The organism is Extibacter sp. GGCC_0201 (assembly GCF_017566055.1).
Classification (GTDB): Bacteria; Bacillota; Clostridia; order Lachnospirales; family Lachnospiraceae; genus Extibacter.
On record NZ_JABFCH010000012.1, the window covers coordinates 1 to 104,450 of the forward strand.

General features: G+C 49.9%; 87 protein-coding genes, 1 tRNA gene, 2 pseudogenes, 1 riboswitch and 1 other annotated feature. Of the genes and pseudogenes, 66 read left to right on the top strand and 24 right to left on the bottom strand.

Annotated features, from left to right (window positions below):
- Positions 1 to 75 precede the first annotated feature (75 nt).
- Positions 76 to 522, bottom strand: a complete 447-nt coding sequence (locus HJV72_RS09620; RefSeq protein WP_208070562.1) for a GatB/YqeY domain-containing protein — start codon at positions 520 to 522, stop codon at positions 76 to 78.
- A gap of 186 nt (positions 523 to 708) precedes the next feature.
- Here HJV72_RS09620 and spoVT point away from each other — a divergent pair, with 186 nt between their 5' ends.
- The 31 genes from spoVT to HJV72_RS09775 all read left to right on the top strand — a co-directional run bounded on the left by spoVT (position 709) and on the right by HJV72_RS09775 (position 32,644).
- Positions 709 to 1,257 carry a stage V sporulation protein T gene (spoVT, locus tag HJV72_RS09625; protein ID WP_066577704.1) on the top strand — a complete coding sequence of 183 codons (549 nt, stop codon included), beginning with the start codon at positions 709 to 711 and terminating at the stop codon, positions 1,255 to 1,257.
- A 53-nt stretch (positions 1,258 to 1,310) separates the two neighbouring features.
- A complete protein-coding gene (locus HJV72_RS09630; RefSeq protein WP_049727589.1) occupies positions 1,311 to 1,685 on the top strand; it encodes a TIGR04086 family membrane protein in 375 nt (124 codons plus the stop codon).
- An 83-nt stretch (positions 1,686 to 1,768) separates the two neighbouring features.
- Positions 1,769 to 1,912: a six-cysteine ranthipeptide SCIFF gene (gene scfA / locus HJV72_RS09635; RefSeq protein WP_022318610.1), complete on the top strand. Its 144-nt coding sequence runs from the start codon at positions 1,769 to 1,771 to the stop codon at positions 1,910 to 1,912.
- Positions 1,913 to 1,992: 80 nt separating this feature from the next.
- A complete protein-coding gene (scfB, locus tag HJV72_RS09640; protein ID WP_208070564.1) occupies positions 1,993 to 3,399 on the top strand; it encodes a thioether cross-link-forming SCIFF peptide maturase in 1,407 nt (468 codons plus the stop codon).
- Between the two features lie 17 nt (positions 3,400 to 3,416).
- Positions 3,417 to 5,579, top strand: a complete 2,163-nt coding sequence (secD, locus tag HJV72_RS09645; RefSeq protein ID WP_208070566.1) for a protein translocase subunit SecD — start codon at positions 3,417 to 3,419, stop codon at positions 5,577 to 5,579.
- A 71-nt stretch (positions 5,580 to 5,650) separates the two neighbouring features.
- Positions 5,651 to 7,411: a single-stranded-DNA-specific exonuclease RecJ gene (recJ, locus tag HJV72_RS09650; RefSeq protein ID WP_208070568.1), complete on the top strand. Its 1,761-nt coding sequence runs from the start codon at positions 5,651 to 5,653 to the stop codon at positions 7,409 to 7,411.
- Between the two features lie 89 nt (positions 7,412 to 7,500).
- On the top strand, positions 7,501 to 8,025 hold the full coding sequence (locus HJV72_RS09655; protein ID WP_208070570.1) for an adenine phosphoribosyltransferase: 525 nt from the start codon (positions 7,501 to 7,503) through the stop codon (positions 8,023 to 8,025).
- A gap of 36 nt (positions 8,026 to 8,061) precedes the next feature.
- Positions 8,062 to 10,404 carry a RelA/SpoT family protein gene (locus HJV72_RS09660; RefSeq protein ID WP_208070572.1) on the top strand — a complete coding sequence of 781 codons (2,343 nt, stop codon included), beginning with the start codon at positions 8,062 to 8,064 and terminating at the stop codon, positions 10,402 to 10,404.
- 15 nt (positions 10,405 to 10,419) lie between these two features.
- Positions 10,420 to 11,040 carry an MBL fold metallo-hydrolase gene (locus HJV72_RS09665; RefSeq protein WP_208070574.1) on the top strand — a complete coding sequence of 207 codons (621 nt, stop codon included), beginning with the start codon at positions 10,420 to 10,422 and terminating at the stop codon, positions 11,038 to 11,040.
- A gap of 83 nt (positions 11,041 to 11,123) precedes the next feature.
- Complete coding sequence (gene hemZ, locus HJV72_RS09670; protein WP_208070576.1) at positions 11,124 to 12,593, top strand: coproporphyrinogen dehydrogenase HemZ; 1,470 nt, start codon at positions 11,124 to 11,126, stop codon at positions 12,591 to 12,593.
- Positions 12,578 to 13,849, top strand: coding sequence for a histidine--tRNA ligase (gene hisS / locus HJV72_RS09675; RefSeq protein ID WP_208070578.1), 1,272 nt, complete (start codon positions 12,578 to 12,580; stop codon positions 13,847 to 13,849). The genes hemZ and hisS overlap by 16 nt, the downstream gene beginning before the upstream one ends.
- Positions 13,850 to 13,877: 28 nt before the next feature.
- The gene (gene aspS, locus HJV72_RS09680; RefSeq protein ID WP_208070580.1) at positions 13,878 to 15,665 is read left to right on the top strand and encodes an aspartate--tRNA ligase; all 1,788 of its coding nucleotides are present in this window, start codon (positions 13,878 to 13,880) and stop codon (positions 15,663 to 15,665) included.
- A 15-nt stretch (positions 15,666 to 15,680) separates the two neighbouring features.
- Positions 15,681 to 16,595, top strand: a complete 915-nt coding sequence (locus tag HJV72_RS09685; RefSeq protein ID WP_208070582.1) for a LysR family transcriptional regulator — start codon at positions 15,681 to 15,683, stop codon at positions 16,593 to 16,595.
- Between the two features lie 129 nt (positions 16,596 to 16,724).
- Positions 16,725 to 17,219 carry a hypothetical protein gene (locus HJV72_RS09690; protein ID WP_208070584.1) on the top strand — a complete coding sequence of 165 codons (495 nt, stop codon included), beginning with the start codon at positions 16,725 to 16,727 and terminating at the stop codon, positions 17,217 to 17,219.
- A 111-nt stretch (positions 17,220 to 17,330) separates the two neighbouring features.
- On the top strand, positions 17,331 to 18,545 hold the full coding sequence (locus HJV72_RS09695) for a hypothetical protein (RefSeq protein WP_208070586.1): 1,215 nt from the start codon (positions 17,331 to 17,333) through the stop codon (positions 18,543 to 18,545).
- A 150-nt stretch (positions 18,546 to 18,695) separates the two neighbouring features.
- Positions 18,696 to 18,768: transfer RNA gene (locus HJV72_RS09700), tRNA-Gly, on the top strand.
- Positions 18,769 to 18,993: 225 nt separating this feature from the next.
- A complete protein-coding gene (locus HJV72_RS09705; protein ID WP_208070588.1) occupies positions 18,994 to 19,371 on the top strand; it encodes a hypothetical protein in 378 nt (125 codons plus the stop codon).
- 273 nt (positions 19,372 to 19,644) lie between these two features.
- Positions 19,645 to 20,931, top strand: coding sequence for a homoserine dehydrogenase (locus tag HJV72_RS09710; RefSeq protein WP_208070591.1), 1,287 nt, complete (start codon positions 19,645 to 19,647; stop codon positions 20,929 to 20,931).
- A 16-nt stretch (positions 20,932 to 20,947) separates the two neighbouring features.
- On the top strand, positions 20,948 to 22,336 hold the full coding sequence (locus HJV72_RS09715) for an MATE family efflux transporter (RefSeq protein ID WP_208070593.1): 1,389 nt from the start codon (positions 20,948 to 20,950) through the stop codon (positions 22,334 to 22,336).
- 23 nt (positions 22,337 to 22,359) lie between these two features.
- A riboswitch (THF riboswitch) is annotated at positions 22,360 to 22,459 on the top strand.
- 67 nt (positions 22,460 to 22,526) lie between these two features.
- Positions 22,527 to 23,090: a folate family ECF transporter S component gene (locus HJV72_RS09720; protein ID WP_066577656.1), complete on the top strand. Its 564-nt coding sequence runs from the start codon at positions 22,527 to 22,529 to the stop codon at positions 23,088 to 23,090.
- A gap of 150 nt (positions 23,091 to 23,240) precedes the next feature.
- A complete protein-coding gene (locus tag HJV72_RS09725) occupies positions 23,241 to 23,954 on the top strand; it encodes a DUF554 domain-containing protein (protein WP_208070594.1) in 714 nt (237 codons plus the stop codon).
- Positions 23,955 to 24,101: 147 nt separating this feature from the next.
- On the top strand, positions 24,102 to 24,533 hold the full coding sequence (locus tag HJV72_RS09730; RefSeq protein ID WP_066577652.1) for a MarR family winged helix-turn-helix transcriptional regulator: 432 nt from the start codon (positions 24,102 to 24,104) through the stop codon (positions 24,531 to 24,533).
- Between the two features lie 224 nt (positions 24,534 to 24,757).
- A complete protein-coding gene (locus HJV72_RS09735; protein ID WP_208070596.1) occupies positions 24,758 to 25,366 on the top strand; it encodes a DUF3793 family protein in 609 nt (202 codons plus the stop codon).
- A 38-nt stretch (positions 25,367 to 25,404) separates the two neighbouring features.
- Positions 25,405 to 25,836 carry a flavodoxin gene (locus HJV72_RS09740; RefSeq protein ID WP_208070598.1) on the top strand — a complete coding sequence of 144 codons (432 nt, stop codon included), beginning with the start codon at positions 25,405 to 25,407 and terminating at the stop codon, positions 25,834 to 25,836.
- Between the two features lie 31 nt (positions 25,837 to 25,867).
- On the top strand, positions 25,868 to 26,152 hold the full coding sequence (locus HJV72_RS09745; RefSeq protein ID WP_208070600.1) for a DUF2325 domain-containing protein: 285 nt from the start codon (positions 25,868 to 25,870) through the stop codon (positions 26,150 to 26,152).
- 193 nt (positions 26,153 to 26,345) lie between these two features.
- Positions 26,346 to 27,194, top strand: coding sequence for a thymidylate synthase (thyA, locus tag HJV72_RS09750; protein ID WP_208070602.1), 849 nt, complete (start codon positions 26,346 to 26,348; stop codon positions 27,192 to 27,194).
- An 11-nt stretch (positions 27,195 to 27,205) separates the two neighbouring features.
- Entirely contained in the window at positions 27,206 to 27,697 is a 492-nt protein-coding gene (locus HJV72_RS09755) for a dihydrofolate reductase (protein WP_208070604.1), read from the top strand.
- Positions 27,694 to 28,887 carry a glycosyltransferase family 4 protein gene (locus HJV72_RS09760; RefSeq protein ID WP_208070606.1) on the top strand — a complete coding sequence of 398 codons (1,194 nt, stop codon included), beginning with the start codon at positions 27,694 to 27,696 and terminating at the stop codon, positions 28,885 to 28,887. Before HJV72_RS09755 ends, HJV72_RS09760 begins: the two co-directional genes overlap by 4 nt.
- Positions 28,888 to 28,928: 41 nt before the next feature.
- Positions 28,929 to 29,207: a binding site (T-box leader), on the top strand.
- Positions 29,208 to 29,258: 51 nt separating this feature from the next.
- Positions 29,259 to 30,980: a biosynthetic-type acetolactate synthase large subunit gene (gene ilvB, locus HJV72_RS09765; RefSeq protein ID WP_208070608.1), complete on the top strand. Its 1,722-nt coding sequence runs from the start codon at positions 29,259 to 29,261 to the stop codon at positions 30,978 to 30,980.
- A gap of 15 nt (positions 30,981 to 30,995) precedes the next feature.
- Positions 30,996 to 31,511, top strand: coding sequence for an acetolactate synthase small subunit (gene ilvN / locus HJV72_RS09770; RefSeq protein WP_049727613.1), 516 nt, complete (start codon positions 30,996 to 30,998; stop codon positions 31,509 to 31,511).
- Between the two features lie 107 nt (positions 31,512 to 31,618).
- On the top strand, positions 31,619 to 32,644 hold the full coding sequence (locus HJV72_RS09775) for a branched-chain amino acid aminotransferase (RefSeq protein ID WP_208070610.1): 1,026 nt from the start codon (positions 31,619 to 31,621) through the stop codon (positions 32,642 to 32,644).
- A gap of 51 nt (positions 32,645 to 32,695) precedes the next feature.
- Here the strand turns inward: HJV72_RS09775 and HJV72_RS09780 are convergent, their stop codons facing one another.
- Positions 32,696 to 33,295 (bottom strand): TetR/AcrR family transcriptional regulator, encoded by a 600-nt coding sequence (locus HJV72_RS09780; protein ID WP_208070612.1) that lies wholly within the window; start codon positions 33,293 to 33,295, stop codon positions 32,696 to 32,698.
- 200 nt (positions 33,296 to 33,495) lie between these two features.
- Here HJV72_RS09780 and HJV72_RS09785 point away from each other — a divergent pair, with 200 nt between their 5' ends.
- Positions 33,496 to 35,574 carry an efflux RND transporter permease subunit gene (locus HJV72_RS09785; RefSeq protein WP_208070699.1) on the top strand — a complete coding sequence of 693 codons (2,079 nt, stop codon included), beginning with the start codon at positions 33,496 to 33,498 and terminating at the stop codon, positions 35,572 to 35,574.
- Between the two features lie 14 nt (positions 35,575 to 35,588).
- Positions 35,589 to 37,544, top strand: coding sequence for a hypothetical protein (locus HJV72_RS09790; RefSeq protein WP_208070614.1), 1,956 nt, complete (start codon positions 35,589 to 35,591; stop codon positions 37,542 to 37,544).
- Between the two features lie 2 nt (positions 37,545 to 37,546).
- Here the strand turns inward: HJV72_RS09790 and HJV72_RS09795 are convergent, their stop codons facing one another.
- The gene (locus HJV72_RS09795) at positions 37,547 to 39,577 is read right to left on the bottom strand and encodes a HelD family protein (RefSeq protein ID WP_208070701.1); all 2,031 of its coding nucleotides are present in this window, start codon (positions 39,575 to 39,577) and stop codon (positions 37,547 to 37,549) included.
- Positions 39,578 to 39,604: 27 nt separating this feature from the next.
- A pseudogene (locus HJV72_RS20330) lies at positions 39,605 to 40,426 on the bottom strand (helix-turn-helix domain-containing protein); the annotation flags it as partial.
- A 467-nt stretch (positions 40,427 to 40,893) separates the two neighbouring features.
- Here HJV72_RS20330 and HJV72_RS09805 point away from each other — a divergent pair.
- From HJV72_RS09805 to HJV72_RS09820, 4 genes are read left to right on the top strand one after another with little or no spacing between them, the layout of a single operon-like run.
- Complete coding sequence (locus HJV72_RS09805) at positions 40,894 to 41,652, top strand: class I SAM-dependent DNA methyltransferase (protein ID WP_208070616.1); 759 nt, start codon at positions 40,894 to 40,896, stop codon at positions 41,650 to 41,652.
- 21 nt (positions 41,653 to 41,673) lie between these two features.
- A complete protein-coding gene (gene hslO / locus HJV72_RS09810; protein WP_208070618.1) occupies positions 41,674 to 42,549 on the top strand; it encodes an Hsp33 family molecular chaperone HslO in 876 nt (291 codons plus the stop codon).
- 27 nt (positions 42,550 to 42,576) lie between these two features.
- A complete protein-coding gene (locus HJV72_RS09815; RefSeq protein WP_208070620.1) occupies positions 42,577 to 44,496 on the top strand; it encodes an NAD(+) synthase in 1,920 nt (639 codons plus the stop codon).
- An 11-nt stretch (positions 44,497 to 44,507) separates the two neighbouring features.
- Positions 44,508 to 44,924 carry a C-GCAxxG-C-C family protein gene (locus HJV72_RS09820; RefSeq protein WP_208070622.1) on the top strand — a complete coding sequence of 139 codons (417 nt, stop codon included), beginning with the start codon at positions 44,508 to 44,510 and terminating at the stop codon, positions 44,922 to 44,924.
- A gap of 15 nt (positions 44,925 to 44,939) precedes the next feature.
- Here HJV72_RS09820 and HJV72_RS09825 read toward each other — a convergent pair whose 3' ends face one another.
- Complete coding sequence (locus HJV72_RS09825; protein WP_208070624.1) at positions 44,940 to 45,626, bottom strand: S1 RNA-binding domain-containing protein; 687 nt, start codon at positions 45,624 to 45,626, stop codon at positions 44,940 to 44,942.
- Positions 45,627 to 45,822: 196 nt separating this feature from the next.
- Between HJV72_RS09825 and HJV72_RS09830 the strand changes: the two genes are divergently transcribed.
- Positions 45,823 to 47,469 (top strand): putative manganese-dependent inorganic diphosphatase, encoded by a 1,647-nt coding sequence (locus HJV72_RS09830; RefSeq protein WP_208070626.1) that lies wholly within the window; start codon positions 45,823 to 45,825, stop codon positions 47,467 to 47,469.
- A 24-nt stretch (positions 47,470 to 47,493) separates the two neighbouring features.
- A complete protein-coding gene (locus HJV72_RS09835; RefSeq protein WP_208070628.1) occupies positions 47,494 to 48,072 on the top strand; it encodes a flavin reductase family protein in 579 nt (192 codons plus the stop codon).
- Between the two features lie 92 nt (positions 48,073 to 48,164).
- Here HJV72_RS09835 and HJV72_RS09840 read toward each other — a convergent pair whose 3' ends face one another.
- Positions 48,165 to 49,535: an MATE family efflux transporter gene (locus tag HJV72_RS09840; RefSeq protein WP_208070630.1), complete on the bottom strand. Its 1,371-nt coding sequence runs from the start codon at positions 49,533 to 49,535 to the stop codon at positions 48,165 to 48,167.
- A gap of 172 nt (positions 49,536 to 49,707) precedes the next feature.
- Here HJV72_RS09840 and HJV72_RS09845 point away from each other — a divergent pair, with 172 nt between their 5' ends.
- From HJV72_RS09845 to HJV72_RS09855, 3 genes are read left to right on the top strand one after another with little or no spacing between them, the layout of a single operon-like run.
- Positions 49,708 to 50,463, top strand: a complete 756-nt coding sequence (locus tag HJV72_RS09845) for a polysaccharide deacetylase family protein (RefSeq protein WP_330618932.1) — start codon at positions 49,708 to 49,710, stop codon at positions 50,461 to 50,463.
- A gap of 19 nt (positions 50,464 to 50,482) precedes the next feature.
- Positions 50,483 to 51,244, top strand: coding sequence for a tRNA threonylcarbamoyladenosine dehydratase (locus HJV72_RS09850; protein WP_066577598.1), 762 nt, complete (start codon positions 50,483 to 50,485; stop codon positions 51,242 to 51,244).
- A gap of 2 nt (positions 51,245 to 51,246) precedes the next feature.
- A complete protein-coding gene (locus HJV72_RS09855; RefSeq protein WP_208070632.1) occupies positions 51,247 to 52,566 on the top strand; it encodes a replication-associated recombination protein A in 1,320 nt (439 codons plus the stop codon).
- A 53-nt stretch (positions 52,567 to 52,619) separates the two neighbouring features.
- Here HJV72_RS09855 and HJV72_RS09860 read toward each other — a convergent pair whose 3' ends face one another.
- Both HJV72_RS09860 and HJV72_RS09865 read right to left on the bottom strand, forming a co-directional pair.
- Positions 52,620 to 53,465 carry an ABC transporter permease subunit gene (locus tag HJV72_RS09860; RefSeq protein ID WP_208070634.1) on the bottom strand — a complete coding sequence of 282 codons (846 nt, stop codon included), beginning with the start codon at positions 53,463 to 53,465 and terminating at the stop codon, positions 52,620 to 52,622.
- A gap of 1 nt (position 53,466) precedes the next feature.
- On the bottom strand, positions 53,467 to 54,195 hold the full coding sequence (locus HJV72_RS09865; RefSeq protein WP_208070636.1) for an ABC transporter ATP-binding protein: 729 nt from the start codon (positions 54,193 to 54,195) through the stop codon (positions 53,467 to 53,469).
- Between the two features lie 179 nt (positions 54,196 to 54,374).
- Between HJV72_RS09865 and HJV72_RS09870 the strand changes: the two genes are divergently transcribed.
- Complete coding sequence (locus HJV72_RS09870) at positions 54,375 to 54,668, top strand: hypothetical protein (protein ID WP_208070638.1); 294 nt, start codon at positions 54,375 to 54,377, stop codon at positions 54,666 to 54,668.
- Positions 54,669 to 54,735: 67 nt separating this feature from the next.
- On the opposite strand, the gene HJV72_RS09875 is transcribed toward HJV72_RS09870, so the two are convergent.
- Both HJV72_RS09875 and HJV72_RS09880 read right to left on the bottom strand, forming a co-directional pair.
- Positions 54,736 to 56,037 (bottom strand): sensor histidine kinase, encoded by a 1,302-nt coding sequence (locus HJV72_RS09875; RefSeq protein ID WP_208070639.1) that lies wholly within the window; start codon positions 56,035 to 56,037, stop codon positions 54,736 to 54,738.
- The gene (locus HJV72_RS09880; protein ID WP_208070705.1) at positions 56,027 to 56,710 is read right to left on the bottom strand and encodes a response regulator transcription factor; all 684 of its coding nucleotides are present in this window, start codon (positions 56,708 to 56,710) and stop codon (positions 56,027 to 56,029) included. Before HJV72_RS09880 ends, HJV72_RS09875 begins: the two co-directional genes overlap by 11 nt.
- Positions 56,711 to 56,899: 189 nt before the next feature.
- Between HJV72_RS09880 and HJV72_RS20165 the strand changes: the two genes are divergently transcribed.
- The 9 genes from HJV72_RS20165 to dnaJ all read left to right on the top strand — a co-directional run bounded on the left by HJV72_RS20165 (position 56,900) and on the right by dnaJ (position 68,596).
- The gene (locus HJV72_RS20165) at positions 56,900 to 59,140 is read left to right on the top strand and encodes an extracellular solute-binding protein (RefSeq protein WP_208070641.1); all 2,241 of its coding nucleotides are present in this window, start codon (positions 56,900 to 56,902) and stop codon (positions 59,138 to 59,140) included.
- Complete coding sequence (locus HJV72_RS09890) at positions 59,106 to 59,966, top strand: carbohydrate ABC transporter permease (protein ID WP_208070643.1); 861 nt, start codon at positions 59,106 to 59,108, stop codon at positions 59,964 to 59,966. The genes HJV72_RS20165 and HJV72_RS09890 overlap by 35 nt, the downstream gene beginning before the upstream one ends.
- Positions 59,950 to 60,795, top strand: coding sequence for a carbohydrate ABC transporter permease (locus tag HJV72_RS09895; protein ID WP_208070646.1), 846 nt, complete (start codon positions 59,950 to 59,952; stop codon positions 60,793 to 60,795). The genes HJV72_RS09890 and HJV72_RS09895 overlap by 17 nt, the downstream gene beginning before the upstream one ends.
- Positions 60,796 to 60,814: 19 nt before the next feature.
- The gene (locus tag HJV72_RS09900; protein ID WP_208070648.1) at positions 60,815 to 62,374 is read left to right on the top strand and encodes a hypothetical protein; all 1,560 of its coding nucleotides are present in this window, start codon (positions 60,815 to 60,817) and stop codon (positions 62,372 to 62,374) included.
- Positions 62,358 to 63,404, top strand: a complete 1,047-nt coding sequence (locus tag HJV72_RS09905) for an ABC transporter permease (RefSeq protein ID WP_208070651.1) — start codon at positions 62,358 to 62,360, stop codon at positions 63,402 to 63,404. The genes HJV72_RS09900 and HJV72_RS09905 overlap by 17 nt, the downstream gene beginning before the upstream one ends.
- Before the next feature lie 186 nt (positions 63,405 to 63,590).
- Positions 63,591 to 64,634 (top strand): heat-inducible transcriptional repressor HrcA, encoded by a 1,044-nt coding sequence (gene hrcA / locus HJV72_RS09910; RefSeq protein WP_208070653.1) that lies wholly within the window; start codon positions 63,591 to 63,593, stop codon positions 64,632 to 64,634.
- A gap of 17 nt (positions 64,635 to 64,651) precedes the next feature.
- Positions 64,652 to 65,368, top strand: coding sequence for a nucleotide exchange factor GrpE (grpE, locus tag HJV72_RS09915; RefSeq protein ID WP_330618935.1), 717 nt, complete (start codon positions 64,652 to 64,654; stop codon positions 65,366 to 65,368).
- A 38-nt stretch (positions 65,369 to 65,406) separates the two neighbouring features.
- Positions 65,407 to 67,287 (top strand): molecular chaperone DnaK, encoded by a 1,881-nt coding sequence (dnaK, locus tag HJV72_RS09920; protein ID WP_208070656.1) that lies wholly within the window; start codon positions 65,407 to 65,409, stop codon positions 67,285 to 67,287.
- Between the two features lie 121 nt (positions 67,288 to 67,408).
- Positions 67,409 to 68,596 carry a molecular chaperone DnaJ gene (gene dnaJ, locus HJV72_RS09925; RefSeq protein WP_208070658.1) on the top strand — a complete coding sequence of 396 codons (1,188 nt, stop codon included), beginning with the start codon at positions 67,409 to 67,411 and terminating at the stop codon, positions 68,594 to 68,596.
- A 132-nt stretch (positions 68,597 to 68,728) separates the two neighbouring features.
- Here the strand turns inward: dnaJ and HJV72_RS09930 are convergent, their stop codons facing one another.
- Positions 68,729 to 69,385, bottom strand: a complete 657-nt coding sequence (locus tag HJV72_RS09930) for a helix-turn-helix domain-containing protein (protein ID WP_066577395.1) — start codon at positions 69,383 to 69,385, stop codon at positions 68,729 to 68,731.
- 111 nt (positions 69,386 to 69,496) lie between these two features.
- Positions 69,497 to 69,651, bottom strand: a pseudogene (locus tag HJV72_RS20335) (DNA-binding protein).
- A gap of 229 nt (positions 69,652 to 69,880) precedes the next feature.
- On the opposite strand from HJV72_RS20335, the gene HJV72_RS20070 reads away from it, so the two are divergent.
- Positions 69,881 to 70,768, top strand: a complete 888-nt coding sequence (locus HJV72_RS20070; RefSeq protein WP_208070660.1) for a collagen-like protein — start codon at positions 69,881 to 69,883, stop codon at positions 70,766 to 70,768.
- Positions 70,769 to 70,885: 117 nt separating this feature from the next.
- Here HJV72_RS20070 and HJV72_RS09940 read toward each other — a convergent pair whose 3' ends face one another.
- From HJV72_RS09940 to HJV72_RS09950, 3 genes are read right to left on the bottom strand one after another with little or no spacing between them, the layout of a single operon-like run.
- Positions 70,886 to 73,000: a glycogen debranching protein gene (locus HJV72_RS09940; RefSeq protein ID WP_208070662.1), complete on the bottom strand. Its 2,115-nt coding sequence runs from the start codon at positions 72,998 to 73,000 to the stop codon at positions 70,886 to 70,888.
- Between the two features lie 32 nt (positions 73,001 to 73,032).
- Positions 73,033 to 73,653: a response regulator transcription factor gene (locus HJV72_RS09945; RefSeq protein WP_208070664.1), complete on the bottom strand. Its 621-nt coding sequence runs from the start codon at positions 73,651 to 73,653 to the stop codon at positions 73,033 to 73,035.
- A 6-nt stretch (positions 73,654 to 73,659) separates the two neighbouring features.
- A complete protein-coding gene (locus HJV72_RS09950; RefSeq protein ID WP_208070666.1) occupies positions 73,660 to 74,721 on the bottom strand; it encodes a sensor histidine kinase in 1,062 nt (353 codons plus the stop codon).
- 115 nt (positions 74,722 to 74,836) lie between these two features.
- Here HJV72_RS09950 and HJV72_RS09955 point away from each other — a divergent pair, with 115 nt between their 5' ends.
- The 8 genes from HJV72_RS09955 to HJV72_RS09990 all read left to right on the top strand — a co-directional run bounded on the left by HJV72_RS09955 (position 74,837) and on the right by HJV72_RS09990 (position 83,038).
- Complete coding sequence (locus HJV72_RS09955) at positions 74,837 to 75,766, top strand: ABC transporter ATP-binding protein (RefSeq protein WP_208070668.1); 930 nt, start codon at positions 74,837 to 74,839, stop codon at positions 75,764 to 75,766.
- 11 nt (positions 75,767 to 75,777) lie between these two features.
- Positions 75,778 to 76,905, top strand: a complete 1,128-nt coding sequence (locus HJV72_RS09960) for an ABC transporter permease (RefSeq protein WP_208070670.1) — start codon at positions 75,778 to 75,780, stop codon at positions 76,903 to 76,905.
- A complete protein-coding gene (locus tag HJV72_RS09965) occupies positions 76,892 to 78,046 on the top strand; it encodes an ABC transporter permease (RefSeq protein WP_208070672.1) in 1,155 nt (384 codons plus the stop codon). The genes HJV72_RS09960 and HJV72_RS09965 overlap by 14 nt, the downstream gene beginning before the upstream one ends.
- Positions 78,047 to 78,191: 145 nt before the next feature.
- Positions 78,192 to 79,376, top strand: coding sequence for an iron-containing alcohol dehydrogenase (locus HJV72_RS09970; RefSeq protein WP_208070674.1), 1,185 nt, complete (start codon positions 78,192 to 78,194; stop codon positions 79,374 to 79,376).
- The gene (locus HJV72_RS09975; RefSeq protein ID WP_208070676.1) at positions 79,345 to 80,748 is read left to right on the top strand and encodes an MATE family efflux transporter; all 1,404 of its coding nucleotides are present in this window, start codon (positions 79,345 to 79,347) and stop codon (positions 80,746 to 80,748) included. Before HJV72_RS09970 ends, HJV72_RS09975 begins: the two co-directional genes overlap by 32 nt.
- 3 nt (positions 80,749 to 80,751) lie before the next feature.
- The gene (locus tag HJV72_RS09980) at positions 80,752 to 81,699 is read left to right on the top strand and encodes an ornithine cyclodeaminase family protein (RefSeq protein WP_208070678.1); all 948 of its coding nucleotides are present in this window, start codon (positions 80,752 to 80,754) and stop codon (positions 81,697 to 81,699) included.
- A 3-nt stretch (positions 81,700 to 81,702) separates the two neighbouring features.
- Complete coding sequence (locus tag HJV72_RS09985; RefSeq protein ID WP_049727649.1) at positions 81,703 to 82,077, top strand: RidA family protein; 375 nt, start codon at positions 81,703 to 81,705, stop codon at positions 82,075 to 82,077.
- A 130-nt stretch (positions 82,078 to 82,207) separates the two neighbouring features.
- Positions 82,208 to 83,038: an Mrp/NBP35 family ATP-binding protein gene (locus HJV72_RS09990; protein WP_208070680.1), complete on the top strand. Its 831-nt coding sequence runs from the start codon at positions 82,208 to 82,210 to the stop codon at positions 83,036 to 83,038.
- Between the two features lie 18 nt (positions 83,039 to 83,056).
- On the opposite strand, the gene HJV72_RS09995 is transcribed toward HJV72_RS09990, so the two are convergent.
- Entirely contained in the window at positions 83,057 to 83,572 is a 516-nt protein-coding gene (locus HJV72_RS09995) for a hypothetical protein (protein ID WP_208070682.1), read from the bottom strand.
- Between the two features lie 324 nt (positions 83,573 to 83,896).
- Between HJV72_RS09995 and HJV72_RS10000 the strand changes: the two genes are divergently transcribed.
- Together HJV72_RS10000 and HJV72_RS10005 are read left to right on the top strand one after the other, a co-directional pair.
- A complete protein-coding gene (locus HJV72_RS10000) occupies positions 83,897 to 84,826 on the top strand; it encodes a phage lytic cycle repressor MrpR family protein (RefSeq protein WP_208070684.1) in 930 nt (309 codons plus the stop codon).
- Between the two features lie 30 nt (positions 84,827 to 84,856).
- A complete protein-coding gene (locus HJV72_RS10005; protein WP_208070685.1) occupies positions 84,857 to 85,102 on the top strand; it encodes a hypothetical protein in 246 nt (81 codons plus the stop codon).
- A gap of 139 nt (positions 85,103 to 85,241) precedes the next feature.
- On the opposite strand, the gene HJV72_RS10010 is transcribed toward HJV72_RS10005, so the two are convergent.
- The 3 genes from HJV72_RS10010 to HJV72_RS10020 form a co-directional block, all read right to left on the bottom strand.
- Positions 85,242 to 86,045 carry a peptidoglycan recognition protein family protein gene (locus tag HJV72_RS10010; RefSeq protein ID WP_208070686.1) on the bottom strand — a complete coding sequence of 268 codons (804 nt, stop codon included), beginning with the start codon at positions 86,043 to 86,045 and terminating at the stop codon, positions 85,242 to 85,244.
- A gap of 28 nt (positions 86,046 to 86,073) precedes the next feature.
- Positions 86,074 to 86,508, bottom strand: coding sequence for a hypothetical protein (locus tag HJV72_RS10015; protein WP_066577348.1), 435 nt, complete (start codon positions 86,506 to 86,508; stop codon positions 86,074 to 86,076).
- Positions 86,509 to 87,140: 632 nt separating this feature from the next.
- Entirely contained in the window at positions 87,141 to 87,431 is a 291-nt protein-coding gene (locus HJV72_RS10020) for a hypothetical protein (protein WP_208070687.1), read from the bottom strand.
- 120 nt (positions 87,432 to 87,551) lie between these two features.
- Here HJV72_RS10020 and xerA point away from each other — a divergent pair, with 120 nt between their 5' ends.
- Positions 87,552 to 88,544: a site-specific tyrosine recombinase/integron integrase gene (xerA, locus tag HJV72_RS10025; protein ID WP_208070688.1), complete on the top strand. Its 993-nt coding sequence runs from the start codon at positions 87,552 to 87,554 to the stop codon at positions 88,542 to 88,544.
- A 93-nt stretch (positions 88,545 to 88,637) separates the two neighbouring features.
- Entirely contained in the window at positions 88,638 to 88,976 is a 339-nt protein-coding gene (locus HJV72_RS20505; RefSeq protein WP_442899298.1) for a gp53-like domain-containing protein, read from the top strand.
- Between the two features lie 190 nt (positions 88,977 to 89,166).
- Here the strand turns inward: HJV72_RS20505 and HJV72_RS10030 are convergent, their stop codons facing one another.
- The 4 genes from HJV72_RS10030 to HJV72_RS20170 all read right to left on the bottom strand — a co-directional run bounded on the left by HJV72_RS10030 (position 89,167) and on the right by HJV72_RS20170 (position 102,649).
- Positions 89,167 to 91,395 carry a DUF859 family phage minor structural protein gene (locus tag HJV72_RS10030; RefSeq protein WP_208070689.1) on the bottom strand — a complete coding sequence of 743 codons (2,229 nt, stop codon included), beginning with the start codon at positions 91,393 to 91,395 and terminating at the stop codon, positions 89,167 to 89,169.
- A gap of 62 nt (positions 91,396 to 91,457) precedes the next feature.
- Positions 91,458 to 96,059: a discoidin domain-containing protein gene (locus HJV72_RS10035; RefSeq protein ID WP_208070690.1), complete on the bottom strand. Its 4,602-nt coding sequence runs from the start codon at positions 96,057 to 96,059 to the stop codon at positions 91,458 to 91,460.
- Between the two features lie 2 nt (positions 96,060 to 96,061).
- Positions 96,062 to 97,162 carry a phage tail domain-containing protein gene (locus HJV72_RS10040; protein ID WP_208070691.1) on the bottom strand — a complete coding sequence of 367 codons (1,101 nt, stop codon included), beginning with the start codon at positions 97,160 to 97,162 and terminating at the stop codon, positions 96,062 to 96,064.
- Between the two features lie 66 nt (positions 97,163 to 97,228).
- The gene (locus HJV72_RS20170; RefSeq protein ID WP_208070693.1) at positions 97,229 to 102,649 is read right to left on the bottom strand and encodes an Ig-like domain-containing protein; all 5,421 of its coding nucleotides are present in this window, start codon (positions 102,647 to 102,649) and stop codon (positions 97,229 to 97,231) included.
- 391 nt (positions 102,650 to 103,040) lie between these two features.
- Here HJV72_RS20170 and HJV72_RS10050 point away from each other — a divergent pair, with 391 nt between their 5' ends.
- A complete protein-coding gene (locus HJV72_RS10050) occupies positions 103,041 to 103,646 on the top strand; it encodes a hypothetical protein (protein ID WP_208070695.1) in 606 nt (201 codons plus the stop codon).
- Between the two features lie 610 nt (positions 103,647 to 104,256).
- On the opposite strand, the gene HJV72_RS10055 is transcribed toward HJV72_RS10050, so the two are convergent.
- The coding region (locus HJV72_RS10055) for a hypothetical protein (protein ID WP_208070697.1) at positions 104,257 to 104,450 on the bottom strand (194 nt) is incomplete at its 5' end.

Below are 104,450 nucleotides of genomic sequence, written 5' to 3' on the forward strand. Positions count from 1 at the left end.
AGTCGCAGTTCCCGGACGCATCGGAGCATCTGCCCCATACCTCCCCAGCGGCGTCTACATTACTTAAACCCCCATTTATTGAAAGAAGCTTCCTACGATATCGTTGACGAGCTTGCCGTCTGCCTTGCCTTTTACTTTTGGCATAAGGGACTTCATGATTTTCCCTTTATCCTTTGCTGTCGGGGATTCGATACCGATTTCTTTCAGCGTGGCGGTCACGATTTCCCTGATTTCAGACTCATCCATCATCTTCGGGGCATACCCTTCCAGGACAGCCAGACGTTTGTTACACTCATCGATAATTTCCGTGCGGTCCGCAGGGGTCATCTCGAGCGTCTCCTTTGTCTGCTTTATTTCCTTCAGGATGACTTGTGTCTCTTCCTCTTCTGTCAGGTCGGAACGTTTGTCTATCGCTTTATTCTTAAGGGCTGCCAGCAGCATGGATAATGTCTCCTTCGTCTCCTTGTCGCCTGCTTTCATAGCACTTACCATGTCACTTCTTACGTCTTCGATTTTACTCATGATACATCCTCCGTTTTGATTTTTTTTCTTTCTATAAGATATAATAGTATACAAAGACCGTATTTTCAATACCGTACCTTGTGAAACGGCAAGCATATTATTCTTTTGCGGCATGTATGTTTTTCCTGCTTTTAACAGATAATACATTTATCTGCCAATCAAGATAAATGGAGGGAACATAAGGACATGAAAGCAACTGGAATAGTGAGAAGAATCGACGATCTGGGAAGAGTAGTGATTCCCAAGGAAATAAGAAGGACGTTGCGGATACGGGAAGGGGATCCGCTGGAGATATTTACGGACCGGGAGGGAGAGATCATTTTAAAAAAATACTCTCCGATAGGCGAACTGTCTGCTTTTGCAAGACAATATGCGGAAAGTCTTGCTCAGACGATGGGCTGCCTCGTGTGCGTTAGCGATATGGATCAGATCGTGGCTTCGGCCGGAACCGGGAAGAAAGATTTCCAGGACAAATATATCAGCAAGCAGCTGGAAAAAGCGCTGGAAGAGAGAAATCCGATTCTGGCGGCAGCCGGAGATAAGAAGTTCATGAAGACGATCAATGACCAGGATGATGAATATCATTATCAGGTAATACACCCAATCGTATGTGAAGGAGACGTCATCGGCGGCGTCATCTTCCTGACGAAAGAGAGCAAAAAGAAGTTTTCGGAACTGGAACAGAAGATGGCGGCCTGCGCTGCAGGATTTTTGGGCAGACAGATGGAACAATAATGGCATAAATCCGTGTTCTGATTCATACCTTGTGATAGACGAGGAGGGATTAGATGGAGAGACGGATTCAGAAAGATTCAAAAGTCATGTGGGTGTTAAAGTCACTGCTTGCTTCTTATATTGTCACCGGAATTATGCTCCTGGTGCTGACTGTGCTGCTCTATAAGATGGATTTGAACGAAAAAGCAGTATCGGCCGGCATCGTGGCTATCTATGTCATGGCTACGCTTATCGGAGGTATCATTATCGGGAAGCTTGCAAGGGTGCGCAGGTTTGTGTGGGGACTTGGCCTGGGAATCGGATATTTTGCACTTCTGCTTCTGATTACGCTCGGAGTGTATCATACGCTGAACGGAAACGGCGCGAACCTCATTACGACGTTCATTCTCTGCGCCGGCGGGGGCATGGTGGGCGGAATGATTTCATGAAAAACAGCCGGAAAAATACTTCCAAAAACATATTGCTTATGTTATAATAACAAAAGTTAAGCAAACGTAAGGAGGATATTGACATGAAACATGTGAAGACATTGAATACACAGACTTTGAATAATACTGTTAAAAAAGGCGGATGCGGGGAATGCCAGACATCCTGCCAGTCAGCATGTAAGACATCCTGCACCGTAGGAAACCAGACGTGCGAACAGAAGAAATAATGAAACATCATACGGAATACTCGGGACAGCGGTCTTAAGGGTCGCTGTTTCTTGTTGTTTGAAAAAGGGGGATATACAGTTTGGTTCACCAATATAAAAACAATGGATATAATATAGTCCTTGATGTAAACAGCGGGGCAGTACACGTAGTCGACGGACTGTGCTACGATGTCATAGCGGCGCTTGAGGAGGCGCCAGAAGCCCGGACGGCAGAGCGCCTTAAGGCGCCGGATACGCTGGAGGGGCTGAAGGAGAAGCTTGGCGGGACATATGATGCGAAGGAGATAGAAGAGGCGCTTGCAGACATCGTGGAACTAACGGAGGCCGGAAGGCTGTTTACACCGGATACGCACGAATGCCTGATTGAGGATGTGAAGAAGAGGAAGACAGTCGTCAAGGCACTCTGCCTGCACATTGCACACGACTGCAACCTTGCCTGCAGATACTGCTTCGCGGAAGAAGGGGAATACCACGGAAGACGCGCGCTTATGAGTTATGAAGTGGGCAGGAAGGCGCTGGACTTCCTCATAGCCAATTCCGGCAGCAGACACAATCTGGAAGTGGATTTCTTCGGCGGCGAGCCCCTTATGAACTGGCAGGTCGTGAAGGACCTTGTAGCATATGGGCGGAGCCAGGAGAAGACACATGACAAGCGCTTCCGTTTTACCGTGACGACCAACGGTGTACTTTTGAATGACGAAATACAGGAATTTGTGAACAAAGAAATGGATAACGTTGTTCTAAGCCTGGACGGACGCAAGGAGGTCAACGACGGGATGCGCCCGTTCAGAAACGGGAAGGGCAGTTATGACCTGATAGTACCGAAGTTTCAGAAACTGGCCAGGAGCAGGAATCAGGAAAAGTATTACATAAGAGGTACATTTACAAGAAATAACCTGGATTTCGCGGAGGATATCCTGCATTTTGCGGATCTGGGCTTCCAACAGATGTCTATAGAGCCGGTCGTGGGAGAAGAGACGGATCCGTATGCAATCAGGGAAGAAGACATACCGGCTATCAAGCAGGAATACGACAGGTTGGCACAGATTATGATCGACCGTGAAAAGCAAGGAAAAGGTTTTAATTTCTTTCATTTTATGATAGACTTAGACGGTGGGCCGTGTGTTGCGAAACGTCTGTCAGGATGCGGTTCCGGTACGGAATATCTGGCTGTGACTCCCTGGGGGGATTTCTACCCGTGCCATCAGTTTGTCGGACAGGAAGAATTCCTGATGGGTAATGTTGACGAAGGAATCGTCAGGCCGGAGATTGCAGATGAATTCAGAAGCTGCAACGTATATTCCAAAGAAAAGTGTAAGAATTGTTTTGCAAAATTTTACTGCAGCGGCGGCTGTATGGCGAATGCCTATAACTTCCACGGTACAATCCACGATACATATGAGGTTGGCTGTGAGATGCAGCGCAAGCGTGTAGAGTGCGCGATTATGATGAAGGCGGCGCTGGCAGAGGAAGATTCGGAAGGATAAGAGAAAGGAAGTAGACCATGAAGAAGAGTAAGGGCATACTTAGTCTTGTCGTGACGGCAGCGCTCATAGCATTGCTCGCATTCACGACAGCAGCAGGATTCGGTAAAGGAAAGACCGGTTCTGCGGAAAATATTAAGCTCGGCCTTGACCTGGCGGGCGGTGTCAGCATCACCTACCAGGTAAAAGACAAGAATCCCTCAGAGGAAGAGATGCGGGATACGATTTACAAGCTTCAAAAGCGTGTGGAACAGTACAGTACAGAGGCAAACGTATATCAGGAAGGCGACGACAGGATTAATATAGAGATTCCTGGCGTAAGCGATGCCAATACTATCCTGGATGAGCTCGGCAAACCAGGCTCCCTGTCGTTTCAGACGCAGGACGGTGAGACGGTCATTACCGGTTCTGACGTGAAGACTGCTTCGGCCCGTGCCGGCGAAGACGATATGGGCAATAAGGAATACAGCGTTGAGCTTGACTTGAACGAGGAAGGGACGAAGAAATTTGCCGAAGCGACAGAGGCGAACGTAGGCAAGACCATCTCTATCATCTATGACGATGAGACAATCAGCAGCCCCACGGTGCAGACGGCTATCACCGGGGGACAGGCATATATCACCGGTAATTTCAGCTATGAAGAGGCGGAGAATCTTGCTTCCACCATTCGTATCGGCGGACTGAAGCTGGAGCTTACCGAGCTGCGTTCCAACGTGGTCGGTGCACAGCTTGGAGAACAGGCGATCAGTACAAGCCTGAAAGCGGGTGCTATCGGCCTTGCTATCGTATTTCTCTTTATGATATGCGTATACTTGCTGCCGGGGCTTGCATCCAGCCTTGCCCTCATTATCTATACAGGGCTCGTGCTTGTGATTCTGAATGCGTTCAACGTCACGCTGACGCTGCCCGGTATCGCAGGTATCATACTGAGTATCGGTATGGCGGTGGATGCCAATGTCATTATATTTGCCCGTGTGCGGGAAGAGATGTCCAAGGGTAAGAGCGTGCGTAATTCTCTTAAGACAGGATTCCAGAAGGCCATGTCTGCCATCGTGGACGGCAATGTGACGACGCTTATCGCCGCGGCGGTACTGTGGTTCAAGGGGTCTGGTTCTGTCAAGGGCTTTGCACAGACGCTGGCCATCGGTATCATCGTATCCATGTTTACGGCGCTGGTCATAACACGGATGATCATCTATGCATTCTATGCGGTAGGGCTCAGGAAGGAGCAGCTGTATTACCGTCCGAGAAAGGAAAGGAAACCGATTGATTTCCTCAGCAGGAAGAAATGGTTTTTCGCCCTGTCTCTGGCGGTCGTCATACTCGGCTTCGTATTCATGGGCGTGAACGGCTCAAAGGGAAAAGGAGCATTTGCTTACAGCCTGGAGTTTGAAGGCGGTACGTCGACAAATGTAACATTCAATAAAGACTATACGATAGAAGAGATAGATAAAGAGATTGTGCCTGTCGTGGAAGAAGTGACCGGGGACGCCAACGTCCAGACACAGAAGGTTGCCGACACGAACCAGGTCATCATTAAGACGAAGACGCTCAGCCTGGCTGTGCGAGAGGAGCTGAACAAGGCGCTTGCCGACAACTTTAAGGTGGACGAGTCGCTCATTACCGCAGAGAATATCAGCTCGACCATCAGTAATGAGATGAGGCAGGATGCCATCATGGCAGTTATCGTTGCCACGATATTTATGCTCATATATATCTGGTTCAGATTCAAGGATATCCGTTTTGCGGCAAGTGCTGTCACCGCTCTTCTGCACGATGTGCTCGTGGTGCTGGCCTTCTATGCCGTGGCCAGGATTTCGGTCGGAAATACATTCATCGCATGTATGCTTACGATTGTAGGCTACTCGATTAATGCCACGATTGTCATATTTGACCGTATCCGTGAGGAGCTGAGGCTGAAGACGAAAGCGACAGAGCTTGCGGAGGTGGTGAACAAGAGCATCACGCAGACGCTGACGAGGAGCATCTATACTTCCCTGACCACATTTGTCATGGTGGCCGTGCTGTACGTGATGGGCGTAAGCTCTATCCGTGAATTTGCACTTCCGCTCATGGTCGGCATCATATGCGGTGCTTATTCATCCGTATGCATCACCGGCGCGCTCTGGTATGTCATGCGGACAAAGCTCGGGAAGAAAACGACAGATACAAAGAAAAAATAAAAGAGCGGTACAGTATAGCAGCCATGGCCATATTTATATGGCTGTGGCTGTTTACAGTGGAGGAAACGAGAATGGAACAGTGGGTGCTGCTCAGAAAAGGAGCAGATTTTGAGGCCATCGGGAAAGAATTCGGAATCAGCCCGAGGCTGGCCTGCCTTATCAGGAACCGGGACGTGGTTGGTACGGAGGCCGTACGCCGGTATCTGAACGGAACGATTACCGACCTGTATGACGGAATGCTCATGAAGGATATGGATAAGGCGGTAGAAATACTCCGGGAGAAGATAGACGGAGGCAGAAAGATACGTATTATCGGAGATTACGACATAGACGGCGTGAATGCCACGTATATCCTGCTGAAGGGCCTGGGGAAATCGGGCGCAGATGTGGACAGCGATATCCCGGACCGCATTAAAGATGGATACGGACTGAACATAGAGCTGGTCGAGAGAGCTTACAGAGACGGGATAGATACGATAGTGACGTGTGATAACGGCATCGCGGCCAGAGAGGAGATTGACTATGGCAGGCGGCTCGGAATGACGGTTATCGTGACGGACCACCATGAGGTGCCATATGAAGAAGAGGGCGGCCAGAAGCATTATCTGCTCCCGCCCGCGGACGCGGTCGTGGATCCGAAGCAGCCGGGCTGCGGCTACCCGTTCAAAGGGCTGTGCGGGGCGGCAATCGCCTACAAGCTCATAGAGGCGCTGTATGAGGCGATAGGAAATGAAGCGGACGACCTGGATGATCTTCTGGAAAATGTGGCGGTCGCTACGGTCGGAGATGTGATGGAGCTGGAGGATGAAAACCGGATTCTTGTCAGGGAAGGGCTGGAACGGCTAAGAAGAACCGTCAATCCTGGCCTCAGCTCCCTGATCGACTGTACCGGGGTAGACAGAAGGAAGCTGAATACGTACCATATCGGCTTTGTCCTCGGGCCATGCCTGAATGCGGGAGGGCGTCTGGATACGGCGAAGCGTGCCCTTGACCTGCTCTGTGCCCATAACAAGAAGGAAGCGGATATGCTGGCGGGGGATTTGAAGGCGTTGAATGACAGCCGCAAGGAGATGACGGCCGCCGCTGTGGACCAGGCGGTTCAGATGATAGAGACGACATCCCTTGGCCGGGACCGGGTGCTGGCCGTATATCTCCCGGACTGCCATGAAAGCCTGGCAGGAATCGTAGCCGGGCGGCTGCGGGAGCGCTACTGCCGTCCAGCCTATGTCATGACGGATGCGGAAGATGGAGTGAAGGGCTCCGGGCGCTCGATAGAAGCCTATCATATGTATGAGGAGCTTGCCGCTTGCAGAGAGGTGCTCACAAAGTACGGAGGACATAAGCTGGCTGCGGGATTTTCACTGAAGAGGGAGGATGTAGAGCGGTTCCGTAGGATGCTGAATGAAAACTGCACGCTGGAAGAAAGTGATATGAGGGAGAAGGTGGTTATCGACATGGAGCTGCCGTTTTCCTGCGTTACGGAGGATATTGTCAGAGAACTTAAATATCTGGAGCCCTATGGAAAGGGGAATACCAAGCCTGTATTTGCAGCCAGGAAGGTTGAACTGCTTGGCGGCCAGATATTCGGGAAGAATAAAAATGTGCTGAAGATGCGTCTGAGAGACGGCCGTGGCTGTGAGGCAGAAGCCGTGTATTTCGGCGATATCAGCCGGTTGTGTTCCTATCTGGAGGAGCATTACGGCAAAGCTGCCCTGAAGCAGTTCTTAAGCCGCCGGCCGAGCGGGATGACACTGTCCGTTACCTATTATCCGGAGGTGAACGAGTATATGGGAAACCGCACAATGCAGATTGTTATCACGCATTACCAGTAAGCTGTCTAAAGTGTATAGAATTGTTTGAAAATAACATAAACTAATGTTATACTGTTTTTGTATTTATATGAGAGAATGGAGAGGGTGTCATGAAACCAATAGAAGAATATGTAAGAAGCATACCGGATTTTCCGGAGCAGGGTATCATCTTCAGAGATGTCACCAGCGTGCTCCAGGATGCGGACGGCCTGCATCTTGCAGTCGACCTGATGCAGGGGAAGCTGGACGGGGTGGATTTTGACGTAATCGTGGGACCTGAGTCCAGAGGATTTATCTTCGGTGTCCCGATAGCGTATAATCTGCATAAGCCGTTCATACCTATCAGGAAGAAGGGCAAGCTGCCATGTGAGACGGTCTCTATCCGCTATGATCTGGAGTATGGGACTGCGGAGCTTGAGATGCACCGTGATGCGATCAAAGAAGGACAGAAGGTCGTTATCATCGACGATCTCATTGCCACAGGGGGGACGAACGAAGCGATGATAAAGCTTGTGGAAGGCCTGGGCGGTGAAGTGGTGAAGACGATATTTCTTATGGAACTATCCGGTCTGGAAGGAAGAAAGCGGCTGAAAGGTTATGATGTGGAATCCGTGATTGCTTATCCGGGCAAATAGTCAGATATAAATTATGAAGAGGAAGGAGGCGTTAATATGTCAGAGAACACGATATATGAGTCTGAGAACCGGATTGCACCGGAATCAATCGCAGATGAGATTTCGAAAGGGTTAGAGATTGTGGACGGGCATGCCGTGAAGGCTCCCGGAGACTATGAGGACCCGGACCAGCTTTATGACATGTTAATTGCCCGTATCCGGAAGTACCATCCTTCGACGGATGTATCGATGATAGAGAAGGCATATGAGACGGCCCAGAAGGCGCACGGCGACCAGTGCCGCAAGTCCGGGGAACCATACATTGTCCATCCGCTCTGGGTAGCCATCATTCTGGCGAATCTGGAGATGGACAAGGAGACGATTGCTGCAGGGATGCTCCATGATGTCGTGGAGGATACTTCTGTATCGGAGGAAAAGATTAAAAAGGACTTCGGAGAGGAAGTTGCGCTTCTTGTGGACGGAGTTACCAAGCTGGGGCGGCTGTCCTATTCCTCTGATAAGCTGGAAGTGCAGGCGGAAAATCTGAGGAAGATGTTTCTGGCCATGGCGAAAGATATCCGCGTCATCATCATCAAGCTAGCAGACCGTCTGCATAATATGCGCACGCTGCAGTTCATGACGCCGGCAAAGCAGAAGGAAAAGGCTAAGGAGACGATGGATATCTACGCTCCCATCGCCCAGAGGCTCGGTATCTCCAAGATTAAGACAGAGCTTGACGACCTGGCGCTTAAGTATTCCCAGCCGGAAGTATTCTTTGACCTGGTGAACCAGATTAATTCGAGGAAGACGGAGCGGGAGGAATTCGTGCAGCAGATCGTGGATGAGGTATCCACGCATATGAAGAATGCCAACATCAAGGCGGACGTCAACGGACGTGTCAAGCATTTCTTCAGCATATATAAGAAGATGGTGAACCAAGATAAGACGGTAGACCAGATATATGACCTGTTTGCCGTGCGGATTATCGTCGATTCAGTAAAGGACTGCTATGCAGCGCTTGGCGTGATTCACGAAATGTACACGCCGATACCGGGGCGGTTCAAAGATTATATAGCGATGCCGAAGCCGAACATGTACCAGTCGCTTCACACGACGCTTATGAGCTCGGTCGGACAGCCTTTCGAGATTCAGATACGGACCGTGGAGATGCACAAGACCGCGGAATACGGTATCGCGGCGCACTGGAAGTATAAGGAATCAAATGACGGCAAGAAGAGCGTACAGGCGCAGGAGGAAGAGAAGCTGAGCTGGCTCAGGCAGATTCTCGAATGGCAGAGGGATATGTCCGACAACCGGGAATTCTTAAATCTGCTCAAAGGTGATTTGGATCTCTTTGCCGAGGATGTGTACTGCTTTACGCCCCAGGGGGATGTGAAGAATCTCCCCAACGGTTCCACGCCGATAGATTTCGCTTACGCAATCCACAGCGCGGTCGGCAACAAGATGGTAGGAGCCCGGGTCAACGGGAAGCTCGTCAATATAGATTATAAGATACAGAACGGGGACAGGATAGAGATCCTGACATCCCAGAATTCCAGAGGGCCGAGCCGTGACTGGCTTGGCATCGTCAAGAGCACGCAGGCGAAGAATAAGATCAACCAGTGGTTCAAGAAGGAATTCAAGGAGAGCAATATCGTCAAGGGCAAGGAGATGATCGCTTCCTACTGTAAGGCAAAAGCGATTACCCAGAGCGATATCATGAATTCCAGATATATGGAGATCGTACAGAAGAAATACGGCTTCAAAGACTGGGAATCTGTGCTGGCGGCGATTGGCCACGGAGGGCTGAAAGAAGGCCAGGTCGTGAACAGGCTCGTGGAAGAATACAGCAAGGAACACAAGCAGGAGATGACCGATGAAGTTGTCCTGGAGAAGGTAGCGGAAGCGTCCAAGAATAAGGTGCATATCGCCAAATCAAAGAGCGGAATCGTCGTCAAAGGCATTGATGATATGGCAGTCCGTTTCTCCAGATGCTGCAACCCGGTACCTGGGGACGAGATTGTCGGTTTTGTGACCCGCGGACGAGGTCTTTCCATCCACAGGACGGACTGTGTCAATATGATACATCTGACCGAAGCAGAACGTGCACGGCTCATAGATGCAGAGTGGGAAAGTGAAGTGGCGGAACAAAACGGCGGGCAGTACCTTGCGGAAATCAAGATGTATGCCCATGACCGGCAGGGGCTCATCATGGAGATGTCCAAGATATTTACCGAGGCGACGGTCGACGTGAAGTCCATGAACGTGCGTACGAGCAAGCAGGGAACAGCCACGATTGAAGCAGGATTTATCGTACACGGCAGGGAAGAGCTGGATACGATGGTTAAGAAGCTGCGCCAGCTCGAAGGAGTCATAGATATAGAGCGGACGACAGGCTAGATGAGAGAGGATTACATGAAAGTAGAAAAATATGTCACAGGAATTATAAGTACCAACTGTTATCTGGCCATCAATGAAGAGACGAGACAGGCTGTCGTGATAGACCCGGCAGCCTGCCCGTCTTATCTGATGGGCCATATAAAGAGCGAGGGACTCCAGATAGAGGCCATCCTCCTGACCCACGGACATTTTGACCATATCATGGGATTGGACGGCTTTCTTCAGGAATTCCATGTCCCGGTGTACGTGCATAAAGATGACGAACAGCTTATGACAGATCCGGGACTGAACCAGTCCGGCGTCTACACATCAGGCTATACGTTTGACGGGGCCACATATATACAAGAAGGACAGGAGATCAAGGCGGCGGGCTTTGCATTCAAAGTCCTGCACACGCCCGGCCATACGCCCGGCGGCGTGTGCTACTACGCCGAGGCTGAGAAGATACTCTTCAGCGGCGACACGCTGTTCCAGAGCTCTGTCGGCAGGACAGACTTTCCACTAGGCAGCATGTCGGACCTGGTAAGAGGAATCAAAGAAAAGCTGATGGTACTGCCGGATGAAGTGCTCGTATACCCGGGGCATATGGGCGAAACGACAATCGGTTACGAGAAAAGTCACAATCCATTTCTATAAAAAGGGGACGTAACACTTTTCAAAAGGGTTACGTCCCAAATTACATTTTGCCCTGTACCCAAATGAGAGTGTGAGGTTGAATAATGATTGAGATTATCAGCAGCGATGAGCTGTATACATACAACGTGTATCATATTATGAAGGCGTTCTTTCCGGAAGAGAAGGTGCATCAGCTTGTGGAGACAGACTGCAAGGACGCGGTCCGGGCCGTGCTGCCGGATTGCACGGTTCTTAGAATTGGACATAAAGAGCTGCCGCAGCATGCAACCCGGCAGGAATGGAAGCGTTATATAGACAGAGAACTGTACAAGGAACTTGAGCGCCATTCCGGGCGTTCCCTGGCATGGGGGCTTCTGACCGGTGTGCGTCCGACGAAGATTGCCATGAAGAAGCTGGAGGAGGGAATGCAAGAGGAAGAGTTCCTCCGCTTCTATATGGACCGGTTTTTTGTGGACAGGGAGAAGGCGCGGCTTGCTTGGGAGATTGCAGGACGGGAGAAAGAGCTTCTAGGAAAGCTTGACTGTACGGACGGCTACAGCCTGTATGTCGCCATTCCGTTCTGTCCGTCCGTCTGCACGTACTGTTCGTTCAGTTCCGGCCCGCTGGATATGTGGAAGGACAGGGTGGACGATTATCTGGATGGTCTGACAAAAGAGCTGGCCTATATCGGGGGAGCGTCCGCCAGCAAGAAGCTGAATACGATATATATCGGTGGGGGGACGCCCACGACGCTGACAGCGCGTCAATTGGAGAGGCTCCTTGCCTGCATAGACAGGAACTTTGACATGGAACACCTCCTGGAATATACGGTGGAGGCGGGACGCCCCGACAGCATAACGGCTGAGAAGCTCAAAGTGCTGCGCCGGCATCACGTCACGCGCATATCTATCAATCCGCAGAGCATGCAGCAGAAGACGCTCGATCTCATAGGGAGGCATCATACGGTGGAAGACGTTGTCAGGACGTATGAGATGGCAAGGGAGGCTGGGTTTGACAATATCAACATGGACCTCATAGCAGGCCTTCCGGGAGAGACGGCAGCGGACGTGTATGATACGCTCAGACAGACGGAGGCGCTGTCACCGGACAGCCTGACCGTGCATTCGCTTGCCATCAAACGGGCGGCACTGATGGGACAGGAGCAGAATGCCCGCGGCTACGTGGAAGCTCTGGACAAAGATGCCGCCAGGATGGCTGCAAATATGACGGAGATGATTCGGGCCGCCGCCCAGAGCGCGCGCCGGATGGATCTGAAGCCTTATTATCTGTACCGGCAGAAGAATATTGCGGGCAATTTTGAAAATGTTGGCTATGCAAAGGTTGACAAAGCAGGAATATACAATATACTTATTATGGAGGAAAAACAATCCATTATTGCCGCAGGTGCGGGTGCTTCTACAAAGATTGTATTAAAGGAGGAAGCTGAACAGCCGGGCAGTAAAAACGGCAAGAAGACGAATCTGATACGTATCGAGAACGTCAAGGCGGTTGACGCCTATATCGCGCGTATCGGCGAGATGATAGAACGTAAAGGAGAATGGTTATGGCGTTAAAGAAGAAACCGGTTACCGGTATGAAGGACATGCTTCCCAAAGAAATGGAAATCAGGGATTATGTCATACAGCTGATTAAGGAGACGTATAAGACATATGGCTTTGTCTCCATGGAGACCCCCTGTGTGGAGCATATAGATAATCTGTGCAGCAAACAGGGGGGAGATAATGAGAAGCTGATTTTTAAGATATTGAAGCGCGGGGAAAAGCTTAAGATAGATCAGGCAGAAGAAGAAAATGATCTTGTTGACGGAGGCCTTCGTTATGACCTGACCGTTCCTCTTGCAAGATACTACGCGAATCATGCGAATGAACTGCCATCACCGTTTAAGGCGATGCAGATTGGCAATGTATGGCGGGCGGACCGTCCGCAGAAAGGCCGTTTCCGCCAGTTCATGCAGTGCGATATCGACATTCTGGGCGAACAGAGCAATCTGGCTGAGATAGAGCTTATTCTGGCCACGACAGCGATGCTTGGAAAGCTGGACCTTAAGAACTTTACCGTATGCATCAATGACAGGAACATACTGAAGGCGATGGCCGCATTCAGCGGGTTCAAGGAGGAAGACTATGATGAAGTCTTCATCATCCTGGATAAGATGGACAAGATAGGCAGCGAAGGGGTATCCGCTGAGCTTCAGGAGCTCGGCTATGCAAAAGAGAATGTGGACACGTATCTGAAGCTTTTTGATGAGATATCACCGGATGTAGAGGGGATTGCTTACCTGCGGGAGAAGCTCGGGGCCTGCCTGCCCAAAGAGACCGCCGACGGCATGGAGCTTATCATTTCCAGCGTAGAATCGGCAAAAGAGGCGGAGTTCAGGATAAAGTTCGACCCGACCCTTGTGAGAGGCCAGTCCTATTATACCGGCACAATCTTTGAAGTTACGATGGATGACTTCGGAGGTTCCGTAGCCGGAGGCGGCAGATACGATAAGATGATAGGCAAATTTACCGGCCAGGACACGCCGGCGTGCGGATTCTCTATAGGATTCGAGCGCATCGTCATGCTCCTTCTGGAACATGGATACGAAGCGCCGGGCAACAGAGCGCGGAAAGCATATCTACTGGAGAAGAAGCTGTCCTCAGAGGGGATGCTCAAAGTGCTAAGCCTGGCAAGGGCTGACCGGGGAGCAGGTTTCCAGGTCATGATAGCGAATATGAAGAAGAACAAGAAATTTCAAAAAGAGCAGCTGGAATCAGAGGGTTACACGGAAATCATCGAATGTTATTCCGATTCCATCGGCAATTTATAATTATAGAAAAGGATAAGGAGAGAAAAGTATGGCAGAATCGATGCAGGGCATAAAGAGAACACACCGCTGCGGTGAACTGTCCGGGACCAATGCAGGACAGGTCGTGACGGTCATGGGATGGGTGCAGAAGAACCGTAACAAGGGGGGGCTTGTATTTGTCGATGTCAGAGACCGTTCCGGCATCATACAGATAGTGTTTGAAGAAGGAAGTACAGACGCGGGCCTAATCGAGAAAGCGGCGAAGCTCCGCGCTGAATATGTAGTTGCAGTGACAGGTAAGGTGGAGAGACGCTCCGGAGCTGTCAATGAGAACCTTGCCACAGGGGATATAGAGATTATACCGTCCGAACTGCGTATCTTGTCGGAATCTGAGACGCCGCCGTTCCCCATCGAGGAGAACTCCAGGACGAAGGAAGAGATGCGGCTGAAATACCGATATCTTGACTTGAGAAGGCCGGACCTTCAGAGAAATATGATGATGAGAAGCCAGGTGGCTACGCTGACCCGCCAGTTTCTTGCAGAGGAAGGATTTCTGGAGATAGAGACACCGATACTGATTGGGAGCACCCCGGAAGGGGCGAGGGATTATCTCGTGCCGAGCCGTATCCACCAGGGACACTTTTATGCGCTGCCCCAGTCTCCGCAGCTTTTTAAGCAGCTGCTCATGTGCTCCGGCTATGACCGGTATTTTCAGATTGCAAGATGCTTCCGGGATGAAGATCTGAGAGCGGACCGGCAGCCGGAATTTACCCAGATCGACATGGAGCTCTCTTTTGTAGATGTGGATGATGTCATTGATGTAAATGAAAGGCTGCTTGCGAAGCTGTTCCACGAAGTCCTTGGCGTAGAAGTGCAGCTTCCGATACCGAGGATGACATGGCAGGAGGCCATGGACCGGTTTGGTTCCGACAAGCCGGATACCCGTTTTGGCATGGAGCTTACGGATGTGACGGATGTTGTGAAGGGGTGTGAATTCGCTGTATTCAAAGGCGCCATAGAAAACGGAGGCTCGGTACGTGGTATCAATGCCAAGGGGCAGGGCGGCATGCCACGCAAGAAGATTGACAAGCTCGTAAGCTTTGCAAAAGATTATGGTGCCAAAGGACTTGCTTATATAGCAATCCAGGAGGACGGAACGCTCAAGTCCTCTTTTGCCAAGTTCATGAAGGAAGAGGAGATGGCAAGCCTCGTAGAAGCGATGGGCGCAGAGAACGGCGACCTGCTGCTCTTTGCCGCTGATAAGAATAAAGTGGTGTGGGATGTGCTCGGCAGCCTGCGCCTGGAACTGGCGCGCCAGATGGAACTTCTCGACAAGAGCGAATATAAGTTCCTCTGGGTGACGGAATTCCCGCTGCTTGAGTGGAATGACGAACAGGAACGCTATACGGCCATGCATCACCCCTTCACGATGCCGATGGAGGAAGATCTGGAATATATCGATACAGATCCTGGAAGGGTCCGGGCCAAGGCTTATGATATCGTGCTGAACGGCAATGAAATCGGTGGCGGCAGCGTCAGGATATTTAACCAGGAAGTGCAGAACAAGATGTTCGAGGTACTTGGCTTTACACCGGAAAAGGCACAGGAGCAGTTCGGCTTCCTGCTGGATGCGTTCAAGTACGGAGTACCGCCCCATGCAGGTCTTGCCTATGGGCTTGACCGTCTGGTCATGCTTATGGCGAAGGAGGACAGCATCCGCGACGTCATCGCTTTTCCAAAGGTGAAGGATGCCTCCGATCTGATGACGGATGCTCCGACTGCTGTAGAGCAGAAACAGCTGGAGGAACTGGGACTTGCCATAACTGTTGAAGAGTAATATGCAGGTAAATGTATGGAACTGAAACATTTAAAATATTTTGTGGAGATAGCAGAGCAGAAAAGCATGCGCAAGGCTGCAGACCGCCTGTATGTGACGCAGCCGAACCTTACGAGGGCGATGCAGAATCTGGAGGACGAGATGGGCATGAAGCTGCTCATACGTTCCAACCACGGCGTAAGCCTTACGACGACCGGGGAAAGCCTGTACTATTATGCCCAGTCGGTCATCAATCAGCTGAGCGAGATAGAAGCGCTTAAGCTGAAGGACAAAGAATACGTCCAGAACAAGCTGGCCTTATCCGTCGGGAACATCATCCTTAAGGATGAGATTATGCTGAACTTTTATGAGAACCTTCAGACCCGCCATGCCAACATCTCCATATACGAGACATCCATTGAAAAGGTGCTGATTCATGTCGCCAAGCTGGAGGCGGAAATCGGTATCACAGCCGTGAATACGGAACAGTATCCGGCGCTTAATAAGATATTGGAGATCAAGGGGCTTGAAGCCCATGAGATAGCTTCCAGCCCGCTGTACGTGCACGTCGGCGGAAAGAGTCCGCTGTACGGGATGGACTGCATCGAACCGAGGGAACTGCTGCGCCATACTTACGTACATCTTCCCTATGATTACTTCTCCAACATTAATGAGCTTATCTCTCTCGGCGATATCAGAGTCATGGACTTTAAGCATACAATCGTCATAAATAATTATCACGCTATCGTCAATATGGTCAAGCGTACAGATGCGTTCATATTTGGCGGGAAATGGCAGATAGACGAGCTGAAGAAGGGGCATATCGACAGCCTGCTGCTCAACAACTGCAATGTGGAGAAAAAGCTCATGTGGATCAAACGTAAGAAGGAAATTCTTTCCATCCAGGCAAGAGAATTCCTCGATATCATAAAAGAAAACTACGCAGACTAGGCGGTTGCGTTAGCGATACGTTTTGTTTATCGCAGAGGAATGAAAAAGAAGCATTATCCAAAGTGTATTTCATTTGTTATTATATAGGCAGGTCAAAAAAACTTGTTATTATATGAGGAGGAAATACATATGCGGAAATTAGGAAAGAAAAAGATATTGAGCTTGCTGACGGCAGTGGCGATTGTGGCGACGACGGTCGGGTCATTTGCGGTGTGGGATAAGATTCAAGATACGAAAACAGCCAGCGTAACGATCAACAAACCAATACAGACGACGGTATCGGATTTTAGTATTGGAGCATCGGGGACGGAATCTGGAGATTCCATGGTATATACGGGTTCTACCAAGGTTGATGTGGCTAATGTGCCAGCAGGTAAAGATTTGAAATTGACGGCTGTTTTAGCAGACGATTCTACAGAAAAGACCGGAGTGACGGTAGGTATAGCAAAAGAAGCTGCTGATGCGACAACCGGTTCATATACAGACACAGGAATAGCCTCAGGAGAACACACATATACAGTGAAGGTTAGTGCTGACAGGGCGGATGCTGCTAACTGGACCAGCAATAATGAAGTGAAGGTAACGGTAACAGCAGAGCTGGTTGATACTCCAGCAGCACCATAAGTTGAATTGACATAATAAGAATGAATAGTAGAAAAGATACCATCACAGGGTGGTATCTTTTCTTGCAGATTTAATTACCTTACCATATAGAAAAAATGGAGCATACATTATATGAAAAAAGCATTGCTGTTATTAAAAAATTTCATATTCATATTTATAGTGATAGCACTTTTTTCCTATATAATTTGTATGAAATTCTATCCCGATAAAATGAAGGAATTGACAGGCTTTCAAACGTATGTCATCTTGACAGACAGTATGGAGCCTACAATTCCGGTAGGATCTCTCGTTATTGACAGATGTCTTGATGATGAGGATGAGATAAAAGAGAATACTATTATATCTTTTAATGTAGACCGCCTTGGTGATGATGTCATCTTCACCCATTATTTTAAAAAGAAGGAAGTTGATGAGAGCGGCAAGGAGCGGTATTACACACAGGCGGAAAATGCAGACCGCTATGATGATTATAAAACTTACAGGGAAGATATATTAGGAACATATATGTTTCACATTCCATATGCAGGAAAGGTCGTCCAGTTCCTGCAGAGTCCTTTTGCCTTGCTGGAGCTTGGGATTATACTTATTATACTGCTTATCCATCATCTGCTCTGGAATAAGTTCGACAGGGAAGAAAAGGCACAGATGGAATTACAGATGGCCGAAAATGCTGGTGATCTGGTATTAGATGCACCTGATTCAGCACCTGAACAGACAAATGAGAAACCAGGGGATGAGCGGCCCGTGCAGATGACAGAGTCAGATGACGGTGTAGTCAAAGTGTCAACGGAAGCAGGTACAGAGACAGAAGAAGTGCCGGAAGTACCGTATATCGTCAATGACGTATTATTCGGCTACCGCACGGCAGCATCGTCCGGGGCTTTTGAAAATAGCAGTGCAGGATTCACGCTGACGGTAGGAAGGAATGGGATCCTTCGACTTGAAGTACATAAAAAGAAAGAGGGCAGCACGAAGATTGCGGTCGTTACACTTCGCAAGAAGAGCATTAATAAGATTAAGAGAATAATGAAGGACAGTGTGCTTGTTATTCAGAATCTGCCGGAGACGCTGGATAATGGATATTCTGTCGGGACGGGCAGTTTCTTCATCTTCTGTGGCAGGGAGGTGGCAGCCTGGAACATAAAGCGTAATAATATAAAAAAGACGAGATTGAAAGACTACGAATATTATAAAAAGTATAAAAAGAATATGCAGTACGAAAATGATGTGCTGGATATTTTTAAAAAGGTCAAAACTGTTTTAAAAGAGGAAGGCATTAAATTAAATCTTGATTCAGTGGAGATAAAGGCTGGAAAACAGAGCTAGCAGGGGGCGGGCAAGCGTCCCGCCTCTGCTGTAATATTGTTATAATACAAGGGAAAAATAAAAATGAAAAATATCCCAAGAAAAGTGTTGACAAATAGAAGAGTATATAGTATATTAATTATTGTTCTGAGGAACAAAAACACAACATATGCGACAGTGGCTCAGTTGGTAGAGTACGACCTTGCCAAGGTCGGGGTCGCGGGTTCGAACCCCGTCTGTCGCTTTGAACATCTAATATTTGAGGTGCTTTCGCTGCTTTGCTTAAAAAGTACGATTGGAAGTACAGTTGATGACAATAGATACTGAAATAATAATCCAAGCATATTGGGAGATTATTTCGGTATCTATTTTGGTTTTAGGAATATTTGTCTTTCGTTCTGATTGCGGTGATGATATACTGAGTATAGAGAGACATGTGAATCATTCTAATTGTATCAGGAGGTGGATTATGAGTAATAGAGAACGCCAAATGCAGATATTAAAAGAGATACTGGTAGAAGATTTTGAAGCAAAGGAAGCCGGGATGCGCGGGGGCAGTACGTTGTTCGAAGTGACTTCTATCAAAGGGGTAGAGATTCCGGAAGGTCTTACTGTCATCGTTAATTATGATGATTGTGGAAAAGTGAGATGGGTTGGCCCGTCCGTCCCTCTCTACATGCCGAATGTCTCGGAGGAAATCGATGATATGCGCTTTATGGGGAACCTGAATGTGTTTGTCATGAAGAAAAAGAAGGTGCTTAAGCAGATACACAGATCTCTCGATGGAGAGGCATTTGCTAAGAGGGAGAACACATGCAGCCTGAGAGAATTACTGATATGTGAGTAGATGAAGCTGCAGATATGACATTCTGGTTCATGGCTGCTACAGAGCATCAGAGCAGCTTACGATATGGCAGGTCCCGGATTGGGGATCTGCTTTTTCTTTCGGACTCAATACAGAAATGGAGAGTTTCTGGAATATATGATACTGGAAGTCGCATTTCAATTGTGGTATACTTTACATCATGACCTGATATCAGGGTATGAACTGCTATGGCCCACGGTGGCGTGGCATCCATGGTTAGCAGTTATGAATTAAGGAAACGGACGGTGATAATATATGACAGAAAAAAGAACAGTCAAAGTAGCGCTTCTCGGGCTGGGAACAGTCGGAAGCGGGGTATACAAGTTAATTGAGAGACAGCAGAAAGAGATGGTGCACAAAGTTGGTGCGGACCTTCGCATCAAAAAGATACTTGTACATAATATAGGCAAGAAGAGGGATGGCGTGGAGGCGTCTCTGCTGACCGACAGGTGGGAAGATATCATAGATGACAAGGAGATAGAGATTGTCATTGAAGTGATGGGAGGAATAGAGCCGGCCAGGACGATGATACTTGAGGCGCTTAATTCCGGAAAGAATGTCGTCACAGCCAACAAAGACCTTGTGGCTGAGTATGGAAAAGAGCTGCTGGACGCAGCTGAGAACAATGGCGTGGATTTTCTCTTCGAAGCTGCGGTTGCAGGGGGGATTCCGATTATCCGTCCGTTGAAACAGTGCCTGGCGTCTAATGAGATAGACGAAGTGATTGGAATCATTAATGGAACGACCAACTATATTCTGACAAAAATGTTCGAGGACGGCATGGACTTTAAAGAAGCGCTTGCGAAGGCGACGGAACTTGGCTATGCGGAAGCCGACCCCACGGCAGATATAGAAGGGCTTGATGCAGGGCGGAAGGTGGCTATAATGGCGTCTATCGCTTTTCATTCCAGGGTAGTGTTCTCTGATGTATACACGGAGGGCATAACCGGAATTACGGCCAGAGACATTCAGTATGCACAGGAGTTTAAAAGTGTGATTAAACTGCTCGGTGTTGCGCATAATACAGAAGACGGCATAGAGGTAGGAGTCTATCCGATGCTGCTCCCAAAGGACCATCCGCTGGCGTCGGTCCGGGATTCTTTCAACGCGGTCTTTGTCCATGGCGACGCGGTCGATGACGCTATGTTCTACGGAAGAGGGGCAGGAGAGTTCCCGACGGCAAGTGCGGTCATGGGCGATGTCATAGATGTGGCAAGGGATATCCAGTACCACTGTACGGGCAGGATCAGCTGCACATGCTACAGGACGACGCCAATCAAGAAGTTCGATGATGTGAAAAATAAGTTTTTCCTACGGATGCAGGTGGATAACAAGCCGGGAGTTCTGGCTGCGATTGCAAGCGTGTTTGGCGTCCACAAGGTAAGCATATCGAAAGTCGTACAGAAGATAATCAAGGACGGGACAGCAGAGCTTGTCATCGTTACGGAAGCGGTGAAAGAATATCATATGAAGGATGCGCTGGAGCACTTGAAGGATATGGAGACGACTCGGGAGATAAGCAGTATCATCCGGGAGTATTAGGAGTTAAAGATTTGATATGGAAGAGTTAGTAAAACAGAATCCGCTGGCGTCTGAAAGAGTGGGCAGGCTGATAGCAAAATTTGCGGTTCCGGCAATCATCAGTATGCTTGTCAGTTCGCTTTATAATATAGTGGACCAGATCTTCATAGGACAAGGGGTAGGCATGCTTGGAAATGCGGCGACGAACATTGCATTTCCGGTGTCTATCATCTGTACGGCGACAGCCCTTCTGCTCGGTATCGGAAGCGCTTCTAATTACAACCTGGAGTCTGGTGCAGGTAATCCGGAGCGTGCGGCCAGGATAGCAGGGACAGGCCTGTCCCTGCTTGCGGTGAGCGGTGTGCTCATTGCCGGTGTCGTGCTCATATTCTTATATCCGCTGCTGCATCTGTTTGGCGTCACGCCGGACGTGCTGCCGTATGCCCTGGATTATACAGGGATAACGGCATTCGGCATCCCGTTCCTTGTGCTGACGACCGGAGGGAACCACCTCATCCGGGCGGACAGAAGTCCGACCTATTCCATGACGTGCATGCTCACGGGAGCAATCATCAACACGATTCTGGATCCGCTTTTTATCTTCGGATTCCACTGGGGGATTAAAGGGGCAGCCTGGGCGACGATTATCGGGCAGATTATCTCCGGAATTATGGTGATTATCTATTTTATGAAGATTCGTCACATGGAGCTTACGGCTTCCATGATGCGGCCGAAGGGGATTTATCTCAAGGCAATCATGTCACTTGGGATGGCGGCGTGTATCAATCAGATTGCCATGGCTGCCGTACAGATTGTAATGAATAATACGCTGCGCCACTATGGAGCGTCCTCAATCTATGGTACGGACATTCCGCTCGCCTGCGTAGGGATCATATCAAAGGTGAACATGGTCTTCATGGCTATCTGTATCGGAATATCCCAGGGGTGCCAGCCGATTTGGGGATTCAACTATGGTGCAGGTAATTTCGGGAGGGTGAAGGAAACATATAAGAAGGCGGCGGTCATCTCTCTTGCGGTTGGAATTATATTTTTCTCGGCATTCCAGATATTCCCGAGACAGATTGTCAGCATATTCGGCAGTGGCAGTGAGGAATATTTCCATTTTGCGGAACGGTATTTCCGCATCTTTATGCTAATGACGTTTATAAACGGCTTGCAGCCGATGTCATCCGGATTCTTTACGTCTATCGGAAAGGCGAAGCTTGGTATCGTGGTGTCTCTTACGAGGCAGGTCATATTCCTGCTGCCGCTGATTGTGCTTTTTCCGCTGTTCATGGGAATTGACGGAGTCATGTATGCAGGGCCGATTGCGGATGCGGCGGCCGCGGCGGTCGCGATTGCATATGCGTACCGTGAACTGAAAAAGTTTGGCCATTGCCCTTCGCAGGATAATATGCTAGAATAAAAAGGTAAAAATTAAATAAGAAAAGCAGAGTAGAGATATGTGCGTTAAGTGCCAGCCGGACGGGGAGTTGCCGGCAGGACGAAAAGCATGGAGCTTGCGGTACATATCTCGCATCCCGCTGCTACACATAGACAGAAGATACCTGCTGTGCGTAGCTTTAAGGAAAACTACTGCAAAGGAGGTATTTTTTATGAGAAAAATCAAGTCACTGTTCACGGACTCCTTTCAAGAGTTGAGAAGCTTAAAGACATTGGCGATGTCTGCCATGCTGCTTGCGATTGCGGTTGTGCTGGGGTTCTACACGCTGCAGCTTACCGACTACATCAAGATTGGTTTTGCGTATATCGCAAACGAGCTTGCCGGTATGATGTTCGGTCCGGCCGTGGGAGGCGTGGTAGGAGGTCTCGCGGATCTGGTAAAGTATCTGGTGAAGCCTACGGGTCCTTTCTTTCCCGGATTCACCATCAGCGGACTGCTCGGCGGCATCATCTATGGAATCGTGCTCTATAAGAAACCGCTCAGCATGAAGCGGATTATAGCTGCCAATGGGCTGGTGACGGTGCTCATCAACCTGCTGCTGAATACGTACTGGCTCACATTGCTGTACGGCAATACGTTTGTTGCGCTTCTACCGGCCAGGGTTGTGAAGCAGATAATCATGCTGCCGATTGAGGTGGTCCTGTTCTATGCGGTGGCGAAAGTGCTCTCCAGGGCACACCTGTTTGCAGGCGGAGGGAGAGTCGCAAAGCAGTAGGCGGCTAAGAATATGCGGGCCGGGAGGTCCGGCAAGTTAAGAATCAGGGCAAGTGTCGTGGCAGCCGCCGGACATTTGCCCTGTTGTCATGCTGCCCTGTTGCTATGCTAAGGTTGAGAAGATGACGAGGAATAGAGGAGGAGAGAACAGATGCCGGTTGGAGTGATTGTGGACAGCGTATGCGTATTTGTGGGAGGGATAGCAGGAGCGCTTCTCGGGAAGCGGCTCGGCAAGAATCTGTGCAATACGCTGACGCTTGTATTTGGCGTGTGCAGTATGACATTGGGCATCATGAGCATCATTAAGATGGAACAGATGCCGGCCGTCATATTTGCCGTCATACTCGGGACGCTCGCCGGAGAGCTGCTGCGTCTGGAAGACAACATCGCATTGGCGGCGGAGAAGGTACAGGCGCCGGTGGCGAGAATCATGAAGACAGATACGAAGGACAGTAAAGACACATTTATGGCAGAGTTCATCAGCATCCTCGTATTGTTCTGCGCCAGCGGCACCGGCATATTCGGGGCACTGCAGTCGGGCATCACAGGAGACCATACTATCCTCATATCAAAAGCCATACTGGATCTGTTTACGGCGGCCATATTCGCCGCAAGCCTCGGGTTTATCGTCTCGCTCGTTGCAGTCCCCCAGTTTGTCATACTGCTCCTGCTGTTTCTGTGCGCAGGACTCATCATGCCGATGACGACAGACAGGATGCTGGCGGACTTCACGGCCTGCGGAGGCATCCTCATGCTGGCAACCGGTTTCCGGATTGCAGGAATCAAACGCTTCCCTGTCGCCAATATGCTGCCCGCCATGGCACTCGCCATGCCATTTTCGTGGATATGGACCCAGATAATGTAATCCGGAGCCGAGTTGGGGACGGGGGAAATTGAGATTTCCCCCGTCCCCAACTCGTTTTGTGGTGTCCCCAAATGGCTTGACATTTTGACGAAAGTATAGCATGCTATATATGGATACTGTCGTTATACTAAGGATAAGGGTGATGGCATGCAGGAAAGGCTACCGGTAGGTTTCGTATTTAAGCAGATTAACAATGTATATGAGAAGGAATTCAACAATTTGCTGCGGACGCTGGGCATTACAGCGTCACAGTGCGCAGTACTTGATTATCTGTTTTCCAGCAGGAAGGAAGAAGTGAACCAGAGGGATATCGAGAAGGCGCTCAGCCTTAAGAACCCTACGGTTACGGGACTTCTGAAAAGGCTGGATGAAAAAGGGTTCATCCTGATCGTGCCGAGCAATAGAGATAAGAGATGCAAGATTGTATACCTGACGGAAAAGGCGTATGATATCCAGCGCAGGATGGAGGCAGACCGGAAGAAGATAGATAAAAAGCTTACAATCGGCATGACGAAGAAAGAGAAAGAGGCGCTTCAGAAGATGCTCGGGAAAGTGCTTTACAACATATCAGACCCATAGGAGTTTCCAAAAGGGACAGGGCAAAGGCGAATTGGGGACGGAGGAAAATGAATTTTCCTCCGTCCCCAATTCGCCTTTGCCCTGTCCCTTTTGCATAATCGGAGTTTGTTGAGAAAAGACTATCAATAATTACATTGCGCTTGCTATATAAATTTGCTTATGATATATTTGTTAATGTAAATGATAATCAATATCAATATATGGTATAAGGAAAGGGATTTGATATGCCTGTAGAAGTTGTAGCTTATATGCTGACAGTTGAAGATGTGAAGAGGCGGCTGCAGTTCCAGCTCATCCTGCAGTGTGCGCCGTTCTTGAAAGGGATTAAGGTTGCGTGTATTACGAACGTGGATAAGGATGTCTGTCAGGAACTCAGGATGGTGCTTGCAGGTACCGGAATCGAATATAGAATACTGGCTGTGAGAAAAGGCAGATGTCTGGTGTTTTTTTTCAGGCGGGCGGCCTTTGAGGAATATCTCAACCGGAAGGATATCAGGGATTTTCTTTCTTTATATGGGTACGGATGTGCCGACAAGGAAGCGGACGTTGACGATATCCTGCAGAGGCTTTCCGCCAGAATCTGCTGCTATTCCAAGGAAGACATAGCGTTTCCGCATGAGATAGGAGCTTTCCTGGACTATCCTCTTGAGGATGTGAAGGGATTCATAGACAACGGCGGCAGGAACTGCCTGATTACAGGATACTGGAAAGTGTACGGCGACCCGGAAAAGGCGCAGATGATATTTCTTGCGTATGACAAGGCAAAGACAAGTGCCGTGAATGAATTTCTGGCAGGCAAGCATATACGGGATATCGCATGTGAGGCAGCATAGGAATATTGGAAAGTTGGCAAGTATAAGGAGGTACAGATATGAACATACCAGTAGTATATTGGAGTGGAACCGGCAATACGGAACAGATGGCAGAGGCTGTTGCGGAAGGAATCAAAGCCGCAGGGCAGGAGGCCGATCTGTGCAGGGTGGACAGAGCAGATGCCGGTAGGATGGCAGAGCTTAGAGCTTTTGCCCTTGGGTGCCCATCCATGGGAGCGGAAGAGCTGGAAGAAGGCGAGATGGAGCCTTTTGTGCAGGCATTGGAAGGAAGCCTGTCCGGTAAGACGCTCCTACTGTTCGGCTCTTATGGATGGGGCGACGGCGAATGGATGAGAATGTGGGAAGAACGCATGAAGAACGCGGGAGCAGTACTGGTAAACGGAGAAGGCGTCATCGCAAATGAGGTACCCGACGATACGGCAGTGAAAGCATGTGAGGATGCCGGCAAAGCGCTGGCGGCAGCAGTGTAGGCTGATTTGGCGAAAAAGGAGCGTGGCATAGTTGAGTGTAGTGATTATAGGTGGCAATGAACGGATGGAGCAACAGTATAAGCAGATTTGTAAACGTCATAAATATAAGGCAAAAGTATTTACGCGGATGTCCGGTAATCTAAAAACTCAGATAGGGCAGCCGGATCTGATTATACTGTTCACTTCTACGGTGGCCCATAAGATGGTCCACTGCGCGCTGAAAGAGGCGGAGCGGTACAATATCAGGGTAGAGCGCGCCCACAGCAGCAGCGCGAATGCGCTGGACACTGTACTTCAGAACATAAAGTCAGCATAACATATGATGTCGGACATAATGGCACAAGACAGCGCAGACAGGTATCCGCGGCCGGAACCTGTCTGTTTTTTTGCCCTTTTCTTTGACTTTTTACCCTCCGTACTAAAGATTACATAAAAGGGACAGCTATTTTCATGACAGAAGAGAGAGATTATGTTATCATAATGGATAGATTACGCAGGAGGTATGAGTGATGAGCTACGCAGATAAAGTGTTTATAGATATGTGCAGAGATATCATAGATAACGGCACGGATACAAAAGGAGAGAAAGTGCGCCCGGTGTGGGAAGACGGGACGCCCGCCTACACGGTCAAAAAGTTCGGCGTCGTCAACCGATACGACCTGTCAAAAGAATTCCCGGCACTGACGCTCCGGAGGACGGCCATCAAAAGCTGCACCGACGAGCTGCTCTGGATATGGCAGAAGAAGTCGAGCAATATTCATGACCTGAACAGCCATATATGGGACAGCTGGGCAGATGAAGACGGCTCCATCGGCAAGGCTTACGGGTATCAGATGGGCGTCAGGCATCAGTACAAGGAAGGCATGTTCGACCAGATTGACCGTGTCATCTATGATCTGAAGCACAATCCATACAGCCGGAGGATCCTGACGAACCTCTATGTCCACCAGGATCTGCATGAGATGGCGCTGTATCCATGTGCGTACAGCATGACGTTCAATGTGACAAAAGAAAAAGGCAGCGACAGGCTGACGCTGAACGGAATCCTGAACCAGCGTTCCCAGGACGTGCTGGCAGCCAACAACTGGAACGTATGCCAGTATTCCGTGCTTCTCTACATGCTGGCGCAGGTGTGCGGCATGAAGGCCGGAGAGTTCGTCCATGTCATCGCAGACGCGCACATATACGACAGGCATATCCCGCTGATAGAAGAGCTGATAAGAAGAGAGCCGCTTCCGGCCCCTGTATTCTGGCTGAACCCGGAAGTGAAAGACTTCTACAGCTTTACGCGTGATGACGTGAAGCTGATAGACTACAATACACACGAACAGATAAAAAATATACCGGTAGCGATATAGGAGGAAGACGTATGAATCTGATAGTAGCGGTAGACAAGAACTGGGCGATAGGACTGGGCAACAAGCTCCTTGTGAGCATTCCACAGGACATGAAGTTCTTCCGGGAGACGACGAAGGGCAAGGTAGTGGCTATGGGGCGCAAGACGCTGGAGAGCTTTCCGGGCGGACAGCCCCTGAAGAACAGGGTAAATGTCGTGATGACGACGGATAAAAGTTACAGTACGAACGGAATCGTGCTTGTACATTCTCTTGAGGAAATGCTGGACGAGCTTAAGAAATATCCGTCTGAGGACATCTATGTCATCGGCGGCGAGACGATATACCGCCAGCTCCTTCCTCATTGTGACCGGGCATATATTACCCGGATTGACCATGCATATGACGCTGACACATATTTCCCGAACCTGGATGAAGACCCGCAGTGGGAGATGACAAAGACGAGCGAGGAACAGACATATTTCAATCTGGAATATGTATTTACCGTATACGAGAGGAAGTCATGAACATTTTAAGCATTACGGCCCAGAAGCCGGAGAGTACAGGAAGCAGCATCTATCTGACAGAGCTTGTGAAGACATTTGCCGCCCAAGGGCATAAGCAGGCGGTCATAGCCGGAATCTATGAGGACGACGCCCCCCAGTTCCCGGAAGGCACCACCTTCTATCCGGTCTGCTTTTCAAGCGAAAGACTCCCGTTCTATATCACGGGCATGTCCGATGAGATGCCGTACAAAAGCACGCGCTACCGTGACATGACGGATGAGATGGCAGAGCAGTTCAAAGAGGCATTTCTGGAAGCAGTTGACAGGGCGGCAGAAGAGTTCCGGCCGGATCTTATACTATGCCATCACCTGTACCTGCTCACAGCCATCGTGAGGGAGCATCTTCCGGAGCATAGAATATACGGGTTCTGCCATAATACCGACTTGCGGCAGATGATGAAGACACCGCTGCGGCGCGGCTACATCGCAGAGCAGATCCGCAGGCTGGACGCGGTATTTGTGCCGCAGACTGCCCAGGCGGAGGGCGTGGAACGGATATATGGGATGGAGAAGGACAAGATACATATGGCCGGAACAGGTTATAACCAGGAGATTTTCTATTATAAGGAGGACAGCCCTAGAAGAGACGGCGTTCTTCGGCTCGCATATGCTGGAAAGATAGCGGAGAAGAAAGGGGTCATGAGCCTTATCCGATGCCTGAGCCGTCTGCCGTATGAGAGGGAATCCCTTGTCCTGCGCCTGGCGGGAGGAGCGGGAAATGAAGAAGAATACAGGGAGATTCAGCGCCTGGCAAAAGAAGCGCCGTATGAGGTGGAATTCCTGGGAAAGCTGCCGCAGCGCGAACTTGCCAAGGTGTATAATGAAAGTGACATCTTTGTCCTGCCATCTTTCTTTGACGGTCTGCCGCTGACGATAATAGAAGCGCTGGCCTGCGGCGACAAAGTCGTCGTGACAGATTTCCCCGGCATCCGGGACTGGCTCGGTAAGGAGGCGCCCGGCGCACCGGTCCTCTATGTATCCATGCCCCGGATGCGCCATACGGACGAAGTAGTGCCTGAGTCGCTGGAAGGATTTGAACGGGAGCTTGCGGCTAAGATAAAGGAATGTGCAGAACTTCCGGCGGCGGGCCGAACAGACATCACGCACCTGTCCTGGAAAAATATCTGCGAAAGAATATTGGAAATCAGTTGACATATGTGAGTCAAATCAACTATAATAACATTAATTATCTGAGAAATGCTATGACAAGGAGGAGTACATAATCCCCTGATGCAAAGAGAGAAGATGGCTGGTGGGAATCTTCGTGACGGAATTATGGAAGTAGCCTTTGAGCAGTGAACCGAAAGGACAGGAACAGGATGTCCCAGTAGACTTCAACGCATTCCCTGCGTTAACGGGGAACAATATCGGAGATGGAAAGAAAGGTTTGGAAGGCTCCTGTATTGGCTGAGTGCAGAGGGTGCAGCTCTCTGAAATTAGGTGGTAACACGGATGCAATATTCGCCCTAAGCCGGAATGGCTTAGGGCTTTTCTTTTCGTCCGGGAGATTAAGGAGGTAGTTTATGAAAAGAATCAGTGGGAACAAATTATTGGTAAAGGCGCTGAGAGAAGAAGGTGTAGATACGCTGTTTGGATATCCGGGCGCCTGTACGATTGACATCAGCGATGAGCTGTATAAACAGGATTATACGAAAGTAATTCTGCCGAGGCAGGAAGTGGCGCTCGTCCATGAGGCCGACGCATATGCCCGCTCTACCGGGAAAGTCGGCGTCTGCCTCGTCACAAGCGGACCTGGGGCTACGAATCTTGTGACCGGACTTGCGACGGCCAATTATGACAGCGTGCCCCTCGTATGTTTTACGGGACAGGTGGCGAGACATCTCATCGGCAACGATGCGTTCCAGGAAGTCGATATCGTCGGCATCACGAGAAGCATCACCAAATATGGAATCACGGTGCGGGACAGGGAAGACCTTGGGCGTATCATTAAAGAAGCCTTCTATATCGCTCGTACAGGGAGGCCGGGTCCGGTACTCGTAGACCTGCCCAAAGATGTGATGGAAGAGCTCGGACCTGCGGAATATCCGGAGGAAGTGAACATCCGCGGCTACAAGCCGAACACGCATGTCCATATCGGACAGCTCAAGCGGGCAATCAAAATGCTCGGAAAGGCCAAACGGCCAATCTACCTGGCTGGGGGCGGTATCAATATCGCCCGTGCCAATGAAGCATTTACAAAGCTGGCGGAGAAGACGAATGTGCCGGTCATCACGACAGTCATGGGGCGGGGAGCGATTCCGACCAATCATCCGCTCTACGTGGGCAATGTCGGGATGCATGGCGCATATGCGGCCAACATGTCTGTAAATGAATGCGACCTTTTATTCTCCATCGGGACACGGTTCAACGACCGTATCACCGGCAAGCTGCATTCCTTTGCGCCCCATGCGCAGATTGTACATATCGATATCGACACGGCAGCCATATCTAGGAATGTACAGGTGGATGTACCGATTGTTGCGGATGCCAAAGAGGCTGTCGAGAAGATGCTTGAGTATGTAACGGAATGCGATACGCAGGAGTGGCTCGATGAGGTGAACGAGTGGAAAGCCGGACATCCGATGGTGATGAAGCAGAAGCCGGTCATGACGCCCCAGGATATCATAGAGAAGATCAACGAGTTGTTCGATGAGGCAATCATCGTTACAGACGTAGGGCAGCATCAGATGTTTGCGGCACAGTTCGTGGAACTGACGCAGAAGAAGCGCCTGCTCATGTCCGGGGGGCTCGGGACGATGGGATACGGCCTGCCGGGTGCGATAGGCGCCAAGATTGGCAATCCGGACACTCCTGTCATCTCCATCTCAGGTGACGGTGGCATGCAGATGAACATACAGGAACTGGCGACAGCCGTGTTAGAAGAACTTCCAATCATCTCCTGTATCTTTAACAACAGCAATCTCGGCATGGTCCGGCAGTGGCAGAAGCTCTTCTACGGAAAGCGGTATTCCATGACCTGCCTCCGCTCGGGAGCGTCCTGCCGGGGGAAATGCGGGGAAGTGGCATGTCCGGAATATACGCCTGACTTCATAAAGCTTGCAGAGAGCTATGGAGCCAGAGGAATCCGTGTGACAAAGAAAGAGGAGATAGCAGCCGCGTTTGAAGAAGCAAAGAAGAGCACGAAGACGCCGACCATCATAGAATTCACCATCGATCCGGAGGACTTGGTATATCCGATGATACAGCCGGGCGGAACGCTGGAAGACATGATTCTGGACTGTTAGAAAGGAGAGAGGGCAATGAGTAATGGAAATGGAATGAAGAAAAGATGGATATCCCTGTATGTGGAGAACCAGGTAGGTGTTCTCTCGAAGATTTCCGGCCTGTTCTCCGGAAAGTCCTACAACATGGATAGTCTTACCGTGGGCACGACAGAGGATCCGACAGTTTCCAGGATGACGATAGCGACCGTCAGCGATGATGAGACGTTTGAACAGATTAAGAAGCAGCTGAACCGGCTCGTAGAGGTGATAAAGGTCATCGACTTTACAGACATATTCGTAAGGATGAAAGAGATCCTGTATGTAAAGGTACGGAAATGTACACCAGAGGATAAGGTAGAGCTGTTCCAGATAGCAGAGACATTCAAGGCGAAAGTGATAGATTACGGCAAAGACAGCCTGCTTCTGGAGTTCGTCCAGACGGCAACGAAAAATGACGCGGTAATCAAGCTGATGAAAGAGGAGTTCCAGAGCATAGAGGTCGTAAGAGGCGGAAGCGTGGGAATCGAATCTATCAGCATGATGGAGAGGTAGGTGCCTGTTTTTACAAAAAACAGAGTGCACTCTTGAATTCTGTCTGGTACCGTATTATAATTAGAACAGATAAAAACAGAAGTTTTCCAGGACGGAGGAATGAGAACATGGATAAGAAAAATATAGACTGGTCGAATCTGGGATTTGGGTATGTTCCGACGGATAAGCGATACGTTTCCAACTACAAAGATGGGGCGTGGGATGAAGGGATGATGACCTCCGATGCCAATGTAGTCATAAATGAATGTGCAGGGGTGCTCCAGTATGCGCAGACGATCTTCGAAGGGATGAAAGCGTATACGACAGAAGAGGGGCATATTGTAACATTCCGCCCTGACCTGAATGCGAAACGGATGGTCGATTCAGCAAAACGTCTTGAGATGCCGGCATTTCCGGAAGACAGGTTCGTGGATGCGGTAAAGCAGGTTGTGGAGGCAAATGCGGCTTATGTGCCGCCTTACGGTTCAGGCGCAACCTTGTATATCAGGCCATATATGTTCGGCTCCAATCCAGTTATCGGCGTAAAGCCGGCTGACGAATACCAGTTCCGGGTATTCTCGACTCCGGTAGGCCCGTATTTCAAAGGCGGGGCGAAGCCGATTACAATCCGCGTGTGCGATTTCGACAGAGCCGCGCCGCACGGGACGGGACACATCAAGGCAGGGCTCAACTACGCCATGAGCCTTCATGCGATTATGAGCGCTCATGCGGAAGGATATGACGAGAACATGTATCTGGACGCCGCCACAAGGACAAAAGTGGAGGAGACCGGCGGAGCCAACTTCATATTCGTGACGAAGGACAATAAAGTCGTAACACCGAAGTCAGACACGATACTGCCTTCCATCACAAGACGTTCCCTCATATATGTGGCCAAGGAATATCTTGGCCTGGAAGTGGAAGAAAGAGAAGTGTACCTCGACGAGGTGAAAGACTTTGCAGAATGCGGCCTCTGCGGAACAGCAGCCGTAATCTCGCCGGTAGGGAAAGTTGTCGACCACGGCAGAGAAATCTGCCTGCCAAGCGGTATGGAAGAGATGGGGCCGATAACAAAGAAGCTGTATGATACATTGACAGGAATCCAGATGGGACAGATAGAAGCACCCGAAGGATGGATTTGTGAGATATGTTAAATAAATAACGGGGGACGTGATCTTTTTCAAAAAGATCACGTCCCCCGTTATTTATTTAACACGATGGCTCTGTATGATGAGGCGTACGGTCCGGTAGAGGAACGGCTTATACTGTTCGATCGGCAGGGGCTCTTCGAACAGTATAGAATTGTAGCAGGTAGACCCTGCGAGTTCTACGATGGTGAACAGCATCACATCTTCATCTTCGTATGCATGTGCGTCGCCCTCCAGCAGCATCATATATTTATCGAAGAATATGGCGTCCGAGCTTTCTCCGGAAAGCAGGGCGGAGCGCAGGGCGCCCATGACGAGGTTCTTCGATATGAAGTTGAGGAGGGCTTTGTTGCCGACCAGCTCGTTTACGATATGGTCGATGATGAAGATGAGCTGTTCTTCCAGCCCGCTTATCCTGGCTTCCTCCATCGCCGTACCTGCCTTGGTGAACAGCTCGTGTGTCTTGTGGGCTATGAGCTTGTTCTTGATATCATACTTGTCTTTAAAATACAGGTAGAACGTTCCTTTCGCCACGCCGGCCTTCTCCACGATATCAGATATGGACGTGCCGTTGATTCCTTTTGTGACAAACAGCTCGTAGGCTGTGTTGAACAAGGCTTCCTTCTTCTTCTTCTTGTTTTCGTCGATTTTCCCCATAATGCTTTCTCCTTGATTCGTATAACTATACAAAATGAGCTGCCCACATGCACAGTATCCATTAGTTTTTCATAGTATAACAGAAAAATGACCAAAAGTCAAAAATAGTATTGACTAATGGTCATTTTTGGTGTATAGTTTCAACTGAGTTAAATGACTGATGGTCATTATTGTACAGACAGGAGGATGAAAGCAACATGATGGTGAAAATCGGGAAATGGATTGCAAAACATAAGAATATCATCTTGATACTCGGATTACTTCTGATCGTCCCGTCTATCATCGGGATGAACATGACGAGAATCAACTATGATGTACTAAGCTATCTTCCAGGCAGCCTTGAGACCGTAAAAGGACAGGACACCCTGGTGGACGAATTCGGAATGGGCGCCTTTTCCATGGTCATCGTAGAAGGTATGGAAGAAAAAGATGTAGCGGCGCTGAAGGAAGAGATGAAGGCAGTAGATCATGTGGCGGATGTCATCTGGTACGATGATCTCATGGATATCAGCGTTCCGATGGAGATGATTCCATCCAAGTATGAGAAGGTATTCAAAAATGGAGATTCCACGATGCTCGTGGCGCTGTTCGACAACACGACTTCTTCAGATGAGACGATGGATGCGGTGACGCAGCTTCGGAAAATAAGCGCGAAGCACTGCTTCATAAGCGGAATGTCAGGTGTGGTGACGGATATCAAGTCGCTGGCTCTGAGCGAGATGCCGATCTACGTATTGATTGCGGTCGTGCTCTGCCTGATCATTCTGGCGCTCACGATGGATTCGTGGATTACGCCGTTCATATTTATGTTCAGCATCGGTATCGCCATCCTGTACAACATGGGGACGAATATGTTCCTGTCCGACGTATCGTATATTACGAAGGCGCTGGCCGCGGTGCTGCAGCTCGGCGTGACGCTGGACTATTCCATCTTCCTGCTGAACAGCTATGAGGAAAATAAAAAACGGTTTCCGGGCGAAAGGAACCGGGCGATGGCACATGCCATCTCCAATACGTTCAAGTCGGTCGTGGGAAGCTCTGTGACGACGATAGCCGGGTTTATTGCTCTCTGCTTCATGACCTTCAAGCTCGGCACGAATATCGGCATCGTCATGTCCAAAGGAGTCGCGATCGGCGTCGTGTGCTGTGTCACTCTTCTGCCGGCCATGGTGCTCACATTCGACAAGTGGATCGACAAGACGACGCACAAGCCGATACTGCCGGACCTTGGGAAGCTGTCCGCATTCATCACGCGGCACAATAAAGTATGGCTGGCAGCGTTCCTGATCCTGCTTATTCCGGCCATCTATGGCAATGCCCGCACGGATGTATACTACAATATCGACAAAGGGCTCCCGGATACGTTGAAAAGCTCTGTGGCCAATCAGAAGCTGGACGAAGATTTCCACATGAATAACGTCTATATGGTGATGCTGAAGAATGACGAGATGGATCAGAAGGAAAAAGCAGAGATGATGGAACAGATAGAAGGGGTTGACGGCGTGAAATGGGCCATCGGCATGGAATCTGTCGTCGGTCCCGCCGTTCCGGAAGATTTTATTCCATCCGGAGTGAAATCAAAGCTGCAGAGCGACAATTATGAGATACAGTTCATCTGTTCGGATTATAAGACTGCCACCGATGAAGTCAATGAACAGGTCAAGTCGATCGACAAGATCGTGAAGAGCTACGACAAGGAGTCTATGGTGATTGGAGAAGCTCCGCTGACAAAGGATCTGACGGTAATCGCAGACAGCGACATGCGGAATGTAAATGTCATATCGATCATTGCTATATTTATCATCATCTGCCTTGTGTTCAAATCCATATCACTTCCGGTCATACTCGTCGCGATCATCGAGTTTGCCATCTGCGTCAACATGGCAGTCCCGTTCTATACGGGTACAGAGCTGCCGTTCGTGGCAAGCATCGTCATCGGGACGGTACAGCTTGGATCTACGGTCGACTATGCGATCCTCATGACGAGCCGGTACCAGAAGGAACGGAGCCGCGGACGCTCGAAGAAGGAGGCCATCAGCCTGGCGCACCAGTCGTCCATGAAGTCGATCCTAATCAGCGGCGTCAGCTTCTTTGCCGCAACGTTCGGCGTGGGGCTGTACTCGAAGATAGATATGATAAGCTCGCTCTGCACGCTGCTGTCCAGAGGGGCAATCATCAGCACGGTTGTCGTTATCTGCGTACTGCCGGCGATGTTCATGGTATTTGATAAAGTAATCTGCAGAACAAGCAAAGGATTCTTGCCGAAACAGGCAGAATAATCAGGGAGGTATCTATGATGAGAAAGAGTAGAAAGAATAAGATCATGGCAGGAAGCATGGCTCTAGTGATGGCTGTCTCCATGGCAGGCGTCTCCTGCTGGCACAATATGTCCGCGGCGGAAGTAAAAGCGGCCAACGAGGATGTGGAGACTCTTAAGAAGGCGGCATCCGAAGCGCTTGGCGATACAGACACGAAGACGGACGGGGTATACAAAGACGAGACCGTATATGTGAAGGCAGACGCGGCTGGGAAAGTGACGGACACGACAGTGAGCGAATGGCTGAAGAATCCGGGCAGCGGCGCCTTAGAGGATGCAACAGGTCTTACAGATATCAAGAACGTAAAAGGCGACGAGACATTTACAGGAAAGGAGAATGGCTGCGTCACATGGGATGCGAAAGGAAACGATATCTATTACCAGGGCAGAGCAGAAGAGTCCCTTCCGGTGGACGTCACTATCACATATAAGCTGGACGGAAAGAAAATATCTGCAAAGAAGCTGGAAGGAAAGTCCGGCAAGCTGGAAATCCACATCGATTATAAGAACCATTCCAGACAGACCGTTAAGGTGGACGGCAAGGATGTAGAGATGTACACGCCGTTCACGATGGTGACCGCGCTCCTGCTGCCCACGGACCAGTATAAGAATGTCACCGTGGACAGCGGCAAGATCGTATCCGACGCGGATAAAGATATCGTGCTCGGACTCGGATTCCCGGGCCTTACAGAGAATCTGAACCTTCAGGATGTGGATGTAGAGATACCGGAAAGCGTGACCATCACTGCGGATGTGAAGAAAGTATCTGTCGGTACGACGATTACGGTCGTATCCGCAGATCTGCTGGATAAATTCGGGCTTAACGATGTCAATGACTTCGACAGCTTCAGCGACTCTATCGACGAGCTGTCCGACGCGGCCAGTCAGCTTAAGGACGGGAGCAGGACGCTGGCGGACGGAGTGAATACGTTAAACAGCAAGACGGGTGACTTGAAAAGCGGTGTCAACGAACTGGCGGACGGCGTGAATGCGTATGCGGGCGGCGTAAGCCAGCTTGCACAGGGCAGCTCAGAGGTGGCGGCAGGCGCACAGAAGCTAAAAGACGGAGCCACGCAGGCACAGCAGGGCATCCATGATGCCAAGACGGGGGCGGATGCGCTCGTTGCGGGATATGACGACCAGAGCACAGGTGCAGTCATGGCAGCCAATGCGCTGAGCAGCAATCTGAGCGCATTGAGCCAGAAGCTTGGAAGCGGCAGCACATCCGTCCAACTGACGGACGCGCAGAAGGCTGAGATAAGTGCCGCCGCCAATGCGATGGCGCAGGCAGCGGCACAAAATATCACTGACGATATGTTTACGACTATGGGTACGACGAGAGACGCCTATATCCAGAATCTGGCTGCAGCATTTGTGCCCGCTTTGACCGAGAAGATTACGGCCGTAGCACAAAATGCCGCTGCGACGACAAGCTCTGCAATCAAAGGATCGGTAGACCAGCTGGCAGGAGTCGCACAGAAGCTTGCGGGCGGGGTAGGAGAACTGAGAAACGGAACCGCCAGCCTCCAGGACGGCCTTGGTCGGCTCAGCGACGGCAGCGCCGAACTTGTGAACGGCACGGCAGCCCTGTATGATGGTGCGGCTGCCCTCCAGCAGGGTGCGGCAGCCTTGAATGAGAAGAGCAGCCTGCTCATCACCGGCACGTCAAAGCTCAAGGACGGCAGCAGCCAGATGGGGTCAGGCGTCAGCCAGCTGGCTGAAGGGGCCGGTACGCTGGCTGACGGAATGTCAGCGTTCAAGGCAGATGGCATCGATAAGCTGACAGAGGTATTCAAAGGCGATATCGAAGGAGTGACGTCCCGGATCAACGCCATGATGACGCTCGGACAGAATTACAGATCCTTTGGCGGAATCCAGGACGGCATGGATGGATCTACTAAATTCATCATTGAGACAGAAGCCGCAGAATAGTATCAATCCTCCTTCGCAGTGCAGGAGGCCCCGGACAGCAGGCCGGAACATTCTCCCGTGTATAAGAGGGTGAGCCGGTGCATGGCCCTCGTGCAGGCAATATAGAGCAGGTTACGGTCATGCTCGGAGCAGTAGGTTTCCCTATTGGCATGGGGAAGGATGACTTCGTCAAATTCCAGCCCTTTCGACATCTTGACAGAAGTGACAGTGACACCGTTGTGAAACCTGCTGCTGTCCGGGGAAATGAGCTGCAGTCCACATTCCGGAGACAGGGCGTCAAAGAGTGCTTTGGCGCTCTTGTCTGTTTTGAGGATTATTCCAAGGGAAGCATTATTACTTCCGTTAAAATCATCTATCGCTTTTTTGATTCGCAGCAGCTCATCCCTCTCGTCCAGGCAGCATATGACTTCCGGCGCTTCGCCGTGGCGCGCCACAGGCTCAAGTGCGGCATTATTCCGTATGCTTTTTGCAAAGGTCATAATCTCATATGTGGAGCGGTAGCTCTTGTTCAGCTCGGCAAACTGCGCGCCTTCATAGAGGGCAAGCAGATCATCAAGGGAATAGGACTGATACGGATTCAGCGACTGGCCGAAATCCCCCAGAATCGTCTTCGGGCAAGGGAACAGCATGTTGATAACGGCGTACTGTATGGGAGCATAATCCTGCATCTCATCAATGACAAGATGCTTCGTAATCCTGCTCTGCGCCAGACCTTCGTATGCCGCATAAAGATAGAGGAAGGGGTACACGTCTGTCCACTCCAGCGTCTTCTTCCTGGGCATGACGAACAGCTCAGGGTGGCCTGTCTTCCTGTAGAAATCCTTGTACAGGGCGAGCGGGCTTTTTACCGTGAGCATAGCGGTGAGAGCTTTCATAACCGCCTGGAGTTTTGGCAGGTCATCCCCCATGAGGTTGTCGGACTCGAAACGATGGAAGATATCCTTGGCCACCAGAGGCAGCCTTTTTCTCAGGGGATGGCTCTTATATGCAAGAAAGCGTTTCTGGATCCATTCGCCGGAGACAGAGAAGCGGCCACAGGTGTAAGCCACAGGAGCAAAGGCAGTATAAGGCAGTTCTGCAATATATCTATCCATAAGCAAGACAAACTCCGGGGAAGACTTGTAGCGGATCCGTTCTGCAAGATTCGCGTCCTCCGTCTCCGATGGATTCCTTTCGGATTCAAAATAAATCACACGTTCCAGATGAATCGCTGCAATTTCTGCAAAGCTCAGCTCATAGACCGGCTCTTCTGCCAGTTCTGGAATCACGCCCGATATATAATCGCCGAATACCTTGTTTGGTGAGAGTATCGCTACATTGTCAGCAGTCAGCCTGTCTCTGAAACGGTAGAGCAGAAAGGCGATTCGATGCAGGGCCACAGAGGTTTTGCCCGAGCCTGCAGCACCTTGTATGACCATCGTCCCCGCATGGCTGCTTCGGATGATCTTATTCTGCTCCTTCTGTATCGTCGTGATGATAGACTTCATCTTTTCATCCGATGTGTGTGACAGCTCTTTCTGCAGGATATCATCCTGGATGTGGGAGGAGCTTTCGATAGCATATTCCATCTTGCCGTTCCGGATCTTGAACTGTCTTTTTCTCGTCAGCTCCCCTTCGATCCGCCCGGTCGGCGCGTCATAGCCCGCAGGCCCTGGCTCATAGTCGTAAAACATGCCGGACACAGGCGCGCGCCAGTCATAGACCAGTATTTCATCGTCATGGCGGAAGGTGAAGCGTCCGATATAGAATGGTTCCGGGTCTTCGCTTTTGCGGCCGAAGTCGATTCTTGCAAAGTAGGGGGAATCTTTCAGCTTTGCCAGCCTGTCTCTTACCCCTGCTGAGAAAGCCCCGGTATGGTCCGTCTGCCTGAGAAGCAGTTCATTCTGGAACATCTCATGGGGGTCAAGCTCTCCTCTGTATTCTGCCATATACCGCTTGGCGTCCCGGTATTCCCTGTCGATTTTAGAGACATCTCTGTCCGCCTGTGCCAGGGCCGCGTCCAGTTTCTTGTTTGTCTCATCCAGATGAATCATCTCATCCGGATACGGGATTGGATTCGCAAGGACGAAACGCTGTGTGGGATAGCCATATTCCTCCAGCAGTTCTCCCTCGGCAAATCCAAGCTCCTTCAGTTCTCTGCGCTGCCCGGTATCTGCCCGGTCGCCGTCACGGTATGTCGTTATACTGATTTCCCTTCTCCCCATAAGCTCATGCATGACCTTGTGAAGCAATGCTCCCGGCACCCCCGTCTTCCGATACAGGGGATGAGTTCCCATAAAGTCTATGCTGCCATTTCTGGCGGAAAAGAGCAGGATGCCGACTGCGGTACTGCCGTCCTTCAGGATGACGGCCTCTTTTTGCCGGATACTCTTTTTCAGCGCTTGTATATATTCCTCTTCATCAAGGTGCGGATATCCGCCAACGACGAGCCGCACCAGTTCCATCCAGCAAGGGATATCTTCTTCGGCTGCAAACGTGATATCCCATGCCGTGTCATCCGGATTCTCCAGCATCTCATAATTTCCTTCCAGCTTGAACTTAAGCTGCAGCGGATAGAACCGTTCGGATTCCCTGTATCGGTTCGGAGGCTGCTTATACATGGCGGTAAAGATATCTGTAAATGCCTGCTGGCTCTTATACCCCGCCGCAAGCGCTATGTCCAGAATCGGCCTGTCTGAAAAGACGAGCAGCTTGGCGGCTTCTGTCAGCCGTCTGCGTACGATATATTCATGGATGGTAATACCGACGGTATCCGTAAATACGCGGTGCAGATGATACTTGGAATAGTGGAGCGCTTCCGCGACAGTGTCCAGATCTGTCTTGTCACTCAGATGTCCTTCCAGATAGTCGATGACAGATATGACATGTTCAATATGTTTCATAGGCATAATTCGTAGCGTCAGTTTACAAGGGCACACACGCCTCGCACCGTAGTTTTTGGCTTATTTGCGGCGTTAACGTCAATCGGCGTACGTCCAGTACGCCTCATTCCGTTTCCTTGCAAATAAGACAAAAGCTTCGGACGAGGTCATAGAGTTTTGAATTGCCATTTTGTGATTATACAAGGCAGACGATTGAAGCGTGCTGGCTGCACGCTGATTGAGGATAACGTGGCAGAATCACAAAATGCCAGTTCAAAACCGTGTGTGCCCTTGTAAACTGACGCTATCCTCCTTCCAAATATTCATTATACAATCTAACAGCCCGTTCTGTTTCATCTTTCTTGCGGTTTGTGAAGGATTTCTTTTCCAGCCGTGGCAGATGGAAGCGTACCGCAGTCGGAATCACTACTTTATAAAATGCCGGACGCGTGATATACTTATATACGTATGGACCAAGGAGGAAAAACATGGAAGCGTATACAAGTTTTGCTTATGTCTATGATACGTTTATGGATAATGTTCCATATGAAGAATGGACGGAGTATATAGTGGGAATCTTAAGAGAATATGGGATAGAGGACGGGCTTGTGCTGGATCTTGGCTGTGGCACGGGCAGCATGACGGAACGTCTGGCGGAACAGGGTTATGATATGATCGGGGCCGACAGCTCGGAAGACATGCTTCAGATTGCCATGGACAAGCGTTCTGCAAGCGGGCATTCCATCCTATATCTGCTGCAGGATATGCGGGAATTTGAGCTGTACGGAACCGTGCGCGCAGTCGTAAGCGCCTGCGATTCTATCAATTATGTCACAGACCCGGAGGATTTGCTGGAGGTGTTCCGGCTCGTCAACAATTATCTGGATCCCCACGGCATTTTTATCTTTGACTTCAATACAGAGTATAAATACCGGGAGGTGCTCGGAAGCCAGGTCATAGCGGAAGACAGAGAAGAATGCAGCTTCATATGGGACAATTATTATGACAGCGAACGTAAGATCAACGAGTATGAGCTGACGTTTTTTGTCCGGGCTGATGATAACAGGCCCTTGTACCGGAAATATCAGGAGACGCACTACCAGAAGGGCTATACGCTCGTGCAGATACAGACACTGCTGAAAAGAGCGGGACTGGCCTGTCTGGCAGCTTATGACGCGTACACGAAGGATGCGCCGCTTCGTTCCAGCGAACGGATATGCGTCATCGCACAGGAACAGGGAAAATAAAGGAAAGGAACAAGAAGATAGATGAAAGATTATATCGTTAGAGCGACAGCGGCTGACAGCCAGATAAGAGTATTTGCGGCAACGACCGCCGAGACGGTCGAGACGGCGAGACAGCACCATAATACGAGCCCGGTGGCTACAGCGGCCCTTGGCAGGCTTTTGACGGCAGGAGCCATGATGGGGAGCATGATGAAGAATGATTCGGATGTACTTACGTTACAGATTCGTGGAGACGGGCCGCTTGGAGGCATTACCGTGACCGCGGACAGCCGTGCCAATGTGAAGGGTTATGTCAACAATCCGGACGTCATGCTGCCGGCGAAGAACGGCAAGCTGGACGTGGGAGGTGCCGTTGGCATCGGCCTTCTGCAGGTGATTAAGGATATGGGGCTCAAGGAGCCGTATGTGGGGCAGACGATTCTTGTAAGCAGCGAGATTGCGGAGGATCTGACGTACTACTTTGCCAACTCGGAACAGGTTCCGTCTTCCGTGGGCCTGGGCGTCCTGATGAACCATGACAATACGGTGCGCTGCGCCGGAGGGTTTATCATACAGCTCATGCCTTTCGCGTCCGAGGATACGATAAGCCGGCTGGAACAAAGCCTTAAGGACGTGACCTCGGTGACGGAGCTGCTTGACCGGGGCTATACGCCGGAACAGCTGCTTCAGGAGCTTGCCGGGGATCTGGGCCTGGAGATTGCAGATACGGTTCCGACAAGGTTCTACTGTGACTGCTCGAAGGAAAAGGTGGAAAAAGTAGTGGCCAGCATCGGGAAGAAGGATTTGCAGGATATGATCGATGACGGGGAAGATATCGAAGTAAAATGTCATTTCTGTGATGCAGCTTACAATTACACGGTAGAAGAGCTGAAAGAGATTATGAAACGAAGCAAATAGCAAATAAAGTATGGACGGAGGATAATCATGAGACAGGGATTTGTAAAGGTGGCGGCGGCTACCCCTGATATCCGGGTGGCAGACGTGGCGTATAACACGGAACAGATATGCCGGCTGATCGAGGAGACGGAAGAACAGGGGGCAAAGGTTATCGTGTTCCCGGAACTATGTGTGACGGGTTACACGTGCGGTGACCTTTTCACCCAGGATATACTCTTATCGGACGCCAGGAGTGCGCTGCACCGGATAGCAGACTTTACGGAGGATAAGGATGCGCTCATCTTCGTCGGTCTGCCTCTTGTCGTGGACGGAGAACTCTATAATGTGGCGGCGGCCCTGAACCGGGGAGTCGTGCTCGGGCTTACGACAAAGTCATTTCTGCCCAATTACGGCGAATTCTACGAGATGCGGCAGTTCTCCCAGGGACCGGAAGAAGCCAGGGAGATATTGCTTGATGGACAGGTGGTTGCGTTCGGGCCGCAGCTTTTGTTCGAGTCTGCTGCCATGGACAGCCTCGTCGTATCGGCTGAGATCTGCGAGGACGTGTGGTCTCCGGTGCCTCCAAGCATCGAAGCGGCACGGGAAGGAGCGACGATTATCGTCAACTGCTCGGCCAGCGATGAGACGGTCGGGAAATCCGGTTACAGGAGAGGCCTGATAGAAGGACAGTCGGCCAGGCTGATCAGCGGGTACCTATATGCCAATGCAGGAGAAGGTGAGTCTACGACCGACCTCGTATTCGGAGGACACAATATCATTGCCGAGAACGGTACGGTGCTCTGTACAGGCCGTCGCTTTGAGAATGGAGTCATCTATTCGGAGATTGACGTAAAGCGCATCATAAGCGAGCGGAGGAAAAACACGACATTTCAGAGCGCCAAAGAAAGAAGGCTCCTCAGGATACCGTTCTATATCGACGAGACCGAGACGGTCCTTACGAGGACATTTGCGTCGAGCCCGTTCGTACCGGCGGAAGGGAAAGAGCGGGAAGAACGGTGCGAGGAGATTCTTACCATCCAGGCCATGGGACTTAAGAAGCGTCTGGCGCATGCCAGGTGCAGGAGCGCTGTCGTAGGCATATCCGGAGGGCTGGATTCCACGCTTGCCCTGCTTGTGGCCGCCAAGGCGTTTGACGCGCTTTCGCTCGACCGGAAAGGAATCACCGCCGTGACGATGCCGTGCTTTGGCACGACAGACCGGACATACCAGAATGCGTGCAAGATGTCGGTGAAGCTCGGTGCCACGCTCCGGGAAGTCCCGATAGCTGCCGCGGTGAGACAGCACTTTGAAGATATCGGCCATGACCTGGAAGACCACAGCGTGACGTATGAGAATGCCCAGGCGAGGGAACGGACCCAGGTGCTGATGGATATCGCCAACCAGACGGGAGGGCTCGTTATCGGTACCGGGGACATGTCTGAGCTGGCGCTTGGGTGGGCGACGTATAACGGAGACCACATGTCCATGTACGGGGTGAATGCCTCCGTTCCGAAGACGCTCGTGCGGCATCTTGTCCATTATTATGCGGATGCGTGTGGAGACTCTGAACTGAAAGAGGTACTCTATGATGTGCTGGACACGCCGGTGAGTCCTGAACTTCTGCCGCCGAAGGACGGAGAGATCGCCCAGAAGACGGAAGATCTCGTAGGCCCTTATGAGCTGCACGATTTCTTCCTCTACTATATGATTCGTTTCGGATATGAGCCGTCGAAGATATACCGGATTGCCAAGCTGGCTTTTGCGGATGAGTATGACAATATCACGATATTGAAATGGCTGGAGACATTTTACCGGAGATTTTTCAGCCAGCAGTTCAAGCGTTCCTGTCTGCCGGATGGGCCGAAAGTAGGAACGGTCGCTCTGTCTCCGAGGGGAGACTGGCGTATGCCGAGCGATGCGTGTGCGGCAGCCTGGCTGGAAGATCTGGCACATGTAAGGCTCGATTAAGGAGGGATATCATGAGGGCGGACAAGCATACGGCGGTTGAGAAATTCAGGAAGGATTATAACTGCTGCCAGGCAGTTGCCTGTTCGTATTGCGTAGAGCTGGGCATAAAAGAAGCAGACGTGTTCAAAATGACGGAGGGATTCGGCTCCGGCATGGGAGGGCTCAAGGATACGTGTGGCGCGGCCGTGGGCATGTTCCTGGTCATAAGCCTTGCCAACAGTGCGGGTGACATGGAGAACCCAAAGGCTACGAAGTCAGATACGTACGGCAGGATACTCGAGGCCGCGGAAGAATTCAAAAAGAGGAACCGTTCCCTCTACTGCAGAGAACTGAAGACCGATGAGGGAAGCCAGCCCCTTGCATGCTGTATAAAATGCGTGGAAGACGCGGCGGATATACTCGATAAATATTTCAGGCGGGACAGTTAAAGTCCCGCCTGCTTCTTATAATTTGATGTTCTTGAACAAGTCTCCGAGGTTTGTGCCGATATTTTCGGATTTAGGGATATCAACCTTTTCCTCCACAGCCTCTCTGGATTCTTCCAGCGCTTTCATGCTGAGACTTATCTTGCCTTCCTTGAGGCCGATAATCTTAACGGTAACTTCATCACCGACATTTAGCACGTCCTTTGGAGCTTTGACACGCTTCTGGCTTATCTGCGATACGTGAACGAGTCCGGAGAGCCCGTCGTCCAGCCGCACGAACGCCCCGTAGTTCTGAAGGCTCTCAACCGTGCCTTTTACTACGCTGCCAATCTTTACGCTGGCGATTTTCTCTTCTTTTTCCTTCCGTTCCCGTGCTTTGAGTATCTCACGGGCTGACAGTACGAGACGGTTGTTTGCCTGGTCGACATCGATAACCTGTACTTCGATATCTTTTAAAAGGTACGTTTCCAGATCCTCGATATAAGATAAAGAAAGCTTAGACGCGGGAATGAATCCGCGTAAGCCCTCCACCATCGCGATGGCGCCTCCATTTACGATGCCTTCGATTTTAACCGGAAGGACTGTGCCCTTATCCATATAGTCTTTTACGACATTCCACGGATTGGCGTCATCGAAATGTTCTTCCAGGTCAGCCATCGTCTGTGGCTCGTTTGCTGCTTCTTCATGTAATAATTCTTCGCTCATAGTAAAATCCTTTCTAACATATAATATGCAGCCCCTGCCGGGGTCTGCACTGCCTGACATGTGACATTATTAACAGTATACCATAAAAGGCAGGGGATGTTCAAAGAAAAAAACATATATGTGGAAAAATTAGGTTGACGAACACTTGAAAAGATGGCACTCTTACTAATAGAGGTTAATTGCAAGGAGTGAAACCATGGGAAAAAAAGTTGGAAAAGTGTATGTGGTCGGCCATAAGAATCCAGATACAGATTCGGTCTGTTCCGCCATCGCATATGCACATCTGAAGAAAAAGACTACCGGGGAGGAGTACGTGGCCAGGAGGGCCGGGCAGATTAACGAGGAGACACATTATGTGCTGGAGAAGTTCGGCGTCGAGCCGCCGTCCCTTCTGTCCAACGTAAAGCTTCAGGTCAAGGATATGGACATCCATAAGATAGACGGTGTGGCTCCGAATGTATCTATCAGAGATACGTGGGCTAAGATGAAAGAGAACAATGTAAAGACGATTCCGGTATTAAAGGATGATGAGCTCGTTGGGGTCATCTCAACCGGCGATATCGCGACTTCATATATGGAAGTGTACGACAGTACGATCTTATCCAAGGCCAAGACCCAGTACAAGAATATGATAAGGACGCTGGACGGTACGCTGATTACGGGCAACGAACACGGATACTTTGCGAAGGGGAAGGTGGCTATCGGAGCTTCCAATCCGGATCTGATGGCAGAATTTATCGAGAAGGACGATCTGGTGATACTGGGCAACCGTTATGAATCGCAGGCATGTGCCGTGGATGTGGACGCCAGCTGCATCGTAGTATGCCAGGGGGCAGAAGTGCCGGAGGAGCTTATTCTGAAAGCGGAAGAGCAGAGCATCGTCATCATCAGCACGCCCCATGACACGTTTACCGCTGCGAGGCTTATCAACCAGAGCATTCCGGTCAAGCACTTTATGAGCCAGGGCCCTCTGACCACCTTCCGTATGAGTGATTATGTGGAAGATATCAAAGAGGTGATGACGAAGAAGAAGTTCCGTGATTTCCCGATTCTGGACCGGCACGGAAGATTCAAGGGCTTCATATCGAGGCGCCGGTTCATGGATGCGAGCAAGAAGAAAGTGATTCTTGTAGACCACAACGAGAAGTCGCAGGCGGTGGACGGCATCGAAGAGGCGGAGATTGTAGAGATCATCGACCACCACAGGCTCGGCAACATAGAGACGATGGGACCGGTATATTTCCGCAACCAGCCGGTCGGCTGTACGGCTACGATTATCTGCCAGATGTACGAAGAAGCAGGCATCAGGCCAGAACCTGCGATGGCCGGGCTTCTCTGCTCTGCGATTATATCAGATACCCTTTTGTTCCGTTCTCCGACCTGCACGGCGCTGGATGAGCAGACGGCGGGGAAGCTGGCTAAGATTGCGGGTATCAATATGGAAGAGATGGCCAAGGAGATGTTCAATGCCGGGAGCAGCCTGAAGGGCAAGAGCGCGGAAGATATCTGCTTCCAGGATTTCAAACAGTTTACGGTCAACGATGCCGTATTCGGCGTAGGACAGATCAATTCCATGAGCAAGGAAGAGCTGGCGGAGATCAAGGACGTGCTGAACGGGCATCTTCCTAAGGTGCTGAAGGAGCACAACCTTCAGATGATCTACTTTATGCTGACAGATATATTGGATGAATCGACGGAGCTTATGTGCTGCGGTACAGGTGCCAAGGCATATGTGGCAGATGCTTTTGATCTGCCGGAAGACTCGGATAAAATCATACTTAAGGGTGTGGTATCCCGTAAGAAGCAGCTCATACCTGCGCTTGTGGGAGCACTGCAGCAGTAATCCGTGCAGGGAAAGGGAGAGAGGATGGCAAAACAAATCTGGAAACCGGGCAATATGCTCTATCCGCTGCCGGCAGTCATGGTGAGCGCCGCCGGCAAAAACGGAGAAGCCAACATCATTACGGTGGCATGGACGGGCACTATATGTTCTGACCCGGCCATGCTGTACATATCGGTGCGGCCGGAACGGTATACGTACCACATGATAAAGGAGACAGGGGAATTCGTCGTCAACCTGACGACGGAGAAGCTTGCCAGGGCGGCAGACTGGTGCGGAGTAAAATCAGGCCGGGACGTGGACAAGTGGAAAGAGATGGGGCTTACGAAGGGGAAGGCGGAGGAACTTGCGTATGCGCCGGTAATCAAGGAGAGCCCGGTCAATATAGAGTGCAGGGTGACGGAAGTAAACGAACTGGGGTCCCATCATATGTTCATCGCAGAAGTTGCCGCCGTTTTGGCGGATGAGAAGTACATGTCAGGAACCGGAAAGTTCGAACTGAATAGGACAGGCCTTCTGGCTTATTCACACGGAGAGTATATGACGCTCGGCAGAAAGCTTGGAAGGTTCGGCTGGAGCGTAAAAAAGAAGACGCAGAACGTATAGAGATACAAGATAAGACGGGGAAAAAGCCATCGCTTTTTCCCCGTCTTATCTTGTATCCTGCATGGCCGCAGCCTTACAGATGCGGTGCTTCTCTATCCGTTCCCGAGCGGCTTCACCTTCAGCCGATAGATTCTCTTAAGCAGAAGCGTGGAGAGGATGACAGATACGATCTCCGCTATGGGGATGGACCACCACACCATATGGAGCCCGAATATTGCCGCAAATATGTAGGCAACGGGCAGGATGACGATAAGCTGCCTTGCCGCGGACACTATCAGGCTGTACATGCCGTTGCCGAGTGCCTGGAAGACCGAGCCTACGATGATGCAGTATCCGGCGAACAGGAAGCTTAAGCTTATGATCCGCAGTGCGGGAACGCCGATTGCGACCATATTGTCCGAAGCGTCAAACAGCGTCTTGAGCAGGAAGCCGGAGGACGTCTGGAAGATGAGGAATCCGGCCAGCATGATGGCTACCGCTATGATGACGCTAAGCTTCGTCGTGTCTACGATCCGCTTTTTGTTTCTGGCGCCATAATTGTAGGCGATAATCGGTATCATACCGTTGTTCAGCCCGAATATCGGCATGAAGACAAAGCTCTGGAGCTTGAAGTATACACCGAATACGGCTGCTGCCGTAGAAGAGAACATAAGCAATATCTTGTTCATTCCAAATGTCATGACCGAGCCGATTGCCTGCATGATGATAGAAGGGATGCCGACTTCGTAGATGATGGCAATCGTCCTTGCATGTGGCCTGAATCCCCGCATGTTGATGTTAATCTCCCGGTTCTTCTTCAGATTGAAGAAGAACGACATCGTTACCGCTACAATCTGGCCGACTACGGTGGCAATCGCCGCCCCCGCGACCTCAAGCCTCGGGAAGCCGAACAAGCCGAAGATAAGGATGGGGTCCAGTATGATATTGATAATGGCGCCGGTGCCCTGGGTAATCATGTTATAGATAGTCTTACCTGTGGACTGCAGCAGGCGCTCGAACGTAATCTGCAGGAAGATGCCGAAGGAGAGGACGGTTATGATGGTGAGATACTGTGTACCGTATGTCACGATCGTGTCGTTATCTGTCTGAATGGCGAAGAAAACATGCGAGCCGATTCCGCCGAGCAGCGCGAACACGACACAGCTTATGATACCGAGGAACAAGCCGTTTCTGGCGGCATCGTTGGCGCCTTCAAAGTTCTTCTCCCCAAGGTTGCGCGACAGCAGCGCATTGATGCCGACACCGGTTCCGGCGGCAACCGCAATCATCAGCGTCTGGATGGGAAAGGCGAGGGAAACCGCGGTAAGCGCGTCTTCGCTGAGCTGTGCGACGAACATGCTGTCCACGATATTATATAAAGCCTGCACGAGCATAGAAAGCATCATCGGCAGGGACATGGTAATCAACAGTCTGGGAACAGGCATGACCCCCATCTTGTTTTCTTGCTTCTGTATATCTGGCATAAGTAGCCCTCCTTCGTGTTATCGTACTATTGGGTCATAGTCGGTGTAAGCTGGTACACCGACGCCTATTATAACACCATAAAAAATATAATGCAATCAGCCTCATACTAATTTCACGTGATTCATATACATTAGAGAACATATAGGTCAGAGAGAAAGCAGAGGCTGTAAAGTGGAACATCATAATAAAAGTCACGTCCTGCATGGCAGGGCCGGCAGGCATAAGGTACTGTTTTTTTGCGGTTTGGCATATACGCTGTGCCTGTTCAGCATACTTGGGATATCGATTGACGATAAGAGCGCAGATAGGACGGCACAGACCGGACAGTTCAAGGATGCCGTAGATTTCGTGGATTCTTCCGTCGTAGAAGAGGCACCGAAAATAGCACTTACTTTCGACGACGGTCCAAGCCCACATTGCACAGGCAGGCTGCTGGACGGGCTGAAGAAGAGGGGGGTAAAAGCGACCTTCTTCCTTATCGGCATGTACGCGAAGGATAATCCGGACCTGGTGAAAAGATTGTTTGACGAGGGCCACCTCATAGGCAACCACACATACCATCACGTGGATATCACGAAAAAGTCAGACGAAGAAGCCAGGAAAGAGATAGCAGATACCGACAAGGTCATATCTGCCATCACAGGAGAACATGTAGAATATATGCGTCCCCCTTTTGGAGTGTGGCAGAAGAACCTGGAGCTGGAAATGGATGTGATGCCCGTAATGTGGTCCGTAGACCCTCTCGACTGGACGACAGAGAATACGGATGAAATTGTAAATAAGGTAGTGACGGAAACGGAAGAAAATGATATTATTCTATTGCATGACTGTTATGACTCCTCTGTGGATGCTGCGCTGAGAATCGTGGATATCCTGCAGAAAAAGGGATTCGAGTTCGTGACAGTGGATGAATTGATTCTAGAATAAGAAAGCCGGATGATATAGTATGATAAACGAATTTTCCAGGACAGAGCTGCTCATCGGAGCGGATAAACTTCAAATATTAAGAGAATGCACGGTGATGGTGCTCGGCATCGGAGGGGTCGGTTCCCACTGCACGGAGGCTCTTGCCAGATGCGGTGTCGGCCGGCTTGTCCTCGTGGATAATGACACGGTCTCTCTGACGAACATCAACCGCCAGTCCGTCGCGGCCCACAGTACGGTGGGACGCCTTAAGACGGAAGTGATGCGGGAACGGATCAAAGATATCTGCCCGGATACTGAGGTGGTGACGTACGAGACCTTCGTCCTGCCGGACAATGTGGATACACTGTTCCGGGAGCGGCCCGACTATATCATAGACGCCATAGATACGGTCACTGCCAAGCTCGCTGTCGTCCAGAAAGCTATGGAATATGACATTCCCATTATCAGCAGCATGGGGACGGGCAACAAGCTATACGCCGGACTGTTTGAGATCGCGGACATCAGCCGGACGTCGGTGTGCCCGCTCTGCAAGGTGATGAGGAAGGAGCTGAGGGCAAGAGGCATCCGGCATCTGAAGGTGCTGTATTCCAAGGAGCAGCCGGTTGACATCTCAGCCAGAGAGACAGAAGAAGAGAAGGGCAGCAGGCGTTCCCTGCCGGGCAGCATCTCCTTCGTACCGCCTGTGGCGGGGCTGCTCATCGCAGGGGAAGCGGTAAGAGATATGATTTCAGAGGGGCCAGACCCCGTGATTGCAAAGGGGCCAGACCCCGGAGGTGAATGATAATGGATTTGTTTGATTACGTGAGGGAAAAGAATATGGACAGTGAATCACCGCTGGCATCCAGGCTCCGGCCGGTGACGCTGGACGAGGTGGTGGGCCAGCAGCATATCATCGGGAAAGACAAGCTCCTGTACAGGGCCATTAAAGCGGACAAGCTGAGTTCTCTTATCTTCTACGGCCCTCCGGGGACGGGCAAGACGACGCTTGCCAAGGTGATAGCAAATACGACGAGCGCAGAGTTCAAGCAGATCAACGCTACGGTGGCCGGCAAGAAGGATATGGAAGAAGTCGTGAAGCAGGCGAAAGAGCTGCAGGGGATGTACCAGAAGCGCACCATCCTTTTTGTCGATGAGATACACCGGTTCAACAAAGGGCAGCAGGACTACCTTCTCCCCTTCGTGGAGGATGGAACGCTCATCCTCATCGGGGCGACGACCGAGAATCCGTATTTTGAAGTAAATGGAGCGCTTATATCGCGCTCCAGCATCTTTGAACTCAAGCCGCTTGACAAGGAAGACATCAAGTTGTTGCTTAATAGAGCTGTCACCGACGTGGAAAAGGGAATGGGAAGCTATGGCGCGGTCCTCGAAGAGGAGGCCATGGAATTTCTGGCGGATATAGCGGGAGGGGATGCGAGGAATGCACTGAACGCGGTGGAACTGGGCATACTGACGACAGAGAGGAGCGCGGACGGGAAGATTCACATCACGCTGGACGTGGCGTCCGAGTGTATCCAGAAAAGGGTCGTCCGGTATGATAAGACCGGGGATAACCATTATGACACGATATCCGCTTTTATAAAGAGCATGCGCGGCTCCGACCCGGACGCCGCGGTATATTATCTGGCCAAGATGCTGTATGCAGGCGAAGACATCAAGTTTATTGCCAGAAGGATAATGATATGTGCCTCCGAAGATGTGGGAAACGCAGATCCTATGGCGCTGAACGTAGCCGTATCCGCGGCCCAGGCAGCAGAGCGCATCGGCATGCCGGAGGCGCAGATCATCCTGTCCCAGGCAGTGCTCTATGTGGCGACTGCGCCAAAGAGCAATTCGGCCGTCAACGCGATATCTGCCGCAATGGACTACGTGCGCCAGTATAAGACGACGGTGCCCCCTCATCTACAAGACTCCCATTACGGAGGGGCCAAGAAGATCGGGCACGGAATCGGATACAGATATGCCCATGATTATCCGAACCATTATGTGGAACAGCAGTATCTCCCGTCTGAAATCGCGGGGGCGAAGTTCTATGAAGCAAGCCGAAACGGATATGAGAAAAAGATCAGTGACTGGATGGAATACATCAGGGCCAGCAGATAAAAGGAAAAGGCACGGCAGCCTTACTGTCAAGTAAAGCGGCCGTGCCCTTTTGCTTATTTGATATCGCGCTTCTTAAAGCTCACCAATCCGATTATGGCAGCGGCCGCCAGAAAGCATAGGGCAACCGTAATCCCCCGGATGGCAATGGTACGGGTAAGGCCGCCGGACACGGCAGCCATATTCGTATCTATGAGATAGTCGGACAAGGCTATGGTCCTGCCGGACAGCTTCTTGATGAGGATCTCTCCAAGCATGACGAGAAGTGAGATAAATTCAAGGAAGCATATATTTGCGGCAAGGGAACCGCCGTTCTGGCGGATGAGCATGCTGAACATGACAAATACGGATACGAACGCGCTTCCAAGCAGCAGCTCGATTCCCGCAGCCTTGAAAAAGTCCGGCCAGAATCCGGCGGCAATGTCGCCAAATCCCCAGAGAGCCGTCGCGGCCGCGGTGGAGACAGCCACGTAGAGGAGGGTGAATGCGACCCCTGTAACTACGCATACGATAAGTTTGGACAGATATATCTTGCTCCGGCTGTAATTGCGGGAAGCGATGTTTTTAATCGTACCGTTGTTGAATTCGCTTCCGACGAAGAGGGAGACGAGCACTGCAAGCAGGAGCGTCGTGTTGCCGGCAAAGAAAGAGAGCATCTGGCCTGATGCGCTCAGCTCCTCATAACTGCCGGGAACCCCTTGGGTAGAGATATTGATTCCGTTTTCATCCAGCGCTTCCTGCTGCTGTTCCATCTGTGCAGCCATCTCGTCTCCTCCGATCTTGTACGTAAAGTCAAGAAGGAAGATGGAAGCGGCGGCAAGCACGACGGTTACGATAAGGCATACCCAGAAATACTTTGCCTTTCCTAATTTATAAAAATCATTTCTTAGTAAGTTGATCATCTTACATACCTCCTATCTTCGTTAAGAAATATTCTTCCAGATCCATCGCCGCATGTGTGTCAGAGGTGTGGCAGCGCTCCCACAGCTCGTCCTCGGTAAATTCTTCAATCAGCCGGCCCTGGTGTATGATTCCGTATCTCGTGGCAAATTTGGACAGCTCCCCGAGGATGTGGCTTGATATGAGGACGGTAATGTCCTTTTCTTTATTGAGCTTAAGAATCAGCTCACGTATCTCTTTGATACCTTCCGGATCGAGACCGTTCGTAGGCTCATCCAGGATGAGAAGCTCAGGCGTTCCGATCAAGGCGATGGCAATGGCGAGCCGCTGGCGCATGCCGAGCGAGAAGTTCCTGGCCTTTTTCTTTCCCGTGTCGTCCAGACCGACGAGGGACAGGATTTCATCCACCTGTGCGGAATCTTCTCCCTGCAGCCTGCACTGGGCAATCAGATTCTCCCGGGCGGTCATACCAGGATAGAACGCCGGCGATTCAATAACCGTTCCTATCTTCCTGCGTCCTTCCAGCAGGTCGGGCTTTCCAAACAAGAGCATATTTCCATCGCTTGGAGCCGCAAGCCCGGTAATCATCCGGATGAGGGTCGTCTTGCCGGCACCGTTTTTCCCGATAAAACCGTAGATATCTCCTTTATGTATCGTCATGGACAGGTCGCTGACTACAGGACGGCTGCCGTACCGTTTGGTAACATGGTTGGTTCTCAGTATAACACTCATATAAATGCCTCCTTTATGCTGCACTGCTTATTGTATTATTGATTTAGTACAATAATATAATAATACAGAGAGAAAGTCAAGATTAATTTTAAAAAGTGCCTGTCCAGATTGAGTTTTCAGGACAATAAGGGTATAATGACGCTATATGAGTTCTAAATGAAAAGCAGGAGGATTTGAAAATGAAGATTTATGATTCAGTGAAAAAAGAAGAAGTGGAGATCGAGGGAACGAAAGGCCTCATTAATATCATGAAGGACGGACGCCAGGTCGACTTATATCTGAAGGAAAAGAAGACGGATGAGGACGGCTATCTTACCTGGGATGTGGAGCACTGGTCAAGTGTCGACGGAAAGAGATTCATCCGATGCTATTCGCTGGAAGGGAGAGTGCTGAACGAGTCGACCGGACATAATATCTATGATTTGGAAAATGACTTTAAGCCGGAAGAGGCGGAGAAGATCGAGCTCAGCTAAGACAGTACATATGGGATGATGCATGGACGAATCCGGGGTGGAAAGCAGCCGCTTTCCACCCCGGATATTATATTTTCAGAATGAAGGTACAGCCGCCTCCGGACGTGTCTGTCAGGGTCAGACTTCCTCCGTGCAGATGGGCCAGTTCCTTAGCCACGCTTAGCCCAAGCCCGAAATGAGACTTGTCCTTGCGGGAGTGGTCGCTGCGGTAGAAGCGGTCGAATACCCGGATTCTGTCTGCCACAGGGATGCCTGGCCCGTGGTCGGCTACTGAGATGCACAGGTGGTGCCTGGCCTCCCAGGCAGAGAGTTCGATGGAGGGAGAAGCGCACCGGCAGTCCTCCGGGAGGGCATAGGCAATCGCATTGTCTATCAGTATCGAGAGTATCTGCTCCAGACGTTCCCTGTCTCCGAGCACAGGAGGGAGGGGGGTATCCGGCAGCGTAAGCTTCAGTATGGCATGTCTGGATGCGCAGAGCGGTTCGTAATGCTCGTAGACATCCAGGAGCAGGGTGTCCATGTCTATCAGCTCGCGTGCAATCTGCCAGCCTTTCGTATCCGCGGAGGCCAGGACGAGCATATCGTTGACGAGGCGGGCCATCCTCTGGCACTCTTTCTGAATGGCTGCCAGAAACACCTCTGTTTTCGAGGAATCAGCCAGAATCGCAGAGGACGAGGCCTGAATGACGGCCAGCGGGGAACGCAGCTCGTGGGAGGCGGCGGCGATAAATTCATTCTGCCGTTCCCGGTTCCTGGCAAGCGGCTTCAGTGAATGGCCGACAAACAGCCAGCTGACGAGAAAGATAGCCGCTATCCCAAAGAGGCCTGCGATGAGGAACAGTATGCGTCCATTTATAATCTGGGTCTTTGCCTGCCTGTTGTCATGCAGTACGACGAGGCTTTTAAAGCCTTCATTCCTGGTTGGGACGACCATCACATAGGCTAGGTACGTATCTTTGTGGGAGCCGGTAAGGGTTAGTATGCCTGTCTCTTGCAGTGAGGTGGAGACAGGAATGATATCGGCGTTCACCTGCTGGCCCCGGGCCAGTTCTTTTGCCAGTTCTATCAGACGTCCCCTGTCCGTCAAGGTGGCATAAGAGCCAGGGAATAAGAGCGGTATGGCATTCTCTTCTATATGGATGATGAGCTCGTTTTCCGTTTCCTGGACGGCCAGCCATGTCTGGGAGACAGAGCTGCCATACTGTAGCTTTTCGCTCAGCTCTGCAACATTCTTCTTAAAGTTTTCTATATTGCGCCCGGTTATGGATTTTTCTGTCGTATACAGGATGACCGAGAGGACGCAGGCGAGGACGATGCCGATGGTGACGGTGTAGGCGAGGGTGAGCTTTTTCCTTAACTTATGAATCATCTGCTTCCTCCATACGATATCCGACGCCGTGGACCGTTACGATTCTGGTCCGGCTGTCCAGCGCTTTCAGCCGCTTTCGCAGGAAGTGGATATAATTGTCCAGATTCCCGTCCTCGACTTCCGTGTCCGGCCCCCAGACATGGGTCAGTATGAGCGTTCGGGGAAGCGTCTGCCCTGCATTCTTCATAAAGTATTCGAATAAGTCCGATTCTCTCTTGGAGAGTGACAGCATCTGGCCGCGGCAGGAGATGCTGTGCTTTTCTTTGCACAGCTTAAGGTCGCCGCAGGAGAAGCTGCGGCTTGGAAGCAGTGCCGCCGGCCTTCGGGTGAGGGCGCGAACTCTTGCCATCAGCTCCAGCACGTCAAAGGGCTTTACGATATAGTCATCTGCACCGGCGTCCAGCCCATCGATCCTGTCGGAGATATCATTCATGGCGGTGGCGAGTATGATGGGCGTCTGGATTTTGCTCCGTCTGATAGACTGCAGTATGGTCATGCCGTCGACGCCCGGCAGCATACGATCCAGTATGATGGCGTCATATGCCTGCTGGGAGGCGTAAAATAAAGCGTCCGTGCCGGTCGTGCATATATCCGCCTCATAATTATCCTTAACCAAGTGGCAGCGCACAGCTTCACACAGATCCAAATCATCTTCAATCAATAATATTCTCACGATACAGAATCCTTTCTTCTTTTTAGAAGCATCAGAAATCATTGGCGATTTCCATTAGTATATCAAATATTCCTCTAAAAAATCTTTAAAATCTGGCGGAATCCTTAAAAGATTTTTAGAGAAGCTTCTGTTAGACTTATAAAGAGCTCGAAGAAAACAAAATGGAAAAACGAAATGGAGGCTTACACAGTGAAAATAAAACGGATGATAGCGATACTGTTTGCAGTATCCCTCGTGACGACAGGGGCCGCAGGATGTTCGTCAAAGAAAGACGGAGGCGGGAAGAAGGAGGCTATGGGGAAGTATGTGGAAAAGCAGGTGGAACTTCCTCTGAAGGAGGATGAGGAGGCCGCCGCGCTCACGGAAGACGGCGGGAACGGCGCTGTCCTTTACAGCCGGAACATGGAAGATGGAACATATAAGGCATACCGCTACGATGGGGGCAGATTTGAAGAGGAGGATGCTTCATGGCTGAACAGCGCCATCAAATCCGGAGGGACGCTCAGTAAAGTAGTGAAGGGAGAAGACGGGAGCCTATACGCGCTTTACGGTGATGAGAATGCTATGACCCATATAATAAGAAAAGACGGCAGCAGCAGCCAGGAAATCGAGATACCGGATCTGGCGGTCAAAGATGGCAACGGCATCTACCCGCTTATCGGCGGGATACGTGTTGATAAGGAAGGAAACATCTTTCTGACTGTTCCCGTGAATGGGGAAGCGGTGATGTATGACAAGGAAACCGGGGGCAAGATCAGAAGCTTCCAGGGGAACCAGTTCTCCGGTCTGCTGGCGATGCCGATGGATGTGAGAGATAACAGGATCCTGCTGGCAGGCCCGGACGGAAGCGGCCTCGTATGCTATGATACAGGCAGCGGAGAAGTGGCAGAAGAGATCAAATATGCTGATATGGCCGAGGACGGCATCCTCAGGCTCGGTGACAGCGATGACTGCATCTTAGCTGATTCCAAAGGGCTCCACCATCTGACGATGGGAGGAAGCATGGCAGAGGACCTGGTAGACAGCGGCACCTCCGCATTCGGCATACCGCAGACCAATATCCTGGATCTGGCTCAGATCGGCAAGGGAGACTATACCGTGCTGCTGAGCGTTCAGGAAACAAGTGGCCGCTCTAAGCATGAAATGTACCGGTACGTCTACGACAAAGAGGCGAAGGCCGAGCCAACCCATACGCTCAGAGTGTACGGACTGGAAGAAAGTGCCGCTGTCAGGCAGGCGATTGCCAAATATCAGCAGAAGCACACCGACGTGAGAATCGAATATAAGACAGGTAATGCAGAAGAAGGGACGGGCACGAAAGCGGACAGCATCCGGGCGCTGAATACGGAACTGCTCAGCGGCAGCGGCGCCGACGTCATCATGCTGGACGGCCTGCCTGCGGATTCTTATATCGAGAAAGGAATACTGGCGGACATAAGCGGAGTCCTTAACGAAGCCGGGAAAGAGTCGCACCTGAGTGATAACATAATAAAACCGTATAAGAAGGACGGGAAAATATACCAGATTCCTACGCGCTACGGGATTCCGCTTCTGATTGGCTCCAGCAGTACGACGGAAGCGTTCAAATCAGCGGATGCCCTGGTGGATTACATGAAAGACCATGCATGGGATGACGTGATGGATCAGGTGGATAAGGAATCTTTGATGAAGCTTATGCTAAATATGTACTATGAGGATATCGTTGACAAAAACAAGCAGATTGATACGAAACTGCTGGCAAAGCTCATGGAGACTGTGGGAAAAGCAGAAGACAACGGAGAAGGATCCGTAACCTCCATCTCGACATGGGGATCGGATGAAGGACAGCCGGAATCTGACTGGGATGTAGGAAAGTTCGGAAGCTCTGACAAAAAGGATACGCTGTCTTCCAAAGAGATGAAGGGAATCCAGGGAATGATGGTACCTTATCATTATCTGCGACAGGAAGGCGCTTCCCCGTCAGACGTAAATGGAATCTTCGTACCGCATGATATTGCAGGCATAAATAAAGCGTCCAAGAATACGGAGCTGGCAGAAGATTTTGTCAAGATGCTGCTATCCGAAGAAGTGCAGTCCATAGACGTGGAAAATGGCTTTCCGGTGAATGAGCAGGCAATGGAAGCTTGGATCCAGAGTGTGGAAGAGACGCCGGATGAAGAGGGAGGCGGCATATCGATAGCCGTAGGAAAGGCCAGTTCTGACGGAGGAGAAGGCGAAGCGTCAGTCGAGGAGGTCATTACGTTTCCTCATCAAAGTGAAGTGAAATCCCTTGCGGAAACAGGCAAGAAACTAACCGTTCCTGTACAGAAGGACGACATCATAAGGGAGATGATACTGGATGGGGCAAAGACATATTTTGACGGCAGCACGTCGGCAGAAGAGGCGGCAGAGGACATTGCGGAAAAAGCAGACACTTACCTGGCGGAATAAAAGCAGGCCATATCTTTTTCTTCTGCCAAGCATGACAGGAGTGGGAATCTTTGTATTCTTCCCGTTCCTGGATGTGCTCAGGCGCTCCGTTCTGGATGCTATGGGAGCAGACTTCGTAGGTATGGAAAACTACCTGACCGTAATCGGGAAAAGCTCGTTCCAGCTGGCGGTCTGGAATACGGTACGTTTCATCGCGGTCTGTATCCCACTGCTTATGGTGCTGTCCCTGGCGATAGCCGTCATGATAAATAGTATCACGAAGCTGAGGGAGCTGCTTAAGACAGTATTCCTGTTTCCGATGGCGATTCCGGTTGCTTCCATCGTGGTATTATGGAGGCTCGTATTTGACAGCAGAGGATTTCTGAATGAATTTATCGATACGTTCCATATCAGCCCGGTCGACTGGATGAACAGCCCGTCTGCATTTTATGTCCTCGTATTCAGCTATCTGTGGAAGAACACCGGCTACGATATGGTCTTGTGGCTCGCCGGCCTGTATGCGGTCCCGGAGTCCCTATATGAGGCGGCGCGGATAGACGGGGCGGGCAGAAAAGAATGCTTTATCCATATCACGCTGCCGATGCTTCGGCCTACGGCAGCCATGCTTGCTGTCCTGTCACTTGTGAACTCCTTCAAAGTATTCCGGGAGGCATATCTGATTGCCGGGGACTATCCCCATAAGAGCATCTATATGCTTCAGCATCTTTTCAACAACTGGTTCGTTAAGCTCGACATACAGAAAATGAGCGCGGCCTCTGTCATGATGGCCTTGACAGTGGCATTGATTATGATAGGGGTGCATATATCAAATGAAAAGAAAACATAATTGGACGGTGGCCGGCCTGGCCGTACTCAGCAGCGTGATATGGCTCCCGCTTTTTTATATGGCCGGCCAGTCGTTCATGGGGAGCTGGGAGCTGATTCAGAACACCGGCGCAGTGCTGTCAGGTACAAGAGGCAGGGTGCATTTTTCTCTGCTGCCCCAGTTTCCGACGCTGGCACCGTATGTAGAGCTGCTTTTGGATTCTCCTGGATTTTTCGTCATGTTCTGGAATTCGTGCAAACAGGTATTTCCCATTCTCGCGGGCCAGCTTCTGCTTGGCATGCCGGCGGCATGGGCGCTTGGGCGATACAGGTTCCGTGGCAGGAGCTTTATAATGCTCCTGTATATGATATTGATGATTATGCCCTTCCAGGTCACGATGGTGTCGGGATATCTTGTATTGGAAAGGTTCCAGCTGCTGGATACGCATCTGGCGCTTATACTGCCCGGCATATTCAACACATTTCCGGTATTCATCATGACGAAAGCATTTGCGGGCATACCGGATTCCCTGATGGAGGCCGCGAGGATTGATGGTGCCGGGGAGTTCCGTATCTTCTGTTCCATCGGGATACCGATGGCGCTGCCTGGAATCATATCAGCCATGGTTCTTGGATTCCTGGAATACTGGAATGTCATCGAGCAGCCGATGACCTTTTTGAAAACAAAGAGCTTATGGCCGCTGTCGCTTTATCTTCCGAATATCACCTCGGATAAGATAAATGTCTCTTTTGCGGCTTCTATCGTGATGATGCTGCCGGCGGTACTGCTGTTCTTATGGGGGCAGAAGTATCTGGAACAGGGAATTGCGGCATCAGGGCTGAAAGAATAAATGCAAGGAGTGGCATAGCATGGTTCAATGGATAAGACATATCAATATCAAGGATAAGATGAAGAAAAAAACGTTCTGGGGCAAGCTTCTTGCAGCATTCTTTGTACTTATGGCATTGAGCACGGTCGTATCCAGGGCGGCGGATTCTGTAATCGTCCCGAGGGTACGACTTGAGAGGGCTTCTTCCGGCAGCCTGAAGTACAACATCAAAGGGACTGGAAGTATCATTGCTTCTGAAGGTGAGCTTGTGGCGCTGCCGGAGAAGCTGAGGGTCCGGGAGATTACAAAGCCGGGCACGACTGTAGAAGAAGGAGCCGCGCTCGTGCTGATCGATACGGATGAGCTGACGAAAGTGCTGGATGAGGAGAAGGCTGCGCTAGACAAGCTCCGCCTGCAGCTACAGAAGGAACAGCTGGACGCGGTGCCCGATGCCATGACGCCGCAGGCATATTCCGCAGGAAAGAGCCTGGAGCTGGCCCGGAAACACTTTGACGAGGCGTCGGCTAAGCTTGATGAGGCGGCGAAGGCAGAGGAAACTGGGGCTTTGGAGAGGCAGAAGCAGCTGGATGAGAAGAAGAAAGCGGCCTACGATACCTTTGTGAAGGCGGGCGGAGAGAGCAGCAGCGAGGCAAAGGCCGCGTATGAGGAGGCGGTCAGAAGTGCGGAAGAAGAGGCCAGGAACCTCAAAGCTGAGAAGGATGCTCAGATGGATGCCCTGAAACAGAACCGGGACGCGATGCGGGATGCGTTGGAGCAGGCCCAGGCAGCGTATGACGTCGCTCAGGCCGAAGACAAGAACGCAGCCGCCAACCGGCAGAAGGCCAGCCAGGGCTCAGGCATCATGCAGGAAGGGATGAAGATAGATATAGAGCAGCAGCAGAAGAAGGTCGACAGGCTGCAGGAAGTCATGGACGCGGACGGGGTAGTCAAGTCGCCTGTGAAAGGCACCGTTACAGAAAACAGCCTGGCAGAAGGCATGGTGACCTCAGGACAGGAGTATATCAGAATTGGGACGGGAGGATATGAATTCCGTGCCGCAGTCGAGAAGGAAAATGCGATGAGGCTCAAGGCAGGCGATGCCATGGAAGTGGAATTCTCCGGTAGAAAGGACAAACAGATATTAAAGATTACAGATATCCGGGCGGAGCAAAGCGACGGCAGCGGCGTCCAGGACAGCGGAAGTGCGGACGGAGCCGCCGCCGGCGGGGAAGCTGCCAAAGGGCAGGCCGGCCAGGAAAGCATCCTGTATCTTACCGCAAAGCTTGACGGGGAGGATTATGCAGCCGGAACGGAAGGCAGCTATACCATCGACAAAGAGTCGGATATACGGTACGACTGGATCCTGCCTGTAGAGGCGATACGGGAAGACCAGAACGGAACATACTGTCTCATTTCCCGTAAGAAGGATACTATCCTCGGGGAGGAATACGTGGCGGAAAGGCTTACCCTGGTGAAAAAGGCAAAAGACGTAAACAAGGTGGCTGTAGAAGGCAATCTGGACAATAAAACAGATGTGATAATAGAAAGCAGCAAAGAAATTGATGAAGGAGACAGATTTCAAATTGAGGAAAAAGATTAGGCTGCGGCAGATGGCCCTGTTCCTGGCAGGCGTTATACTCCTCGTGCTTTCTGCCGTACAGTATGCTTATATAGCGAAGACGGAGCATGTGGTACGGGCCAGATTTGAAGGGGGCACCGTGCGTGCAGCCCAGGTGGATGAATACTATGAACAGCACGGCAAGGCGGTACAGGGCGGCAAAAAGCAGGACGGGGACATACCGTATGTGACACTGTGGGACATGAAGGAAGGAATAGCGGTGGATGGGGAAGGATATGTCAGGCAAGAAAGCTTTTCCTTAATAGAGGGGTATGGAAATCTGGAGCAGATATTGCCGGGACAGAGGCTGGAGGGCATGTATCCGTCAAAAAGCGACACCGAAGGATGCGCCGTCAGTGACGCAGGCGCGAAGATGCTGTTCGGCAGCAGCCATGTCGTGGGGAAAAAGCTGTATGTGGACGGCAGGGAATATATTATCAGGGGAATCATAGAAGACGACAGAAATCTGATTTGGATACAGAACCGGGAGGCCGATGGGTTCCCTTATATGGAGATGGAGTATCCAGACAGGACGTCTGCTTCCGCGGCAATGGAATGGCTGCGGCAGCAGGAATTTGGCGTCCCGGCTGTCATATTGCCGGGCGGAGACTATGCGGCCTTTAACTTCTTGTTTCTGACGCTGCCGCTCTGGCTTGCCGTGCTCTGGCTCTATACCGCCATAAGAAGACGTATCCATGATGTAGAGAAGAAGTATGTAAGAGGGACACTGGCGGCAGTGTGGGGCATAGGTCTCGCTGTTCTCATCCTGGCAGGCATACGATACAGCTTCCGCTTCGGCCTGGACTATATCCCGCCGAAGTGGTCCGATTTCAGCTTCTACAGCAGGAAAGCTTCGGAATTGGCAGACATGCACAAGAATCTGGCACTGATGAAGCCGCTGCCGGGCGACGCGCAGCTTCTGCAGCACAGCCGGTACAGCGCATGCCTGGCATGGGGAAGCCTTTTAGTCACGGCGTGGGCAATCGTAAGCGGCAGACGGGGCCGCCGCTGATTTTCTAATATTCTTAGATTCAGTATGGCATAGGAATGCTGTGCTGAATTTTTGCGTTTCAATCTAAAAAAAGTATAAACAGTGTTGACAAATAAAATCTATAGTGATACATTAATAATCGAAGGTATTAGCACTCGGTTTAAAAGAGTGCTAACAGGCTGGAAATCCGGTAAAGGAGGCGAATAGATGGTATCAGTACACGGGCTGGATGAACGTAAGATGAAGATACTACACGCGATTATCCAGAACTATTTGGAGACCGGAGAGCCGGTCGGTTCCAGAACCATTTCCAAGTATACCGACCTGAATCTCAGCTCTGCCACGATCAGGAACGAGATGTCAGATCTGGAAGAAATGGGATACATCTTGCAGCCCCATACATCGGCCGGACGGATTCCTTCAGACAGAGGATACAGGCTGTATGTCGATATGCTGATGGAGGAAAAGGAGCAGGAGCTGAATGAGATGCAGGAGCAGATGCTAGACAAGGCAGACAAGATGGATCAGCTTCTGAAGCAGGCGGCAAAGGTGCTGGCAAACAGTACGAACTATGCGACCATGGTATCCACGCCGCTCAACAGCGGCAATAAGATCAAGTTCCTTCAGCTCTCGCAAGTGGATGAGGAACAGATAATCGCAGTCATCGTTCTCGGAGGAAATGTCATCAAGAACAAGATCATCGACATGGAGGAGCCTGTCAGCAATGAAAATCTACTGAAGCTGAACATGCTGCTGAACACGACGCTGAACGGCATGTCCATAGAAGATATCAACCTGGGCCTGATAGCAAGGCTGAAAGAGCAGGCTGGCATACACAGCGAGGTCATCGGACACGTGCTGGATGCGGTAGCTGACGTGATACAGGTGGATGACGAGATGCAGATATATACAAGCGGTGCCACGAATATATTCAAGTATCCGGAGCTCAGCGACAAGCAGAGCGCCCAGGAGATCATCAGTGCTTTTGAGGAAAAGCAGCAGCTGACAGAGCTGGTAACCCAGACGCTGTCCAAGGAGGACAACACGGGCATCCAGGTGTATATAGGAGATGAGACGCCGGTACAGACGATGAAGGACTGCAGCGTAGTGACCGCGACCTATGAATTAGGTGAAGGGATGAAGGGAACGATAGGTATTATCGGACCGAAGCGGATGGATTATGAACATGTGCTCAAATCTATGAAGAAGCTGCAGAATGAGCTGGACCAGATGTTTCATAATAATGACTAGGAAAGGTGGAAGAACCCTTGGAAAATAATCAGGAAAACAAAAGTAAAGAAGAGATGGTAAAAGAGGCGGTAGAAGAAGCCAGGAAAGCGGCGTCCGAAGCGGCGGAGGAACAGGCCGGGAATCCGAAACAGACCGGGGCATCAGAAGACGGCTGCGGCGGGCCGGATGCAGCAGATACGGATTCTGCGGATACGGACGGTACAGACGGCAGTGCAGACAGCTCCACGGAGGAGGAGTCCGCCGAGGACGATAGGGCAGGCAAGAAGGTTAAGAAATTCGGCAAGAAGCCGAAGAAAGATAAAAAAGATGAAAAGATTGAGGAGCTGACGGACAGACTTACCCGTCAGATGGCAGAGTTTGATAACTTCCGCAAGCGTACGGATAAGGAGAAGTCCCAGATGTACGAGATAGGAGCGAAAGATATCATAGAAAAGATTCTTCCGGTTGTTGACAACTTCGAGCGCGGGCTTGATGCGGCATCAGAGGAAGAGAAGGAAAATCCGTTCGTACAGGGGATGGATAAGATTTACAAACAGCTTATGACAACTCTGGAAGAGATAGGGGTGAAGCCGATCGAGGCCGTAGGCCAGGAGTTCAACCCGGATTTCCACAATGCAGTGATGCATGTGGATGACGAATCGCTCGGCGAGAATACGGTCACCGAGGAGTTCCAGAAAGGTTATATGTACCGTGACTCGGTAGTGAGGCACAGCATGGTTAAAGTAGCTAACTAACATTTTAATTGAAAATAAAAATCAGGAGGAAGAAAATCATGGGCAAGATAATTGGTATTGACTTAGGAACGACAAACAGCTGTGTAGCTGTTATGGAAGGCGGTCAGCCGACCGTTATCGCAAATACAGAAGGAGCAAGAACGACTCCGTCTGTGGTGGCATTTACAAAGACAGGAGAACGTCTCGTAGGTGAGCCTGCAAAGCGTCAGGCGGTAACAAATGCCGAGAAGACGATTTCATCCATCAAAAGAGAGATGGGATCCGACTACAAAGTGACAATCGATGACAAGAAATTCTCACCACAGGAGATTTCCGCGATGATTCTTCAGAAGCTGAAAGCAGATGCGGAAGGTTATCTCGGAGAGAAAGTGACAGAAGCAGTTATCACGGTACCGGCTTACTTCAATGATGCTCAGCGCCAGGCTACAAAAGATGCAGGAAAGATTGCAGGACTTGACGTAAAGCGTATCATCAACGAGCCTACGGCAGCAGCGCTTGCCTACGGCCTTGACAATGAAAAAGAGCAGAAAATCATGGTATATGACCTTGGAGGCGGTACGTTCGACGTATCTATCATCGAGATTGGCGACGGCGTCATCGAAGTGTTATCTACGGCAGGTAATAACAGACTTGGCGGCGATGACTTTGACCAGAAGATTACAGATTATATGCTGGCAGAATTCAAGAAAAACGAAGGCGTCGACCTGTCTACAGACAAGATGGCGCTCCAGAGATTGAAAGAGGCGGCAGAGAAGGCAAAGAAAGAGCTGTCTTCCGCTACGACGACGAACATCAACCTTCCGTTCATCACAGCTACATCTGAAGGACCGAAGCATTTTGACATGAACCTGACAAGAGCTAAGTTCGATGAACTGACACATGACCTTGTCGAGAAGACGGCTGAGCCGGTAAAAAGAGCACTGTCCGATGCAGGACTGAACTCTTCTGAACTTGGCCAGGTGCTGCTTGTAGGTGGTTCTACCCGTATCCCGGCTGTCCAGGAAGAAGTGAAGCGGCTGACAGGCAAGGAGCCAAGCAAATCACTGAACCCGGATGAATGTGTGGCACTCGGTGCTTCCGTACAGGGCGGCAAGCTGGCAGGCGACGCAGGTGCAGGCGACGTACTTCTTCTCGATGTTACACCGCTGTCACTGTCAATCGAGACGATGGGCGGAGTGGCAACGAGGTTGATTGAGAGAAATACGACAATCCCGACTAAGAAGAGCCAGATCTTCTCAACGGCGGCAGACAACCAGACGGCTGTTGATATCAACGTCGTGCAGGGTGAGAGACAGTTTGCCAAAGACAACAAGTCTCTCGGCCAGTTCAGACTGGATGGTATCCCGCCGGCTCCACGTGGAATTCCACAGATCGAGGTTACATTTGACATCGATGCGAACGGTATCGTGAATGTATCGGCAAAGGACCTCGGCACAGGAAAAGAGCAGCATATCACTATTACGGCCGGTTCCAACATGTCCGACAGTGATATCGACAAGGCGGTAAAAGAAGCAGCTGAATTTGAAGCACAGGACAAGAAACGTAAAGAAGGCATCGATGCCAAGAATGACGCAGACGCGCTCGTATTCCAGACTGAAAAGGCAATGGGAGAAGTAGGAGACAAGATTGACGCTGCGGACAAAGAAGCAGTAGAGGCAGACTGCAAGGCATTGAAAGAAGTCCTTGAAAAAGCAAATACAGAGACCCTTACAGACGCACAGATTGCAGAAATCAAAGCGGGTAAGGAGAAGCTGATGGAAAGTGCCCAGAAATTGTTCACAAAAGTCTACGAACAGGCCGGCGCACAGGCAGGGGCAGGACCGCAGGGTCCGGGTCCTGACATGGGAGCAGGAGCAGGTCCGGCACCGGACGGCTTCGCAGGAGATGATGTAGTAGACGGAGATTACAAAGAAGTCTAGGAGCACTTTGGCAATACGGTTATAGCCCAGTGCAAGAAGGCTGTTCCGGGGAACCTGGCGGTTGAAGCCTGGTCTCCCGGAACTTGTCTTTGTCGACTTCCAGGAAAGAAAGGGATGAACGATGGCGGAATCAAAGAGAGATTACTATGAAGTGCTCGGTGTCAGCAAGGATGCTGACGATGCGACTTTAAAGAAGGCATACAGGCAGGTTGCCAAGAAATATCACCCTGATATGAACCCCGGAGACGCGGAGGCGGAGAAGAAGTTCAAGGAAGCTTCCGAAGCCTACGCTGTCTTAAGCGACCCGGAGAAGCGCCGCCAGTACGACCAGTTCGGACATGCGGCCTTTGAAGGCGGAGCAGGCGGGGCCGGAGGGTTCGGCGGCTTTGACTTTGGCGGAGCGGATTTCAGCGATATCTTCGGCGACATCTTCGGCGACCTGTTCGGCGGCAGCGGCCGGCGCGGCCGGGGCGGCCAGGGACCGATGAAAGGCATGAATATCCGCAAGAGCGTCAGGATTACGTTTGAAGAGGCCGTGTTCGGCTGTGAGAAAGAGATAGAAGTGGTGCTCAAAGACCCGTGCCCGAAATGCAGCGGCACAGGCGCCAAGCAGGGGACTTCACCGGAAACGTGCTCCAAGTGCGGCGGAAAAGGCCAGGTGGTCTATACGCAGCAGTCGTTCTTCGGGACAGTGCAGAACGTACAGACTTGCCCGGACTGCCACGGAACCGGCAAGATCATAAGGGAGAAATGTCCGGACTGCTCAGGTACAGGGTTCGTAGCTTCCAAGAAGAAGATAGCAGTGTCGATTCCGGCGGGCATCGACAACGGCCAGAGCGTGCGGATTCGCGAAAAGGGCGAGCCGGGGACGAACGGCGGGCCGAGGGGAGACCTGCTCGTGGAAGTGGTCGTCTCCAGACATCCGATATTCCAGCGTCAGGATATGCATATATTCTCAACCGTTCCGATTTCATTTGCTCAGGCAGCACTCGGCGCAGATGTGAAGATCAAGACGGTGGACGGTGATGTGCTCTACACGGTCAAGCCAGGGACGAAGACAGATACGAAAGTGCGCCTGAAAGGAAAGGGCGTGCCTTCTATCCGCAACGCCCAGGTGCGGGGCGACCACTATGTCACTCTGATTATCCAGACGCCGGAACACTTGAGTTCCGAGGCGAAAGAGGCATTGCGCAAGTTTGACGCCCTCGCCGGTAATACGCTGAATCAGGGCAATGACGAAGGCACGAAAGGACCAAAAGGAAAAAAGAAAGGCTTTATGGGCAAGATGAAGGAAGCCTTTGACGATTAGAAGGCTGAACCCCGGAAAACGTTAGGGAAAGATTCTCACTTCTATAAATAAAAAAGAAACGGCGGCTTCGATTTCTCAAAAGCCGCCGCATAAGAATAGGTGCGTGAATACCGATGAACTGGAAATGCATGTTTAGTCAGCCAGTTCTTCAATCTTTGTTATCTCGCTGATATTGAGTTCTCTTCCAAATTGTAAACGAAGAACAAGCTCTTCAAAAGTGTCAATCACTACATTTCGGTAATTATCATCTCTAAAGTCAAATAAGCCCTTTATGAAGCCTTCTTTTTTTACCAGCTCGAGTACCACTGGCTTACCACAAAAATAATCTCTATTAATTTCTATTACAGAAACTGGCTCATCTGCTATTTTTTTCGTCGGTAAAAACGAAGCAATGTACCTTTTTCCTATAATTCCATATACCAGTTTTGTTTTTACCATTTTTCTATAAAACAGAAAATCCTTATCCTCATTCATAATAGATATATCATATACCCCATCATTCCAACCGGTAAGTTCAATGTCGTAATGTTGATTTCCAAAATCATAGCTGGAATAAGCTATCGGGGCAAATTCATTTTCGTTCATCTGCTTTTTCATATTTCCAGTCAATTCATCTAAGCTAACATCAAAGGTCTTTGCAAGTTGTATCAAGTTATCTAATTCTGGAATACCGCCATCTGTTTCCCATTTTGCAATAGCCGAACGTGAAACATTCAATTCTTCTGCAAGTTTTTCTTGAGAGATAGCTTTTTGAAGCCTGAATTGTCTTATTCTTTTCCCTAATGTCATATCAATTACCTCCTTGTCTTCTTTAGATTATAACTATGAGTTGATTTATTCAATATACGCGCCATAACATGGCTGTTACTTATCATGACAACGTCCTATTTCTCCATTTATCTATGGGCTTTTTGCGTCTTTTGGCATCAGCCACATACGGCCTGATTTTGCCACGCTGGGCATGCGGTTTTCCTCACAAGCTTTTGCACCTGTCTTTCTGAAATGCCCCATTTCTTTGCCTTTTCCGGGGCAGAAAAATACTCTAACATTTTCATTCAACTTTCCCCAGAACTTTATTAGCCATAATTATATACGGTCAGCCAAATAAATACAAGAAATCAAATAAATACTTGGCATATCCCTAACTTCCCAGTAGGATGACTTTATCTGCAACATATCTCTGCAAAAGCTAATACAGTTAAAAATGTAAAATACATAACTGTCCCTCCATGTCCCGGCAATAGGCGGTAATATTCTAGTATCAAGAATAAGGAGGACAACTGAATGAATGAAACAACAAGCTTCATACCGGAGATTTACATCGGTGAGAACGGAAACTGGTACATCAATGACTACGACACAGGCGTCAGGGCAAGAGGAGAGGATGGCATCACGCCTCACATCGGGGCCAACGGCAACTGGTTCATAGGAGAGACGGACACTCAGGTAGCGGCAGCCGGTCCAAAAGGTGATAAGGGTGACAGCGGCGATACCGGACCGTCGGGTTCCCAGGGCCTGACCGGAGCCACGGGTCCCCAGGGATTGACAGGCCCTCAGGGGTTGACGGGGCCACAAGGGCCTACAGGAGCTACCGGTCCACAGGGAGCCACAGGACCAAAAGGTGACACTGGTGCTGCTGGCCCGCAGGGACCGACTGGCGCCACAGGACCGAAAGGTGACCCGGGCGCCGCAGGACCACAGGGTCCAAAAGGCGACAAAGGTGATACCGGTGCGACAGGACCACAGGGTCCTAAAGGCGACAAAGGTGATACCGGTGCGACAGGACCACAAGGATTACAGGGAATCCAGGGACCCAAGGGGGATAAAGGAGATGAGGGACCGGCAGGTCCGGTGAATATCGCGAACAATCTTGAGACTTTGGAAGAGGGATTCGCGCTGGATGCAAGGCAAGGGAAGGTGCTTAAGGACAATATTATCAGCCATACTTTTACAAATGTGTTTACAGGCACCAGTCAAGTTATAGGAAAGGTGAATGCGTACACGGTGCCTTCCGGCTATAAGTTTTTAGCTTTATCTACAAATCAGACGAACCATACTGTCATTGCTTATGCCAGGTTTTCAGGCACATCGATAACAACGGATGTCTTTAACATTGCAGGTAATGATGTAAATGTTACTGTTGAAACAACGATTATCTGTCAGAGACAATAATTAAATATAGGATTCCTGGAACCGTATATCCTTTTTTGTAGAACGCCAGGTAATAGAAGCCTGCTTTCCTCTCTTTCGGAAGAAAGCAGGCTTCCTATGCATGCCATCCGGGTGATTCTACAGTGCCACGAAGACCGCGCTGGAGCGTGCTCCGGCGAGAAATGCATCGCTTTCAAGGGCGACAGGAGGGCTGCATGTGGTGCAGTCCACATCTCCTGTGTTGGCGGCCACATGCCAGCGGAGATGGTCGGGCAGAGCGGGAAGGGTAATGGTTACAGATTCCCAGAACGCATTGACGGCAATATAGATGATGTCATCTGCCCTATTGATGTCGTCATAGCCGGCGTACATGATACCGATGACTTTCGTGTCTTTGCTGTAAGAGGAATCCCACGGTGTCTCGCTGTGGAGGCTTACTTCCGGCAGCCCATAACGGTTCGGGCGGCATGTGCCCCTGATGGAGGCATGCCGGCGGCGGAAATGAATCATAAACCGGAAGAAGAGGTAGACATCCTGATTTTTCTCCAGCATTTCCCAGTCGAGCCATGAAATCTCGTTGTCCTGGCAGTACGGGTTGTTGTTGCCATACTGGGTGTTGCAGAATTCATCTCCGGCAAGGAACATCGGTATGCCACGGCTGCACATGAGCACGAGACATGCATTCTGAATCATACGTTTTCGAAGAGAAGCTACCGCAGGATCCGCAGTCTCTCCTTCCACACCGCAGTTCCAGCTGCGGTTGTCATTGCTTCCGTCCGTATTGTTCCAGCCGTTTGCCTCGTTGTGCTTTGTATTGTAAGCATATAAGTCATAGAGCGTGAAGCCGTCATGACAGGTGATGAAGTTGACGGATGCGTTCTTTCCGCGCGTATTCGGGTCATACAGGTCCGGCGATCCGATGATGCGCTGTGCCGCGGCTCCTGCACACCAGAGGCCGCCTTTTAGAAACTCCCGGATATCGTCCCGGTAGCGGCCATTCCATTCAGACCACCGCCTCAGGTCAGAGAAATCACCGACCTGGTATAGTCCGCCCGCGTCCCACGCTTCGGCGATAAGTTTTGTATTGCCGAGAATCGGGTCGAAGGCAAGCGCTTTTATAAGGGGAGGATGTTCCATCGGAGAACCGTCCTCGTTCCGTCCGAGGATGGAGGCGAGGTCAAAGCGGAATCCGTCGATGCGGTAGGTTTCCACCCAATAGCGGAGGCAGTCGACAATCATCCGCTGGACGATGGGATGGTTGCAGTTCATCGTATTGCCGCATCCGCTGAAGTTGTAATAATAACCTTCCGGTGTGAGCATGTAATAGATATTGTTGTCAAATCCCTTGAAGGAGAAGACAGGACCCTTTTCGTCTCCCTCCGCAGTATGGTTGAAGACGACGTCCAGGATGACTTCCATCCCATTGTCGTGCAGTGCCTTGACGAGCTGTTTCAGTTCCAGCCCTTCCCGGTTATACTCTACGGCGGCGGAGTAGCTTGTGTTCGGCGCAAAGAAGCTGACCGTACTGTAGCCCCAGTAATTGAGAAGCTCTCGTCCGTCTACCGTGCGCCGGTCCATCAGTTCATCAAATTCAAAGATAGGCATCAGCTCTATGGCATTCACGCCCAGATTCTTCAGATAAGGAATCTTTTCCAGGATACCCTTGAAAGTGCCCGGAGCGGTTACGTCCCTTGCCATCTTCGTAAAGCCGCGGACGTGCATTTCATAGATGATGAGTTCGTCGAACGGTATCCTTGACGGTGATTCGGCGCCCCAATAGAAATTATTCCTTACGACCCTGGCCCGGTAACCTTTCGATTTGTCTTTCCTGCCCCATGTGCTCTGCCCGGTGATAGCTTTGGCGTATGGGTCGATAAGGATATTGTCCTTGCAAAAGAGCAGGCCTTTTTCCGGATCATACGGACCGTCGAGACGGAACGCGTATTCAAATTCCTCCACATCAAGGCCAAAGATGAAGATGGAGAATACATGGCCGATGCGGTAACAGTCCGGTACAGGAATGACTGCATAAGGTTCCGTCTCCATACGGTGATATAACAGTATCTCGCAGGAGATGGCCCCCTGGGAGTGCACGGTGAAGCTGACCCCGTTCGGCAGAGCCCAGGCTCCGTTGTAGTCATAGAAGCCGGGGCGTACCTTGAATCCATTGATTGTATCAAGTGGCTGCAGATGGTGGCAGAGCGGCGCGAGAGGTGAATCTATTCCGAGCGTATCATTGTCTAAACCTGTCATGTAGGTACCTCCTTGAAGTATATGATGCCTGGTTACAGATGCTGGTAGTAGAAGACAGCCAGCTGTGTCCGGTCCCTAAGGTCCAGCTTTTCCAGGATGTTGCTCAGGTAATTACGTACCGTCCCCTCGCTCAGATACATCTTCTCGGCGATTTCCCTGTTGCTGTAGCCGTCTGCGACGAGAGTGATGAGCGTGTATTCCTTTTCTCCGATATCATAAGATGCATAGTCGAACCCGTTTTTGGGCTGCAGCAGATTTGGAATCTTGGATATGATTTCTGTCCCGAATACGGTCTGACCCGTATATACGGCTTTTACGGCAGGGATGATGCTGTTGTAGTCCTGCTTGAGCAGATAACCCTTCACTCCATATTTTAGTGCTTTTACGATATATTCATCGTCCGAGAATGTGGTCAGAAGAAGGATCCGGGCCTCCGGATATGCAGCCAGAATGCGGCGGGACGCTTCGAGGCCGTTCAGCTTTTTCATCCGGATATCCATCAGCAGTACGTCAGGCTTTAATTCACCGTACAGCCGTACCGCGTCCTCTCCGTCCTCACCTGAGCCCGTCACATGAAGGGTATGGTCAGATTCCAGTATTGTCTTCAGAGCATTGGAGACGAGCATGTCATCGTCTACAACAAGTATATTCATAGCTGTTTATTCCTCCTTCTTAGGTATCGTAATAAAGATGCGGTAGCCACTCTTAGTCTGTATCTGCATGGTGCCATGCAAAGCCTCTACACGGTCTTTCATGTTGGTAAGCCCGAGACCGCTTCCGCCGGTTTTGGCCGTGCCGTTATCCTCGATGATAAGCTGGTACAGTCCAGGATGTTCCCGTACGATAAGGTGTACCTCACTGGCATTGCTGTGGCGGATGACATTGTTCAGCGCTTCCTTGACGATGGTGATGAAGCTGTATTTGATGTCCCTTGGCACGTCATACCCCATATCGTAGTCCATATGAATCTGACAGAAAGTAAATGTATCGGTGAGGCTTGTAAGCGCTTCTTTTAAATTTATGGATTCATCATGCAGATCATGTACGCTTTCGCGGACATTGGTCATAGCGGTATTCAGCGTCTCTTCCAGCTGCAGCAGCGAGGATTCCAGGGCAGGATTCTTGTTCACCATACGGATGGCACCTGTCATCAGGATAGAGCGGGTGAGCATATGCCCTACATTGTCATGTATCTCCCTGGCGATGCGGTTGCGCTCTTTCAAGGTGGCAGTGTATACTTCATAATCCTGCTTTTCAAGCAGCGCGTGATTCTTCTCTTTCAACAGCAGATTCAGCTCCGTGCTGTCGTCCCTTGTCTTCTTAAACCGCAGTTCAAGCTGCTCATGCCGGTCCGTCTGGAAACAGAGGAGCAGCGCGATGCCGCTGCCGAGCACGAGGAGCAGGAAGAGGGGGAGGGATTCCGGCAGGATGCGGCAGATAGCCACGATGCAGAGAGCCGCCACGCCGATGTAATTCTTATACCAGAGACAAGTGTAAAGGACTGCAGGAAGGAAAGAAAGCAAGACAGGGAAAAAGACGGCCAGTACGATCAAAACGGCAGATGATAACAGATGGAAGCTCCGGGAGCCAATAAAATAATTAGCCGAGATGTATATCACGGCTATGAGGAAAGATATGACGAAAGGGGTATCCATCTGTGTCAGTAATATCGTCGTAAAGCTGAATATGAGAAGGATAAGCTGATCAAGTATACGTTTCATATAGTTCTCCTTATATTGTGACAAATGTCATTTCAAGTGCTGACACGTGACACTTACATTATAAAGCGGCGGGAGCTATACTACAAGTAGAAATGGAGAAGGAGGTTATGAAAATATGATTACGATACAAAATCTGGTAAAACGGTACGGCAGCCTTCTGGCGCTGGACCATCTGAACCTTGAGATACATGAAGGGGAGATATTCGGCCTGCTCGGACCGAACGGATCCGGAAAGACGACAGCTATCAATTGCCTGCTGGCGCTTCTGAAATACGATAAGGGGACGATAACTGTCATGGGAAAAGAAATGAGGCCCGACAGATATGACATCAAGAAAGAGATTGGAGTGGTCATGCAGAACGTGGCTGTATTTGAGCAGATGAGCGTCCGTGAGAATATTGATTATTTCTGCGGCCTGTATATACGGGATAAAGGCAGGCGCAGAGAGCTGGTTGATGAAGCGATACGGTTTGTCGGGCTGGAGGACTACATGAAGATGCGTCCGAAAAAGCTGTCGGGCGGACTTCTGAGGCGGCTGAATATCGCCTGCGGCATCGTCCATAAGCCAAAGCTCATCATTATGGATGAACCTACGGTCGCGGTGGATCCGCAGAGCCGGAATAAGATTCTGGAAGGTATCATGGAGCTGAACCGGCAGGGGTCTACGATTATCTATACGTCACATTATATGGAAGAGGTAGAGCAGATATGTTCCAGGATAGCTATCATCGACCATGGAAGGGTATTGGCCACCGGAACGAAGGAAGAGCTCAAGAGCATGATTAAGACAGGCGAGACGATTACGATACAGGCTGTTGCCCTCGATGAAAAGCATTTGTCGCAGATAAGGGAGCTTCCTCATGTGTTTGACATTTCCTATGAGGAGCAGACACTGAAGATCAGACTGAGCGGAGCCAAGCATAATCTCGTGAGAGTGCTGCATTACATGGAAGAACAGGATATTTCATTTGGCAGGGTATTTTCAGAGCTGCCTACGCTTAATGACGTATTTCTGGAGATTACCGGAACTGAGCTGAGGGATTAGGAGGAGATATTATGAGGCATCTGATTAAATATAGATTTATACAGACTGTCCGGGAATGGAGCGTGATGTTCTGGGCACTTGCCTTTCCTATCATTCTCGGCACATTCTTTTTCGTCTCTTTTGGAAGCGGCGTTACGGGAGAGGAGATGGACGCCATCCGTGTGGCAGTCATCGAGCAGGAGGCGGATCAGCAGGAGGGCGGTGCATTTGACGAGTTTCTGGAACAGATGGACGGTGATACGCTGAAGATTGAGAAGATGGATGAGGAACAAGCGCTGAAAGACCTGAAAGGGGACGAAATTACAGGTATCTATTACACTGGTGGGAAACCATCCCTTACGGTAGCAAAATCAGACTTGAACACAAGTATACTGAAATCGCTGCTGGACAGCTATAATAAGAATGCGCATATGATCATGAAGATCGCCCAGGACCATCCGGAGCGTCTTATGCAGGCTGTGGAGGCGCTTGACGGATGGCAGACGATGACAGAAGAGGTAAGTGTCGGAGGAAGGACGATGGACCCGAACGTGTCGTATTTCTTTGCCCTTATCGCCTATGCATGCCTGTCAGGAGCATTCCTCGGCGTGAAGGCAAGCCTTGACGGGCAGGCCAACCTGTCCGCTCTGGGAGCGAGAAGAAGCGTGACGCCGACCCATAAGCTGCGGCTTGTGCTTACGGATATGTCGGTTCTGTTCTTTGTACAGTTCGTCAACATCATCATCCTGACAGTCGTCGTAAGGTTCGTGTTCGGCATCGACCTTGGCGGCAATATAGGGCAGATCCTGCTCGTAGACCTGCTTGGCAGCATGATAGGAGTGTCCATGGGTATCATGATTGGATGTGTAGGCAAGTTGAGCGAGAGCATCAAGATGGGCCTGACCGTCATGTTGACACTGTTACCGGGGTTCCTTGCAGGGCTTATGTTCGGCAATATGAAAAATATCATTGAACAGAATTGCCCGATTATCAACCGAATCAACCCGGCAGCTGTCTTAAGCGATACATTTTACTGTATGGGAGTGTTTGATGATGCGGAGAGATTTACAAGGAATCTGATGATACTCGGTCTTATGAGCGTATTATTCATAGGGATTGCATTCATCGCGGTGAGGAGGGAACGTTATGACAGTATTTAGAGGATTTATGATAATGGTAAAGCGTAACCTCGGAATGATGTTCATGTATATAGCTATCTTCATAACCATAGCGGTTATGGTCCAGACGATGACAGACGGAAAAGGGATGGAACACTTTGAAGAAGAGCGGCTGAAGGTTGCCGTCATCGACAGGGACCATGGAAAGCTGGCAGAAGGGCTTACAGATTATATCGGAAAGAAGCATGATCTGGTTAAGGTGGAGGATGACAAGAACGTGATACAGGAGAAGCTGTTTTACCGGGATATCTACTATGTAGTGACGATACCGGAAGATTTTGAACAGGTATGCCTGGAAGATGGCGAGAAGCTGCAGACGACAAAGCTTCCGGATACGATGAGCGCGTTTTATGTGGATCAGCAGATATCCACATACCTCAACACTGTAAAAGTGCTTAAAAGCGCCGGATATCCGCTGGAGGAGGCGATCAGCGACGCGGCCGAGGCCGGAGAGGCAGAGTCGGATGTCACGCTGATTGACAAGAATGGAAATGGCGGTGTTACACTGCCGCATGCATTCCTGTTCCAGTATATGCCGTATATCATACTGGCGGTGTTGTGCTATACGATTGGTTATATAATGATAGCGTTCCGAAAGAAGGATGTGAGACGGCGGATGCTCTGCTCGTCCGTGTCAAGCCGGAGCCAGAATGCACAGATGGTAATCGGATTTGTTATCATGGGCGTGGGATTCTGGGCGATATGCATGCTGTTGCCGCTCCTCATGTACCCGTCCCAGTTCCTGAACGACCCGAATAAAATCTATTACATGCTCAATTCGTTCCTCGTCGTGCTGGTAGGGATGGCCATAGCGTTCACAATCGGCGTGGTGGTCCAGAAGATAGAAGTCCTAAATGGCATCGTAAATGTGATATCGCTTGGAATGTGCTTTACATGCGGCGTGTTCGTAGGTATGGACACACTCGGGAAGGGCGTAAAGATGTTCGCACAGTTCCTGCCGCTATACTGGTACGAAAAGGTCGTCGGCGTACTGTCTGCCAATACAGAGTTTACGAAGGCACAGGCCGAGACAATCTACAAAGGATTCGGAATCCAGCTGCTGTTCGCGGCAGCCATCCTCTGCGTGGGACTCGTCATAAGCAAAAGCAAAGAACAAGAGTAGAGGGGACAGGGCAAATTTAAATGGGGACGGAGGAAAACTAGTTTTCCTCCGTCCCCATTTAAATTTGCCCTGTCCCCTATGGAAGAAATCATCTCGTTATGATACAATCGTCTTTAGGTGACGATGATTGAAGGAGGTAGGAAAGATGCATAGTTTTGTTCAATATACGCCGACGGAGATTGTATTCGGTAAAGATGCGGAGCGGGAGACCGGAAGGCTGGCGAAGAAATGGGGCGCGTCGCGCGTGCTCATCGTATACGGCGGAGGAAGTGCCGTACGCAGCGGGCTTCTGGATACGATAAAGAGGGAGCTTGACGAGGAAGGCATCGGGTACGATGAACTGGCCGGTGTACAGCCCAACCCGCGTGTCAGCCTGGCACGGGAGGGGGTCGGGAAGGCAATTGCCCTGAAAGCCGATCTGATTCTGGCAGTGGGAGGCGGAAGCGTGATCGATACGGCCAAGGCAATTGCCATCGGCGCGGCCAATCCGGAGACGGACATCTGGGAATTCTGGGAAGGCAGGAAGAAGGTGGAGAGATCCATGCCGGTCGGCGCAGTGCTGACGATATCTGCCGCCGGCAGCGAGATGAGTGACTCTTCCGTGCTGACGAACGAAGAGACAGGCAGAAAATGTGGCGTTAGCTCTAATCTTAACCGGCCGAAATTTGCCGTCATGAACCCGGAGCTTACCTATACGCTGCCGAAGTACCAGCTTGCGTGTGGTATCGTGGATATCTATATGCACACGCTGGAGCGGTATTTCACGCGGGTGGGCGGAAATCAGATGACGGATGAGATTGCGGAAGGGCTTTTGAGGACCGTTATCGAGTTCGGACAGAAAGCCTATGCCGACCAGACTGATTACGAGGCCATGAGCGAAATCATGTGGTGCGGCAGCCTGTCTCACAATGGTATCACGGGCCTTGGCAGACCAAGGGATTTCGCGAATCATAAGCTCGGGCATGAGCTGAGTGCTATGTTTGACGAGACCCACGGTGCCACGCTGTCCGCTGTCTGGGGAAGCTGGGCCCGGTATGTGTACCGGCTGGATGTGCCTAGATTTGCCCACTACGGAAAAGCGGTGTGGGGAATGGAATATGAAGAGGAGGAGGAAGCTGCGCTTGCGGCGATTGAGAAGACGGAAGAGTTCTTTCGGTCCCTCCAGGTCGCAACATGTATCGGAGAGCTGAAAACCGGGGTCCTGCCGGATGAGACGCTTAAAAAGCTGGCACAGAACGCGACAAAAGGGGATACCATAAGGCTCGGAAGCTTTAAAGAGCTGGATGCGCACGATGCGTATGAAATATATAAAGCGGCAAACCACGGATAACTTGAATATCAACTGGAAGAGTTTCTACAGAAATGTCTTCGCGCTTGTAATTCCGATGGCAGTACAGAATCTGATAAATGTAGGGGTTACCGCTGCGGACGTCATCATGCTTGGGAAGGTCGGCGAGAAGGTGCTCTCAGGCGCTTCCCTTGCGGGGCAGATTCAATTCATCATGACGCTTTTGTTCATGGGAATCACGTCAGGCGCTACGGTGCTGACCGCCCAATACTGGGGAAAAAAGGATACGAGGACGATTGAGAAGGTCCTTGGCATGGGACTTTCTGCCGGCATCGTGACTGCGGTCATGTTTGCCGCCGCCGCACTTATCATTCCGGATGCGCTGATGCACATCTACAGTTCAGATCCGGAGGTGATAGCAGAAGGGGTAAAATATCTGAGAATCGTCGGAAGCTCTTATCTGTTCATGGCAGTGACACAGGTATACCTTAACATCATGCGGAGCATAGAGCGGGTACTCATAGCCACGTTCGTATACTCTATATCATTGCTGGTCAATATCGCTGTGAATGCATTGCTCATATTCGGGCTGATGGGCTTTCCTGTCATGGGGATACGCGGCGCCGCTGTCGGCACCTTGATTGCGCGTATAACAGAGATGGTTATCGTCCTCTTATATGCATTTATGAAAAATAAAATTGTCCGGATCCGGTTCCGGGATCTGGTAAGGATAGATAAAGTCCTGTTCAAGGACTATATGACCTATGCGATGCCGGTCGTGCTCAACGAAGTGATGTGGGGGCTTGGCAGCTCCGCCAACACAGCCATCATCGGACATCTCGGAAGTGCAGCCGTGGCGGCCAATTCTGTCGCCCAGGTGGCACGGCAGCTGGCTACGGTGGTCGTATTCGGCATTGCCCACGCCGCGGCAATCTATCTTGGCAAGACGATTGGCGAACGTAGGCTTGACTATGCCAAGGCATACGCGAAGCGCTTTATCTGGCTGAGCGTGATTATAGGTGCCCTGGGCGGTGCCATCATCCTCATCGCGGCACCGATAGCCAATGCGAGCCTTGCGCTGACGGGACAGGCAAAGGGGTATCTGACCTTCATGTTCTTCGTCATGTCATATTTTACAGTGGCCCAGTCGCTGAACGGTACGATGGTCATCGGAATCTTCCGTTCCGGAGGAGACACGAAATTCGGGCTTATCATGGATGTGTCCACGATGTGGGGATGCTCTATCATCATAGGGGCCGTGGCGGCGTTCGTGTTTCATGCCAGCGTGCCGGTCGTGTACGTCATACTGATGAGCGATGAGCTGATTAAGGTTCCGATGACCATAAAACGGTATGCGGGATATAAGTGGCTGAAGGATGTCACGAGAGAAAAAGAAGAATTGGGAGGAGCTTAACAGATGATTATCTTAAGCAAAGAAGACATAGAAAAGCTGGTGGATCCAGATAAGATGATGGACCAGATTGAGGAGGCATACAAAATCTTTGGTTCCGGAGAATATTATATGCCTCCCAGACCGTCTGTAGAGCATGACAATAAGACGCTCATGTACATGCCCTGTTATACGAAAGAGATAATCGGGACGAAGATGCTGACAATCTTTCCTGACAACGCGAAGCTCGGCCTTCCTTCCATCGACGGCATCATACTGCTGAACAATGCGGTTACCGGCGCGCCGGAAGCGGTACTGGACGGCCAGTCGGTTACGGCGTGGAGGACCGGGGCAGTGGGCGGCGTGGGGATACGCCATCTGTCCAGGAAAGACTGCCATACCGTGGGCATCGTCGGCGCAGGAGTCCAGGGTTTCCATCAGGCAATCTATGCGTGCGCGGCGAGAGACATACGTACGATATATATATTCAACCACAGCAGCCGAGACCTGGACGGTTATGTGAACAGATTGGAAAAAGCTATTGATAACCCGGGCACAAAGGTAGTACAATGTAAGACAGTAGAAGAACTGGCGGCCAAGAGCGATATCATCTGCACGACCACACCTTCTACCGAGCCGGTGCTGCCCGATGACAAAGAACTGCTTCGGGGCAAATGCATTATAGCCATCGGTTCCTATACGCCAGAGATGCGGGAAATTCCGGATGCAGTCTGGGATCTTGTAGATAAGGTATATATCGAGCTTCCGTACGCATGCGAAGAGTGCGGGGACCTGAGCCAGCCCATCAAGGAGGGCCGCCTCACAGGTGACAAGACTGTGCTGATGAGCGATTACCTTGCATCAAAGGAAGAAGAGGCAGATACAGGAAAGACCACATATTTCAAGTCAGTAGGGATGGGGCTTTTTGATGTATGTATCGCACAAAAAATATTAGAAGAAGCAAAGGAGAGGTAGATTATGAAAGTAGTAGCAACAGAAAAGGCGCCAAAAGCATTGGGACCATATTCACAGGGATATGTACACAACGGCATGTTCTATTCGGCAGGCCAGATTGGCGTGAATCCGGAAGTTGACGATGTAGAGGCAACGACAATCGAAGGCCAGACAGAACAGGTATGCAAGAACGTAGGTGAAGTGCTGAAAGCAGCAGGGACAGACTTCGACCATGTAATCAAGACGACATGCTTCCTGGCAGATATGGGCGACTTCGCCGCGTTCAATGAAGTATACGCCAAATACTTTACATCCAAGCCGGCCAGAAGCTGCGTGGCAGTAAAGACATTGCCAAAGAACGTAAAATGCGAAGTAGAAGTCATCGCGGTAGTAGAATAGATTCAGAAAGATACAGAAGGGGACAGGCCCCGAAAAGGTCCGTCCCCTTTGGCGTGTGTGAAAGGGGTCAGACCCCTATGACCCATAGGGGTCTGACCCCAAATCAAATTTGGAAAGAAGGATATGTATTATGGCAGAACAACAAAACGGCTGTGCGCCGTCTGACTGTGCTGGCTGCGCGCATGCAGATTCCTGCAGCAGCAAGCCTCAGGACTTGAGCGCACCGGCCAATCCATTTTCACGTGTTAAGAAGGTCATCGCTGTTGTGAGCGGTAAAGGAGGCGTGGGAAAGTCCATGGTGACTGCTTCGCTGGCTAGGATGATGAGGGAGCAGGGGTTCACCGTGGGAATCCTCGATGCGGATATCACGGGACCGTCGATTCCTAAGATGTACGGCCTGCACGAAAGTGCAAAGGGAAGTGATGAGGGAATGTTTCCGTGCGAGGCGAAAGACGGTACGAGAATCATGTCTGTCAATCTGCTTCTGGAGAATGAATCAGATCCGGTTATCTGGAGAGGCCCTGTCATCGCAGGTGTCGTGACGCAGTTCTGGTCTGATGTCATGTGGGGCGAACTGGATTATCTCTTTGTAGACATGCCGCCAGGAACAGGTGATGTACCACTTACCGTATTCCAGTCGCTGCCGGTGGACGGAGTCGTTATCGTCACGTCGCCGCAGGATCTCGTGCAGATGATAGTCAAGAAGGCTTATAATATGGCACGCCAGATGAACATTCCGGTTCTGGGGATTGTTGAAAACTACAGTTACCTGGCCTGTCCGGACTGTGGTAAGAAGATATCTGTATTCGGTGAAAGCCATATCGATGAGATAGCTGCGGAGCTCGATATTCCGGTGCTGGGCAAGATGCCTATAGACCCGAAACTTTCCGAGGCAGTGGAAAATGAAAACTTTGCCGAAGTGAGCAATGAATATCTGCAGGCGGCGGTAAATAAGATATAAGGCTGTAGTATGGACAGCTTACCAGTGCCCATGGCAGAATATGCGCTCTGTAGCCGCCACGAATATGGTGGTGGCGGTATTGGCGCCGACAATCGTATAAAGCAGCCTTCTGGAATCGCCTGCGGACTTACGAAGCAGACCGTATTCAATAGGCAGTTCCGCAGCTATGGTAAGTAGAAGATAGAAAGCCCCGACAGTATAAAAAGGGAGCGACTCTGCATACATCAGGCCAGATTGCCATGGATGCCCAGGTATATGGAAAACCGGGTCTAATGAAGCACCTATATACGGTATGCAGAAAGATACCAGGTTGCCCAGAAGCATGACAAGGAATACTTTCACAGGACGGCGTATATGGCAAACGTAGTTGGCGGCCAGAGTCTCCGCTGCAAGCGTTATCGCTGCCACATAAGGCAGCACGTCATAAGGGCGGGTCGTTGATATCCAGTACCAGGAGGAGTTGGCGTAAACGGTTGTGCTGTAGAAAAAGGTTACGATTATGACCGCAATGGGAATCATACGTCTTCTTGACATGGCGGGTGCCTCCTTTCAATCTAGCACTATTGTACCATAACAAAAAATCAGTAAGACGAAAGAAAACCTTATCTTTTTCTTAGACATTACATCAGATTCACTTTGAGATAAATATTGTGAACTATATACAATTGACTAATAAGAACGTATGTTCTATAATGGAAGTATAAAACATAGACATGCGCTTTATAATTACCCTCAGCCGGAGCAGGCGTGCGTATGCCTCTGTCCGCTGAGGGTAAAGTCTTTTGTGTAATAATGGGAAATCAAATTGACGTTGATTCTCTTTCTATGCTATGCTGTCACACAAGAGGTGTAAGGTCTATGTATAATGAACAAAGAAAAAAAGAGTATTTGGAGTATAAGAAGCAGGATTACCTGAAGCATCTGTTCATGGATTCGGCGAAGTATGAGGCAGAGCTTGGCAGAGACTTATGTGAGATGGGGACGTCGGAACTCCTTCATTTTCTTATCCGATACGATGGATTCCGGACGTTTGAGGATAAGAGGCGCCAGCTTTCCAACTATGTAGAATGGTGCGTTATAAAAGGATATGCGGCTTTCAACTGGATTTCCCTGAAAGTGGTTCCGAACAGGGAGCTGAAGGATATTTTTCTGTCGGCGAAGGATGAGTTCTATATATCTAAGCAGCTGTATCGCCAATATATCGAATGTCTGCTGGACTCGGGTTATGGCGTGTACATTGCCTCTGCGTTCGCGAGTATATATGAAGGAATATCCGGAAAGGGCTTTTATAACATGGTCAACCTCAGGCGGGGCCAGATTGGAAAGGACGGCGGTCTGCTGCATCTGCCGGACGGTACGGACAGGGCCATATCTAAGGAGCTGGCCGGGATGCTGATTGCCACGTCAGAGGTGGGAATGGTCCGTAAGGAAAAGACGGTTCGTTATGTGTCCTCTCTCTATCCGGATTCTGTCTGGAAGATACGGAAGAATGAGACTGTATCCTACTCCAAATTACAGAGGAAATTTGTATATCTCATCGAGGAAATGAAAAGGATTCTTAGGGAGAAGCGGATTTCTAAGACTTCGATAGAGCGTAGCGGATATTTCAACAGGATTTATGATAAAGTTCTTGAGGACGGTACGGATATCCGCAAGTTAAAGCTGGGAACAGACAAGGAAGGAGTTATGGAGAACCTGTCTTATGACAGATACTTTGAAAATTCCGGATGGAATATGGATATGAGGAAATTCATCCGTTCTTATCAGTCCTATCTCAACCAGATATAAGACCGCGCTCTTTCCACTTTGGAGGATGGTATGTATAAGGTTGTTGCATCAGAAACATTTGTCGATATTATAAAACAGTGTGGTCCCTTCTGCATAGCGGATGTGGATATGGACACTGGGAATGCGGAGCTGATAGAGAGGCGGCAGCTTATGGACATTGTACAGATATGTACGGAGATAAGGTGCTATCAGGACGATATGCTTAAGCGGTATGATATATACTACCGGGAGAATGAGGACAACAGGCTTGCAAGGGTGCTGATGGAGGCGGGATAAGACAAGATTATATGTAAGAATGTAATGACCAGAACAAAAAGGCAGACACACCGGGAGATACATAGTATCCCTGATGCGTCTGCCTTTTTCTCAAGGGAATATATGCCACATCGGACTAAGGAGAAGAAGCCTGTCTCAATTATAGATTCAAAAGCTTTCTCCATGTTGCCGGACCGACGATGCCATCGGGTGTAAGAAAGTGGTGCTTCTGAAAAGACTTTACTGCCTTCTGTGTCTCAGTGCCAAGTATGCCGTCAGCTCCAGTGGAACCACATGAATATCCAAGTGAGATGAGCCTCTCCTGCATCAGCTTTGTGATGCACCCAGAGGCGCCGGGAGAAAGCATTGGGCAGCCCTTAAGTGTGTTGGGGCCTGCTATTCCGTCCACAGCCTGATGACTGAAGCCCTGACGGTTACATTCGCTCTGCAGCCGGGCAATCCAGGATGCGCCGACATTCTGGGCGGGCTTATTTCCAGATGAAGAGACGGTGACGGTACCGGCAGCGGACGCCCCGGCTATTTCTGAGAATGGAAAATTAGTCCCCGGACAAGAAGTGGCACATACATCACAGTGCCGTTGTATTTTAGTGATTCCATACTTCCTTTTGAGGTAGTCGACCAAGTTCTTCCCCGCATTTTTTTGAGAATCAGGCATAGTTTCTTTCATATAGGCCCCTTCAAAACAGATACCCAGAGAATTGGAATTGCTTCCGGATGCGTGGGCCCCGACCGACCATTCAGGCCGTCCTCTCTCGATGGTTCCATTTTTCCTCACGACGAAATGGTAGCCGATACCGGCCCATCCGTTCGCTTTATGCCATTTGTGAATGACAGAGGCATCGCAGGAAGATGCTTCTGCGTGGTGTAAGATGATACGGGATGTAGAATTCCTCCGGCTGAGTGACCCGAAAGACAGGTTCGTTTCTTTAATGCTTATGTTCATTTTATCACTCCTTATAGGTGTTCATATGTTAATCATCAGGTTTTATTGGCAGCTGCTTGATACATTTTCTGAATTTTTCGTCTCCGGTATGGTTGCCCCCAATCTCGTTATATACGGTATGGAGGCTGACAAATTCTTCATATTCGTCTTCAGGAATATAGCCCTTGTTAAGATAGACTTTATACTTCTGGTTTATCCTGTCGGATAAGATGACGCGGTTTGCATCACAGAGCTTGTCAATATTATCAGCTTGCATATCCAGACGGCTGCTGATATCAGAGATTCTTTTTGACTCCTGCTCTCGTTTTAAGATACGCTTGGACGTGATGCCCAGATAGTTTAACAGCCAGTCTGCTGCAGAGATAACCTCTTTTAGCAAAAAGATTACCCCGAGCATATAGATGAAGAACGTGGTAAAAGTCAGAGGATGGCTGACATTCATGAGGTATTTTAATAAGTTCATATGGTTATTGCACCAGTCCTTTCTGAAGATGTTGTAAGAAAATTGCCCAGACAGGGCGGATTTTAGAATGTTTTGGTGTTGCGGAAGAACAAAGTACGTAGCATTCTGTAGATATGTGAGGACAAAATACCGTTGCTTAAGGATTCTGTATTGATGTAGATATTTTGGGGAGATGGTGGTTGCGTTGCTGAATTAAATAGCAAATTATTAGATTATCAAGTGAAACAAGATTCCGGAGTATATGGAACTAATATAATCTTTGTTCGTTTAGGTAATTTTGTCTATTTCGCTATAAATGGCTTAATGAATAAGATACCTAAGGTTAATAGCTGGAGTTCAATTAATCTATACACAATCAAAGATAAGAAGCTGTTCCCAAATGAAAATTTTGATGTTGTATATAGCTTGGAACGTGATGGTAGTGTTGAAGATTTTACTAATGCAAGAAATACGTTTATTGTCTTTAATAGAACACATAAGACTATTCAGCTGTGGTGTCGTTCTGGGGGTATTGATTGGTCTTCATATGGAAATGGACATACTTATTGGTCCTGTGGAAGTTATTTATCATCACTTTTATTAGTTTAGAAAATCTTTTTAGTCTTATCAGTGATTAACATAGGACAAGTTACTTATAGCTTTTTTGTATAGTACAAAGTAGCATATATGCCATATCCACTGCCCCATTGCTCTTTATTTTTGAAGAGGATATTTGAGGAATTGACTTGAAACAGATGTGTAGTAGCAACACCATTTAGATAATAGGCATTAAAATATCCTCCGAGTTTACACTCAGCATAGACCATTTTTGATACTCCAGAAATACCATGGGGAATTTCAACAAGTTGATATGTTGAAGATGCAACAAAGTTTCCCATGTTACTTTTCACTGTTTTACGAAATAATGGCTCTCCTTCAAACATACCAATTTGTTGTTCTTCCAACCAATCTACATTTTTTAATTTGCTATTTAATTTAGTAAAGGTTAACAGTTTCTTCTCTCCACTCAGCTTGTTACAATTAAGCAGAAAGGAGATGATAACATGGATCAGAAAATTATGGAAGTACTTATGCGCATGCAGACGGTACTGCAGGAATCACAGCTAAAGGAATTACAGACAGTACTTCAAGTAGTTTTTACGGGCTGTTCATTGCATCAAGATAAACAAGAACTACGAGTAGCAGATAGGAATTGGACGATAGACTTGGAGGAATATCTCATGTCAAAGGCTCTGGAAGGGAAATCCCCTGGAACTGTTGCTAGATACCGTTATGAGTTGCAACGGGTTCTAGCATATATTAATAAAAAAGTTCAAGACGTGACTTCCGATGACATATCAAACTATATGCGAGCTTATAAATCAATCCGTCAAGTAACGAACCAAACATTAAAAAATGTAAGAGCTGTCTATAGTAGTTTTTTTTCTTGGCTTCGTGACCGTGGCAGGGTACAAAAGAATCCCATGGCTATGGTAGAGGCAATTAAAGTAGAGCAAAAACTAAAGAAGCCATATAGTGATGAAGATCGTGAGATGTTACTTCGTAGCTGTATAACGCTTCGCGACAAGGCAATGATGGAATTTTTTTACAGCACGGCTGTCCGTGTATCGGAGTTATCAGCCCTTAATAGAGATGATATACATTTCACAAGTAAGGATTTGGTTGTGTTTGGTAAAGGAAGCAAAGAAAGAACGGTTTATCTTAATGACAGAACTAATATGTACATAAAAGAATATTTAAACAGTCGAACAGATGATAATCCTGCACTATTTGTTTCTATTAAAAGTCCTCATGGCCGGTTGACTAAAACCGGCATAGAGGATATTATTCGACGTACGGGTCTACGTGCAGGAGTAGTGAAAGCTCACCCACACCGGTTCCGTAGAACTGCGGCTACGAATGCTCTCAATAGAGGTATGCCTGTACAGGAAGTGGCGCAATTACTTGGGCATGCCAAACTTGAAACAACAATGGTTTATTGCAGTGTTGACCAAGCAGGAGTTAAATACCATCATCAGAAATATTTGAGTGCTTAGAAAAGGATAAATAAAGTCCTTTAGACATCCGGTTAGCGTCGGATGCTTTTGTTGTGCACTTTTATATATGTAATCGACGACTTATTGAATTAGATAAATACTAAATTAAATAGCAATTTTGGTTTTGAATATGGTAACAATTCAAATGGTTATTACAAGAAATATAATAACGGACTATTGGAAATGTGGGGAAGCGCATATGTTACAACGGTAGGTTATGCCGCAAGTGTTAAATTACCCTTTGCTTACTCGACTATCGCCTATAGGATTTTTGTTACACCAGTATATAATAATCCAACAATCGGTTTGATTTGTAGTGGCCAGCAGGTTTCTACTGATGCCTTCAATATTTATGGCCGAACTCATGATGGAAAGACACCACCCGCAACGACTACTGTATGGTGGAATACTATAGGATATTGGAAGCTTTAACCTATAGTATTTTGCAATCGGGGATAAAGCCAAGAGTTCCTGTTGTAGCACCTGAAATAATGCATCAATACCAAATGTATAGTTTGAATTGCTGCCGCCCATTTTAATACATAGCCGTAATAGTCGTTTGTCCATTTGCTAACGTCTGAAATCTGCTTATCCATCACATTTTACTGATTCTCTTTCTTGATTATTTCCATCTCCCACTTGCATATGCTACCAGCCTCATCTTATTTGCAGCAGCCCTTGCTACAACATCAAAAGCTCTAAATGTAGCTATTGTTTCTGAAAAGCTGTAAACTGTACCCCATGATGCACCTGTATCATATTGGGCTTTAGCACATACAACTATATCTGGTATTGAAATAAATTTAATCGGATATGTCCATCCATGTGTCCCTTGGTAAAGGGAGCCATATGCGTTAGTGAGACCCCATGTCCTGTTTTGATTTATCCATTGTTCCATTATCCCGGAGTTCCATTTTCGGTAATAGCCATTTGTATTACTCCCGGTTTCAATAACATAATCTAATTTGCTATTTAATTCATTAAACATATTTTGAAGATCTGCTTTTGTTACTAGCAAATCCGCATTTGTCTTATCTATCTCGTCCAGTATCAGCCTCTGCGTCCCTTTTGAATCTGTAGCCATTATGTCTGTTCCCACCTGAAAATCTGCATTGCTGTCGAAGTCGGGGAGCATCCCGACGGTCACCTTGCCGTTATCGCACGGCATAAATATCGGAATACCTTTATCGACCATCGTGGTCTCTGTCGTTGTCGTAATCCGGTCGGAGATTACGAATTCAAAGTTATAGGACTTTTCAATGTCTAATGTTATAAACGGGTCGCTGCTCGAGTCTTTTAGCAGGGTGGCTTTAAAGTCTGTGGAGGAACCGGGAGCATCCGAGCTTTTTATGCCGGTGACTGTGGTGTACGTGGTTCCATAGGTGGTCCCGACCTCTGCGTATCGGTACTTGACATTAAACTGGTTGTTTTTGCTTGCAATGCCGATTTTCAGCTTGGAGTATATCGAGGAAAAGTCGATGGTCACTTCTTTTTCAAATTCGTTGATCCGTCCCAAAGTGATTTTTGTGGCAGGCCGGCTGTACGGCAGGACATGATAGGTCTTGGTGACGGTGGCGGAAGTATTGCCCCTTGAGTCGAGGGCATGGATATTGATGTTATAGCTGCCATGTTCGGCCATCGTTCCGATGTCAATGAGCACTTCACCGGCAGAATATGGCGTATGAAGCTGCTTTTTGATTTCATTTCCTGCATCTGTGACGGTCGTTATGTACTCGTTGATTATGGCATGGTTTTTGGCAGACGCCCGGTTGGCGGCACTGATCTGTACCTGCATATTGCCGTAGTTCTGGATGATGTAAGCCGCATTTTGCAGCACTTCTGATGTGGCGCTATCTGTGTTCCTGTACGTATAGGCAGAGAATTCAGGATTGCTGCCTGTAACGCGGGCTGTGCCGTATGAGATGTTCTCATAGAACTTGCCGCTTATTGTTGTGCCGCATGACAGCTTGAACTTCATCTCATTTTTCGTCGTGCAGCAGCTATACAGTGTATCGGCAATGCTAGAGAGCGGAAGGGTGACGCTCTGTACGTTCTTCTCCGAGCTGGCAGTGAGAAGGCCATCTGTCCAGGTGCCGTCGTCGCGTTCTACATGGAAGCTGAAGTTTGACGCGTTCAAGTCATAGTTGATAAGCGTCAGTGGCAGATTCTTGCCTATGTCGAACGTGAGGGCCGTGTTGGAGACAGATGCAATCGGCTTTGTCTTGACTGTGAGAGCGCTGGATGTCGTCTCCAGCCCCGAGTCGGAGCGCCTTACTTTCAGTTTGACGGAGTAGGAAGTGTTGGGTGCCAGGCCGGAGATGGTAAATGTAGTGCCGGACGTGGCAACCCATGAGCCATTTCCTATCATATAATAGACGGCGCTGCAGGATGCGTCTGCACCCCACTGGAACGTGGCGCTCGTCTGCGTCACGGCTGTGTTTTTCCATGTCGTTATGTTAGCGTAGCGGGGAATCTTATCAAGGGCTACGCTTTTGGAGGTGCTGGAGCTTCCGAAGGAAGTGCCGCTGATGCCGCCGCTTGCGGCGATGGCAGTAGACTTGCTGCCGTCATTGTTGTGGGCGACGGTAACTGTTCTGGCACCGACGTTGACCCAGCTGTTATTCGCGCTGAGGGTGATGTATTTGGACACTGCCCCGGAAGAGCCATTTATGCTGATGGCCCCGTTGAATGTACCGTATGTCGCCGCAGTTGAGCTGGATGATTTCATATAATCCAGATACGCGGTAACCGTCGAGGTATTTGCGTTAGAGCCATTTGATTTGGAGGACCAGCGTATGCGTCCTGTGATATATTGATTGCTTGTACCGAAGTTCCATGAACCACTTGCCATATTTTGTTCTCCTTTCTTAGTAAAAAAGGAGGTGCCCGGAGACACCTCCTGCATATATGTGTTTAGCTCGTCCCCCCGGATTTGACGAAGGGAAGGGCGTTAAAGGTCACGCCGTCTATCGTGTACGTTTTCGGAACCATCTTGATAGCGGTCGTGTCGATACCGTTACGCACCTCGATGCGCTCCGTTTTCGTGAGGTCCTTTTCCAAACGGAACATTTCGTCGTTGTTATAGTAACCGGCAAATTCTTCCGTCGTCATCACTGTCTTCATGCCGGTGGCAGGATTGGAGACTTCCAGGCCGTTCACTGACATGAGCACGTTCGTGACGATGTCAGGATAATCATACATGCCTATCTGTGCGAACAGGGCTTTCCAGCCATTGGCGGTAAGCTCCGTCTCCGCGGTCTTACCCTCTACGGAAGTGACCCTGTTTAGGATGCCTTCCAATGCCACCTGAATCTCAGACTTATTCTTTAGCACGTCTTGCGAGAGCGACTCCATGTTCTGGGACAGGTTGTCGAGGGAATCTCCCGTGCCCTCTACAGCGAGGCTGATTTCGTCTATGTTCTGTGTAATGTTGGAGAGATTCGTGTCTATGGTGCTGTCTGAAATGTAGTAGACGCGTCCTTCTTCCTTCTCGGCATAACCGCCGGAGAAGCGGCTGTCGTACAGCGTATACCAGTCCTGCCCGTCTGCCGAGACTTCCAGCTTGTGGTTGTAGATCCTTTCATCGAGATAGTAGTGCCATACGGTAATCTTATCTATGTCAGGATAGACTTCTCCGAGATCCAGTTGCATGCATTTTTGACCGGAGCCTGCCGTGATAAAAGAGCTGCTTATCGGCACATCGTTATCGTCAAGCGCGATGAGGACGTCATCGGTGTAAGCCTTTAGATTCTCGATTTCAATATTATTGCCATTCTGGTCATATGCTTCAGGGGTCAGGCTGAAGGCGATGTTCGAGCCGCCTGCCATTACCCGGCATTCCACCCAGTGGCTTAGGGCATCCACCGAGTTTCCGTTCAGCCAGTCCCGGATGTAGCGGATCGAAGTGGGAGGCGCGTCCTGCTTCCGGGTAACGGTGGAAGAGAGCTCTTTGGCGGTCTGCACCACTTCTGAGACTTTCCCGTCTACCGTCTGGACGGAGGTGGTGATGCCGTCAACCTTTTCCTTCAAGGTGGCCTTATCCCCTTTGGCATTTCGTATCTCGGTCTCGACACCGTCCGCCTTCGTCTGGACGGAGGTGATGTTCTGCTCCGCGTCCTGCACCCGCTGGGTGATTCCGGACATGTCCGTAGTGAGAGTGCTTATATTTCCACTCAGGTCTGTGACGGAAGCTTCTATGGCTCCGGCCCTTTGTGACAGCTCGGACTTCGTAGTCTCCACCTGTTCTTTCGTGGCATAGGTCTCTGTGACTGTCTGCCGGAAGGAGGAGGCATCCTGCTCGGCCACGGTGATGCGCTCCGCCAGCGTTCCGGTATCGGTCTGGACTTCCTTCACCGTGTCGGTGATACCGCTTAAGCTGATGTTATGCTGTACCAGGAGGTCTACGATAGACTTGCTCACCGTATTGCCTGCCTCATCGGTAATCTCCACCAGATCCGTCCGCCACACCTTGTCGGTGATGGACTTTTCGACTGCGTCGATTGCGGACGATACTCCTTCCATCGTCGAGCCGAGGCGGGAGATGTCATCGATGATGGATGCAAAGCGGATGTCCAGCCCTTCGCCGTTAACGGTAATCTGTGCGGAATTCCAGACCGGGTTGCCGTCCTGGCCGAGGGAGGCACCGGCTTCTTTCCAGTTGATCTTATCACTGCCTATCGTGGAAGGCGCTATCATGTCATTCTTAATGAGGCCGTCAGATATGGCGGATGCCCGGATGCCGTCCTGGTCCATGATGACTCCCGACCCGGCTGCGTCGTAGACGATGAAGCTGAAATTGCCGTCGGCATCTTCGCCGAGCTGGAGCCGCACGCGGCCGTCTCTGTCACGGAACGTCTCGGTATTGCCGATGACAGACAGGGAACCGTCTTCCGAGAGGATATTGATTCGGTTCGTGTTGATGCTGCCGGCCTTCAGGTCATTGACGGAGATATATTGCGCGACGACGTCTTTCAGAAAAGCCTCTTCTATGGCGGCATTATCCGCAGTGAGGTTAATGATGATACCGGTCTCTGTGGAAGAGGTTCCGATAAGGGCATTCTTGATGGTGGAGACGAGCGTGTCAAGCTGCTTGATGACGGCGCTGTCGGATACGATTTTGTCGGCGGCGATAAGCTGAGACTGCAGATACTGGAAAAATCCGTCTTCCGCATGGATATCGGAAGTCCGTATCATCTCGGCCTGCAGGTTCTTGGCGACGATCATCTGTCCGGTGAGCGCCTGAAAATGCTGGTTGATTGCATTTGCCACCTTATTATTAAATAGAGTGGAAGAGAGAATCTTCTGTATGAGCCCTGTCGTGAGCGTAACCCCTTCGTTGGCAGAAGCGCTTCCGGCAGAGCCGGAGATCCGGTTCTTGGATGTATTTCCCCCAAGTCCGAGAAGATAGGTCGTGTCGTAACGCTTGGAGCCTGTCTTTACCATATTGGAAAATTCGATTCGCAGGTCGTTGTCCATGGACAGCGGGTTAAAGCTGCAGGAGATAAGGCGGAGCTTCACGACATAATCGTCCTGGGTACCGAGGTAGAGGAAGTCGCCGAGCTCCAGGTTGTCTGTGTACTGCCTGTACTTGTACATGGACAGGAAGTTGTCAAGGTCTGTGGCGTAGACATACTGCGGCTGGCTGGAGATTTCCAGATCCTGCACCGCGGCGTCGTAGAGCTTGAGCTGTTCGTCGATAGCCGTCACCTGGTCATCGGAGCTGGTGAGGAACATGTTATTGTTCGTGTAATCCGTGTCCCGGTATAGGCGGGACAGTGTGCGCAGTTCCTTTCTCGTAAATGGCTCGGCGCCTTCCATCTTCCAGTTCTTCTTGTCCACGGAGTATGCAAGCTGTGTCCGCTGCTCCTGAAGCGCCTCTGCCAGTGCCTCCGCAGCTTCGTACGCTGCGGTGCGTTCGGCGAGGGCGTTGGCACAGGAGCCGGAGATGGTCTCGTCAAGCTGCATCACGACATCCAGATACTGCGAATGCATTTCCTCGTGCATATCTCTCGTGTGGGGCGGATAGGAATCCTCGTCTGCCTCTGTGTTCTGGGCATAATCTTCGTAAGGAATGTCATAATGGGCATCTTCCAGGGACTTCTTCTGTGAGCGGTAGAAGTCGATGCTGGTCAGAAGCTCGCTGATGCCGTACAGTTTCCAGTCTGTCTTGTAAGAATCGATATAGGGCAGTTCCCCTTCCGAGGTGGGGAGCTTTCGGTTCTCTACCTCGATGGCGATGCTCGGGAGGATGACGTCACGTATCTGATAGTAGTCGTTGGCATCGGGAGAGCCCTTAAGCTTCGCCTCGTCAAAGTCGCCGTTATCGTCTACGTAGTAAGATTCATAGCCTTTGAGCTGCGCTTCGTAATTGTCTCTGGCTTTCAGAAGGTTATCATCACTGAACTTGTTCCATTCGGTGGAACAGTCGTCCAGAGGCAGCCGGTCCATCAGCTCCGACATGACATTGAGCTGGCTGTTGTAGCTGCGGCTCAGTTCCATGTATTCATACCTTTTGGATTCCGTATCTGAACGCCAGGCGTTGTATTTGGCTATGAGTGATTCGCCCATGTAGTTTTCATTGAGGAAGCTCGACAGGTTTTCAATCATATTGCTGCCGAAGTTCACATATTCGATGCCGAGCTTGTCGTCCCCTTCCACCCGGTACCGGGTATAGACGCTGTTCTTATCCACGGAGATGTCATTGGCATTCTGAAGATTGCGGAAACCGACAGTCACGTTCGTATCTTTCCCGAGATTCTCCGGGCGGAAGGCGTTGATTGTCATGGCTTCGATATCAAAGAGGATGAGGCATTCAAAGAACTGTTCCACATCCTGTGTCAGGAAGGAATAGACGCTTTTGGAGTCCACGTCGAAGGTGCCGATCTCGTCCTTTAGCTGGACGACCTCTTCCACAAGTTCGCCGTCCTTATAAGAACGGTATACTTTCGGAATCTCGTCGATGTGTCCGATGCTCCAGCCTTCGATGCCGGCAAAGGAGAGGACCATGTGCAGCAGGCTCAGCTCTGGATGCTCTTTATCGCAGAACGTCACCTGCTTCTTGGCAAATGGGACGTCGCCGATGTATTCTACGTTGTCGGGGACGAGCATTTCGACGGAATCAGTCGTTCCACAGTTGACCTTGAAGCCGAGGAGGTCGTTGTTCGTCAGCCCGATGTCCGCCGACTGGGCGGTGACTTTCTTATATTCTTCGTCTCCGTCATTAGAAATCTGCGGGGTGGACATGATGAACCATCCGATACGTTCCACGTAGATGCACATGAAGTCATTCAGAAGGTCGTATCCAGACGACATGACCCGTCCCCGGCCGCTTTGGCCCGGTGCAAGGATGTATCTGTCATAGGAAAATGACAGCTCTGCCGTGTTGTTCAGGCTGAGCGTAAGGTTCACCGAGTCGGGGCGTATGCCATTGAGAGGGCAGAGCAGCTCGTGGTCCGGCGTTCCGAGATAGAAATGAGGCGGGTCCGGCTGCTTATTGTTATTAAACTGTATCTTCATGTCTAAGCACCTGCCTTCCGGGTCTCTCTGTAAGTGAGGGTGAAGGTGCAGCCATCCGCCCAGAACAGGAAAGCGTTCTCCCCGCTCATGAGCCTCGGCCAGTACATGTAGTCCGTGTCCGCCACGCCCAGATCTGACAGCTTCACCATGCGGCCGATGTCATCATAGAGGAACAGGCTGTCCGCATCAATGGTAACGGGCAGGTCCCGGTTGACGTCAAAGCAGAGGAAGCCTCCCCGGACGATGTAGTATTCATAGGTTGAAGTTACATAGCACGCAATGCATTTGTGCTCCTGCCCGTAGGAATCCCGGTAGAGAAAGCAGAGCGCGGTATCGTCTCCGACCGTCAAGATACGCTGTCCATCTTCCGAGAGCTGGAATTCTGCCGCGTATCCGTGGGCGAGTGCGTAATCGGATACTTTTTCTTTCAATTGCTCCATGAGCAGGGCGTTGGACGGGGCCGGAGCAAGCGTTCCCTCGTCATAGATACAGCAGTCGGACAAGTTCAGGAAATAAGCCTGCCCGGTGACGTCCGGGGCCATACGTATGACGGGATAGCAATATTCGTCCAGCCGGTCATCCTGGCTCGTAATCGTATAGCTGGCCGTCTCTTTGGCACAGGCGACCATGTGGACGATGTCATCGGTATATCCATACGGAGAGGAGCAGTCGAACATGAGCCGTAGGCCGTAAACGTCACCGGCTACGTGGAATGACTGGATATCCGAGAACTGCCCGTAGTAGTAGCGGGGCATGCCGTCTCCGTCACCGTCATACTCAAAGGAGAGAAGTTCGGAAGAGACGGTAGAGGTGAGCCAGCGCGCCAGCTCCCGGATGTCGGAAGGGGTGATGATACGCCCGGACTGGCTTGCATATACGTCCGGGTCCTTGATGATATGGAGCTCGAACTTCAGCTTGTCCCCGGGCTTCGACCGCACGGAGCCGGGCTCGCTGCGGTAACGGTTCGTGTCTCCGTATTCGATATCTCTTGCAAAGGCAAAGTACGAATCCGGGTCCTGGTCGAAATCGACCGCAATATAATGACTGTCCAGGTCGGACAGCCTTTTGTCTAAAAATATAAAGTCTTTAAAAGATTTGGCCATACAATTCCTCCTATTTTCATAGGGGTCAGACCCCGGCTGCGCCAGGGGTCTGACCCCTTTCAAAATTTACTTCAATTTACGGTAATCGTCTGATAATTCTGATGACACGATTTGTGTCAGTTCTTTTCCAAGGGCCGGCAGTGCGGACTTCAGTTCGTCTACGATGTCTTTGTCTGCGTTTCCTTCTATATTGAGCAGCGTACCGAAGCTGAACTGGGCTTGCAGCCCGCGCTCTCCGGACGGCTGATGTGCCCTGCCAGGGGCAGGAAGGTATAAGCCGGCGCCGGAGAGGAGCTGTGGCGCCCGTTCCGCCAGGTCCCATAGGTTCTCGGTGAGCCCGGAAGGGATGACGCCATCGCCCCGCTGAAGTGGAACGAGGATGCCCCCGTCGGACTTGCGGATGACGATTTCACCGGCGTGTACGAAGTCAGGGCCGCTTATCGGTACGGAGCGGCTGCCCCTGCGGTAGCCGGCGGAGCGCATCTTGTTGAGCAGCCAGACGTTCTGGGAGTAGGTGCCGGAATAATAGCCGCCTCCGCCCCAGTAGTTGTAAAGCTCCCGGCAGGCGGACATGGAAGAGTCGAAGTCGTGGGATTTGAGGCGATCCACGATGGAACTGTTGACGTTCAGCTTGTTCTTCGGATAGTAGTCCTTCTTATAACGGAACGGAATGCCGCCGTAAGCCGGGCTGTTCTGGGAGGGCGCCGGTTTGGCCGGAGCCCTGGCAACGGAGACAGACACAGTAGCGGAGATGCCGCTTCCGTCGGTGGTTGTACAGGTGATGACGGCGCTTCCTGCCTTGACGCCCTTGATGGTGCCTCCGGATACGGTGGCCGCCTTCGTGTTGGACGAGGTCCAGCGCAGCGTCTTGTTCGCCGCATCCGTCGGACGGACTCGGGCAGATACGACAGCGGATTTCCCTTCGGTGAGCGAGAGGGAGGTGGTGCTCAGGGTAAGCTCAGCTACAGGCCGGTTGTTGAGGTCGGTCTCTTTGCTGATATCCTCGATGATGGCATCATGGGACGGGTTCTTGTTGATGGCCCCGGTATCCACGCCTGTGGTGGTGCCGGAAGCCTGGACGCTGCCCTGTGACGCGCTTCCTGCCTCCATCTGCCCGGCAGCGCCGGACTGGGTGCCGAGGTCCGTGACGTTCTGATGGAACCCGGAGCTTCCCGCGAATCCCGTATTGGCGATGATCTCATTAATCTTGCCATATGCCTGGCCGTACATGGATACGACCTTGTTCAGCATATCCGCCACGACCTGTTCCTGCTTGCTGGCATTGTATGTCAGCTCGTCCATAGTAGAGTTGAGACTGTCTTTCATCCCTGTGGAGAGCTTGTCGTAACCACGGTCGATCATGTCGTCCGCATGGTCCTTCTTCAGCTCGGCGAGGTCTTCTTCCTTCTCGGCAAGCTCCTGCTGAAGCCGTCTCAGCTCCGCCTGGGCAGAGGCGTTGTTGACGCCCTGGAGCGCAGCTATCTGTGCTTTGAGCTGGTTGACAGACTTCGACCGGTCGTTCAGCTTCTTGGAGAAGTCATAATACTTCTTGTCCAGATTCAGCGCTTTCTGCCGTTTGTCATAGTAGTCATCCATGTAGTCTATCTCGGCCTTCATCTGGTCTTTGTACAAGTCGATGATCTTATCTTTGTAGTCCTGCACGTCACCAGCCGCGTCCTGGATGTCCTTGAGCATGTTCTTCTGGCTCTTCTCATAGTCTTCCTGGCTAAGTATCCCGTTCTGGTAGGCTTCATCCAGCTTCTTCAGCGCAGCCGTATATTCGGCTACCTTCTGCTTGGACGTGGCCATCTCCTGACCGAGCAGCGCCAGGTTGGCGAGGCCGTTGTCGGTGAGGGCGCCGCTCTCATCAAAGAAGGAATCCTTATCGAGCAGAGAGCGGAGATTCTTGGAACTGGATATCGTTGCATCGAGACCGTCTATGACTTCTTCAAACGGATTGGTAAACCGGGTCTCCCAGATGGACTTCTTCAGCTTCTCGTTATTCTCCATCAGGTCATAGATGTCGGAATCCAGTCCGGCAATCTCTTTGGCAAGGCTGTCGTACAGCTTGGAGCCTACATCATAGACGGCCTGCTTTTTCACGAGCTGCTGCCTTAAGTCGTAGCTCTTCTGTATGGAATCGTTGTTCAGGTCAATCTGCTTCTGGTAGTCGGCCTCGGTCAGAGGCTCGCCTTTGGCTTCCTTGAGGCTCAGGAAATCTTTCAGGTTATCACTTACCCTGTCCATATGGTCGAGGGTGTCCTCGAACTTCTTCCACGTCGCATCGAGTATCTTCTGCGTATAATCGGCAATCTTCTTCTGGGCATCGTACCACTCGTCGGAATACTGCTTGATCGTGCCGGAGGATACCTGCTTCGCCAGCTCGTTCTGATACTGGGAAAGGGCGGAATTCAGTTCGGATATCTGGTTGGCATAGCCGAAGTCGTCATTGTAGTCGAACCGGTTGCTGAAGTAGGAGTCGATGTTGCTAAGCTTCTTCATGGCAAGGTCGACGAGGTCTTTCTGCAGGTCGGCGATGTCCTTTTGAAGTCCGAGCGCCTTCTCATAGTATTTCTTGTAGTCGTCTATCTTGTCTTTTAAGTCTTCGTCCGTGATGGTGCTGACATCGTAGCTTCCGTTCTGCACCGCGTTCACCCAGGAACCGGATAAGCCGACGGCATTGGCCTTGCCCATATAAGTGTCATATGCCTTCTGATAGGAGGAGAGGTTGCTTTTCGCCTTAGCGATGGCGCTGTCCACCTGTTTGTTCTGGGCGGTGAGGTTGTAGGAGAGCGTTTCTATCGAATCGGAGATTCTCTTGAACGCAGATTCCATGCGGTCGATAAGTATCTCAATCTGGTCGAATTCCTGCTTGAATTCCGTACCGCTTGCATACGCCCGCCCGGATAGGTGTCCAAGGCTGCCTTCGGCATAAGAGCTGCCCACGAGGCGCGCATGGGAGCCGGTCACATAGCCGCGGCTCAGCAGAGCCTCCGACTGCTTGTGATTGAAGACGATGTCCCCGGCCTTTAAGCTGGCCATAACAGGATAGCCGTTGTTCAGCGTAAACCATCTGCCGTTGCGGACGATGATTTCACTTCCAAGCTCGTTGATGAGGGCGCGTTCGCTGTGGGGAAGGCCCCAGCTTCCGCCGCTGTAGGAGCGGGAACCAGAATGGCGATACTGCCAGAGGGCAGTGCCGGCGGAGTGGGCGGTGCCGTTGGCCTGTTTGGACTTAATCGGTGGAAGTAAGGGTAAGCCAGTGGTCCCTACTCCAATACCAAATGGTTTATATTCAACTCTACGTGTTATAGTAGGGAAGGCTGACGGCAAACTTAATGTATTAGCAACATATGTAGTAGTACGTTCACCACCGTCTTCTTCTGTCGTTTCTGTTACAAGAAGCTGGTTGTTAGGAAGAAGCTTTACATTCCTGGTACCACCATCTTTATTAGATATCTCCGCCTGCAACTCTCCAGAAACGGGATTTAAAAGTGTAAAGCGTGATCCACCATCTTTATTAGCGGCTGCCTGATCGACATTTGAGGAATCTGCGATAAGCCGTACCACTTGTTCCGGGGTCATTCCCAGAAGTTCTGCAACAGCACTAATAGCCTCTTCGTTATTTGCAAGAATGTTGGCAATAATTTGCTGTCCATTTGTACTGGACAACCATGTCTGCCAGGCCTCGTCAGCCACTTCCGTATTAGTTTCTGGTGTGATTGTCGGATTATCTTCTGAAAAAGCTGTTTGGATATCAAGCATAAAGTCTTCCAGATTGTTAGCCTTTATTGCAAGCCGGACTGCTTCATCTTCATCCAGCTCACCGGATGCAATTTGCTCCTGGACATCATGTAATGCAGACTCTACCCCGAAATATATAGGGAATTCCTGAGGCTCTACCACTTCTGAAAATTGATTCTGGTCTTCAAGTTTGCCTCTTGCAAATTCTTTTTTTGCTAATGAATTACCCCACGCCTCACGGGTACCGGTGCTCTCAGCAAGCAATTCAGCTTCTTCGATTTCAGATTCCAGTTGAGCCAAGCTGTATTCAAATTCTATTTCAGCTATGATTTTAGGGTCAATTGTCGACAGGTCCTCTTCATATTGACTTAGCTTTTCTTCCCATCCATCAAACTTGCCGGATAATTCTTCCCTGTCTTCACTATTGAGAGAGTCTTTCAGTTCTTTAAGACCTTCTAAAGCCTCTTTGGCTGAACTTAACTGTTCTGTGGATTTTTCGATATCACCAAAGTCATTACCGTGATCTTGGGACCGTCCCATAAGTATTTCAAATGCTTCTACAGTCAAATCCATTGAGCTGGCCGCTTCTGCGGTAGTTCTAAACGAGCCGCCGACGCTTTCTAATTTTGCATTGTAATCATCCCAAAAGGTCAGGACTCCTTTTTCATCCATGATTCCGTTGCTATCGAAAGTGAAGTATTTTTGTGCATTTTCATAGTTTTCAGCAAATTTACTTTTTATTTCTTCAGGAGCAACACCTATCAGTTTGGCAACTGATTTAACATCATCTGTATTAATAATTCCTTTATCAAATTGTTCCTTTGCTTTTATGAGGTAATTCCCGATATCTTCATAGGCATCGCCTGCATTTTCTGTCTGAAAGGCTTCGGAGATTCCGGAAAAGGAGCCGTCTATTTTATTTGCAGAATTTGCCGCTTCGTTTGCGGCGCTTGCTATATCTTTAAAATGCCTGGCAACATCATCTAAGGTTGCAGTACCAAAATCTTCAGAGTTTAACCCAAGCCCTTTGATGGCTGCTTTGATATCTTTTGTAGACTTTCCTGCTTTTGCAAGTTCTGTCAAATAGTTACTAATGCCTGAAGTGTTGGAGCCAGAAAAAAAGCTTTCAATAGCACTTTTAGGAGTATCGCTTTCATAGTTGAGCCGCTCTGTATAGTTCATAGCTTCTTTAAGTTCATGAACCTGCTGCTCAAAACCTGGAAGAGGCTTTCCGGTAACATCATTAATCATGGAATCATGCCATTTTGATACATTAGCATATCTTTTATTTAAATCTTCAGAATATTTACTTATCTTTTCTTTGTAATCTTCAATGGTTTGTTGCTTTTCTTTGAAGCTGTCGTCATTTTTATTTAACCCTTTTTGCTCCTTCTTAAGCTTATTTACCTCGGCTTCATATTCTTTGATTGCATCGACATTTTCCTTTATGGCTTCTGTATCTGTACGCTTATGCATCTCGCGGTCATCATTACGCCCTCCGGCGTAAGATGCCATTAAAGCATCATTTTCATCATTTGTTTCGTAAAGGATACTGTCGGATTTCTTCTGCATTGCATTGGCAGCTTCTTTGGCGTCAGTATATTTTTGTGCGTCACTGAGCTTCGCCAGAAGAGTCGAGCGTTGTTCCAGAGCTGCATTTTGCTCTTGGAGATTGGCTAATTCACTCTGCTCTGTAAATGATAGCTTCCCTTTGGATTGCAATTCTTCTATCCTTGACTGCACGGACGATAGTTCCGTATTAACAGACTGTAATTCGCCTTTTGTCTGGGCATATTGAGAGGCAGCGGCCTGTGCTTTGGAAACTGCATCATCATAACTTTCCGTCAGGCCATTGATAAGTAAAAGACCACCGATTGATGCAGAAACTACACCTATCAAAGGGGCCAAAGGAGCAAGCGTGGAGAGCAATCCTGAGAAGGTTGAAGTTAACGTACCTGCTCCTGAGGCAGCAGCGGTACATGTTTGAGTAAGATTTCCCATTTTTGATGTTATGCCGTCAGCTGACGCAGCCAAGATAGAGTTTCTTAGTGGCAAGTGTTGTTCTAAATTTATCAATTGATTGTCATTTCATTTGATAAAATGTTATAATAATTAAAAATATGGAGGTGAATTTATGATTTATGTGATATGCCCAAGATGTAAAAGAAAAATCGGCTCGTATGAAATAGAATGTCTTTTTTGTGGGTTCCCACTTCAAACATATTTACAAGACAGCGGTATAGATGATTTGAAGAAAAAAATCATGTGCACCAGATGTGGGAAACAAAGTAATGGCTTAACAGGTGCTGTGGAATTAAAATGTGATTATTGTGATATTCCAATGGTGCAGCTAATGTATAATGACCAAGAGTTTTCAAAAATGTATAATGATTCTTTAGATGGGATAGCAGAAAAGGTTATGGAAAATCTGGGAATAGATATATTGGAATTAGAACGTATGATACAAAGAAAAGACCCGAGGATAATGGAAGAGATGACTAGAATTAAGGGTGGTAATCCATATGTGATTTTTTTAAAGCGGCAATTTCCAAGTACCTTTGATATAAATGCATTTGAAGGAAGAGAAGCGCAAGAAAAACGAGAGGCTGAAGCCAGACTTCCTCGTTGCCCAAGGTGTGGTAGTACAGATATAGGAAAGTGGACTGCTTCAGTGGGTAGTGTGAATACTTTGTATGTGCGTTGGAACAAATGTAAAAATTGCGGGAATAAGTGGAAATAGTATTTCGAAAGTTAGTCTGCTTATAATGGCAGAAGTAATATCTATATAGTCGCTATGTATTTTTATTAACTTATGATAAAGTTTTATTTTTTAATTTGTTTATAATTATTTTTAGACAATTTTTAAACCCTCTTGTGACAAACGTAAACAACAGTGAGAGAGTAGCACCGTTGCTGACGGGTAATGTTTATATGCCTAGCAAGTAGGCATCACACTTAGACTATACTTTAATAGCTGGCAATATAAGGTCATGCCAGCTACAAGGATGGGTAGTCGTTGAATATCCTCACTGTTAAGAATCTTTATCCTGTTTTACCAGATTATATGATTCAACTGACGCCAGATGAGTGTACTGCTGATTGGGACGTTTATGTATTGTACATAGTTTGCCATATGAATTTTTAAACCATACCATCTGCTGTCACCAGCTCTGTTTTGGTTTCATATCACTTTCCGTTCCAGCAAAGAGGAATTACCAGGCCTCCAATACTCCTTTGGGTATATTTAAAGAACCCCCATTAACACAACTTGTTTATGACACCATATTTGTCATATCCTTATTGTGAAGTAGACTCACATAATTAATTTTTGTAACCTTATGTTTTTTAGGTTAATCCAGGCTCTTGTTTAGAGATTGACCAGCAGTTTTAAGATAATTGATACTAGTGGCAACCGTATTAAAGAAACTCAGCCCCTCTTCCAGCCCGCTCGTATCCATCTCCACCGGCACCTTCGCAGGCGCCCCGCTCGTGACGCTGTTCACCGCGGACTGAAGCTGTCCGCTTAAGGCGGCGCTGTCAATCT

Excerpts from the sequence above, each read along its gene's own strand:
- HJV72_RS09620 (WP_208070562.1), bottom strand. The coding sequence starts at position 522 with ATGAGTAAAATCGAAGACGTAAGAAGTGACATGGTAAGTGCTATGAAA.
- spoVT (WP_066577704.1), top strand. The coding sequence starts at position 709 with ATGAAAGCAACTGGAATAGTGAGAAGAATCGACGATCTGGGAAGAGTA.
- HJV72_RS09630 (WP_049727589.1), top strand. The coding sequence starts at position 1,311 with ATGGAGAGACGGATTCAGAAAGATTCAAAAGTCATGTGGGTGTTAAAG.
- scfA (WP_022318610.1), top strand. The coding sequence starts at position 1,769 with ATGAAACATGTGAAGACATTGAATACACAGACTTTGAATAATACTGTT.
- secD (WP_208070566.1), top strand. The coding sequence starts at position 3,417 with ATGAAGAAGAGTAAGGGCATACTTAGTCTTGTCGTGACGGCAGCGCTC.
- recJ (WP_208070568.1), top strand. The coding sequence starts at position 5,651 with ATGGAACAGTGGGTGCTGCTCAGAAAAGGAGCAGATTTTGAGGCCATC.
- HJV72_RS09655 (WP_208070570.1), top strand. The coding sequence starts at position 7,501 with ATGAAACCAATAGAAGAATATGTAAGAAGCATACCGGATTTTCCGGAG.
- HJV72_RS09660 (WP_208070572.1), top strand. The coding sequence starts at position 8,062 with ATGTCAGAGAACACGATATATGAGTCTGAGAACCGGATTGCACCGGAA.
- HJV72_RS09665 (WP_208070574.1), top strand. The coding sequence starts at position 10,420 with ATGAAAGTAGAAAAATATGTCACAGGAATTATAAGTACCAACTGTTAT.
- hemZ (WP_208070576.1), top strand. The coding sequence starts at position 11,124 with ATGATTGAGATTATCAGCAGCGATGAGCTGTATACATACAACGTGTAT.
- hisS (WP_208070578.1), top strand. The coding sequence starts at position 12,578 with ATGGTTATGGCGTTAAAGAAGAAACCGGTTACCGGTATGAAGGACATG.
- aspS (WP_208070580.1), top strand. The coding sequence starts at position 13,878 with ATGGCAGAATCGATGCAGGGCATAAAGAGAACACACCGCTGCGGTGAA.
- HJV72_RS09685 (WP_208070582.1), top strand. The coding sequence starts at position 15,681 with ATGGAACTGAAACATTTAAAATATTTTGTGGAGATAGCAGAGCAGAAA.
- HJV72_RS09690 (WP_208070584.1), top strand. The coding sequence starts at position 16,725 with ATGCGGAAATTAGGAAAGAAAAAGATATTGAGCTTGCTGACGGCAGTG.
- HJV72_RS09695 (WP_208070586.1), top strand. The coding sequence starts at position 17,331 with ATGAAAAAAGCATTGCTGTTATTAAAAAATTTCATATTCATATTTATA.
- HJV72_RS09705 (WP_208070588.1), top strand. The coding sequence starts at position 18,994 with ATGAGTAATAGAGAACGCCAAATGCAGATATTAAAAGAGATACTGGTA.
- HJV72_RS09710 (WP_208070591.1), top strand. The coding sequence starts at position 19,645 with ATGACAGAAAAAAGAACAGTCAAAGTAGCGCTTCTCGGGCTGGGAACA.
- HJV72_RS09715 (WP_208070593.1), top strand. The coding sequence starts at position 20,948 with ATGGAAGAGTTAGTAAAACAGAATCCGCTGGCGTCTGAAAGAGTGGGC.
- HJV72_RS09720 (WP_066577656.1), top strand. The coding sequence starts at position 22,527 with ATGAGAAAAATCAAGTCACTGTTCACGGACTCCTTTCAAGAGTTGAGA.
- HJV72_RS09725 (WP_208070594.1), top strand. The coding sequence starts at position 23,241 with ATGCCGGTTGGAGTGATTGTGGACAGCGTATGCGTATTTGTGGGAGGG.
- HJV72_RS09730 (WP_066577652.1), top strand. The coding sequence starts at position 24,102 with ATGCAGGAAAGGCTACCGGTAGGTTTCGTATTTAAGCAGATTAACAAT.
- HJV72_RS09735 (WP_208070596.1), top strand. The coding sequence starts at position 24,758 with ATGCCTGTAGAAGTTGTAGCTTATATGCTGACAGTTGAAGATGTGAAG.
- HJV72_RS09740 (WP_208070598.1), top strand. The coding sequence starts at position 25,405 with ATGAACATACCAGTAGTATATTGGAGTGGAACCGGCAATACGGAACAG.
- thyA (WP_208070602.1), top strand. The coding sequence starts at position 26,346 with ATGAGCTACGCAGATAAAGTGTTTATAGATATGTGCAGAGATATCATA.
- HJV72_RS09755 (WP_208070604.1), top strand. The coding sequence starts at position 27,206 with ATGAATCTGATAGTAGCGGTAGACAAGAACTGGGCGATAGGACTGGGC.
- HJV72_RS09760 (WP_208070606.1), top strand. The coding sequence starts at position 27,694 with ATGAACATTTTAAGCATTACGGCCCAGAAGCCGGAGAGTACAGGAAGC.
- ilvB (WP_208070608.1), top strand. The coding sequence starts at position 29,259 with ATGAAAAGAATCAGTGGGAACAAATTATTGGTAAAGGCGCTGAGAGAA.
- ilvN (WP_049727613.1), top strand. The coding sequence starts at position 30,996 with ATGAGTAATGGAAATGGAATGAAGAAAAGATGGATATCCCTGTATGTG.
- HJV72_RS09775 (WP_208070610.1), top strand. The coding sequence starts at position 31,619 with ATGGATAAGAAAAATATAGACTGGTCGAATCTGGGATTTGGGTATGTT.
- HJV72_RS09780 (WP_208070612.1), bottom strand. The coding sequence starts at position 33,295 with ATGGGGAAAATCGACGAAAACAAGAAGAAGAAGAAGGAAGCCTTGTTC.
- HJV72_RS09785 (WP_208070699.1), top strand. The coding sequence starts at position 33,496 with ATGGTGAAAATCGGGAAATGGATTGCAAAACATAAGAATATCATCTTG.
- HJV72_RS09790 (WP_208070614.1), top strand. The coding sequence starts at position 35,589 with ATGATGAGAAAGAGTAGAAAGAATAAGATCATGGCAGGAAGCATGGCT.
- HJV72_RS09795 (WP_208070701.1), bottom strand. The coding sequence starts at position 39,577 with ATGATTCATCTGGATGAGACAAACAAGAAACTGGACGCGGCCCTGGCA.
- HJV72_RS09805 (WP_208070616.1), top strand. The coding sequence starts at position 40,894 with ATGGAAGCGTATACAAGTTTTGCTTATGTCTATGATACGTTTATGGAT.
- hslO (WP_208070618.1), top strand. The coding sequence starts at position 41,674 with ATGAAAGATTATATCGTTAGAGCGACAGCGGCTGACAGCCAGATAAGA.
- HJV72_RS09815 (WP_208070620.1), top strand. The coding sequence starts at position 42,577 with ATGAGACAGGGATTTGTAAAGGTGGCGGCGGCTACCCCTGATATCCGG.
- HJV72_RS09820 (WP_208070622.1), top strand. The coding sequence starts at position 44,508 with ATGAGGGCGGACAAGCATACGGCGGTTGAGAAATTCAGGAAGGATTAT.
- HJV72_RS09825 (WP_208070624.1), bottom strand. The coding sequence starts at position 45,626 with ATGAGCGAAGAATTATTACATGAAGAAGCAGCAAACGAGCCACAGACG.
- HJV72_RS09830 (WP_208070626.1), top strand. The coding sequence starts at position 45,823 with ATGGGAAAAAAAGTTGGAAAAGTGTATGTGGTCGGCCATAAGAATCCA.
- HJV72_RS09835 (WP_208070628.1), top strand. The coding sequence starts at position 47,494 with ATGGCAAAACAAATCTGGAAACCGGGCAATATGCTCTATCCGCTGCCG.
- HJV72_RS09840 (WP_208070630.1), bottom strand. The coding sequence starts at position 49,535 with ATGCCAGATATACAGAAGCAAGAAAACAAGATGGGGGTCATGCCTGTT.
- HJV72_RS09850 (WP_066577598.1), top strand. The coding sequence starts at position 50,483 with ATGATAAACGAATTTTCCAGGACAGAGCTGCTCATCGGAGCGGATAAA.
- HJV72_RS09855 (WP_208070632.1), top strand. The coding sequence starts at position 51,247 with ATGGATTTGTTTGATTACGTGAGGGAAAAGAATATGGACAGTGAATCA.
- HJV72_RS09860 (WP_208070634.1), bottom strand. The coding sequence starts at position 53,465 with ATGATCAACTTACTAAGAAATGATTTTTATAAATTAGGAAAGGCAAAG.
- HJV72_RS09865 (WP_208070636.1), bottom strand. The coding sequence starts at position 54,195 with ATGAGTGTTATACTGAGAACCAACCATGTTACCAAACGGTACGGCAGC.
- HJV72_RS09870 (WP_208070638.1), top strand. The coding sequence starts at position 54,375 with ATGAAGATTTATGATTCAGTGAAAAAAGAAGAAGTGGAGATCGAGGGA.
- HJV72_RS09875 (WP_208070639.1), bottom strand. The coding sequence starts at position 56,037 with ATGATTCATAAGTTAAGGAAAAAGCTCACCCTCGCCTACACCGTCACC.
- HJV72_RS09895 (WP_208070646.1), top strand. The coding sequence starts at position 59,950 with ATGAAAAGAAAACATAATTGGACGGTGGCCGGCCTGGCCGTACTCAGC.
- HJV72_RS09900 (WP_208070648.1), top strand. The coding sequence starts at position 60,815 with ATGGTTCAATGGATAAGACATATCAATATCAAGGATAAGATGAAGAAA.
- hrcA (WP_208070653.1), top strand. The coding sequence starts at position 63,591 with ATGGTATCAGTACACGGGCTGGATGAACGTAAGATGAAGATACTACAC.
- dnaK (WP_208070656.1), top strand. The coding sequence starts at position 65,407 with ATGGGCAAGATAATTGGTATTGACTTAGGAACGACAAACAGCTGTGTA.
- dnaJ (WP_208070658.1), top strand. The coding sequence starts at position 67,409 with ATGGCGGAATCAAAGAGAGATTACTATGAAGTGCTCGGTGTCAGCAAG.
- HJV72_RS09930 (WP_066577395.1), bottom strand. The coding sequence starts at position 69,385 with ATGACATTAGGGAAAAGAATAAGACAATTCAGGCTTCAAAAAGCTATC.
- HJV72_RS20070 (WP_208070660.1), top strand. The coding sequence starts at position 69,881 with ATGAATGAAACAACAAGCTTCATACCGGAGATTTACATCGGTGAGAAC.
- HJV72_RS09940 (WP_208070662.1), bottom strand. The coding sequence starts at position 73,000 with ATGACAGGTTTAGACAATGATACGCTCGGAATAGATTCACCTCTCGCG.
- HJV72_RS09945 (WP_208070664.1), bottom strand. The coding sequence starts at position 73,653 with ATGAATATACTTGTTGTAGACGATGACATGCTCGTCTCCAATGCTCTG.
- HJV72_RS09950 (WP_208070666.1), bottom strand. The coding sequence starts at position 74,721 with ATGAAACGTATACTTGATCAGCTTATCCTTCTCATATTCAGCTTTACG.
- HJV72_RS09955 (WP_208070668.1), top strand. The coding sequence starts at position 74,837 with ATGATTACGATACAAAATCTGGTAAAACGGTACGGCAGCCTTCTGGCG.
- HJV72_RS09960 (WP_208070670.1), top strand. The coding sequence starts at position 75,778 with ATGAGGCATCTGATTAAATATAGATTTATACAGACTGTCCGGGAATGG.
- HJV72_RS09965 (WP_208070672.1), top strand. The coding sequence starts at position 76,892 with ATGACAGTATTTAGAGGATTTATGATAATGGTAAAGCGTAACCTCGGA.
- HJV72_RS09970 (WP_208070674.1), top strand. The coding sequence starts at position 78,192 with ATGCATAGTTTTGTTCAATATACGCCGACGGAGATTGTATTCGGTAAA.
- HJV72_RS09975 (WP_208070676.1), top strand. The coding sequence starts at position 79,345 with ATGAAATATATAAAGCGGCAAACCACGGATAACTTGAATATCAACTGG.
- HJV72_RS09980 (WP_208070678.1), top strand. The coding sequence starts at position 80,752 with ATGATTATCTTAAGCAAAGAAGACATAGAAAAGCTGGTGGATCCAGAT.
- HJV72_RS09985 (WP_049727649.1), top strand. The coding sequence starts at position 81,703 with ATGAAAGTAGTAGCAACAGAAAAGGCGCCAAAAGCATTGGGACCATAT.
- HJV72_RS09990 (WP_208070680.1), top strand. The coding sequence starts at position 82,208 with ATGGCAGAACAACAAAACGGCTGTGCGCCGTCTGACTGTGCTGGCTGC.
- HJV72_RS09995 (WP_208070682.1), bottom strand. The coding sequence starts at position 83,572 with ATGTCAAGAAGACGTATGATTCCCATTGCGGTCATAATCGTAACCTTT.
- HJV72_RS10000 (WP_208070684.1), top strand. The coding sequence starts at position 83,897 with ATGTATAATGAACAAAGAAAAAAAGAGTATTTGGAGTATAAGAAGCAG.
- HJV72_RS10005 (WP_208070685.1), top strand. The coding sequence starts at position 84,857 with ATGTATAAGGTTGTTGCATCAGAAACATTTGTCGATATTATAAAACAG.
- HJV72_RS10010 (WP_208070686.1), bottom strand. The coding sequence starts at position 86,045 with ATGAACATAAGCATTAAAGAAACGAACCTGTCTTTCGGGTCACTCAGC.
- HJV72_RS10015 (WP_066577348.1), bottom strand. The coding sequence starts at position 86,508 with ATGAACTTATTAAAATACCTCATGAATGTCAGCCATCCTCTGACTTTT.
- HJV72_RS10020 (WP_208070687.1), bottom strand. The coding sequence starts at position 87,431 with ATGTTTGAAGGAGAGCCATTATTTCGTAAAACAGTGAAAAGTAACATG.
- xerA (WP_208070688.1), top strand. The coding sequence starts at position 87,552 with ATGGATCAGAAAATTATGGAAGTACTTATGCGCATGCAGACGGTACTG.
- HJV72_RS10030 (WP_208070689.1), bottom strand. The coding sequence starts at position 91,395 with ATGGCAAGTGGTTCATGGAACTTCGGTACAAGCAATCAATATATCACA.
- HJV72_RS10035 (WP_208070690.1), bottom strand. The coding sequence starts at position 96,059 with ATGAAGATACAGTTTAATAACAATAAGCAGCCGGACCCGCCTCATTTC.
- HJV72_RS10040 (WP_208070691.1), bottom strand. The coding sequence starts at position 97,162 with ATGGCCAAATCTTTTAAAGACTTTATATTTTTAGACAAAAGGCTGTCC.
- HJV72_RS10050 (WP_208070695.1), top strand. The coding sequence starts at position 103,041 with ATGATTTATGTGATATGCCCAAGATGTAAAAGAAAAATCGGCTCGTAT.